Source organism: Noviherbaspirillum album, assembly GCF_035916955.1.
GTDB lineage: Bacteria > Pseudomonadota > Gammaproteobacteria > Burkholderiales > Burkholderiaceae_D > Noviherbaspirillum > Noviherbaspirillum album.
Map to the genome: position 1 here is coordinate 1 of NZ_JAWIIV010000017.1, position 112,813 is coordinate 112,813.

The following is a 112,813-nucleotide window of genomic DNA, read 5'->3' on the forward strand; positions in this document are numbered from 1 at the left end:
ATTCGCCATCATGTTCGGTGAGCGCTTCACCAACGCCATTAACTAAACCGACCTCGCACACAGAAATACTGACACGTCCATCGTAACAAGAGAAGACACTAAACGCTCAAAACCTGCACCTGATTGCTATCTCAAGGCATTGGAAAAAATGGAATTAGATTCGGCGCCTTGCATAGTGATCGAAGACTCCCCTCGCGGTCTCGCAGCAGCCATTGCAGCCGGATTACAATGCATTATCATTCGCAGCGATCTTCTTAGTGCGTGATCAGTATCTTTTTAGCAGGAGAGCGAGGAATGCGAGGACAATGAACTGTTCGCTGGTATGCAGTTTTCGCTCACAGTTTTTCCAGAGACGACGGCATTTTTCAAGCCACGCAAATGACCTTTCGACCACCCAGCGCTGCGGGATGACAGCAAAGGTATGCAGCTCGTTGCGCTTGGCCACTTGTACCTTGGCACCTAGCGTCTGGTATGTCAGGTCTTCAAATCGCTCGCCGGTATAGGCACCATCGACGAGTACCTGCTTGACCTGAGCCAGCCTATCGTCATGCGCCAAAAACATAAGTAATGCGCCATTGCGATCATTGACCTCGGCGGTTGTGACTAAAATGGCGTGCGGCAGGCCTTGCGTATCTACGGCGATATGCCGCTTGATGCCGGAGACCTTCTTGCCAGCGTCATATCCCTTGTGGCGGGCCGTATCGGTATTCTTGACGCTTTGCGCGTCCACGATGCAAAAGCTCGTCAAGGGCAGCCGCCCATTTCTCTTGCGCTCTTGCTCCACCACATTTTTTTAACGCCTGGTCGAGCAGGCTCATATGACCATCATCAGGAATGCGCGCCCAGCCATCGAAATAGTAACGCACCGTGCTCACTGGCGGAAAGTCTGACGGCAGAGCACGCCAAGTTGCTGCATTCTTGAGCAAGTAAAGGATCGCGCAAAAGATGTCGTACAGGTCGACCTTTCTTGGATTGGTGCGCTTGCGACTGCTTTCCAACAAAGGCCGAACTTGGTCAAACTGTTCACGACTGATGTCGCTTGGATAATACTTCCTGCCCATTCCAGATCAATGTCATCACAAACCCGGTTTGGACAGAAAAATATCGATCAAATGGTATGAACGCCGCCTTCTTGAGTAGGCGCAAGGAAATGTGGGGACTCCTGCGCCGACGGCATCAATGTGCCAAAGTGGAAGAGCTGACCAACCACTGAAATGGCGAGGAGTCCGAAATGCATATTACGACCATTGGTATCGATTTGGCAAAGAATGTATTCACTATCCATGGCGTTGACGAACGCGGGAAACCTGTATTGCGCAAGACGCTACGCCGAGAACAGATGGTGCCTTTCTTTACTCGTCTGCAGCCGTGTGTGGTCGCCATGGAAGCCTGTGGATCTGCGCACTACTGGGCACGCAAGCTGGAGTCGCTTGGGCATACTGTCAGGTTAATGGCACCCCAGTTCGTCAAGCCTTATGTCAAGGGCAACAAGCATGATGCAGCCGATGCAGAAACCATTTGCGAGGCGGCAAGCCGGCCCAGTATGCGGTTCGTCCCGGTAAAGGCGCCAGAGGCGCAAGCCACCCTGGCCTTGCACCGAGTGCGAGACGGCTTCATCAAAGCAAGAACCGCACAGGCCAATCAACTGCGAGGCTTGCTAGCTGAGTTCGGTCTTGTCATTCCGCTTGGCATGGTCAAGCTGATCGCACACGTCAAAGGCATCATCGCCGATGAAGCCAATGAGCTGCCGGCCCTCATGCGAGAACTCGCACAGCGCTTACTGTCACACCTATTGGAATTGGATCGCCAGGTTCAAGAGATCGATCGCCAAGTTCAGCAGCTATGCAGGCAATCGAGCATATGTGGTCGGCTGGAACAGATTCCGGGCATCGGCCCTGTCACCGCGACGGCATTGGAAGCCACTGTGGCTGACAATATTAAGACCTTTAAAAGTGGTCGTCAGTTTGCGGCATTCCTTGGCCTGGTACCAAAGCAGCATTCAAGTGGCGGCAAGGAACGGCTCCAAGGGATAAGTAAGCGTGGCGATAGCTATTTGCGACGTCTGCTGGTCCATGGAGCGCGCGCGGTATTGCATCATACGATGAACAGATCGAAACGAAGTGACAGTTGGCTGGCGCGTTTGGCAGCACGGCGCAACACGAACATCGCCTGTGTGGCACAGGCCAATAAGACCGCCCGCATCGTGTGGGCCATGTTGGTACACGAGCGAGACTTCCGGGACGGGTTCTCTGCCAACAGAGAACCCGTCCCGGCTTGAAGAAAGCATTTTAGGAGCACGGCACGTCAACAGGTTGCGCAGGTAAGAGACAAGTGATGGCAAACAGGTAGGACCGGGACGGCACCAACCCGATTAGAACAGTGAGCATCAAGCTCGGCGATCAAATGGGGACGTCGTCAGCGAATTCCATAATGGCCAGTGGCTAAGCCACAACGACAGGCCGAATGTAAGTTCGCAATCTCATTCCTGTCTACATCATGCGTTTCCATACTTGGCAAATGGCGGCGTTCATGTAACGTTCTAAGCAAGACGTTTTAAGCTAGCATGAATCGTTTCACAGGAGAGTAGGCAACTAGCAGAGTGATGGGACAACAGGTCAAACCTGGACGAGGATACTCCGATAGGGCTACAGAGCTTCAAGCTCGATGTTCAGCTAGGAACCTTGCCCGCGAATGCCATCAGGGCCAGCAGGAATTATCGCCTGCAGAAGTAGGCCGAATATAAGCTTGCAACCCCGTTAGCACCTCACTGGCTAAAAAACTTGCTTTCCAGGAGACGTCCATATAAGCGTAGCCTTAATCTGCTGTTCGGTTACATGGGGATGCTGTCGTTCGGGCATGCTGCCTTCCTTGGCGTCGGGGCTTATACGACGGGTATTCTCATTGCACACTTCCAGCTTCCCTGGTGGATCGCAATTCCCTCCTCCATCGTGGGAGCGGCCGTTGTCGCGCTCGCCATGGGCCTACTCGCCATACGTACTCGCGGCATTTACTTCGCAATGGTGACGCTCGCACTGTCCCAATGTGTTTATTTCCTCGTTTATCAATTCCCTCTATCCGGTGGAGAAAATGGTTTGCGTGGCGTCAATCTCGCTAACCTCCAGATCGGCCCCTGGTCCTTTGACCTCCTCAATCCGGCGATCAAGTACTATTTCCTCGCTGCCTTTGTCGTACTCGCACTATGGATCGTTTCAAAAGTGCTCGCATCACCGCTTGGAGGCGTCATTGAGGCTGTCAGGGAAAATGAAGCAAGGACACGAGCCTGCGGCTTTAACGTTGAAGCGACGAAGCTGGTGACATTTGTACTGTCGGGGGCAATATCAGGTCTTGCCGGCGCGTTAAATGCGATTCACCTGTCCAGCGTACCGATAGAGACGCTTCATTACGAAACGTCCGGACTGGTAGTCATGATCTGTCTGCTGGGCGGCATGGGTACATTTTTCGGACCCTTTGTCGGCGCTGCGCTGTTTTTCCTGATCCAGGATGTCTTTTCGATCTGGACCGAGCATTGGCAGTTGTATGTCGGCGCAATCTTCATCGTCTTTGTCCTTTTCTTCCCCAAAGGAGTCTGGGGAACCATTCTGGAGAAATGCCATGTCCGCTGATATCCTGATTCAGACCGAAGCAGTGACCCGCCGATTCGGGGGATTTACAGCGCTTAAGAATGTCTCGGTGGGTTTTGAACGCGGGAAACTGACTTCCATCATCGGACCTAACGGCGCGGGAAAAAGCACCTACTTCAATGTCCTGTCGGGTGCGTTTCCCCCGTCGGAGGGACGGGTGGTCTTCGACGGTCAAGACCTCGCGGGGAAAAAACAGCATGACTTTGCCCATATCGGCATTGCGAAGTCGTTCCAGATCACGAACATCTTCCCCAATTTTAGTGTTCTGGAGAATGTGCGAATAGCGCTCCAGGCCAAGGTAGCCCGCCTTAATTTCTGGAAAAACCGTGACAGCCTCAAGCTTTCCGATGAAGCTTATGTCTTGCTCGATAAGGTTGGGCTCGGAGCACTGGCCAACCGTCCATCACGTGAACTCGCGCATGGACAACAACGTGCCCTCGAAATTGCAATTGCCCTTGCTGCGGATCCGAAGCTGCTGCTCATGGATGAACCTACCGCAGGTATGAGTCCAGAGGAAACTCGCTCAATGATGGATCTGATCCTTGCGCTTGCGGGCGAAAGGACTGTCATCCTGGTCGAACACAAAATGAAAATGGTAATGGGTATCAGCGACCGTATCGTGGTCCTTCACCACGGCGAGCTGCTCGCCGTTGGCAAACTCGATGATATCCGGGCCAACGATGAGGTAAAACGAGTGTATCTCGGGCAGCACTGACATTGACGGAGGACGACATGTTATCGATCCAAAACCTGAACGCGTGGTATGGGACAAGCCATGTCCTGCAAGGCATTGAGCTCGAGGTAAAACGCGGTGAATTGGTTTCTCTGCTAGGCCGAAACGGGGCTGGCAAAACGACGACCATCAAGAGCATCATGGGACTGCTGCCGAAAGCAAAAGGCCAGATCACATTCAATGGCACCGATCTCCTGAGCCAGCCGGCGCATCAGCGTTTTCACTTGGGCCTGGCTTACGTCCCGGAAGAAAGGCGCATCGTTCCCGGGCTAACAGTGCTGGAAAACATCCGACTGGGCATTATCGCCTCCAAGCGTCGCAATCAGGAAAGACAAGTTATTGAGGAAATTGCGGACACTTTCCCTAGACTAAAGGAACGCCTCAATCAGAGTGCCGTTACCATGTCGGGTGGCGAGCAGCAAATGCTGGCGATCGCACGCGCGGTCGCGTGCGATCCTGACATGATTCTTCTGGATGAGCCTTCCGAAGGCATCATGCCGGTGCTGGTGGATGAAATGTTCGAACTGTTCCAGAAGCTAAAGCAATCGGGCAAAACCATTCTCCTGGTCGAGCAGAATGTCGAAGCGGCATTGCGTATTGCCGACCGCGCTTACATTATCGATCAAGGCGCGGTTGTCCATGCTGCCAGCGCAGCGAGTCTGCTTGCCGATCCGGAAATTCAAGAAAGATATTGCGCCGTCTGATCTGGCTTGTGAATCCGCTACCGTTGTCACAAGAAAGAGTACCCGGCACACGACCAGCCTGACGCAGCCGCATTCACCGCGACAGCGTCAGAATCGCGCTCTGCTTTCGTAACGACTTCACACGTCAATACGGCTAGGCATGAGCGCGCAGGCTCCTCCAGCACGCACGCAGCTAAAGCATCCGTCATTTGCCAGCCAGTCGTGCAGACAGACTTGATGGCCAACCTTCGCCGAAAATAAAAGCTGAACCGCAAGAAAGAAAAGGGTTACCGGCTCATGCCAGCGACCCTTTCATCCGCGCGGGGAAAGTTAAGCGGCCTTGCCGTATCTCAGATCATAGCGGTCCAGGTTCATCACCTTGGTCCAGGCTTCCACGAAATCCTGCACGAAGTGTGCTTCGCCGTCCCGTGCTGCATACACTTCGGAAAGCGCGCGCAACTGCGCATTGGAACCGAAGATCAGGTCGGCAAGGGTAGCCGTCCAGCGCAGCTCTCCAGTGCTGCGGTCAGTGCCTTCGAACACGCCCGGCGATCCTTCCACTTTTTTCCAGGCAGTACGCATGTCGAGCAGATTGATGAAGAAATCCGGCGTAAGAGTACCCGGACGCTTAGTGAAAACGCCATGCTGCACATTGTTGGAATTGGCGCCAAGTACGCGCATGCCACCGACCAATACCGTCATTTCAGGCGCCGTCAACGTCAGCAAGCTAGCCTTGTCGATCATGCCGTTGGCGACGTGATCTTCGCCCCCTTTGCGGATATAGTTGCGGAAGCCGTCAATGGCCGGCTCCAGTACCTCGAAGGAACTAACGTCCGTCTGCTCCAGGGAGGCGTCCGTGCGACCAGGACTGAAAGGCACGGTGACCTTATGGCCGGCATTCTTTGCGGCCGCTTCCACTGCGGCACAGCCGCCCAGTACGATCAGATCAGCCAGCGATATTTTTTTGCCGCCGGATGCGGAAGCGTTGAAATCGTTCTGGATGCCTTCTAGTTTGGCAAGCACTTTCGCCAGTTCCTCCGGTTCATTGGCTTCCCAGTCTTTCTGCGGTGCCAGGCGGACACGTGCACCATTGGCGCCGCCGCGCAAATCGCTGCCGCGGAACGTGGACGCCGATGCCCATGCAGTCTTGACGAGCTGCGCAATAGTCAGCCCGGAACCCAGCAGTTTTTCCTTCAACGCCGCGATGTCCGCATCGTTGACCAACGGATGATCAACCGGCGGGACCGGGTCCTGCCACAGTAGATCCTCTTTCGGCACCAGGGGACCAAGATAACGCACCTTGGGTCCCATATCACGGTGGGTCAGTTTGAACCAGGCGCGAGCAAACGCATCCGCAAATTCGTCCGGATTGGACATGAAGTGACGCGATATTTTTTCGTAAGCAGGATCAACGCGCAGAGCCATGTCGGCAGTACTCATCATGGGCTGGTGCAGCTTGCCGGGAATGTGCGCATCGGGCACGTTGCGTCCGGCATCGCCCTTTGGTTTCCATTGGTGTGCACCGGCCGGGCTCTTGGTCAGTTCCCATTCATGGCCGAACAGGGTTTCGAAATAGCTCATGTCCCACTTTGTGGGAGTTGGAGTCCAGGCGCCTTCCAGTCCGCTGGTAATGGTGTGCGCGCCGTTGCCGCTCTCGTATGTGCTTTTCCAGCCGAAACCCAGTTCTTCGATGTTGGCGCCTTCCGGTTCCGCGCTGACATGGTGGGCCGGCCCCGCGCCATGACATTTGCCGAAGGTATGGCCGCCGGCAACCAGCGCAACGGTTTCGTAGTCGTCCATGGCCATGCGGCCGAAGGTGTCGCGGATGTCGCGTGCCGATTTGGCGGGATCGGGATTGCCGTTCGGGCCCTCGGGGTTCACGTAGATGAGGCCCATCTGCACCGCTGCCAGAGGCTTGGCCAGTTCGCGTTCACCGCTATAGCGCTCATCGCCAAGCCAACTCGATTCAGGCCCCCAGTCGACAGGGGTCGGCTCCCAGATGTCTTCACGACCGCCTCCAAAGCCAAAGGTTTTGAAACCCATGGATTCCAGCGCTACGTTGCCAGCCAAAATCATCAGGTCGGCCCAAGACAACTGCTTGCCGTATTTCTGCTTGATAGGCCAAAGCAGGCGGCGCGCTTTGTCGAGATTGCCATTGTCCGGCCAGCTGTTCAATGGAGCAAAACGCTGCTCGCCGGATCGGGCACCGCCTCTGCCGTCAAAGATGCGATAAGTGCCGGCCGAGTGCCAGGCCATGCGGATGAAGAAAGGACCGTAGTGGCCATAGTCTGCGGGCCACCATTCCTGGGAATCTGTCATTAATGCCCGCAGATCGGAAATAACGGTGTTCAGGTCCAGCTTCTGGAATTCGGTTTTGTAATCAAAGTCTTCCAGCATGGGGTCGCCCAGCTTCCCGTGCTGGTGCAGCATGGTCAGGTTTAACTGATCGGGCCACCAATGTGCATTGGTACGGGTTTGTTTTTTATGATGCGCGACAGGGCATTGGGCTTGCTCGGACATGGCACTCTCCTCTGTTAGTTTGGGGTTGTAACAGCAGGAGTGTAAAACTCCGATCATCAGTTGAAAAAAAAATTGAAATTATTGTTCCGATAGCCAATTTCTATTTTTGCTTGCTTTCCTTTATGAACCGGGTAGGTCTGCTTCGTAAATCCTGCTTTACCGTCAGTGCCTTCTGGCTGGCTCCCCTACCCTTCGAGCGTTGGGTCATGCGAAGCGGCAATAGATGTGCCCCTTACTACGCGTTGTTGAGTCCATTCTGTGGATTTCTTGTGTGAGGCCGTTTTCCCTGTGATCACATGCAGTAAGCCCATGGTCGCGTCCGTGCCAAATCGCGTAACGGTCATGTTCGGCAGATAGCACTTTGCGTGTACATGACCGCGTTAAAGCCCATACAACTTGCACAAATCTTCCAGACCCGTTCTACCTACTGTGCCAGAATAACTGGCGCAGCCCGGTATCAACTATTTACTGATTCATTATCATGAAAGCTGGCAACTGGATATGTGTTAAGCAGGATGCGGAGACCGGCATAGAAACCATACGGGCGCATTTCCTCGGACATGCGTACGAGCCGCACTGGCATGACAGCTACCTGGTCGGCTTCACCGAACAGGGAATCCAGCAGTTCCATTGCAGAAACGTCCTGCATACCAGTCGCGCTGGCCTAGCCTTCATGCTGGAGCCTGGCGAAATCCATGATGGCCACGCACCGGCTCCCGAAGGCTTTACGTATTCCATGCTTTATCTGGAGCCGAAATGGGTTGAGCGTGAAATGAACGTGTTGTTTGGACAATCGATCGGCACACCAGGCTTTGTCGCCAACCTGGCTGACGACTCCGGCTTAACCAAGGCCATTGCAAACGCATTCCGGATTCTTCAGGAAGCCGAGCTGCAAATCGTGCGGCAGACCGCGCTCGACGCCGTGCTGATTCGCTTGGGCGCACACCTGAGTCGCCAAGTGGGAACCGATGCAGATATCCGCTTGCCGACTGCGGCAGAGCGCACCCGCGACTACCTGCATGCGCACTACGACCAGGATATCAGCCTCGATGACCTCGCTGAGGTGGCGGGCATCGACCGTTTCAAGCTGAGCCGCGGCTTCAAGCATGTCTACGGCCTTGCGCCCCACGCTTACCTGATTCAGTTGCGCCTGTCGCGCGCACGGCGTTTGCTCGCCCAGGGTGAAACGCCCGCAGGCGTCGCTGCCATGCTGGGCTTTGCCGACCAAAGTCATCTCGGTCGCTGGTTCCGCCGGGCATACGGACTGACCCCGGCTGCTTACCGCAGCCATTGCACAAAGCTTCCAGACGCCTGACGACCAACCTGCAAGAATTGAAGCCTTCGACAATGACACATGACAGGAGGCCCGATGGAATCAAACCGTGTTTCGCAGTCACCCGCGACGACCCGCTGCGTCATTATCCTCAACGCAGGCTTATCAGCGGGTAAAGCGGCAAATGCCGCCGCAGTGCTTGCAGTAACGGTCGGCCAGCGTCATCCCGACCTGGTAGGAACATCACTCTCCGACGCCGCCGGCTGCGAGTTTCCCGGCCTGGTATCGGTCGGCATAAGCGTATTGTCGGCGTCTGCGGCATCGTTATGCAGGATGGCCGCGCAGGCCGCGCCGAACCTGGTCGATTGCGTCGTCTTTCCACGTGACGGCCAAAGCACCACCGACTATCTGCAACTGCGCAATATCGTAGCTCTAGGCCATTTTGAAACCATGGAAATGTCCGGCATCGCGCTGATCGGCGACAAGAAGCTCTTGCGTGGCATGACGAAGGAACTCAGCTTATGGGGCTAATGGTGCTTTTTAATATCGGCGCGAGTTCGACACATTTGCCTTCAACAAAAACCCGGCTCACCCAACTTGGCAGTCCGGACGACGCTTTGATCCTGACGTTTGGTACAACCAGTCGTTATGATCCTTGTTATACCAATCCCATGTCATGGAATGACTTGGGATTGGTATTAGACAAGCGCAGGCGGTTGGATATTATTTTCCGACATAGACCACCAGTTCGTCGGGTGTGCCCATGGGGAAAGCTTCCTTCAAATAGTCGAGGAAGGCGGCAACACGAGCGCTCAGTCACCGCCGCGAAGGATAGAGTATCCACAACGCGATATCCGGCCCATCAACATCACCCCAATGTACAAGCGTACCTGCAGCCAGGTCGTGGCTGACGAGCGATATTGGAAGGCGACCTACCCCGATACCCGCGCGGACCGCATCGCGGACCATCATGAGCGACGACAGATGGAGCACGGGGTCGATCACGATGCGCGAACTTCCGGCGGATGCGGTCACATTCCAGGCCGAGCCACGTTCTGTCGGCCCACGTACCACAGCGGGGACAGGGACATTTTCCGCCAGGCGAATCAGGTTCGGGCTTGCCACGGCCACCAGCCTGTCACGTAAAAATATCCTTCCGATAAGGCGCTCATCCGGATCGGGGTTGACCCGGATCACAAGGTCGTAGCCTTCCTCGACCATGTCAACGGTGCGGTCTTCCATCGTGACCTCAAGTCGGACCTCCGGGTATCTCAGAGAGAATGCCGCGGCCAGCTTTCCCATCGCGGTTTGGGAAAAGAGCAGTGGCGCACTGATGCGCAACCTGCCGCGCGGCTTGTCTCCACCCGAGGCAATGGCCGCTACCGTTTCATCGAGTTCGGTAAGCAATGCCCCCGTGCGTTCGTAAAGCGCGCGGCCTTCCTGGGTGAGTTTCAACGCGCGCGACCCGCGTTCGAACAGGCGCAATCCAAGACTGCTCTCCAGTTCCGCGACCCGGCGCGACAGGGTCGCCTTGGGACGTCCGGTGGCGCGGGCGGCGCTTCCGAATCCTCCGTACCGGGCAACAACATTGAAATCAGCGAGGGCAAGCATGTCCATGTGTTCCGCCAATGAGACTTAATGTCCCATTATAAGGTCTATCGTATCGCCATTGAGATCCATATCATGGAAGCTCCTACCCAAACACGAACAGGAGAAATTCATGACCATTCTCGTTACCGGCGCAACTGGCACAGTCGGGCGTCAAGTTGTCGAACAACTCGTCAAGCGAGGCGCCGAAGTACGTGTACTTGTCCGAGATCCTTCGAAAGCCAGCTTCCCGTTGAGCGTTACCGTCGTACGGGGTGATTTTCTCGATGTCGATTCACTGCGTAACGCCGCCGCAGGAGTATCCACCCTGTTCCTGCTTAACGCCGTGGTGCCGGATGAGTTCACCCAGGCCCTGATTGCGCTCAATGTGGCACGCGAGGCCGGCATCGAACGAATAGTCTACCTTTCGGTAATGCACAGCGACGTCTACGTCAACGTGCCGCACTTCGCCGGTAAGTATGGCGTCGAGCGGATGATCGAACAAATGGGCTTCAAAGCCACCATCCTGCGCCCTGCCTACTTCATGAGCAACGATCTGACGATCAAGGACGTCATCACCGGCTACGGCGTCTACCCGATGCCTATCGGCGGCAAGGGTCTTGCCATGATTGATACCCGGGATATCGCCGAAATCGCGGCCATCGAGCTGATCCGCCGGGATAAGGCGTCCGGCCCTCTGCCACTCGACCGGATCAACCTCGTCGGCCCCGAGAATTTGACCGGTGCGGATGTCGCAGCGATCTGGTCCGATGTACTCGGTCGCCCGATCACCTACCCGGGGGACGATACCGCCGGCTTCGAACAGAATCTCCGTCAGTTCATGCCACATTGGATGGCGTACGACATGCGCCTGATGAGTGAACGCTTCATCACGGACGGGATGCTTCCCGAGGGCGGCGATGTGGAACGTCTGACTGCGCTTCTGGGCCGTCCGCTGCACTCCTACTGCAACTTCGCAACCGAGATTGTTTCTGTAGCCTGAAAGCCCGGCAATTCAACTCTGATCACAAGGAAATACAACATGATCTATTCATCCGCCACGGTCCCGGTGAACCCGGAAGGCGAAATTCCGCTAACGCGTGCCCAGGCATGGGCCGGCCTGGTGCTGAAGGCACGCGATGCGCGTTTGTTCCTGCCTCCCGGCCTCTGCACCCGCTGCGACCTCGTTGAAGAAAGCAAAACGCATCTCGTTCGCGAGGCGACGATCGGCGACCGGGACCTGCGCGAAATCATCACCTTCGAGCCTGACAGCAAGGTGACCTTCTTCCAGGCCACCGGTCCGCGCGAAGGCGCCATCGTTAACGAACTCTTCGAGGATGACGCCGGCGGGCTGCAGCTTCGTTTCTATTGCTACCTCGGACTGCGCGGCAAAGCGCCGAACGGTCTGGAGGAGCAGGCCGAGCAGGCGCAATTCGACAGCGAAAACGGATACAGAGCAGCGCTGCTGTCCACGCTGAAACGGACCCGCGAACTGCTCGTGGAGGGCAAGCTTTGATCCGTTGATGATTGAACGACGAGCGACTCTTCTCATGGGTGTATCGCCTTTGGCGGCACCCATGCATGCTTCCTCCAGCGATTTACGATCTATCGCACCAGGATGCGTAGAAAGCGCGATCGCCATGCATAAAGTCAGGACTTTCCTGGTGCAACGTCAAACTTTGCCAGTTTGTTTAGTCAGGCAAGCAGCGCACTCACCAGATCCATTTTCGCCGCTGGCTTGCGATAATCCGTACACAATGTCTCCTTGACATGGTCAAGATGACGCAACATTAGATCGACCGCCCTGTCCGCATCGCCCGCTTTCGCTGCCTCGATGAACAGCTTATGCTCATCAGATGAGCAGGTAGCAGCATGATTCGACTGTGACTGCATTGCTGCGAGCGAGGTGCGGGCCAAAAGTTTTCTCAGTATGTCGAGCAGCACCTGGTTGCCGGCAATTTCCGCCAGCAAGATATGGAAATCGCCAAGCAGCCTTGTACGCAGCTTTGTATCGTTGGAAGCAAGCGCCTGGCGTTCGGCCGCCATATGCTCTTCCAGCCGACGATAAGCGGCTTCATCCGCTTTTTCCACGAATTCCCTGGCCAGCGCCTCTTCCAGAATGCGTCTGACCGCAAAGATTTCAAGCGCTTCGCGTTCACTTAGCCTGGACACGCAGGCGCCCTTCTCGGGAACGATCCGAATCAGCTCATCCTTCGCCAGCATCAGCAGCGCTGCGCGTATCTTGGTGCGGCTGACGGAGTAAAGCCGTGCGAGCGCCTCCTCCTTGAGTTTTGCACCGGGAGGTAGCCGCCGTTCCGCAATTGCGGCGGCAATATCGCCGGCAATTTCTTGAGATGACCTCGCAACGGGGGAACGGTCAATGTTCGACATGGAGTTGCAGTATTTTCATGCAGACCTTGTCCACCGTACAGACCGGCGTCCGGCGGAAAATCATTAGGACACCGCGCCGATGAAGTTGGCGAATTCCGGCGTCGATGGCGCGTCAAACAGCGAGCGAGGATTGCCTTGCTCATGAATTCTGCCCTGATGCATGAAGACCAGTTGATCACCGACTTCCCGGGCAAATCGCATTTCGTGCGTGACCATGATCAGGGTCATTCCATCTTCAGCGAGTTTTCGCACTACGGCCAATACTTCGTTGACCAGTTCCGGGTCAAGTGCAGATGTGATTTCGTCGCACAGCAGCACCTTTGGCGACATTGCCAGCGATCTTGCGATTGCAACACGCTGTTGCTGCCCGCCCGACAACTGGTCCGGATAATAGTCGAACCTGTCCGCCAGGCCGACCTTCGCCATCATGTCGCGTGCAATTGCTTCGGCTTCCCGTTTGTCGGTCTTCTTGACCACCGTGGGAGACAGCATCACGTTCTTCCCGGCCGTCAGGTGCGGGTAAAGATTGAACTGCTGGAAGACCATGCCGACTTTCAAGCGCAGCTGACGCAAATCGGTGCGACCGGCGCTGAGTCGCTCACCGTCGACCTCGAGGGTGCCCGAGTCGAAGCTTTCCAGTCCGTTGATGGTGCGGAGCAAGGTACTTTTTCCAGAGCCGCTGCGCCCGACGATTGCCGTCACTTCTCCCTCCTTTACCGAGAGATCAATGCCTTTGAGAACGTGCATGTCGCCAAATCGCTTGTGCAAGCCGTTAATATCAACGAGTGACATTCATTTTCCTTTCCAGACGACGCGCATAGAGCGAAAGCGGGAAGCACAGGCAGAAGTACATCAGTGCCACCAGCCCAAATACGGTAAACGGTGCGAATGTTGCGTTGGTGATCATCGAACCAGCCTTGGTCAATTCGACGAATCCAATGATCGATGTCACTGCCGTTCCCTTGACCACCTGCACCGAGAAGCCGACGGTGGGCGCGATCGCGATCCGGAGTGCCTGCGGGAGAATCACATACCGCATCTGCTCGAAGTAGTTCATAGCCAGGCTGGAAGATGCCTCCCACTGGCCGCGTGAAATCGCCTCCACGCATCCACGCCAGATCTCGGCCAGATAGGCGCTGCTGAACAAAGTTAACGCCAGGCCGGCCGCAATCCATGGCGACACATCGATGCCGAGCAAGGCGATGCCAAAGAACAGGAGGAACAACTGCATCAATAACGGTGTGCCTTGAAAAACTTCAATATAGGCATGAGAAATCACCCGCAGCGTTCGCTTTTTCGACGTGCGCATCAGCAGCAGTACGAGTCCAGCCAGCCCGCCGCAAATGAATGCCACAATCGACAGCACTACCGTCCAGCGTGCCGCCAGCAGCAAGTTGCGGAGTATGTCCCACGTACTGAAATCACTCATGGCGTCCTCCTTGCCAGGACATGGCGGCCAAACGAAGCCAGCAACTGGCGCAGCGATATCGCCATCAGTAGGTAAAGCGCCGTGGAAATCAAGTAAACTTCAAACGCGCGGAAATTGCGGGACTGAATAAAGTTGGCGCCAAACGTCAGTTCTTCCGCTGAAATCTGCGAGCATACCGCCGAGCCCAGCATTACGATAACGATCTGGCTCGACAATGCCGGCCACACCTTGACCAGCGCTTGCCGCAGCACCACGTGATGGAAAATCTGGAAGCGTGACATCGCCAGCGCCAGCGCGGCTTCGATTTGCCCTTTTGGAACCGCGTCGATCCCGGCACGGATGATCTCGGTGCTGTAAGCGCCGAGATTGATTACCATGGCCAGCGTGGCAGCCTGCCATTCTGTAAGCTGAATACCCAGGCTAGGCAAGCCGAAGAACACGAAAAACAATTGCACGATGAATGGCGTATTGCGGATCAGTTCCACGTAGCCAGCGTATAACTGTGAAAGCGCGGGTATGTTCCAGGCACGCGCAACCGCGCCGAGGATACCGACGGCCAAGCCGAACAGCATGCCGACGACAGTCAGGCGGATTGTGCCTATCACTCCGCTGACAAGATATTCCCGGTATTCCCAGATGCTGCTGAAATCGAATGTGTAATCCATGGCATGGCCTTGCTAAGCACGCCGGTGGCGGCATGTGCCGCCACCGGCGTGCTGCTCATTAATCACAATATTCGCTTACAGGTCCGCCGGCAGAGGCGCTTTCAGCCATTTGTCCGCGATGCGATTGAGGCTGCCGTCCTTCTTGGCATTGGCAATAATCATGTTGACGCGCTCGAGCATCCTAGTTTCGTTCTTGTTGAGCCCGATATGACATGGCGAATTCTTGATCAGGAATTTGACTTCCGGCTTCTTGTTCGGCTGTTTTTCGGAAATGCTGGCCGCTACGATATTTCCTGTCGCAACAAGAGGGACCTGGCCGGCGAGAAATGCTGAAATCGTCGTGTTATTGTCCTCGAAGCGCTTGATTGTCACGCCGTTGGGAGCGATCTTGGTCAGTTCCAGGTCTTCAATGGCGCCGCGCGTGACACCGACCGTCTTGCCGACCAAGTCTTCTGCCTTGGTGACTTTCTGGCTGGCGAGGCCGAACACGCCGTTAAAGAATGGTGCGTATGCGTCACTGAAGTCGATCACTTTTTCACGTTCGGCATTCTTGCCGAGACTGGAAATAACCAGGTCGACCTTTTTCGTGCTTAGGTAAGGAATGCGGTTCGCACTGGTGACGGGCACGATTTCGACGACGACTCCAAGCTGGCCTGCAATCAGCTTGGCCACATCAATGTCATAGCCAACCGGCTTCAGGTCGACGCCGACCGAGCCAAACGGTGGAAAGTCCTGCGGCACGGCGACGCGAAGCGTCTTGTTCTTGATAACCTCGTCTAGCACGTCAGCATGCGCGAAGGTACAAGCGAGTGTGGCAACACCGGCAACAAGGGCGGACAGGACATTACGGCGATTCATCGACAACTCCTTTAATGGCGCTTTTAATGGCATTTGAAAAACTGTTATCCCATTCGTCGGGATGTTGCATGGCATCATGCAGTTTCCGTGCCTGCGTACAAGCCTTGTCTACGAATTTTGTGTACCAATAACGCACATCTTTGGTGCTCTGCCGGTAGAGAATGCACCGCAATGAAGCTTCATGCTACTTGGATGGGATTTGAGTTAAGAAAGGGGAGGCCAGTGCGAGACTGTCTGGAACTCAATGACTCCAGTTAGCCAGGATAAACGGCCATCACAGAAATGACGAATGCCAGTCGATATCTCCATGCGGATGCTGACGCGTGGTGACTGATTATTTGGAAGCCGGGGATGTAAAGGCCGGCAAGGCGGTGTCTATCGAGTTGCATGCCACCTTGCGGCACAATATTGCGGAGCGATGGGCGTTGTTTCAGGCGCTGTCTTGGCGGGACCGATTTCTCGTCTTCGATTCGCCGATGAGGCAAGGTCGCTTGTCGTGTTCACATCAATGCCTACAGGCGGCCCTGTTGTTCATTCAGCGCTGCCCGTCGCCCACCTTGATTTCGTCGACTCTCAGTCCTCCAAGCCGTTCGTGAACGCGGCCTCCGGTCGCCATCACGAATGCGTAGAGTAGTTCATTTGGACGCGGGCCGTCGATCGTACCCACCTCCACCGTGCTGAAATGGCTGCGGACGTAAGCCGCCTCGAGATGATGCAGCGGAATCTGGAGCCTGGTCCCCGCAGTCGCAACCACTTTGGAAGAAGGCACAATGGATTTAGCCTGCGGAAGATGTTTGCGCATCGGGTATCCGCCACTGATGTGCCAGATTGCGCCATGTTCCAACTCGCCATTAAGGCCGACGATTGCGCCCTTGCCGTATGCCTGAATCTTGTCGGCGCCTCCCAGGGCTTCGATCAGTTCGGGAACAACCGACATAGCCAGTTCAGTAGTAGCTTCAACGAACGGGCTGAGGTCTTCGACGTAACGACCGGCGTACGGGTTATCCAGAACGATCGCCAGGCTTCCCATCTTGAGAGGAACGCTGGCTACAGGACCACCCTCATGATAGACGGTTTCGATATTAAGCAACTTCTTGCGTACCTTGATAAGAGACATGGTGAATTCCTCACAGAAAAAAGCCGATACCAACAATCTATGCTTCCGCGTCTGGCAGGCTTCTCCGCCAGACGGGCTCGTTCATTACACCAGCAATCCGGATGCCGGCGACAACATCATCGGGCTACAGACAAACTCATGGTTCTCCCACGCCAAGGATGGACAACGACATCCTGAGCCGTTCCAGCGTTGACTAATGCTGCGCAACCCCGCTGGCCCGCAACCTGGACACCGTTGACTCCACGCCTTCCCATGCCGGTTTTTCCGAGGCATATCGTTGGCGCATGTAGTTAGCAATGCGGGCAATCTGCTCGTCGCTCAAGTTGTCCCTGAAGGCTGGCATGTATCCGCCTTGGCGATTTGCAGGTTCCCTTACACCACTCAGAATGGTCTGTATTAAGTTGTTCGGGGTCCTGCTATGCAAATTGCTGTTTAAAGCAAGCGGACTGTTCACCCCAGGCAAATCAGGGCCGCTTCCATCATGGTGGCAACTACCGCATGCAGCCGAGAACAGACGGCTGTCAGTACTCACGATGCGTTCGCTCTGGGCCTTGGCTGCAGCCGTCAGTCCGGAGACTCTTGCGGCAGCCTCACCCGCTTCGGCAGGTTGGTTGAATGATGCAAGGTAATGAGCCATGGCCCGCACATCCTCTTCCGGTAACAGGGATAGTTCCCGTACTACCGGTGCCATCGGTCCGGCAGCAACGCCATGCTGCTCGGTATGCCCGTAACGCAAGTAGCGAAATAACTCCTGTTCGGTCCATGGTACCGGAGCGTGGGTAATGGATGTCAGCGGCGGTGCCTCCCAGCCATCGATCATCGCGCCGGTGAGGAAGTGCCTTCCTGCCTTTTCGGCCCCTAAGGTATTTCGTGGCGTATGGCAAGCGGTGCAATGGCCAAGGCCATTGACAAGATAAGCTCCACGGTTCCATTGCATGGAGCGGTTACGGTCATCCGCAACCGGACCAGGATCCAGGTACAGCGCATTCCACATCCCCATCAATGGGCGGATGTTGTAAGGAAAGGCAAGCTTCGTCGCTGGAACTTCGGCGCGTACCGGATCCTGCGACATCAGATACGCATAGATTGCCATCAGGTCTTCATCCGTTGTCCTGGTGAAGGAGGTATAAGGAAAGGCGGGATACAGGTGCCGACCGTCACGTGAAATACCCTCCCGCATGGCGCGCTGGAATGCGGTGAAAGACCATTTGCCGATACCGGTCTCGGGATCGGGCGTCAGGTTAGTCGTATAGATTTTGCCAAAAGGCGTGTCAAGCGCCCTTCCCCCTGCATTGCGCCTGCCGTTCGGCGCGGTATGGCAAACAACGCAATCACCTGCCGCTGCCAGCAGGCGACCACGTTCAATGACGGTCGGAGAATAAATCGAGGTCGTGGCTGTGTTGATTTCCGGGATCGCGGGTTTCCAACCGAAAGCGGCCGCGCCGATGCCTGCGATACCCGCCAGCAGCGCGCCCGGCACCTTCCACCATGAACGTCTCGTGCGGGGTGGCGTTGCCGGTGCGGGAGCAACTGGATTCAGGGCAGCTTTCACCACCTCCGGAGTAAAAGGCGGCTGCCTGAAGCGTATGCCCGTCGCATCAAAGATCGCATTTGCGATCGCGGCGGTTCCCGGTACGGAAGATGATTCGCCGGCGCCCTGTGGCGGCTGGTCGGGGCGCGGCATCATCATGACATCGATGATGGGCACCTCCCGAAAATTGAGAATCGGGTAACTTCCCCATTCCTTGTTCACAACGGTATTGTGAACCGGCTCCACCTGCACCTTTTCCTTAAGGGCGCGGCTGGTGGTTTGAAGGACGTTGCCATGGATCTGCTGCTTGACGCCGGCAGGATTGATCATGAGCCCGGCATCATGGCCGACCACTACCCGCCGTACATGCACTTCCCCGGTGTTGCGATTAACCTCCACATCGGCGACCCAGGCGGCCCAGGCGGCGCCAAAGCCGGGAAAGCGGCTATGGATGTAACGTGCGTAGGCGAACCCCTGCCCCTTGAGAAATTCACCATCCGGCGACTGCTGCTGCGGTTTCGTATGCGGAAGCCAGCCCGCGCGTTCCGTAGTGGCACGGACAAGTTCCAAAGCCCGTTCGTCTTTCAGATACCGAAGCCGAAACTCTACGGGATCGACCCCGGCCTCGGCGGCCAGTTCATCGATGTAGCACTCATGGGCAAAAGAGTTGGGCAATGCCGATACGCCGCGCAGCCATGACGCACGAAGAATCGGCGCCATGTCGTTGATTGTTACGCGCAGATTTTCATAGGCGTACGGGGGCACCGATGTGCGATCTCCCATTTCATAAGCAATCGGTTGTGCGCTTACCTTGCCGGTCAACAGTAAAGCCAGCGTGACAGCGCCATTCGATGGATACGATGTCTGAAAGTCGTACGCCGCAACACTACTGTCGGCATTCAGGCCGCCGCGCACTTCCATCAGTTGTGCCGCACCTTTCGGTTCCCATTGGTGCTCCTGCTCACGTGTCAGCTGCACTCGCACAGGTGCCCCTACCGCGCGCGATAGAAGGGCGGCGTCCGCGGCCACGTCGTCGGCGCAGTTACGTCCATAACAGCCTGAGGCTTCCATGCGGATGACATCGATGGCAAGGTCCGGCAACTCCACGAGCTTGGCAAGATCAGCGCGCAGCACATGCGGATTCTGGCTACCGGTCCACACCGTCATGCGATCTTCGTGCCAATGGGCGACCGCACATGAAGGTCCAATGGAGGCATGCAGCTGATATGGCCAGACATAGGTGCGGTCCATGCGCACCGCGGCGTTTGCCAACCCGGCCTCCACGTCGCCCTGCTCCGCGACCACTCTCCTGCTCGACGGGTTATTCCGCAAAGCGATCTCAAGATCGCCAAGATCGGGCAAGGCGGGCCATTCCTTCCACTTCAGTGCGAGTTCCCGCATCGCCTGTTCGGCATGCTCTTCACGCATGGCGACAACGCCGACAAAGTCGCGTATCACCACGATCGCCACGATTCCCGGAATGTGCGCGATCGATTGCCTGTCCACGGATTCCAGGGAATTTCCGATAAATTCGCCGTGATCTGCGCCAGCGTAAGGCGGTCGTACGACTCGCCCGTGCAGCATTCCCGGAACACGAACGTCATGGACGAAGATCGACTCTCCCGTTGCCTTGGCGGGAATGTCAACGCGCGGCACATCCTTCCCCACGACCTTATAGTCTTCCGGTCGCTTCGGCGACACGCTAGTATCGAGCAATAATTCGACGTGGCGGTTTTTGACAAGATCGCCGTAGCTGACCGAACGATCCGGTTGGCTGCCACCGCTGACCGACACCGTACCGTCATTCACCGTCAGTTCGCCGCTCGGCACACCAAGGTGCTCCGCCGCATGCGTCATCAGCCAGGCACGTGCTTGTGCCGCGGCGGTACGCAAGGGAACGGCATGGATCTGTATGGAGGAGCTTGCAATGGTTGCGCCCTGATTTGGCGCACGTGTCGTATCGCCAAGTACCACGTTGATCCGTTCCATACCGACATCGAGCTCTTCGGCGACGATTTGGGCCAGAGCGGTACGAATGCCCGTGCCAAGATCGACATGTCCATTCAATGCGGTAATGCTGCCGTCATCCCAGATGGCGATCAGGATCTCGACACCCTCTGCGGGGTTGCCGGGCACGGCGGCAGGCTGCCCCTTGACCGCGGGTGGCGGCGGTGGCGGCTCGCGCGTAATCAACAGTACTCCGGACGCGTCATGAAAATCGCGCCGGTTGTATGGCCTATCGGCGCGACGCGTCATGTCGACTCCTCATTGCGAGCGGCAAGCAGTTCCACTGCGCGATGCACCGCTTCCAGTATTTCTATGTGGGTGCCGCAGCGACACAGGTTGTGAGCCAGGGCATCGATGATCTCGCTATCGGTAGGATGCGGATTTTTCTGCAGCAAACCGACAGTTGCCATGATCATCCCGTTAAGGCAATAGCCGCATTGCGCCGCCTGACGCTCAATGAATGCCTGCTGGACGAAGTGAGGATGGGTCCTGGTTCCCAGCCCTTCGAGGGTAGTGATTGCCCGGCCTGCAGCACCGCCTGCCGGAATCACGCAGGACCGCGCGCACTTGTCATCCATCAGCACGGTACATGCGCCGCATTGCCCCAGCCCACAACCGTACTTCGGGCCGTTAAGCCCGAGATCGTTGCGCAAGACATACAAGAGCGGTGCCTCATGCGGCACATCGAGACAATGCCGCTCGCCGTTGACCAGCAGCGAGAAGGGAGGCGATGATGCTTTCATTCCTCGGGACTCAAACGCTGAGATAGGCTTTTCTTACGGCGGCATTCGCTGCCAGCTCCTCCATCGAACCCTGAAAGCGGATCTGGCCCTTTTCGAGTACATATGCCCGGTCCGATACAAGCTCCGCGAAATGCATGTTCTGCTCCGACAAAAGAATGCTGACGCCCTGAGCCTTCAGCTCGATGATCATCTGTGCCATCTGTTCAACGATCACCGGCGCGACGCCTTCCGATGGCTCGTCCAGCAAAACGAGATATGGATTGCCCATCAGCGTGCGGGCAACCGTAAGCATCTGCTGCTCGCCGCCACTCATGCGCCCGCCGGGACGATCGGGCATTTCTCCCAGGTTCGGGAAGAGCTTGAAAAGACGCTCGGGCGTCCACTCCGGCGCCGGCGATCCTTCCGGCCAGCGACGCTTGGCCTGCTGCCCTACGTACAGGTTTTCCATCACGGTAAGGTCGGTGAAAATCCGGCGGTCTTCCGGTACGAATCCCAAGCCTTGTGCGGCGATCTCGTGAGTCCGCAAGGACGATATGTCGTGCCCCATGAACGACAAACTCCCGCGCCGCTTATTCAGCAGTCCCATGATGGCTTTAAGCGTGGTCGATTTTCCGGCACCATTGCGTCCCATCAGGGCGACGACTTCGCCGCGGCGGACGTTCAGATCAACGTTGAAAAGGATCTGCGCCGCGCCGTACCATGCATCGAGAGCCTGGACGTCCAGCAGTTTGTCGTCTTGCGCTGTTACGCCTGGCATGCCATCCGTTGCGACTTGCGTTTCGGTTTGCGTTGTGGCCAGCATCACGCGACCTCCTTCGAAATAGACGGTTTCTCGAACGTCTTGCCGGTTCCGAAGTAGACTTCCTGCACTTTCGGATGATCACGAATTTCGCTCGGTGCCCCGCCGGCGATGAGCCGCCCGCGCGCCAGCACAATCATGCGGTCCGCATAGGTGAATACGACATCCATGCTGTGCTCCGTAAAAAGCACCGCCATATTGCGCTCGACAACCAGCTTTTTGGTGAGCGCCATCAGTTCATTGCGTTCCTTGGGGGCCATTCCGGCGGTGGGTTCATCCATCAGCAACAGCTTCGGCCGGTTTGCCATGGCGATCGCGAGCTCGACCCGCTTGACGTCTCCATAAGCAAGCACGCTGCAGGGGCGGTCAGCCTGCGCAGCCATGCCAACCTGTTCAAGCAATTCAATCGCCTCTTCGCGCTTGTACGCGGCAGCCTTGCGCCACATGGAAAACAGTTTGCGATCAGCTGAAAGCAAGGCCATCTGGACGTTCTCGACCACTGTCAATGAAGCGAAGGTCTCTGCAATCTGGAAAGTTCGTCCCACGCCAAGCCGCCAGATGTCGCGCGGCTTGAGCCCCACCAGTTCATGCTCGGCAAGCCGGATGGAGCCTACGTCGGCCTTGAGCTGGCCATTCACCATGTTGAAGGTGGTGGATTTTCCCGCGCCGTTCGGCCCGATCAGGGCAAGCAGCTCCCCGGCATGCAGATCGAAACTGATGCCGTCCACGGCCTTGACGCCGCCAAAGGATTTTCCAAGGTTGGTTACCGTTAGCAAACTCATCAGCGTGCCTCCTTTGCTTGACGGGCATGTTCAAATACCTGCCGGATGAAACCTGCGATCCCCTGGGGGAAAAGCAGAACAAGGAGCAGGATAATGCCGCCCAGCATCGCCCTCCAGTAGTCGGTACTGCGTGCTACCGTATCATGCAGCCAATTGAACGTCACGGCACCTACAATCGGGCCGATCAAGGTTTGTATGCCGCCAAGCATCACCATGACAATGCCGTCGACCGATCTTGCGACATGCAGGCTTTCCGGCGAAATGCTTCCTTTGGAGAAGGCAAACAGCGCTCCGGCGATAGCCGCTGTATAACCGGCAAGGATGAAGCCTGCCCACTGCAGCCGTTTCACGTCCATTCCGATGGCGTCAGCCCTGAGCACGGAATCGCGGCCCGCACGCAATGCATATCCGAATGGAGAAAACAGGATGCGGCGCAGCATGAACACGCCGGCGGCGACGATGGCGAGCGCCAGATAGTAATAGGCCGTCTTGTCCGAAAATCGATCCGATGGCCATACACCGGTCAGACCGTTGCTGCCACCGGTGACGGCGTCCCACTGGTAACAGATTGCCCACGTGATCTGTGCGAACGCCAGGGTCAGCATCGCAAGGTACACGCCTGACAAGCGGACGCAGAACCAGCCATAGAGCAACGCGCCGGCCGCTCCGACGAGCGGCGCAAGCGCGAGTGCTGCTTCCATTGGCAGTCCCGCATTGCGAGCCAGGAGCGCGGCGCCATAGGCTCCCAATCCGAAATAAGCCGCATGTCCAAACGAATGCATGCCCGCCGGCCCCATGATGAAATGGAGACTGGCGGCGAACAATGCCGCGATCATCAGGTCAATCGCAAGCACCGTCGTATAGGAAGAATCGCCGATGAACAGCGGCAAGACTACGAGCAAGGCGACGAGGGCAGCACCTGCGATCTTGTAAAGCCCCGAGGCGGGGCGCAGCGGCGCCTCAACCGCTGCGGAGTTACGCGTGGGCGCCTGTGGCCTGCCCAGCAATCCGCATGGACGCACGACGAGCACGACCGCCATGACGAGAAATTCCACCACCAGAGTCAGTTTGGAGAAAGATATGCTGATCCCGAAGACTTCGACCAAGCCAAGCCAGATACAGATTGCCTTCAGCTCAGCGATCAGCAGCGCCGCCACGAACGCACCGGTAATGGATCCCATGCCTCCAACGACAACCACCACGAATGCGGCCCCGATGGTGACCATGTCCATTTCCAGATTCGCCGGTTCCCGCGGTAACTGCAAGGCGCCGCCAAGCCCCGCAAGCAAGGCGCCGAGCGCGAACACGCTGGTGAACAGCCATGCCTCATTGACGCCGAGAGCGCCCACCATTTCGCGATCCTGCGTTGCGGCACGCACCAGTGTGCCCCAGCGCGTCCGTGTAAGCAGCAGCCAGAGCAATCCAAGCACGACCGGACCCACCACGATCAGGAGCAGATCGTATGCGGGGAAGCGGCGGCCCAGGATTTCGACAGACCCGGTGAATCCGGGTGCTCTCGGCCCAAGCAGTTCGTCCGGACCCCAGATCCACAATACTGCATCCTTGATAACAAGAACCAAAGCAAAAGTTGCCAGGAGCTGGAACAATTCCGGCGCCTGATAGATTCGACGCAGTAAAACGATTTCGACCACCGCGCCAAATATTCCGACAGCAATCGCCGCTAACAGCAAGGCAGGCCAGAAACCGATGCTGCCCCCCAGCTTTTCGACAAGCGTATAGGCGATATAGATTCCGATCATGAAAAAGGAACCGTGCGCGAAATTGACAATGCGCGTCACCCCGAAAATAAGGGAAAGCCCGGCCGCCACCAAGAATAGCGATGAAGCACCTGCCAGACCGTTAAGCAGCTGAACCGCGAAACCTGAAAAGTCCATGAGACGTTCTTTCTTTCAGCCATTAGATTGAAGGCTGGCCCTGCAATTTCAGCGCGCAGGGCCAGCGACAGGAGCCAGGCGACCCGAATGGACAGCTGCCTTCTTCATCCGTCCACGCAGTCGCCCGATCCTGCGTCTACTCGGCGGGACGCAGCTTGGAAACTTCGGCAGCCGATGGCAGGAACTTCGCGCCGTCCATATAACGGTAGTTCACCATTACGCCTTTTCCGCCTTCATTTTTCGTACGGCCCACGTAACCGCCCATGGTGGACTGGTGATCTTCGGCACGGTACTCGATCGGCCCCATCGGAGTGGTCAGCTTCAGGCCTTTGAAGGCGGCGATCATTTTTTCCGTTTCGGTCGACTTGGCTTTCTTCATTCCCTCTGCCAGGGATATGATCGCGCTGTAGCCAACGACGGATCCCAGGCGCGGATAGTCCTTAAACTTTGCCTCGTATGCCGAACGAAAAGCATTATGTTCGGGTGTATTGATGCCATACCACGGGTAGCCTGTGACCACCCAGCCGTTGGGCGCTTCATCCTTCAACGGATCCAGATACTCCGGCTCGCCAGTCAAAAGGCTGACCACCTCGCGCGACTGGAACAGCCCGCGCGTATTCCCCTCGCGCACGAATTTCGACAGATCGGCGCCGAACAATACGTTAAAGACGGCGTCAGGCTTGGCATCGGCCAGTGCCTGTACCACGCTGCCCGCATCAACCTTTCCCAGCGGCGGCGCCTGCTCGGCCACGAACTCCACGTCCGGCTGCTGTTTCTTGAGCAGTTCCTTGAACGTAGCCACCGCGGACTGACCATACTCATAGTTCGGATAGACCAGCGCCCACCGTTTCTTCTTCATTGCCGCAGCTTCGGGAACGAGCATGGCAACCTGCATGTAAGTCGATGGCCGCAACCTGAAGGTATAGCGATTGCCGTTCTGCCAGACGATCTTGTCCGTCAGCGGCTCGGCTGCCAGAAAGAACACTTTCCGCTGCTTTGCAAAATCGGTGAGCGCAAGGCCGACGTGCGAAAGGAAAGTGCCGGTCAGTACGTCCACGCGTTCGCGCGATACCAGCTCTTCCGCCGCGCGTACAGCGTCCCCGGGGTTGCCGTTGTCATCGCGAATGATCAGCTCCAGCTTCTTGCCGTTGACGCCGCCTGCGGCATTGACTTGTTCTACCGCGAGCTCCAAACCCTTGCGGTAAGGCTCCAGGAAAGCGGGCTGTGCCTTGTAGCTGTTGACCTCCCCGATCTTGATGACGTTTTGTGCCTGCGCCGTAAGAGCACTGCCGGCTGCCCAAAGGACAGCGCTTGTTATAACCCACTTGTTTATTGTGTTCATGCATCTCTCCTGTTGACGGGATTGGTATAGCAATGCCTTCACCGGAGGCAGCTCGTTGATTAACGCAAGCCGTCCTCGCCTTTGATTTCGTGAGACTGAAGCCCTCCCACGCGGGGTAATGGCCGACCGCTGTCAGTAACGACGACAGCGACGACAATCTCGTTTGCACGCGGAGCATCGGCGACGCGCGCCTCCATGGCGTCGAAGTGGCTCCGGACGAATGCAGCGTCTTTGTGGCCGATCGGAACGTCGACCGCCGTTCCGACCCCGCCCATCTTTTTACTGGAAGGGACGAGGGCCGCGCCACGGCTTACCGCCTGCCGCAGTGGCGCCCCAAGTTTCGGATGCAGGATGGCGGCTGCATGCTCGAGCTCGCCGCCCTCTCCGACAATGGCCGCCTTGCCATAACTCTGCGCTTGCTCAGGCTCGATGCCGAGCGCTGCCACACACCGCTCTCCCAGCATGCCGCCTAATTCCTCGCCAATGGCAATCAGATCGTCGAGCGATTCTGCGTAGTGTCCCGAGTAAGGGTTCTCAATGACCGCCATGGCCAAGGCTTTTCGCACCGCAGGATTGACCTGCCTGCCCATTTCCATCCGGGTTTCTTCGACTTGAACAATCACTTTTCGAATTTTTGCAGCCATTTCAGCTCCTTCCATATGGACGGGTCAACTTGGTCCGGGATGAGTGCAGGTCATCTCGTTGAGTAATGCCTGAAGCTTTCTCCCGATTCTTTGCACACGCATCGCGCGGACGAGACAAAACCGTTTTAGCTTGGCGGTGTATTTTTATTCGGCGTCATCTGAAGTGGTCTCCAAAGCACATCATCAGTTCATTGCCCAAGTCGATTGAGAAGTGCTACGTGGTGCTTCAATGCAGGTCTGGCGAATTGCAGATGCGGATGCGATTCCGCATCCTAGATGCATCACCTTCCTTTGGCAGGTCAGAATCGCATCCCTGATCAATCCATCCCTTTGCAAATGGTGTGCCCGCTCCAGGCCCGTTTGCAGTGCATGCTCGACAACGTCCGATTCTAGCTCAGGAACATCCACTGTCACCAGCATGTCTCCGAGATCCGAGTTGTCCTTGAGCGCACATGCCGGCAGGCGCCGGATGCGTATGTCATTCACATTCACCGCATTGGCAATGATGGTTGCGGCTGCATCAGCTTGTGCCGCCGTATCGGCCAGCACGGTGACGCTATCGGCAATGCCGAAGGAAAAGCTGCGGCCGCGCCATCCGCTGGTAGCGACGCCGCGCACCGGGGAATCAGCATCAATGGACAGTTCACCGTCCGGGCGCAGGTTGCCGCGGCGTGCCGCATCGGTGGCCGTGTAGATTTCGGTGCAAATGCCGACTCGATATGATGCGCCCGCACTTAAATAGAGCGCGATGTCGCCACCGTTATTGACGGCGGCGCGCATGATGCCGGGCCCTTGATAGAAACCGATGATTTCCTGAGCGACCGAGCCGGCTACCGCGGCCATCGGCGTGATATAGCCATGACGGAAGGGATAGCAGGCTGCCCACATCCTGCGTGCAATCCCCCCTTCAACTGGACACGCGCCGGCCACACCCAGTGGTCGCTGAATTATCGCGAGTTCGTCCACGAGTTCGGTCAAGACCGTCTTGAACCGCTGCCACGCAAGCTCGTGCGCCGACCGCACCGCGTCAGCAGATCCTTCAACCTGAATCACGAGATCGATTGGTCCATGCGAAAAGTGCACTCGACCGTCCGGAAGGTAAGCACGCTGCGGTGCCATCGCGCTCATCCCGCCTAGCCCAGCATTGGCCCGACAGCGGCCGGCCAGCTGTTGCCTGATATCGGCTCGATCCACTTGCGGCTTACAGGCGCGCCTTCATTATGCCAGGCACCGTAATCGAGCACCGCCGAAAGCGGCCGCACATATTCCATATGCCCGCCTAAAGCCTGGTACTCATCCAGCCGCATGGTGAACTCGATCGGAGCAACAATAGCCGGTGTTGGAACAGTGCCGAAGCTGTTATCCGGCATCCGCATTACGTCGGTCATCACGGTGATGCCGCCGCCAGGCCAGATATAGGCGGGTGCGCCGCCGCATGTCACGTTCACAAGCGACTTCTTGATTGATTGCGTTAGCAGGATCGGATTTTCAGTGACGCCTGCGCGCAGGCTCCCGCCCGCGCCGCCAAGAAACAGCACCGTGGTCAGCGACGGTTCGCAGTTCTCGCCGATACGCTCGACAACGCTTCTTACTTCGGGTGGCATAGTCTGCTCGACCATGCGCAGGCTCTCGTCAAGAACAAACCATACCGAATGCTCACCAGTGGTTGATGTCATCAACAGCCGCAGTCCCGGCCATGCAACATCGGGGTCCCATCCTTCAATGATACTGGTTGGGTCGACGATATCGGTGCCTCCCCAGCCCGTCCCCGGATTGGCAACCTGAAAATAGCGGCCCGGCGTCGACTTGCGGCCACGGATCTTGATACCCGCCGGCCGCATGTCGAGGCACCGCCCCGCCTGATGTTCCGTCAGCACCCCGGTGATGTGATCGTCCACCACGATCACCTCGTCAACCTTTCCATACAACTGCTTGGCAAAAATACCGATGGTGGCAGAGCCGCAGCCTACCCGCATCCGCTGCTCTTCGACACCATTGACGATGGGTGCGCGGCCGGCCTGAATCACCATTTGCGCACCGCCGTCAATGGTCACTTCCGCAGCCTGCTTGTTGCCGAGCAGTTGCATGATTTCGGCCGTGACGCGCCCTTCCTTCTTGCTGCCGCCGGTGAGATGATGCACACCGCCAAGCGACAGCATCTGCGAGCCGTATTCGGCGGTTGTCACGTGCCCGATCACTTCACCCTTGTAGCGGACATTGGCTTGCTCCGGCCCTAAATAACGGTCGGTATCGATCTTGACCTTGAAGCTGCAGTAGCTGAAGATTCCTTCGGTGACCACCGTGACCATATCGACGCCTTCGGCTTCGGAGGATACGATGAATGGCGCCGGTTTATAGTCCGGATAGGTGGTCGACGACCCGACACCCGTCACGAAGGTGGCGTTCGCGTGAAGCAGATCGCCGCTCCATTCTGGCGAAGCGATCGAGTGCTCGTCTTCATTCGCGGACAAATTTTGTCGCCCTGCGAAAGGCACGACCGCGGCATCCGCATCGATCGTTTTCCTCAGGAGCACCACGGGATCGACGCGCACCAGCGTGCCATCAACATTGGCGTAGCGGTCGCATGCGCCGGAACGTCCAGCCGTGATCTGGCAAAGAACAGGACAGGCATTGCACTCTATCTTATTGTCGGCCATGCGCTCGCTGCGCGGCTTGGCACGTTCAAGCACTTGCGGCTCAAACTCTGGCAGGCCATCTGTTTTCGTGTGCTCGGTCATGACGTCAGCATCCCGGTGTGTTGATCGTACATCGCATCAGATGAAATGTAGTGTACACTACATTTTCGTTTAGTGTACACTACATTTAAGTGTTGTGAGCTCTACATTTTCTGCTGTTCATCGGTGCGCACCCGTTTAGTGCCAAGCCCCATTTGAGGGCATCCATTGCCAGGAGAACGCGATGACCCACGTAGTAACCGATGGCTGTATCCAATGCAAATTTACTGATTGCGTCGAAGTGTGTCCGGTGGATTGCTTCAAGGAAGGCCCTAATTTTCTCGTGATAGATCCCGATGAGTGCATCGACTGCGCGGTGTGCGTCGCGGAATGCCCGGTCAATGCAATTTTCGCGGAAGAGGATGTGCCGTCGGAACTCAAGGTCTTTACTGGGCTTAATGCGGAGCTTGCGATCAACTGGCCGACCATCTCGAGCAGCAAGGATGCCTTGCCGAACGCCGAAGAATGGAAGGGAAAGTCCGGCAAGCTGTCCGTTCTGGAGCGATAGACTGCATTGCTGCTAAGCGTGACCAAGTATTGAACGGACCCGGGATATGAAAGTGCAAGCCTAAGCCGGTATCGCATGTCATGGCCGGCCAAGACTTCAGTTCATCTGTGAATTCATTTAGATAGCGGAGAAACCATGAGTGCTCTTCAGGAAGAGGAAGTATTAAGTGTTCATCATTGGACGGACAGCCTGTTCACTTTTACCACCACACGCGATTCCTCGCTGCGTTTCAGTAACGGTCACTTTACGATGATCGGCTTGCGCGTGGATGGCAAACCACTGCTTCGGGCATACAGCATTGTCAGCGCCAACTATGAAGATCATCTTGAATTTCTAAGTATTAAGGTGCCGGACGGCCCATTGACATCGAGATTGCAGCACATCAAGGTGGGCGACAAGATCGTCGTCGGCCGCAAGCCGACCGGAACGCTGGTCACTGACTATCTGTTACCGGGCAAGCGCCTGTATCTGCTTTCTACCGGCACGGGACTCGCACCTTTCATGAGCATCATCCGCGACCCGGATGCCTATGAAAAATTTGACCAGATCATACTGGTTCATGGAGTCAGGACCGTCGATGAACTCGCCTATCATGATCTGCTTGTGGAACATCTGCCGAATCATGAATTCCTGGGTGATCTGGTGTCGAGCAAGCTGCGCTACTATCCAACCGTGACCCGCGAACAGTACAAAACCATGGGACGCGTTACGGATCTCATTTCAAGCGGCAAGTTATTTAATGACTTGAATGTGCCGGAAATCAATGCCGCCGAGGATCGCGTCATGATCTGCGGGAGCCCGGCCATGCTGCGCGACCTCAAGAAAATGCTCGAGGACCGTGGCTTCGCGGAAGGGAATACCTCAACGCCAGGCCACTTTGTAATCGAGCGTGCATTCGCCGAACAGTAAATCTCCAGTTACCATTGGCGCGCCGAAGCAAGACAACACTTCCACGAAAATATGGCAACAACCACGTCTCAACGCGCAGCGTCCGGATCCGCAGCTGCAAAAAGGCCCCGTGTACGCGAAGTCGCTGCACAGGGTACGCAGGAGAGCATCCTGCGTGCGGCCACGAAGATATTCGCGAAGCACGGTTTCGCCGGCGGCCGCATCGATCAGATTTCCAAGGCAGCGAAATCTCATGATCGCATGATCTATTACTACTTCGGCAGCAAGGAGCAGCTGTTCATTGCCGTCATAGAAGAGACCTATCGACGCTTCAACGAAGCGGAGTCGAAGGTGGTGCTCAACATGGAGAATCCCGTCGACGATTTGACGACACTGGTCCGCTTCATGTGGAACTACTATCAGCAGAATCCGGAATTCATCACCTTGCTCAATAGCGAGAATCTCCACAGGGGGAAGCATATTTCCAAGTCCATGCGGGCGCGAGAATATTCATCCCCTGCCATCTCGCTGATGCAGACGGTTCTTGAACAAGGCGTCGCCAGGAAAATCTTCCGGCCCGATCTTCGGGCGCGAGACATCTATCTGATGAGCGCCGCACTCGCATACTTCTACCTTTCGAACCGCTACACGCTGTCGTCCTTCCTTGGTGAAGATCTGGCAGCAAAAGAGTCACTCGATCATTGGGAGAGCTTCATCACCTCGGCAGTTATTCGCCAGGTCTTGTTGAAACCGGAGGGCGCACCGCCGACCTCACCGCGAGCATAGGCTTGCGAGACATCCAACCCTTGAAAGGCAGGCAAGTCTATGAATGCAAGATACAGTTGTTGCACATATCGGTTCGGGTGAGCAATCGCTAGTTCGCCTTGCACGGCAGCGTATTCCGGTCAAGGCAGGGTTCATACAAGGAGAAATGCAATGGCAGATGCAGCAAGCGTCCAGAAGTCAGGCAAGGTCGTCATCAAGAATATTGGTCTCCTGCTATCGGGAGACATCGATCAGCCTATCCTTCAGGCCAATACCATCATCGTGGAAGATGGCCTGATCACGGCAGTAGGCGCATACGGCGACTGCGATACGGCCCATGCGGACACTGTCATCGATGCGCGCAATACCTGTGTCGCCCCGGGGCTGATCGACAGCCACGTGCATCCTGTATTCGGGGACTGGACACCGCGCCAGAATCAATTGGGATGGATCGACTCGACGATGCATGGCGGCGTGACCACCATGATCTCCGCCGGTGAGGTGCATCTTCCCGGCCGCCCCAAGGATATTGTCGGCCTGAAGGCGCTTGCCATCACGGCCCAGCGCGCATTTGACAATTTTCGTCCGGGCGGAGTCAAGGTCATCGCTGGCGCACCAGTTATTGAGAAAGGCATGACGGAAGAAGATTTCAAGGAGCTTGCCCAAGCCGGCGTCAAGCTTCTCGGCGAAGTCGGCCTCGGCTCTGTCAAGGCTGGTGAGGAAGCGCAGATGATGGTGGCATGGGCGCGCAAATATGGCATCCAGAGCACGATTCACACGGGTGGCCCTTCTATTCCCGGTTCAGGACTGATTGACAAGGATGTCGTCCTTGAGGCGGATGCGGATGTTATCGGCCATATTAACGGCGGCCACACCTCGTTGCCGGAGGCACATGTCTGCGAATTGTGCGAGCGTTCAAGCCGTGCCATTGAGATCGTTCATAACGGCAATGAACGGGTTGCGATCGCGGCTGCGCAAACCGCCATTCAACTGAAGTGTCCTCACCGGGTAATCCTCGGCACGGACGGTCCGGCCGGATCCGGCGTCCAGCCACTCGGCATGCTGCGCATGGTGTCCTTGCTATCCAGCCTGGCCCGGATACCGCCGGAGCTTGTCTTCTGTTTCGCCACGGGCAACACCGCGCGCATCCGCGACCTCAATTGCGGCCTGATCGAGGTCGGGCGCGCGGCGGACTTCGTCTTCATGGACAAGGCACAGCATTCAGCCGGACGCGACCTGCTCGACAGTGTCCAGCTTGGAGACATTCCAGGGGTGGGCATGGTAATGATTGACGGCATTGTCCGTTGCGGGCGTAGCCGGAATACTCCTCCTGCAACGGAAATCCCGGTGGTCCTGTCTTCGGCTCATTGATTTTCCGGTCACGTCATTGGCGCATCCGATGTAAGGATGCCTTTGTGTTGTGAAAGTACATGGCACGAATCGCGGCGTCGGCACTGGATAAGGGGCGAAGTCGTCGGCGGCGCACTCGCCATCATTGGATGTGGCGAGGCCCTATCGGACATCCAGGGACATTGATGATCAAGCCTTTCCTGTTGCGCATTGACGGATTGAGCCCCTATGCAAAGGGAATGTGGCTAGGCTTGTTTGCGATGATGCTATTCGGCCTGACGCTGCCGATGACGCGCATGGCGACTGGGTCACTTCTGAGTCCGCAGCTGTCTCCCTGGTTTGTAACCTTCGGACGCGCGGTAGTTGCAGCGGGTCTTTCTCTGATGCTACTCGTTCTTATGCGTGCGCCGCTGCCTGAACGGATGCATTGGAAGCCGCTCGTGGTTGCGTCGTTAGGCAACGTCATCGGCTATCCGTTATTGCTCGCTATTGCATTGCGCAGTGTATCGGCAAGCCATGCTGCGGTTATTACGGCACTTCTGCCGCTGGTCACTGCGGTGGTCGCCGCGCTTACCTTTCGCCAGCGCGCGACGTTTGCCTTCTGGTTCTGCGCGGCTTTGGGCACCGCGCTTGTGGTGGTGTACTCGATCGCCCGGTCAATGTGGACCGAATCGGCATTTCGTCTGGAATGGGCGGATTTCCTTCTGGTTGCCGCCGTGCTTGCGGCATCGATCGGCTATGTACAAGGCGCGCTGCTCACGCCGAAACTAGGCGCCGAACGTGTCATCTGCTGGGTTACGGTGGTCGCCTTGCCGGTATCCCTTCCGCTTGCCATCGTGAGCTGGCCCAGCGTGGCCATCAGTGCCTCGGCCTGGGCCGGCTTTGCCTACGTCGGCACGTTTTCAATGTGGCTTGCCCTCTTTGCCTGGTACAGGGCTCTCGCCGTTGGCGGCGCTATCAGGGTAAGTCAGGTGCAGTTGCTCCAGCCTTTTTTTGCGATGCTGTTCGCAGTGCCCTTGCTTGGAGAAACCCTGGACATGTTGACGCTCGGATTCTGTGTCGCCGTGGTGACCACCGTATATATCGGGAAGCGAATGTCAAATCCTGCCTGACTGCCCTGACTTAGAGGAAGGCAAGATGGATAAGGCGCTGTTAAGCGGGTGCGGATGCGGTTAGTATCCCGGCGCGGGCCCTGCGCCTGGCACCAGAACTTTTTTCCTCTTTTGCCTATTCCTACACGCGGACACCGTCGTCACGAGGGTTGAGGCGTGACGCAATGAATCGTATAAAATCAGTTCATGGCAGACACACTTCTCAATGCAGTACGTCGATATTCGGAAGCTCATGCTGACAATACAGGGGTCGGCCGGACACCTATTCCAGGCCTGACGACCATCTGCGCGACACGTCGGACAGAATTGAATTATGCGATTCAAAAACCACTGGCCTGTTTGGTGTTGCAGGGCGCCAAGCATGTGGCAATAGGGAAACAGTCCTACGATTTTTGTGCCGGTGATTCATTGATAATCACTGCAGACGTGCCGACTGCCAGCCAGATTACGAAGGCGGATGCTGGCGCTCCATATTTTTCACTCGTCCTGGACCTGGACGCTGCATTGATCGCCGATCTTACAGCCGAAATGACCTCATTGGATGATACCGCCTACCCGCCTGTAGCACAGGAACAAACCGATGCTGAAGTGGCGGACTCGGCGTTGCGATTGATGCGCCTGCTTGAGCGACCGGCTTCAATACCACTTCTGCAGGCGCCGCTGCTGCGCGAGATCCATTTTTGGCTACTCACCGGTCGGCACGGGGCGGCCATTCGACGCCTTGGTTCCCCGAACAGTCATGTCCGACGGGTGGCACGTGCCATTGCACTTCTTCGTGCGGAATATAACCGCCGCCTGTCCATAGAGCAACTGGCGGAAGTGGCGGGCATGAGCCCATCTTCATTTCACCAGAAATTTCGCGCAGTTACGTCTTTAACGCCGCTTCAGTTTCAGAAGCAACTGCGCTTGATTGAAGCTCGGAGGTTAATGCTGGCAGAGGGGATGAATGCCAGCAATGCAGCGTTCGAGGTGGGCTATGAAAGTGTGCATCAGTTCACTCGCGAATATGGACGAATGTTTGGCTTGCCGCCGGTTCGGGACATGCGCGCCGCAAGCGGCCGGATGAATGCAATGGCGTAGCTGGGCGCCTCTTATCCTTCGCATGTCTGCGTTGCTCAATTCCGCTGTTTTGCACGAATTGCGTGAGGTTTTCTACCAAGGCAATCTGCATCGATGGGCCGGCCCACGCTGGCCCGTCGATGCGTCATCCCTGTCAGATAACCTGCCCGCCGGAGACTTCGATACGCTGGGCGTTGATCCAGCGATTGTCTTCGCTGAGAAGATTTGCGATCATTGGACCAATATCGTCTGGCACTCCAACCCGTCCCAAGGCGGTCATCTGTGCGAAGCCTTTGTTCAGGTCCGGCATGTCACGAACGGCACCACCCAGAAAGTCAGTCTCAATGGCGCCCGGCGCAACCGTGTTGACCGCGATGCCTCGGCTTCCAAGCTCCTTGGCAAGGTAAACACTCAATACCTCGATCGCTCCCTTCGCCGCGGAGTAGGCGCCAAAGCCCGGATACGAAACGCGGGTAAGTCCGCTTGACAGGTTAACGATTCGGCCACCGTTGGCGAGCAAGGGCAACAGGGCCTGGGTAAGGAAGAATACGCCTTTGACGTGCACATTGAACAGTTTGTCGAATTGCGCTTCCGTGGTGTCTTCGAACAAGGCCATTTCACCATGTCCGGCATTGTTGACAAGATGATCGAAGGTGTCGCGCTGCCAGGTGGTCTGCAAGGCGGAACGCACTTTAGCGGCAAATGCCGGAAACCCCGCGCTGTCACTCGCGTCAAGCCGGAGGGCAAGCGCTTTGCGCCCCATCGCCTCTATTTCTGCTATGACCGCCTGGGCATCATGTTCGCGGTTTTGGTATGTGATGATGACGTCGCTACCACGACGCGCGATGTTGAGAGCGGTATTGCGGCCCAAGCCACGGCTTGCACCAGTAATGATTGCGATTTTCCTCATGTCTAGCTCCTTGGTCGGTTGGGAGCAGTCAGTATCGGAGCGGGGCTTCTTTCCCGGTTGCCGGAAGCCGGCCAATTTTTTGCCTAATCCTACACGGCAAATAGCGTCGGCAGCTCGAGTGAAGATTTTCCCGCAAAGAACTTACCTGTAGGCGAGAGCGAGAGCAAGCGGCCTGATCCTTAAGATCACCCAGGATTTGCACGGTGGATTCAATGCCGGCTTCATGCCTGCGTTTTGAAGTAGTGCCTGCATTCCGCTTAACGCCGGGAATCTCGGCATATGGCTTTGAACAGCCGCAGTCATATCACTTCAGGAAGTTCGACTGCGGCTTGCACTGGATGCGGGCAAGGCACCCGTGCGGAATAAGAAGGCGTTGAAGATCAGTTCGGTTTCAGATTCAAGCGCTTGACCACCGGCGCCCATCGTTCGACATCGATCTTGAGTGTTTTCGCAGCGTCTACGCTGTTGCTGCCAATCGCTAGCAAGTCCAGGGCGGCAAGCTTCGACTGCGTAGCCGGATCCTGGAAGATCTCGGCCGCTGCACGCTCAAGTTCCTTGACAATCGGCGCCGGCGTGCCCTTTGGCACAAACAGGTATTGGTTGAAGGTTGCGTCGATCTCGGGCTTGCCACTGACCTTTGCCAGGGTTGGCACCTCGGGCGCAAGCGGGGACGGTTTGGCGCTTGAGACCGCGAGCGCCGTCAGTCGACCCGACTTCACATGCGGCAGCACTACCGGAGTAGTCAGAAAGCCGCAGTCGACATGGCCGGCCAGCACGTCGGCCGCTGCCGGGCTTGGTCCCTTGTATGGGATGTGGTTCATTTCGATACCGGTGGCAGTGAGGAACATTTCCGCTGCAAGGTGCCCGGGCACCCCTGCGCCACCCGACGCATAAGTCACGCTTTGTTTTTTGGCCAGTTTGGCCAGGTCGTCAATGCTGGAGACCTTTGCGTGGCTGCCGCATACGAGCATCTGGCTGAAGCTTGCCAACAGCGAGACCGGCACGAGGTCGGCCATGGCGTTGCTGGAATAAACATGCGGGTTAACGGTAGCGATGGTGTCCGGACTGACCAGAAGCATGTGACCGTCCGGCTTTGACTTTCCGATCTGTACCGCCGCGAGGTTGTTACCGGCTCCAGGTCGGTTCTCCACGATCGTGGTCTGCTTGAAGCGCGTGGCCAAGCGGTCGCTTAACACGCGCGCAACGACGTCCGACGGCGCACCGGGAGCAGAACCAACGTAGATTTTGATCTGCTCGGATGGATAACCAGGCGCATTTTGAGCATGGGCTGCGCCGTGGGCGCAAACAGCGACGCCGATGGCTGTAATGAATTTTTTCAGATGGGTCATGATGTCTCCTTTTTTAATGATCGATGTTGTTTGTGACTGCAGTCTTCGACGCGCCAGTCAACGGGACGGCATGTCCTTTTCGGTATAGACCAGCCCGATATACGCATTTGGATCGCATGGGCGGATTTCCGCGCTCCAGCGTTCGTACTGCTCGCGCATGGATTGCAGCAGATGCGGCTCCCGAGTTGCCAGGTTGGCGCGTTCGCGTTCATCAGAGGCCAGATTGAACAGATATTCCTTGTCTTCAATAGCCAGATACTTCCAGTCGCCTTCCCGCATTGCGCGCTGGCGGCGGTAGTTCATGCGCCAGTACATGGGTCGCGGCATGGAAAGCTGCGGCTCCTTGAAGATTGGCAGCAATGACATGCCTTCCATTGGATAGCGCTCGTCTGCCTTTACGCCGGCGGCTTCGAGCATGGTTGCTGTCCAGTCCATCGTGATGACGGTCTGGTTCGAAACCGTGCCGGGTGCGATCCCCTTGGGCCAGTGCGCAATGCACGGTACTCGTATGCCTCCTTCTGTCAAATCCATCTTGCCGCCTACTAAAGGCCAGTTGTCGGAGAAGCGCTCACCGCCGTTGTCGCTGGTGAAGACAACGATGGTGTCATCATCGAGTCCGCACTCGTCCAGCGTCTTCATGACAAGACCGATACCTTCATCCATCTCCCGGATCATCTGCCGATAGACATGGATGGATCCGCCGTGCTTGTGAGTGATGTCCCTGTCGGTTTCCGGATTGGCCTTGCCTTGGCTTCGCGTTTCCCATGGCCAATGCGGGGCGGTGTAGTGCAGGCTGAGCAGGAACGGAGATCTGTCGTCGGCGCGCCGCCGGATATAGTCGGCAGCCCGCTCGCTCAGCAGGTCGGTCAAGTACTTGCCGTCATGATTGACCGGCTCGCCGTTCTCGACCAGGTCATGCTTGCCGCCACGGTCGACATGGCTGAAATAGCTCACTCCGCCCGACAACGGTCCGATGTGCTCCTCATAGCCGCTTTTCAGGGGCCCGAAGTGAGGCGGATAGCCGAGATGCCACTTTCCCACCAACGCCGTGCGATAGCCGGCATCCCGCAGCAGCGAGGCTAGCGTCGGGTGCTGCGGCGGCAAGCCGATTTCGGTGCTGCCGCGGAGGCGGTCGGTCATCGGTTCCTCGTCGGCGCCACGCAGGTGGTACTGATAGCGTCCGGTGATGAGGGCAAATCGGGTGGGCGAGCACACCGGCGAGTTGGAGTAAGCCTGCGTAAATCGAACGCCTTTCGCCGCCATGGCGTCGAGGTGGGGCGAAACGTTCTCGCGGCCGCCGTAACAGCCGAGGTCTGCATAGCCGAGATCGTCGGCGAGGATAAAGACGAAGTTGGTCATTGCTTGCCACCGCGCGGTGAACCACTAGTTGAAGGGAGGAATGAAGGAAAGAAGTTCACGTAACCTCAAGTTAATTCTTGCAAGTTTCGATTATGACCATCATAGAAGATCGGGCTTGGTATAAGCTGATCGTTTTTACCTAGTAAATTGAGCTCAGGGAAATCAAGTGGGGCAATTATTCGATTCGAAGCTGCGCCTGCGCCACCTTCAGTGTTTGGTGGCGGTAGCGAGTCACCGTAGTGTGCAGAAGGCTGCGGATGCACTCTCGCAAACGCCTTCCGCAGTCTCGAAGAGCGTGTCGGAGTTGGAGGAAATGGTCGGGACACGTCTGTTTTCCCGCCGTCGCGCAGGCCTTCAACTGACGGCGGAGGGCGAAACCCTGCTTGCATCCGCAACACGTGCCTTCGGCGCATTGCATGAGGGTTTTCTGGCGCTTGATCAAGGAAGCAGTCTGGCCAAGCAGGTTAACATCGGCGTGCTGCCGACTGCCGCCGCCTTTCTGTTACCGTCCGCGATCTTAAGCATGCAGGCGGAGTTTCCGCATTTGGTCGTCAATGTTCATTCAGGCTTGAACAGCGAATTGCTCCAGCGTCTGCGCGCACGTGAACTAGATCTGGTCTTGGGACGATTGCCCGACCCTGCCGAAATGTATAGGGTGTCGTTTGAAACCCTGTATACGGAACCCATGATCCTGGCTGTGCGGCCCAACCACCCCTTGCTGTCGACGGCACCCGACCCTTCACAGGTTGCCCGCTATCCACTGGTCCTCCCGCTTACCGGGACCACCATACGGCAGGCAGCGGAAGCATTCTTCATCTCGTCCGGGGTCGCGGTGCCCCGCCCGCAGATCAACACGCTGACCGAGGCAGTGGGTTACGAACTAGTCCGGCGCAGTGACGCGGTCTGGTTCGTGCCACTGGGCGTCGTCAAGTCCGACCTGGATGAAGGCGACATCATGCAGGTGCAGATTGATACCAGCGTAACCCGTTCCGCGGTCGGTCTTTCCTTTCTTACCGACGCGCCCTCCCATCGTTTGATCGAGCTATTCGCGGACCGACTTCGCGAGCTGGCTGCGAGCATGCGCGACAATTAAAGCGCGTAGAAACGATCGGACTTCGTCAACATTCTCAATCGCGGTATCGGGTTTTTATTCAATACCACTTCCGAACGCTATTCCGATGTGGCGCGACGACTCACCACTCGCCCCCGTCCCCATTCAATGCCGCGCCACGCCGATACAGCAACCGGGATACTGAGCGCCGCGGATGACAGCCAGTCCCAAAATCCGTCAGCGACCAGAGCAGCCAATAAGCCGACCAGGGTTGCCAGTCCGATAGCCAGAGGCCAGCCCCACGTGCGAATGAAGTCAGGTTTCATCTTGCCTCTCTTCTTGCAATGCCCGTATGCCGAGCCTGCATGGATGCATCTTCCGTGTCGATGCCGATGTCGGCGCTCGATGTCCAGCCGCCGCGGCGCAGCCAGAGGTACAGGCCGCTACCGAGCACCAGGATGGTTGCAATGTCCAGCAATGCCCATAGGATCTGCATCGGCATGCCGCCGTAATCGCCGAAATGCAGCGGCTGCGACACCAGCAGTGCCGTGACATACCAGGGAAGATCGCGGCTGTCCGTCACCTTCGTGGTTTGCGCATCGACGAGGACCGGCCTGAACAGCCGTGACGTCAGGGAGGAGTCGCCGCGCAGGAAAACGCCGTAATGATGCGGACTCGTAAACGTCGTTCCCGGAAATGCAATGAACCCGATCTTCATGTCCGGCTCCAATGCCATTGCCGCGTCGACCGACTGCTGCAGCGAACCGAATCGGGATGGCGGCGCCTGCCCCTTGTACGGTTCGATCATTTCGCTCACCTGGTCTAAGCGCCACAGGTCGATGAGCGGGTCGGCCAGCGTATTGATCACTCCGGTGAGCGTCACGACGCTGGCCCACACCAGCGTCACGATGCCCAGAAGATTGTGCAAGTCCAGCCATTTGATGCGCGATGAATTTTCGCGCCGCACCGTGCCGAAATCCAGCTTGCGCATGAAGGGTGCGTAGAGAACAACGCCCGACACGATGGCCACGAACAGCAGCAATCCCATGAAACCAAGGAATAGCGTGCCGGGAAGGCCGGCGAAAAGATCGACATGCAGCTTGAACATCAAATGAATGAAACCTTCATCCAGCTTCGGTTCGGCCAAGACTTCGCCGGTGCGCGCATCGACTGCCACCTGCTTGAGATCCCTGTCTGACGTCGGGGTATCGGACAGGGTCACGTACCAGACGCGGTCATCATCCGCTTCCTGGGAGACAAACATGCCCTCCTTCCCGGGAAACTGCGCCTTTGCCACATCGAGCACATGGTCGAGGCTGACGCGCGGCGCGTCGGCCGGCAGCGATGGCGCTTCGACTTCGGTACCCAGCAGATGACCGATCTCGTGATGGAAGATCAGCGGCAGCCCCGTCAGGCAAAGCAGCAGCATGAAAACGGTACAGACAAGGCTGCTCCATTTATGGATCCAGGCCCAGCGGCGTATGGCAGTAGCGGTCATAGGAATGTCTTGAAAGCAAAAGTTCGTGGCAGCCGAATGACATAGTCGGACGGCAATCGATGTCTTGCAATTCAATATTGGCTTGTAACATCGATCAGTATAGTTTAATCTAAATAATAATGATTCGTATTATTAGAGATTGAACCCCATTTCCATGCAAACGCCCCAGTTCAAGAAGTCCTCCCTCAGCATCGCCATCACACTCGCCTTTTGCGGCGCCGCCGGCGTTGCCCGGGCTCAAACCGCAGAAGAAGCAAGCAAAGGCGAAACGGTATTGCCGACCGTACAAGTCAAGGCGTCAGCGGACGCGTCGTCCGCCGGCTTACCCGCCGAATATCGTGGTGGCCAGGTCGCCCGCGGCGGACGTCTCGGGTTGCTTGGCAATATCGACATCATGGATTCGCCATTCAGCAGCACTAGCTATACACAGGCCTTGATACAGGACCAGCAGGCGCGCAGCGTGGGCGATGTGCTGCAGAATGATCCGGGCGTTCGCGTCGCGCGGGGATTCGGCAATTACCAGGAGCTGTACGTCATCCGCGGCTTTCCCGTCAACTCCGACGATCTCGCCTATAACGGCCTGTATGGTTTGCTGCCTCGGCAATTCGTCAGCACCGAGCTGCTGGAACGGGTCGAGGTATTCCGCGGCGCCAATGCCTTCCTCAACGGTGCCGCTCCGGGCGGCGGCGGCATCGGCGGCATGATAAATCTCGTGCCCAAGCGTGCACCGAACGAACCCTTGACGCAGGCCACCGCAGGCATCGACAGCGGCGGCCAGAAATACATCGCCGCCGATACCGCTCGCCGCTTCGGACCGGATGGAAGCACGGGTATCCGCATCAATGCCGCGCATCGTGGCGGCGATACGGCGATCGACGATGAACGGCGCGAACTCAATCTGTTTTCCGTGGGCGTGGATCACCGCAGCCGCGACTTCCGTCTTTCCGCCGACGCCGGCTACCAGAATCACAAGCTTGACCGGGCGCGACCGAGCGTCGATGTTGCTGACGGCGTGGCCGTGCCTTCGGTGCCGAGGGCATCGGCCAACTATGCGCAGCCATGGTCGTATTCGGACGAGCGCGATGTCTTCGGCACCGTGCGCGGGGAATACGATCTGACGCAGGACGTCATCGCATGGGCGGCGGCAGGCACCCGGCGCGGCAGGGAAAACAATAGCCTCGCCAACCCCGAAGTGTTCAACGCAGCGGGCGACACGCACGCCTACCGCTTCGACAATGCCCGCAAGGACACGGTGTATACCGGCGAACTCGGCATCCGCGCCAAACTGCGCACAGGCTCCATCGGGCATACCCTGAGCGCGAGCGCATCGACGTTCCACGCCGAGGAACGCAACGCCTATGCGCTGAGCACTTTCAACGGCATCACCTCGAACCTGTATAACCCCGTTGCATCCGCCCCGCCCCCGGCGACCGCTGTCCTCGGCGGCACGCTTTCCGATCCTCTCGTAACCCGAAAGACCCGCCTCTCCAGCGTGGCACTGGCCGATACTCTGGCGCTGGCCGAGGGCCGCCTGCTGGTGACGCTGGGCGCACGCCACCAGACCATTCGCGAAGACAGCTATGACTATACGACTGGCGCAGGCACGGCAAGCTACGACGAGAGCGCCGTCACGCCGGTGGCAGGCGTGGTTTTCAAGGCAAGCAGCAAGCTTTCGTTCTACGCGAATTACATCGAGGCGCTGAGCAAGGGTCCTGTCGCCGGTGCGACTGCCCGCAATGCAGGCCAGGTGTTCGATCCATATCGTTCCCGGCAAAAAGAGATTGGTGTGAAATACGACGCCGGCAATTACGGATTGAGCGCTGCGCTGTTCACCACCAGCCAGCCGATGGGTTTGCTGGATCCGACCACGAACCTGTTCGGCATCGATGGCGAACAAAAGAACCGAGGCCTGGAGCTTTCCGTCTACGGTGCGCCGGCGCGAGGTTTGCGGCTGTTGGGCGGCGTAACGCTGCTCGACGCCAAGCAGGAACGCACCGGTCTGGGCACGACCGACGGCAATGACGTGATCGGCGTTCCCGATGTTCAGGCCAATCTCGGCGCGGAATGGGATGTGCCTGGCGTCAGGGGGCTGGCGTTGAATGGTCGCGTCGTTTATACGGCTTCGCAATATGCCGATGCGGCCAATACGCAGGAAGTGCCTGCATGGACACGCCTCGACGCCGGAGTGCGCTATGTCACGATGTTCGGCAAACAGGCCGTTACGCTGCGCGGCCAGATCGAGAACCTGGCGAACCGGCGCTATTGGGCTTCTGCAGGCGGATACCCCGGCGCAGGATATCTGGTCCAGGGTGCCCCGCGTACACTGGTCGTGTCGGCATCGCTGGACTTCTAAACCGCAGGTCACCCGTATCATTTCGCCTTCGTGCGGGTTGCCTCCTGCAACTCGCCGACGGCTGATTCGGCCAGCGTTCTATTGATCATCCATGAATTTCTAAACGCATCCGCGATGCGTGCTTCAATGCGTGCTTCATTTTAGGTCACGCAGCTCTATCGAATATTCATATCGCTTTCAAACGGAATATCTTGGCCTTAATGGACGGCGGCGCGGCGAGCGTCGATGCCGCAACGGTGCCGTCCGAATCCCCATGCACAATCCAGACGGCGGGCCGACATGAGTCGCCGGACCGCGCCTTGAATACGTCTTCAGGCATGGCCGGTGGTGCCGTCGACGCCTAAAAATCCCCGCGCAGCGTCACCATTACATTCCTGGGGTCTCCATAGTAATTGGCGATGCCCGTGGCCGCTATTTTCTTGTAGTAGACCTTGTCGAAAAGGTTGTTCACGTTGACCTGCAGTGAATAGTTTCTGTTGATTCGGTAGCCCAGCATTGCGTTGTAGACCGAATAGCCGCCTTGACGCGAGGTGATATTGCCTGCCGTGACGTAGGAATCGCTTTGAATCTGCATGCCGCCGCCAACGGTCAGCCCCGGGACGAGGCGATTCAGGCTGACCGTGCTGAACAGGCGGAACTGGTGCTTCGGATCGATGCTGCGCAGCGGCTGGCCGGTGTTGGCTGCCGTATCTCTGATGTGCTTGGTGCGGGTGTTGGTGTAGCCGCCGAACACCTGCCATCCGCGCGCCACCTCGCCGGCCAGTTCGAACTCCCATCCTTCGCTGCGCTGCTCGCCGCCTGCCACGCGGCAGTAACCGGTAAGGTTCGACGGAGGGCAAGGATTGATTGATGTCGTATCTTCAACGGATCTGCCCGTGTTGTTGATGCGGAACAGCCCCATCGAGGCATTGAGCCTGCCGTTGAGGAATTCGCCTTTCAGCCCTATCTCGTAATCCTCGCCGGTCACGGGATTCAACACGCTGCCGCTGGCATTCAAGACTGTCTGAGGAGTGAAAATCTCGGTATAACTCGCATAGCCGCTGATCTCTTTGGTAAAGTCGACCACCAGTCCTGCATACGGTGTGATTTCACCGTTGTTCTTGCTGCGGGTGACGACCGAGGCATTGGCCGGCGGTACGCGCGAATCGTACTCATACCAGCTCACTCGCGAACCGATGATGGCGGTGAGTGGATCAGTGATCGAAAACCGTGCCGTGGCGAAGATGCCTTGCTGGTCTATATAGACAGGTTTGCTCGGTGCAACACCCGACAGGTCAATAAACCTTTCCGCATAGGTCGAGTGCGGATCGAATGTGCGGATATCAACGGTCTGCGGGTACAGGCTGCCCCTGCCCCAGCTGTCGCGCGACTTGTTACGCACGGTTTCGGCCCCGACCACCAGTTCGTGTTTTCGGCCCAGAAAACCGAAGGGCCCATTGGCGGTTATCCCGGCTGAAATCTGGTCGCTCTGTGCACCGATGTATTGCGCCGACGCGACGCTGAACAGATAGGGATTGGTCGTGGAATTGCGCGTGAAATAAGTCTGTTTGAAGTCATTCAGCTTGAGCCTGGTATAGGCAGCGTTGGCCTTGATGGACCAGTCGTTGTCGAAACGGTGCAGCAGTTCGAGATATGCCTGCTGGTTTTCACGGTTCCATGTGTTCCAGTCCGATCCGAGATACGTGCTGCGCGGCAGGTTCAGCGAGCTGCCGTCAAAATTGCGCGGCAGGTTGCCCCATGCGCCGGTCGCCTTCAGGTCGGTGTGCTGCAGGCTTGCGGCAAGTGTGGTATTCGGGCCGAGGTCGGCTTCGACGACGCCGTAGAACACCTCCCGGTCCTCCTGCTTCACATCCTGGAAAAAGTCCTTCTTGTCCTTGACCGCGACAAAACGGGTCCGCACGGTACCTGCCTCGTTCACGGGCGTGGACACGTCCGCTTCCAGCCGGCGACGGTCCCAGGAGCCCGCACTCAGCTGAGCCGATCCCTGAAATGCCTTTGCCGGACGTTTGCGGACCAGGTTCACGGTTGCAGACGGGTTGCCCGAGCCGCGAATCATTCCGGACGCACCGCGCAGGATTTCAACCCGGTCCAGGACTGCTGTGTCCGGCTGAACGAACGCCGAGCCAGTCTGGTTGATGGTCAGCCCATCAATCTGCAATGCGTCGATTTGGAAGCCGCGCGAATGATAGGTGACGCGCTCGCTATCGGTATAGTCGACGGCAACGCCGGTCGTGTATTGCAGCACGTCATGCAGATCCATCGATGCGCGCTCGTTCATTACCTGCCGCGTTATCACGGTAACCGGCTGCGGAATATCGCGGATCGACTCTACGCCCTTGAATACGGTTGCGCCGCGCGTCGTGAATGAGCCGGAATTTTCGGTTGTGGCCGTGTCCGCATCCGCATTCGCGTTGACCGTGACGGTCGGCAGCATGGCGTCCTCCCCTGCTGCTGCTTTTGCTTCATTTGCTTCTTTTGCCGCCGTGCCCTGTGCCGTCTGGGCGTGACCCAAGGTTGAAGACAGAGGTGAAATCAGCATGGCGGTAGCGCAGAGTATTTCCACGCTTCGGCTACCGCGCCCTTTCTTCATTGACGGGATAGCCCGGGATCTCACCTTCTTGCGATGCATTACTTGCTCCTGTTTTTGTTTGTAAATGAGAATGCTTCGCATTATAATTCTCAATTATTAATTAGAACAATCTTTATTAATCGAAACGCGTCCCGCTTTTGTGTCTTGCATCGGCGGGAATACTTTAAGGTGCTCCATGAATAAATTGCTGCAGTTCGCCCTCGCCTCTTTTGTCTTTGTTGCGCCTATCGTCCAAGCTCACCAGGTATGGATCGAGCACGAGGGCAAGACGGCCACCCTGCAATTCGGCGAGTTCGCCGACAATCTGCGCGAGACCTCTCCCGGCCTGCTGGACAAATTTGTCGCCCCGACCGCGACGCTGCTCACTAAGGACGGCGAGCGGGCACTGAAACTCGACAAGACTCCGCAAGGCTTCGTCCTCTCGGGCACAGCGGCAACGGGAGAGTCGATCGTAGTGGAAGAAGCAAACTATCCGATCTTTGAAACCAACCGCGACGGCAAGGTGACCCGCACCGTCTGGACGCCCGCCGCACGGTACGTCACGGATTTCGCGGAACGGCAGCCTAAGCTGACGTTCGATATCGTCCCGGCCGGGCAGCCCGGACAGTTCAAGGTCTTCTACAAGGGCCAGCCCGCGCCCAAGGTAAAAGTGTCCGCCGTCATCCCGTCGGGCTGGACGAAGGAAGCGACCTCCAGCGAACAGGGACTCGTCGGCTTCGAGTTGCCCTGGAGCGGCGCTTATGTCATCGAAGCCCACTTCACCGACAAAGCTTCAGGTGAACGCGATGGAAAGCCGTTCGATACGGCCAGCTTCGTCACGTCATTGTCGTTTGTCCAGCCCAAAGGCATCGCAGCTGTCCCGGCCGGTCCTGCCGCCGCACCGGGCAAGTGATTTCCTTCGACAGACGCCGTGGGCATTCACGATGAGGATCTCGGCATGAAGCAACCGGGTGTTGCAACGCGTTACCGCTGCGGCGTGGCGATGCGGGCCGTCGCGGCCATCGGTGGCGGCTATCTGCTCGCCGCGCTCGCTTCGGCCGTGCTCGCCGCGGTTTTGCCAATGCCGCGTGCCGATGCTGCCAGCGTGGCCACCATGATGTCGTTCGCGATATACGCATGCGCGGTGCTGTGGGTATTCGCAGCGCGCAGTGCATTGCACGCATGGACTGGTGTGCTGGCAAGCGCTGCCCTGCTAGGCATGCTGTTATGGTTTTCCCGGAGCGTGCAATGAGAGACGGATTTCGCCAGTCGATCGCCTGGCTGCATACCTGGTCGGGGCTGCTCGTGTGCTGGGTCCTGCTGCTCATTTTCATGGCGGGCACCTCCTCCTACTACCGTGATGAAATTACGTTCTGGATGAAACCGGAGTTGCATGCCTCAGCAGCGGCGCCCGCCCCGGGTGTTGCCGCCGCGTCCCATGCCGTAAGGATCCTCCAGGAGCGTGCGCCTGGAGCGACCCGCTGGATCATCGACCTGCCGGACGGGCGCAGTCCCATCCTCAATCTCAACTGGACGATGCCCCCCGTGAAAGGGCAGACGCCGGCGGAGCGGCGCGCGGCATTCCGCAGGCAATCCATTGCGCTCGACCCTGCGACCGGCGCGGAAATACAAAGGCCGCGCGAAACGCGCGGGGGCGAATTCCTGTATCGGCTGCATTTCGACCTGTATTACATGCCGGCCATCTGGGGCCGCTGGATTGTAGGTTTCTGTGCGATGTTCATGCTGGTGGCGATCATCAGCGGCGTCATCACGCACAAACGGATCTTCAAGGATTTCTTTACCTTCCGCCCCCGGAAAGGCCAGCGCTCCTGGCTGGATGCGCATAATGCAACCGCGGTTCTAGCGTTGCCCTTCCACCTGATGATTACCTATACCGGATTGGTAACGCTGATGTTCATGTACATGCCGCTGCCGGGAAAACTCTTGTACAACGGCGACGACAAGGCGCTTCTCGCGGAAGTGTTTCCCAATAACGAACGCGGCAAACCGGCCAGGGTGGCCGCGCCCATGGCCGACATCGCGCCGATGGTAGAACAGGCCGTCCGGAAGTGGAGCGTGGATCCGGCGCGCATCTTCATCAATCATCCGGGCGACGCCAACGCCACTGTCCACTTCATCCGTCCTTCCGGCACACAGCTGTCGAACACGGAACCGTCGATGGTATTCAATGCGGCCACCGGGGCGTTGATTTCCGCAGACGAGGAAGTCAGCCGCGCATCCGCAGCGCGCCGCGGCTTCTATGGTTTGCATCTCGCGCATTTCGCCGATCCGTTGCTTCGGGCTCTGTTTTTCCTCTGCGGTCTGGCCGGCTGCGCCATGGTTGCCACCGGTGCCTTGCTCTGGGCGGTAAAGGAACGCCAGAAATCCGCAAAAGCAGTGGCCAACGGCGGGCGCCCAGGCTTCGGCGTGCGGCTGGTCGATAGTCTCAACATTGGGGCGATTGCTGGGCTGCCGATCGCTCTCGGCGCCTATTTTTGGGGCAATCGGCTTTTGCCGCTCACGCTGGAAGCGCGCACGGATGCAGAAGCAAGCTGCTTCTTTGCTGCCTGGGGCATCTCGGCGCTGCTCGCGCAAGTCAGTCCGACGCGCCGCATGTGGCAGATCCAGCTTGCCGCTGGAGGATTGCTGTTGGGTGGCATTCCCTTGATTAACGCACTGACCACGGATTTCCACCTCGGCGTGACATTGTTCGGCGCGCCGGGATTGCGCCCGGTGGCCGCATTCGATCTTGTAGCGATGGGATTGGGATTGATGCTCGCCTATGCCGCCCGTGTCGTGGGGCAGAAGAAGAATATGCTTTCGACGAAGCGGCGCGCACCCGCTCCGAGGGATGCCGAGACCCGTGCCGCGGAGTTAAGCGCATGAACCTTGTTATCGCAGCCGGCGCGGCGCTGGCATACGGAGGACTCGCCGCGATCAGTCTCACGATGGATCGCCATCATGCGGACATTCACGGCCGGGGAAAGGCGCAGGACCACCGTACGCGCCTGTCTTTTCTCTTGGCGGGATGGTCAGGAATCGCGCTGTCCTTCGTTGCCTGCATTGCCGCACACGGTTCTTATATCGGGCCCGTGTTATGGTGCGGCATGCTGACAGCGGCGGCCATCCTGCTGACCCTGCTGCTGCAATACGCGCCTCGCAAGGCGATGAAGCTGGCTTGGGTCAGCTATCCGCTTGCGCTCATCGGCGGCGCGCTATGGCTGTTGCCGGCATGAGCCACGCGCCCCTGAGGCGGGCCGGCGGCGAGCGGCGCTTGGAAAACTCCGCTTGCCTCGGCTCGATCAGGCTTGTGCCGCCGAACCGGCCTTGGCCATTCGGGCCACCATCGCCACGATGGTTTCAGACAATTCACTTTTTGCCTGCGTTTCCGAAATCTCTCCCGTTGCTGCAGCATGCGACAGCGCCTCGGCCGCGCCTAGCATGGCCCACAGTCCGGCTGGAGCGATAGTGCCGGCTCCGGCAAATGGTGTTAATGCCGCTCGGCATTTCTCCATGAACATCACCTGGCAGCCGCGCTTGATTTTTTCCAGTTCGGGCGAACCGGCCAATGCTGCAGTGACATCCGGTATTTCCCTACCCTGGACAAGAACGCAGTCGACATATGACGCTGCAATTGCGTCAGCCTTGCCAGTCAACGTGGGTTCGCTTGCTTGCAACGTTGCATCCATGATGACTGTCTGGCGTGCATCGAATTCCTGGAACAGGGCCGCCAGTAACGCCGAACGCGTAGCGAAATGGTCGTAAACCACGGGCTTTGCAATATCCGAACGCTCGGCCAGACGCCCGAGCGTTAGTGCATCGGTTCCCTCTTCCCGAACGATCCGCCATGCGGCGTCCACAAGCTGGCGATACCTTTCTTCCCTCGACAAACGGCGGCGAGGCTGTGGAACGGATGCCGCCTTGCTCTCCGTTTTGATCTCCGTATGACTCTCTTTTGCGCTTGACATATCAAGATACCAATCGTAACCTACTAAACGTATATACTATCAGTATATAACCCGTTGGAAGAGTATAGGCTACCTCTTTCGTTTGCAATCGGCAAATAGGAGAACTTGAAATGCATGCGCTCGTTGTTGTCGCTCATCCCAAACCAGAGTCATTCACGCATCACATCGCCGCAAGCCTCACGAGAGGTATCAAGGCAGCCAATCCGGCCGATACCTTCGAAATCGCGGACCTTTTCGCGGAGTCTTTCGACCCCCGATTCAATGCCGCAGATCATGCCGTCCACGACAGGATTGGTCCGGTTCCTGAAGACATCGCTGCAGAACAAGCGCGCATCGATCGTGCCGATGCGCTCGTGCTGGTCTATCCCATCTATTGGTGGTCAATGCCTGGACTGCTCAAGGGTTGGATCGATCGCGTTTTCGCCAATGGCTGGGCTTACGATTACAACCCGGATACTGGCCTGGTAAAAAAGCTTCGGCATCTCGATGTTCACCTCGTAGGCATTGGCGGAGGCGACGAGGGAACGTATGAACGGCACGGGTACTTCAACGCAATGAAAACCCAGATCGATCATGGAATCTTCGACTACTGCGGCGCGCGGGTCGTCACATCGCGGTTCCTCCTCGCTACGCAGCTTCAGGATCCCGCGGCTCACCTGGACGCCGCATTTGCCATCGGGCGCGGGCTCTTCAATCAGTCCTCCGACGGAAAAGCCGGCAAAGGTTCATCCGATTTGGCAATGGTTGCTGCGATGTCCGACCATTGATCCATCGGTATGCATTGAACCGCATTGCGCATTGGTCCGATACGGTGCGCAGCCGTGCGGCATGGCGGCTGCGCCCTTGACGGTCGCTCGGCCCCGCCCTGATCAGCTGAATCCCTGGACCGGATGCGGTACGTAAGGCTCTTCGAGCCGGCGAATTTCCTCGGCATCCAGCTTCAGCGACAGCGCCGCAACCGCGTCGTCAAGGTGCTCCATCTTGGTTGCGCCGATGATGGGCGCCGTGACCGGAGATTTCTGCAGCACCCAGGCCAGCGCAACCTGCGCGCGCGGCACGTTGCGCGCCGCGGCAATTTCCGCGACGCGCTCGACCACCTTGCGGTCATGCTCGACCGTCTTCTCGTAAAGCTTGCGGCCGAATTCGTCTGACTCCATGCGGGCGCTCCGCTCATCCCAGTCGCGGGTGAGCCGGCCCCGCGCCATCGGGCTCCAGGGAATGACCGCGATGCCTTCATCGGCGCACAGCGGCAGCATCTCCCGCTCCTCTTCACGGTACAGCAGGTTCAGGTGGTTCTGCATGCTGACAAAGCGCGTCCATCCATGCTTCTCCGCCAAGTGCAATGCCTTCGCGAACTGCCACGAATACATCGATGAGGCGCCGACATAACGAGCCTTGCCAGCCTTGACGACATCATGCAGCGCCTCCAGGGTTTCCTCGATCGGCGTGCCGTAATCCCAGCGGTGGATCTGGTACAGGTCTACATAGTCGGTGCCAAGCCGGCGCAGGCTTGCATCGATTTCCGCCATGATCGCCTTGCGCGACAAGCCCTGTCCGTTAGGTCCCTTGCGCATACGGCCATGGACCTTGGTGGCAATCACGACATCTTCGCGGGAGGCAAAATCCCTGAGCGCGCGGCCGAGGATTTCTTCGCTGGTACCGTCCGAGTAAACATTCGCGGTGTCGAAGAAATTAATGCCGAGGTCAAGGGCCTTCTTGATGAGCGGCCTGCTCGGCTCCTCCGGCAGCGTCCACGGATGGGTACCGCGCTGCGGCTCTCCATAGCTCATGCATCCAAGGCACAGGCGGGATACTTCAAGGCCGGTACGGCCAAATTTCACAGTGTTCATGCCGGGTATCTCCTCTATCGATTTCCTGTTTGCCATGATGCCTCATTCACAATGTCGCCGCTTGCGCATGCCGCCGAATCGAGTCGTGCGGAGAGACTGGACTTCCCCCTCAGCGCAAGCCTGATCATTCTTGAGTACCGGCAAGAATGAATCACTTGCGGCTAAAACTTAGCTTGCGGCTTTCCAACCTACCCAGTAGTATGTTTTTGACAGAAGCTACCAGCTACTCTAGGGAAGGCGGGTGAAGACGAATGGAAAACCACGGGAAGGACTGGAAAAATGTTCAACGGCCGACCGCAATGCCGGTGTGCATCATCGGTGCCGGTTCCTCCGGCGTCGCCGCCGCCAAGGCGCTGAAGGAAAAGGGCCTGCCCTTCGACTGCTACGAAATCGGTTCCAATATTGGCGGTATGTGGCGCTACCAGAACGACAACGGCCTGTCGTCGGCATATCGAAGCCTGCACATCGATACCAGCCGCAAGAACCTCGGCTACTCCGACTTCCCGATTCCTGATCACTACCCCGACTTCCTTTCCCATTTCGAAGTGCTTGAATACCTGGAGCGCTACGCCGAGCACGCCGGGGTGCGACAGCATATTCGATTCAAGACCAGGGTAGAGCGGGTGGCGCCGGAGGATGGCGCCTGGCGCGTTACGCTCGATGACGGTTCCAGCAAGCCGTATCGTGCCGTCATCGTCGCCAACGGTCACCTCTGGGATCCGCGCACCGTAGAATTCGACGGCAACTTCAGGGGCGAACAGTTGCATTCGCATCATTACAAGACGCCGGAGCCGTTTCGGGACAAGCATGTGCTCGTCATTGGCATCGGCAATTCCGCGGTCGACATTGCGGTCGACGTGTGCAAGGGGGCACGCAGCACACTGGTTTCCACGCGCCGCAGCGCCTGGATCATGCCCAAGTACTTCATGGGCTACCCGATCGACCAGGTTTCAGGTTTCATTGCGCGCAAATTTCGCCTGTCTACGCGGCTGACCCGGTCCATTGTCCAGCGGCTCGCTTATCTTGTCACCGGCGACCAAGCCCGCTTCGGCATTCCAAGACCACGCCACGAGATCTGGCGGGAACATGCAACGCTGAGCCAGGAGTTCATTCCCTACTGCGGGCACGGCTGGATACGGGTCAAGCCGAATGTCAGCAAGCTGCAGGGCGACCGCGTGCTGTTCGAGGACGGAAGCTGCGAACCGGTAGACGTCATTATTCAAGCCACCGGCTACAAGACCAGTTTTCCCTTCCTCGACCGCTCGCTGTTCGAGGTCAACGACGGCAAGGTGGAACTGTATCGCCGCATGCTTCCCCCTGCCCTTCCCGGTCTGTGCCTGCTCGGCCTGGTGCAGCCGGTCGGCCCGACCATACCCCTGGTGGAGGTGCAGGCACGCTGGCTGGCGTCCGTACTTGCGTGTGAAACGAAGCTGCCGCCGGCGCCGGTGATGGCGAAGGAAATCGAGTCGCATGGCGAGGCGGTGGCGCGCCAGTTTGTCGGCTCGGCCCGGTACACGCTGGAAGTCGATGCCCGGTCTTATTCGCGGAAGCTGAACAAGGACATGCAGACCGGGACAGCCGGAATCTGAGCCCCGCCACCATTAACCCGACCGTTTCATGACAGAGTTCCGCAACATGCCGACCGAACTTACACCCATTCAGGAGATTCTCCTCGTCGCCGCGGAATGCTTCATGGAGCGGGGATTCCATGCAACCAGCATCGATGATGTGGCGCGCCGCATGAATGCAACCAAGGGCAGGATCTATCATTACTATGCTTCGAAGACCGACCTGTTTTTCGGAATACATCGCGAAGGCATGGCCAGGCTGTTCGCCGCCGTCCAGCCGGCGCGGGAGACGGCGCGGCAGGCGGCGGGGGACGGAGCGGCAGTGCTCGGCGCCATGCTTCGCGCCCATGCGCTTGCGCTTTTCGAGCATCACGCATTCGAGAGCGTGGTCGTTCAAGGAGTGCAACTGCACCGCTTCGGCGCACTGACTCCGGGCCAGCGCAAGGAACTCGATGAATTGATTGAGAGCCGGGATCGCTTCGAGCAATTGTTCAAGGACCAGACCGATATCGCAAAGGCCGACGGCTCGGTTGGCGACGTGAATACATCGATCGCCGTCAAGACCATGCTGGGCGGCCTGCAGTGGTCCCTCATCTGGTACCGCCCGGAGAAGAACAGCAGCCTGGAGAACAGGGAATACCTGGCGGATCAGATGGTCGCCACGCTGCTTGAAGGCCTGCGCGCGCGGCCATGATCCCGAAGCCGCCTGACAAGGGAATGGCAGCGCCGCCCGATACACCATTTATTCATCTGAAAGCACGATCATGAGAATTCTCGTACTTGGCGCCGCAGGTTTCATCGGATCCCGCCTGGTGCAGGCGCTTTCGGGTTTCATGCCGGATGCGAGCATCGTCGCCAGCGACTTGCGGATGCCGATTGCGCCGGATGGCGTTCGCGGCATGCCCAATGTTGAATTCATCGGCGGCGACATGCTTGCACCGGGCCTGATTCCCTCGCTTTTCAAGCAACCTTTCGACGCCGTGTTTCATCTGGCCGCAGCACTGACCATTGACGCGGAAACTGCGTTCGAACGAGGCATGGATATCAATGTCCATGCCTTCATACGCTTGCTGGAAGCATGCCGCCTGCAAAATGGCACGGCACGGTTCATCTTCGCCAGTTCGGTATCGACCTTCGGCGGCGACCTGCCTGCGATCGTCGACGACCATGTGCATCAGAATCCGCAAACCTCGTATGGCACGCACAAGCTGATCGGCGAGCAGCTCATCAATGACTACTCCCGTCGCGGCTTCCTCGATGGCCGCTCGCTGCGGCTTCCCATTGTGCTCACGCATCCCGGCCCTCCCAGTGCAAGCGTGTCCGACCGCATTGCGTCGCTGATCCGGGATCCTTTCGACGGCAAGCGCGTATGCTGTCCGATCTGTCCCGACACGCCGCTGGCAGTCATATCGGTCGACAAAGTCATTGCGGCCATGCTGAGGCTGCTTGATGTCGAGGCCCATGCCCTTCAGCATACTCGCGCGATGAATATGCCGGCACTGACGGTAACGCCGCGTCAGATTGCCGACGCAGTTGCACGTCGGCTGCCGCCGCATTCTCCGGATTGGGTTGAATGGAAAGAGGATGCGGCGATACAGAGAGTCGTGGAAAGCTGGCCGAGCCGGTTCACCTCGGGGCGAGCCATTGCGCTCGGGCTCGAATCCGATGCTTCCATTGACGATATCATCAGCGCCTATTTGGCTTGAATCCAGGACATGTCGTCAGCCTCACGTTCCACCCCGGCTGGATTATTTGATGACGCGGCTCGGTTTCTCACTGGGGCCGATTCTGGTTGCCCTTTACCAATGGAGTCGGCGCGACGCAGTCGGGCCCTGCGAATTGAAGCGCCGCCGGGCGTCGCCCAAATGCCTGAGGACAATCACGCTCCGAATGAGCATTCCTGAGAACTCATTCAACTGAACTTGAACCACCCCTTTGAAGTCACACTTCTGCTTTGCCAATCTAGCAATGCCCAACGTCAATTCTTGAATGGCCGACTAAAAAGGAAAATCTCATGAAACTCGGAATCATCAAGCTATTCGCCATCGGCGCCCTTGGAACTGCCGTCCTGGCCGGTTGCGCTTCATCTTCCCCCACGCCGTCGTCATCCGTCGCATCATCCGCCTCCAGCCAGAGCGGCGTCAAAACCGGAAAAGTGACGGCCGTGGAAACCGTTGCCGTGGTCGACCAGGCACTCGTCGGAACCAGTTCCGGCAACAGTGCAGTCGTGACGACAGCGAGCGGGGGACCACAGGCCCTGACCGTTCAATTCAACGACGGTTCGGAAGGCAGATACGTCATCGAACGTCCGAATGTTACGCATACGGTTGGCGAGACAGTGCATGTGATCACCGACGGCGATCGCATCGGGATCATGCGGCCACAGTCAAAATAAAGTTCTCGTGACGCACGCCTCGATTGATTTGGTTCACGAGGCGTGACCTCCTGTGAACGTTCGACCCTTTCCATCAGGACAGCAAGCTCCGCCGGTGTTGTCCTGCGACGCTCTATAACCGGCATTACCGAATTTATCCGTCATTCATTGCCGCCAAGTGGGCATACGCCCCAGGTGGACATTCTTGAGCGACCAGAGCAATTGAAAGGCACAAGAAAGTTGCCACCTGGATCTGAAAATCCATTGCAACTGTTCAAGGTCAAACCATCCACTAGCGTTGCGTCAAGAAAGGGAATACTGAGGCCCAGGACCGGTCCATCAGTTTAACGGGCCATGTGCTCACGATTTGAGCAAACACAATGAAGCAGCACCTCTCCGCAGTACTCGTAGTCGAAGATGACCAAGACGCCAATCGCCTGGTGTGCGACATGATCATCGCCCTTGGCTATGATGTGTACAGTGCCACCACTGCAGAAGACGCCCTTGGCCTGCTTCGCCAAAAAAGCTTTTCCTGCCTGGTGGCTGATATACACCTGCCGGGCATGTCCGGCATTGAACTAGCCCAGATCGCGACCGAGATGCACCCGTGGATACATGTTGTATTTGCCTCGGGCAACGCTTATCTCGTCGCCGACAAGACCGATTTCCGCTTTGCGCTTCTCCCAAAACCGTACAAGCTGTCGCAGCTGAGAATGGCGATGGAGGATTTCCATGTTGATGCCGAAACGCATCCATCCGAATCAACGCCGATCCGGCGTACGCATTGACTTGCTGTTCCGATAAAAGGCGCGGGTCGCAGAACACTCTCCTTGCCAGTGCTCCGCTCGTATGTTCGTGCGTGGAGCAGCACAGACACCAATCACCTCCGGCCCCAGGTAAGTTGCGGTCACATTTGCTTACCTGCTTGATGCAATCGCTGCGAGGCTGCTGTTGTTCAAACTTAAGGATGTCATGTAGTTCAAATCATTGCATTAGATGAGGTGAACGATATGGATGGAGAAAATGTTATCGCCAATATCCTGCTGCTGACTTTTGCAGCCTCGGTGGCGTACTGGGCGTTTTTCTGAGACCGCGCGTCATGAGGTGATAATGCGGTTGAATCCGCTTTTCCCATGACCGATCGTTCGATTGCCTCTTGCCGCTTACCACGACCTGTCCGCGACCGCCAATACCGCCTTTACCGCCACCTTATGTCGTGGAAAGCGCAACCGATCTGCCGACATAGGTGTTGATGCCGGCAGCCTCTGCGAGGAAGCGCGCGACCTGCCCGCGGCTGATCTTCATCCGCCGCACTTTCCCGGCAGGCGAGAGAAACAGCTGTCCGTGAGCGTATCCATTCGTGAGATGGACCGGCTGCGCGATCACCCAGTCCAGCCCGCTTGTCCGAATAAGGCTTTCCTGTTTCTCGGTGTCGGCGATCTGGGGTTTCAGCAGCAACGCAAACATCAATTTCGTTGCAAGCGGCAGCTTGTTCCTCGACTCCCCCACGCCATAACTGGAGAGAACCACCAGCTTGCGTACCTGGTGCTTCCGCATCGCCGCGATGACGTTTCGGGTTCCAGCTGAACGCACGTCGAGAGGTGTATGCGAGCTCCCGAACAACCTGACCTGCACCGGATTTTCACTGATCCCGAGGGTCACGATCACTGCGTCCTGGCCCTGCACGGCCGACTCCACTTCCGTCGGGTTCATCGCGTTTCCATTGATAATCTTGAGTTCGGGGAAACGCGCCTGCAGCCGCTCGGCATGCCTCGCAAAGGCCGTGACTTCATGTCCCTGCGATAACAGTTGTTCGACCACGGCGACTCCCGAACCACCCGTTGCGCCAACGACCAGCACCTTCCTTGCCTTGGTATCCATGAGGTTTCTCCTTTATCGGATTGATGGTGCCAAGTGTGGGACTTTGCATTAGGATGATCAATGATCAAGAGTCGCGAACTCTTGATCATTCGTCCAGCTATTTCGAGAATTGACACCTCGAGCGACGGCAAGGAGCCGGTAATGAATCCTGAAGACGCCTGGAACAACATTGATCCGCTCGGCGAGGCGCTGCATTTCCTGCGCATGAGCGGCACGTTCTACTGCAGGTCGGAATTAAGCGCACCCTGGGGGTTGAATATGCCGCCAATGAAGGATTGCCTGATGTTTCACTTCGTGACCTCCGGCAGTTTCTGGCTGGAGGCGGGAACCAGGCGCTGCCGCCTGCAGCCAGGCAGCCTGGCGCTCGTGCCTCATGGCGCGGGCCACGTCTTGCTGAGCGAGATCGGCGCGGTACCGGCACGCCTCTTCGACTTGCATCGCGAAAACCTTAGCGACCGCTATGAGATCCTGCGGCATGGCGGTGGCGGCACCGCGATGACGCTCATCTGCGGCGCGGTCCGCTTCGATCATCCGGCAGCGCATCGGCTCCTGATGCTCCTGCCGGACCTGATTGTGGTCAGCGCATCGAATTCGCCCGACGAGGATGGAATCCGGAGTGTGCTGCGGCTCATGGCAGCCGAAGCCGCGGCAATGCGGCCAGGGGGAGAAACCATCGTGACCCGGCTGGCGGACATTCTCGTGATCCAGGCGATCCGTTCCTGGATCGAACGGGACCCCGATGCCCGGACCGGATGGCTGGGCGCACTCCAGGACAGGCAGATCGGGCGGGCGCTGACTCTGGTTCATCGCGATCCTGCGCGGGCCTGGACCCTGGCATCGCTGGCGGAGGAAGCCTCGATGTCGCGCTCGGCGTTCGCGGCCCGCTTCAAGGCGCTCGTCGGCGTGCCGGCGATGCACTACGTCGCCCAATGGAGGATGAACCTTGCGGCGTCCCAGTTGAGGGAACGCAGCGAAGGCCTCGCAAGTTTGGCCGGCCGCCTCGGTTATCAGTCGGAGGCCGCGTTCAGCCGGGCGTTCAAGCGTTTCATGGGCGTTCCGCCCGGTGCGATTCAACAAGCTGCGGCCCGGACCGGCGGCAATGATGTGCAATCCCTGGCCGAACAAGGCGGGCGGCGCGACTAGCGGCTGCACATAGCGGCTGCATCGAGCGCAAAGCGCACCGCTCACCGCTGGTCGCGCACGGCAATCGCCTCAGCCCTGCTGCGGCTCCAGCGTTTTTCTGAACTGCGACACGCCATCGAGATTGATCAGGTCGACCGAGAACGTCCTGGTCTGCGGATCGATATTCACTTCGCCGAAGAACTGGAAGCCCGCGAACGGCGATGCGGCCTGTACCGTCGGCCCTTGCTGATAGACGACGCTGGGGCCGAATGTCATGTCGAGTTTGTTCGGACCGAAGGAACCGGCATTCATCGGCCCCGCGACGAATTCCCAGAAACCGGTGAAATCGCTGAATTTTGCATTGGCCGGGTCGTAGTAATGCGCGGCGCAGTAATGCACATCCGCGGTAAGCCACACCACGTTCCTGACCGTACGGATGCTCTTGAGGAGCCGTGCGATTTCCAGTTCGCGCCCCGAGGCCGCGCCGTCGTCCCCGTTGCCGATCGCCTCCCAGCGGTCGTTGCCCTGGGCATCCTTGCCGTCCGGCACATGCAAGCCGATAGGCATGTCGGCGGCGATGACTTTCCAGGTCGCGCCCGAGGCGAGCAGTTCCGACACGAGCCAGTCCAGTTGTTGGTTGCCGAGGAAGGCGGTTGCATCGCTCTCCGTCAGCTGGCGGTTGGCGGTATTCGGCCCGCGATAGCTGCGCATGTCGATCACGAACACGTCCAGCAGCGGCCCGTAGGAAATCTTGCGATAAAGGCGCGATGCCTCCTTCTGCTTGTAAAAGCGCATCGGCGCATACTCGAGAAACGCCCGCTGTCCCCTCGCTGTCAGCAAACCGACATCCTTGACCTGATAGCGCGCATCCGTGCTCAGGTCCTTGGCGGAACTATAGTTGTTGGTGACTTCATGATCGTCCCACTGCCAGATTTGCGGCACTTCTGCGCTGAAATTGCGGCAGTGGACGTCCATCAGGTTGTAGGCATGGCGGCCGCGAAATTCCTTCAGCGTTTCAGCAACCTTGCTCACCTCTTCGGTGACGATGTTTTTCCAGACGCGTCCGTTCTCGGCAGTGACTTCAGGGAGGATCGGGCCATCGGCATAGACGGTATCGCCGCTGTGGATGAAGAAATCCGGATTGCGCCTGCGCATGGCGTCATAGATTTTCATGCCACCGAATTCCGGGTTGATGCCCCAGCCCTGACCGGCATTGTCGCCGCTCCAGTGAAAACGCAGCGGCCGCCCGCCGTGCAGCAGCGGCGCGGTGCGAAATTGCCCGAGCTGCGTTTCGCTCGCAATCTTGTGATGATGGGGATCCACATAGCTGACGCGCAGGAATACCGTCTGCCCGGCCGGCAAGCCGGACAGGTCGACGCGGCTGGTGAAGTCAGACTCTTCGGTTGCAAACGGGCCCATCAAACGGCGTGCGTTGCGGAAACTGTCGCTTGTATCGTATTCGACAACCATGCGCGCGAGGCGGTCGCTGCGTCCCCAGACGATGGCCCGGCCATCGCTTACGTCACCGATCTGTATGCCGGAAGGCATGCCTGGCCGTTCCTTCGCGCTTGGGACTACCATCGGCGCGCCGGTTGAAGCGGCATGGGCGATCAGGGGAAGCGTGGATGTCAGTGCGGAGGTGCCGGCCAGTGCCGCGGTGCCGGTCAGGAAACGTCGACGTGATGAAGATGCATTCATGGCTGCTCCGGTGATGGACGAGCGCTCATCTTAGGAAGGCAATATGACCTCGGTATGAATCCGCCAAGCCCCCGCCATTGCACCCTGGCACGCTGCCATACCGGCATTTCCTGCAGGCGACGCCAGGCAGCGCGCATGTGTGTACACTACCGCGAATTTGTTTTGTCTCGAATTGACCGCGAACCATGACCATCAAGATCAGTGAAGAACTGCGAGCCTATATCGATCCGCTGACCGAAGACGAATATGCCGCACTGGAGAGCAGCTTGCTGGCGGAGGGATGTCGCGATGCGCTAGTGCTGTGGGGCGATCTGCTGGTCGACGGACACAACCGCCATGGCATCTGCCAGAAGCATGGCATTCCCTTCACGACCGCGCAGAACACCAACTTCAGGAGCATGGAAGACGTGCACCTCTGGATGATCGACAATCACCTCGGGCGCCGCAGCGTGTCGGATTTCCAGCGCGGGGTCCTTGCCCTGCGCAGGAAGGAAATTCTGTCCGCGCGGCAGGCGCAAAAGCAGGCGGAGGAAACTTCGGAAGCCGTTCAGTCCACGGCGAACGCGGCGGAGCCTGTCGAAGCCGCGCCGCCATTGACACGCGAAGCGATCGCGCGGGCGGCACGGGTAAGCAGCACGACGCTTGGTCAGATCGAGAAAATACAGAAGACCGCCGCGCCCGAACTGGTCAGCGCGGTGAAGACCGGCGTAATCTCGATCAATGCGGCGGCGACGGTTGCATCCCTGCCGGTTGAGGAACAGGTCGCCGCGGTCTCGGGAGGAAAGAAGGAATTGCGCAAGGCCGCGAGGCAGATTCGGGAAGCCAGGACTGCCCCGCCGAAATCGGCGCCGCCTGCGCCGCTGCCGGACAACGCCACGCCCGAGCAGCTGACCATACACCGCCTGCAGCTGGAGGTCGCCGAACTGACGGCCGAGCGCGACCAGCTCAAGACAAAGATCCAGCACTTGACCATTGCGCTTGCCGAGGCCCGCGCCAAGAACTAGAACGGCTTGTCGAAAGCCTAACCGCCAGCCCGCAACAGCATTTCCCGCAAATCCCGTTTGAGCAGCTTGCCATTGGGATTGCGCGGCAAGGGTTCCGACTGGATGGTGAATCCTTCCGGCACCTTGTAATCCGCAAGCCGCTGCGCGCAAAATGCAGACAGCTCCCGTTCAGTGACGGGCGAGGCAGCGGATACGAACACATGGACGCGCTCACCCAGCACCGGACAGGGCTTGCCGACCACCGCTGCCTCGATCACTGCCGGATGCGCCACCAGAACATTCTCGACTTCGACGCTGTAAATCTTGTAGCCGCCGCGATTGAGCATGTCCTTGCGGCGGTCGAATACGGAAAGGTAGCCGTCTTCATCCAGGCTGCCGATGTCGCCGCTGTGCCAGTAGCCGCCGGTGAAACTTGCCGCGGTCGCGGCGGGATTTTCCCAGTAGCCTTTCACCACCATCGGCCCGCGCAGCCAGACCTCGCCCGCTTCCCCGCAAGGCAGTTCGCGCCCGGCCTCATCGACGATCAGGACATCGCCGCACGGCACGGCCCGTCCGACGCTTTCCCCACGCATTCCCGCATCGCCGGGCAGGGTCATGGTAGCCGGCGACGCGGTCTCGGTTGCGCCATAGGCATTGATCAGGGTCAGCCGCGGAAACCGCTCCGCCATGGAGTGTATCGATGCAAGCGGCATCGGCGCGCCGCCGTAGCCGCCGATTCTCCATGCGGCAAGGTCGTACTTGCCGATGTCGTTCTGCATCAGGCACAGGTTGTACATTGCCGGCACCATGATGGTGGCGGTCATGCGCTCGGATTCGGCCAGCCGCAGAAAATCGGTTGCCCTGAATTCCGGCATTACAATCAGTGCGCCGCCGCAGCGCACCGTTGCCAGCATCAGTGCCACCAGGCCGGTGACATGGCTGAGCGGCACCACCACTGCAAGCCGGTCCCGTTCATCGAGACCCAGCACCAACTCGTAATGCATGACCGAATGGACAATGTTCAGGTGCGTGAGCATGGCGCCCTTCGGCTTGCCGGTCGTGCCTGAGGTGTAAAGGATAGCGGCCACGTCCTCTTCCTCCATTGCCGCCGGCTCGCGCAATGGTTCGGCTTGAAGCAAGATGGAGAAGTCTTCCGAGCCCGTGCAGGGATCTGCGGTGAAGCGGTGCCGCACCGTCGGCGCATGCGTGACGGGAGGCAGCAATTCTGCCAGTGCGCCATCGTGAATGACCGCGCACGCGCCGCAGTTATTAAACAGATAGGTCAGGCCCGGCGTCTTTTCCCGGGTGCTGACCGGTACGATCACCGCGCCAATTGCAATGACGCCGAGCGCAGCAATCACGAATTCACTCCTGTTGCCGAGCAACAGCACCACGCGATCCCCTTTGCCGATTCTTCTTGCCGCCAGGCTTGCGCCGACGCGCAGCGCGGCGTCATGCAACTCTCGCCACGACAGGCGCACTGCGCCGCAGACCAGCGCTTCTGCCTCGCCTCGGCGCGCGACGGTTTTCGTCAGCATTGCATGAATGCTGTTGGGCCGCTTGCTGAAACAGCGGACGACCCGGTCGCCGAAATGGGATTCAAGTCGCATGGCAAATGCATTGTCATCGTTCTGGCTCATCGAAATCTCCACTGGCTTCATCAAGCGCCTTGTCGGCTTCCTGCCCCGCGAATGCACGAAAGAGTGCAGTGAATTTATCGTATTGCACGCAATTGCCTTCGATCTTGTGCCAACTCATCAGCTACGGCATTGGCGAAGCCAGCTACGGCATTGGCGAAGCTGGCAGACAAAGTCGGTTTTGATGTTCAGTCCGCATGCATTCCGCGAAATCTCGGTTGACTTTCTTTTCTGTATGTTCTTTAATTTCAGTAAATACAGAAATAAAGGAAAACAATGAAGACCAGTGCCACCGAGCAGAAATTCATTCTTCACTGGGGAGAGATGGGTACACGCTGGGGCGTCAACCGCACCGTGGCCCAGATTCATGCCCTTCTGTACCTTTCCGAAAAACCCCTGACTGCCGATGACATCGTCGAGACATTGGGCGTGGCACGTTCCAACGTCAGCAACAGCCTGAAAGAACTGCAAAGCTGGAAACTCGTCAAGGCCACTCATGTCCTTGGCGACCGGCGGGATCATTTCGTCGCCCTTCAGGATGTCTGGGAAATCTTCCGGGTCATTATCGAAGAGCGCAAGCGTCGGGAGATCGATCCGACATTGACCGTGCTGAGGGAATGTGCGATCGAAGGCACCCAGGATCCGCAGATCGATGCTGCCGTTCTCAAGCGTATGCAGACCGTGCTGGATTTTCTCGAAATGCTGAGCACGACTTATCACGACTACCAGAATCTGTCGCCCCAAACGCTGCAGCGCTTCCTGAAAATGGGCGGCCAGGTTGCCCGACTGCTCGGTCCGAATGACAAGGAACCATCATGACGAAGCTACCTGCATTGACCCTGTATTTTGACGGCCGCTGCCCGTTCTGCGCATCGGAAATGCGCCGGCTGATGCATTGGAACCAGGCGGACCACCTGGCATTCGTCGATATCTCGCAACCAAATTTTGATCCTTCTCCTCTCGGCGTGGATCTGGCAGCCCTGAACCGGGAATTGCACAGCACCACGGGCGACGGCAGGCTGCTGGTGGGCATCGACAGCATGCTTGCCGCCTATACGCTGGTTGGCCGAGGATGGCTGGTATGGCCGCTGCGGGTACGCGTCCTACGTCCGCTTCTAGCTGCCTGCTACCGCAGGTTCGCACGGCACCGGTACTGGATTTCTTCTCGACTCGGGTATCGGCTGCCGCCTGAGTGCCGTGACGGAGTGTGCAGCGTCAGCAGTCCGTTCCTTAAGTAACGCGGCACCCGGCTCGAATATTCAGCAAGCCTACAGGGAGGCAACATGACACGTTACCGGACACGCCGTTACCTGATCCGCTGGCTATACGCGGTTGCGATTTTCCATTGTATTGTCGGCGCCCTGCTGCCTTGGGTCGCGGATGCCGCGCTGTTCGAAGGCTATCATCGCAGCATCGAGACGGCATTCTGGCAGGCGGCGGCGCCCGGCGAAGCAAGAAACCTGCAAACCTGGTGGATATCCCTGTTCGGACCGACCATCCAGGCAATGTCGCTATGGATGATGGCGCTAATCGGGCTGGCAGCCCGCCGCAGCGATGCGCGCATCTGGTTGTGGCTGATCGCCGGCCTTGCGATCTGGGCTCCTCAGGACATGCTGGTATCCCTGCGGGCCGGCTGCTGGATTCATGTCTGGATCGACAGCATCGCGCTGATCGCCATGCTACCGCCGCTTTTTTGGCTGCACCGGCATGACGCCGCACATCGGTCTTTCCGCGCCGAACGGCATTGACCCGTTGTCTCATTGACTCGTAAACCATTAGGGGCACCACATGAACGCAAGCCGCTGCGCACAAGGACCTCATCCTTCGGAAGGGGAATTATTCAAGAAGACGCTCGGTCCGGAATGGAAGCTGCTGCATCCAGACATCAGACGACGCTTCGACCGGAACCCGCTCCCCGGCAGACCGCTGCATTACACCGGCACGACGGGTGCTTTCCTCGCGCAAGTCGCCGCCGGAGTAGGAGTGGCATTGTCCGGCCTGCGGGATGCCGCTGCCGCGTTCCGCCTCAAGCGGATTGAAAAGGACATGCACAGCGTATCGCCGATATCCTTTTGCGACACCGCACAGTCGGTATTGGTGACCGGCGCAACCGGATTCATCGGGCAGCACCTGGTGCGCGCCCTGCTCAAGGACGGCCATCAGCTTACGGTTCTCACGCGGCGTCCGAAGCAGGCAGCGTGGATGTTTGACGGCAAGGTACGCTGCATTGAATCCATGGCCGATCTGCCTGCCTCCTGCCGGGTCGACGTCATCATCAATCTGGCCGGTGCCAGGATCCTCGGCTCGCGATGGACTGACAAGCGCAAGAAGGAATTGCGTCGAAGCCGAATCGGCGTGACGCAGAGTGTCGTCGACTGGGTCGCGGAGGCAACGCACAAGCCGGCACTGCTGCTGTCGGGGTCTGCCATCGGCTACTACGGCATACAGGACATCGGCGACCAGACGGTGCTGGATGAAACCGCGGCTTCGCAACCCATGTTCATGTCCGACTTGTGCCGGGAATGGGAAGATGCCGCGAAGGCTGCCGCCGCGCATGGAGTACGGGTCGAATGCATGCGCTTCGGGCTGGTCCTCGGACGGCAGGGAGCGCTGCCGATGATGCTGATGCCGATTCTCTTGGGTATCGGCGGCCGGCTTGGCAGCGGCCGGCAATGGCTGTCCTGGATACACGTGGAGGACGTCCTGGGCGGAATCGCCCATCTATGGAAACATCCAGGAATGGATGCGGCCCCTGGCGGGCAGACGTCGGAACACATTGGCGTTTCCAATTTCACCGCGCCGGAATGCGTCAGCCAAAAGACATTCAGCGAAACGGCGGCGCGCATCTGGAGGCGTCCGTGCTTCCTGCCGACGCCGGGCGGGCCGGTGCGCCTGATGCTGGGCGAACAGGCAGACTTGCTGCTGGAGGGTCAGCGTGTCTTCCCGGGCCGGCTGCGGCGTGAAGGATTCGAGTTCCGTTATCCTGAACTGGCCCAGGCGCTGCAGAGCCTGAAGTGAAAAGGCAGGCCGGCGCGTATGCACACATTGGGACAGATGGCACCAGCGGTGGACAGCCGGCATTATCAGCCGGCATTTTCGCCCTGGCGGTCATGCCAGCCGAAGAGTTGCGTGTGCTTGCCATCGTCTTCCAGACGGAGTTCTTCGCGCACCATCCCTGCCTTTAGCAGAACCTTATGCGAAGCCAGGTTCTCCGGCGCGGTGGTTGCAATGACATGGCGCAAACCGAGTACCGCGGATGCATGCTCAAGCATGGCAGCGGCTGCCTCGGTGGCGAGACCCAGGCCCCAGTAGCGGCGCGCTAGCGCGTACTTAATTTCCGCTTCCTCCTGGCCGCCAGGATGCACCAGGCCACAGAAGCCTATGACGCTTCGCGAGCCGCGCTCCACGAGCGCAAACATTCCGTAGCCGCGGACGCGATAGTTGTTGTTGGTAACCTCGAGCCATTTCACGCATTGTTCCCTGGTAATCGGCTGGCCGTCTCCGACCCAGCGCATGGCCTCCGCGTCGCCGTAGATCGCCAGCATGGGTTCCAGGTCCTCAGGTTCGATGCGCCGACAGATCAGGCGCTCGGTTTCGAAAACGATCTTGGACATGGCATGGGTTGGAAGTGGCGAAATCGAGAGAACACGGTTCGTAATCCGGGTTGGCATCAGGCGCATCGCGCTGGCCGATCTTGGCATAGTCTCCGCTTCCTTGAAAAGCTTGGGCGAAACTCCGGCAGCGCACTCAAGTCGAGAATGAAGGAAATGCCTGAAGAAGCACTTGATTTCATGGCGCAATCGCATCCGATGGGGCGTCTCGCGACGCGAGAAGAGGTTGCCAACATGGCTATTTTTCTGCTGTCGGACAAGGCATCGTTTTGTACCGGAGGTTTTTATCCGGTGGACGGCGGTTATACGGCGAGATGGTGAACTGGGCGATTGAATACCTGAGCGCCTCGTTGTTTGAGCGGCTGGCTCCTGACGGCAAGCAGCGAGAGAAGATCGAACGAGCCCACTGCCTTGTGCATCGGAGCCGAATGGAGCAGAGTTCATGGCCGCAGACCGTCGGTTTCGGCATGCGCGCCCTGCCCGCCTTGCAGACCGTCGCATTTACTCCGACATTTCACTGCAATCCAACTGAACGGTGTTGGGCCGTGACCGCCATCCATTTCCCGGCATGTCGCGCTGTTTGCGCCCCTCCTGAAATCCGGGAAATTTTCATTCTAAATCAATGACTTACCCGCCCACTGCCCGGCATCGCGTCGTTGGCACAGCCCCTGCTATACCCTTTTCAAGCGCAATACAACGCTTGAAACGCTGGACCCAACCGACCCTTACCATTCAGGAGAATCGCCATGAAAGCACTGTCCATCAAAGACCTGTCCCTTACTTCCGAACTCGACGCCCGCGCCATGACTTCCGTTCGTGGCGGTACTGGCTACGCCAAGATGCCTTCCCTCTTCGTCGGCCCGCTGGCCAGCTTCTCCAGGCATGAACTCAACTTCGGCGCCGGCCAATTGCTCGGTCAGGAGCAGAACACCCTGGTCAATAACGGCAACAACGTCGCCTTCGCCTCCGGCATCAAGTCCAATGTGAACCCGACCCAGACCGGCAAGAACACCATCAACTTCATGTCGTAAGCAGGTTCCGTGATCGGCCGCCGCTGGAGGCCTCGCCTCCGCCGGCGGCCTTGCAGCTTTACCCATTCTAAACGCCCATTGATGGAATCTCTTACCGCATGAATTCCTGAATGCAAGTCGCCTGGATGCGTCTATATGTTCTGTACGCATATCATTGATTAAAGCAGAATCACCCTCACCTGCTAAACTCTCGTTAGCGGCACGATCCGGAACAATTTGCGTCACCAGGCAGCCGGATCATGCAGGCTCGGGCATGCAATCCATACACTTAAGGAAATCAATGGCAAAAGACGACGTTATTCAGATGCAAGGAAAGGTTCTTGAAAACCTTCCAAGTGCAACATTCAGGGTAGAACTGGAAAATGGGCATATGGTGCTGGGCCATATATCGGGAAAGATGCGCAAGAACTACATCAAGATCTTGCCTGGCGACAAAGTGACCGTGGAAATGACCCCATACGACCTCACCAAGGCGCGAATCGTTTTCCGCACCAAATAACCGGGAAGTGACCCTCCAAACCATGTTCAAGAAAACCAAGGGTGGCTCCAGCTTCAAGAATACCCGGGTGTCATCCGGCGACGCCGAGAAAAAACAGCTTCTCGAAGAACTGGGATACACCTTTGACAGCGTGACCAAAAAATCGGGCTGGAGCTGGAGCACCTCCACCGGAGGTTCCGGCCAGAATCAGCCCACCGAAGCAGATGCAATCGCCGATGCCTGGCTGGATGCCGGCGAACGCACCCAGGCGGCAATGAACATACCTGCCGCCACTTGGGAACGGATGAGCAGCAAGGAGCAGGCTGAACTGGTCAGCGAGGCGTTAAGCGGCTGAAATTCGTCTATCGGAAGCATTGCAATGCCTGCGATGCTCTCCCGGAGAGCGCCGTGACGAAGTGCGGCAACAGCATGGAAAGCAAGAAGACCAAACAGGCCATACGGCCATCTGGTCTTTCGTTGCCTGAGCCGACTCACCGCCAAACGCAAACTTGACAAACTTAGACCCACGCCAAGGTCTGGCCGGCGAGCCGCCATTACCATCTGGAGTCTCGCTCCATCAAGATGAGGACTCGCATGGCTCAATCCGACTACACGCAAGCGCAGCGGCAGATCATTGCTGCTCTGGATGTTGCTCCGCAATTCGATGTTCAAAAAGAAATTAAGGATCGAGTTGCCTTCCTTCACGAGAAAATGCAGGCCAGCGGCATGCGCACGCTGGTGCTGGGAATCAGCGGCGGGGTCGATTCGCTGACTGCCGGGCTTCTTGCGCAGCACGCGGTACGCCAGGCACGTGAGCAGGGCCAGGACGCGGCTTTCATTGCCATGCGCCTGCCATACGGTGTGCAGCGCGACGAGGACGATGCACAGCATTCGCTGGATGTGATCAAACCGGACCAGGTGCTGACCGTCGATATCAAGCCTGCCAGCGATGCCATGCTGAGCGCCATCAAGGCCTCTGGCCAAACATTCCAAAGCGCCGCCCAGGAGGATTTTGTTCTTGGCAACATCAAGGCTCGGCAACGCATGATCGCCCAATACGCAGTGGCGGGCGCCATGCGCGGGCTGGTCATCGGCACTGACCAGGCCGCCGAGGCGCTGATGGGATTCTTCACCAAGCATGGCGATGGGGCGGCAGACCTGACTCCCCTCACCGGACTCAACAAGCGCCGGGTACGCGCACTTGCCGCAGCGTTGGGAGCGCCTGACTCGCTGGTGTTCAAGGTACCCACGGCCGACCTCGAGAATCTGGCACCGCTCAAACCCGATGAGGATGCATTCGGGGTGAGCTATGAAACCATCGACGATTTCCTCGAGGGCAAGGCGATCGCCGCCGGCGATGCCGAGATCATCCTGCGCCAGTACGGCGTGACAGCCCACAAGCGAGCCCTTCCCGCGACTCCCTATGCTCCGAATCCCTGAGGGACTGTCTTAGGGGCGATTTATTGCGGGGTCGAACGCGCTGCCGCAACCAGCGCTCGAGCGGAGCTCAGCAGGGTCTCTGTTGCTTCTTCGGGTGCAAGCAACTCCTAACTGACGAATGCACCGCTCACCAGCACGGCCAGTTGGGCGGCAAGAGCGCCGGGCCTTGCCACGTCCAGGCGACGGGCAAGGCCGGCAAGCCGTTCAGGCGGCGCATGCATATGGGAGCGCCCCCGAGCCGGATGGTTGTGCTCCGCAAATTCCGCCGCCACATTGATCTGCGGACAGCCACGGTAATTCGAGCGCGACAGCCGTTCTACAAAAATGAGACCAGCCTCCATGGAGTGAAAGCGGGCCATGCTTGCCCTGCGGCGGTTCGATCAACCAGATGACCTGGGCTACGAGGCAATACCCGGGAATTTATTTCTTCACCAGGACGCACTTGCTGTCGGCAAGTGGAGTAAATGCCTGGTCGCCGGGAATTGTCGCGACGGTCTTCAGGTAGTCCCAGGGCTTCGCCGATTCACCCGGGGCTTTCACCTGCATCAGGTACATGTCATGAACATAGCGTCCGTCCTGCCGTATCGTTCCCTTGGCATAGAAATCATCCAGCTTCATCTTCTTCAGTTCGGACATGACCTTGTCGGCATCGTCCGTGCCCGCGGCCTGGACGGCCTTCAGATAGTTGGCGGTCGCGGAATAGTCCGCGGCCTGGTGGGAGCTCGGCATCTTCTTCATCTTCTGGAAGAAGCGATTGGCAAATTTGCGCGATGCCTCGTCCTTGTCCCAGTACCAGCTGTCAGTCATCAGTAATCCCTGTGCCACGGGCAGTCCCAGGCCATGGATGTCATTGATGGTCATCAGCAGGCCGGCGATCTTCATGTTCTTCGTCAGCCCGAAATCGGCTGCGGCCTTGATCGAATTGATCGTGTCGGTTCCCGCGTTGGCCAGGCCGAGCACCTGGGCTTTCGATGCCTGGGCCTGGAGCAGGAACGCCGACATGTCGTTCGCGTTCGGCGGATGCTTGGCCGAGCCCACCACGGTTCCACCGCTGGACTTGATGACGGCGCTGGTGTCATTCAACAGCGAGTGGCCAAACGCATAATCGGCGACAAGGAAGTACCAGCTCTTTCCACCCTGCGCAACAACCGCCGAACCGGTGCCCTTGGCCAGCGCGACGGTGTCGTATTCATAGTGGACGGTATACGGCGTGCATTCCTCGTTGGTGAGCCGCGCGGTCGCCGCACCGATGTTGAAATAGACACGCTTCTTGTCGGCGATCACCTTGTTCATCGCCAGGCCCGCCGCCGAATTGACGCCGCCAACAAGCATCTTCAACTCCTGCTGGTCTATCCACTCGCGCGCCTTGGCCGCCGCCGTATCGGCCTTGTTCTGGTGGTCTGCCGACAGCACTTCGATTTTCCTGCCGAGCACCGTGCCGCCCGCATCTTCCACCGCCATTCTGACGGCTTCCAGGCCGCCTGCGCCATCGGTATCCGCATAGGCGCCGGACATGTCCGTGATGAACCCGATACGGAACGGTTCACCCTGGGCCTGTGCCGCCGCATGGCCGAATGCGCCGATCAGGGCAGCCGCCGCGATGGCCTGCATGCCAAGCTTCTTGCACGATGTGTTTTTCATTGTCTGTCTCCATGAATGGATGGTTATAGACCCGCTACGCGGGTTCGGTGCGACATTTTTCTTGTTCCGATTCTGGTTCGACGCGGCTCACGTCTACCCGGGGTTGTTCCCCGAAGGTCTTCCGTCATTGCTTGCGCAACTCGTTCAGCAAGGCCAGCGCGCGATCCGTACGGACATCGTTCTCCGCCGCCATGCGCTTGGCGACGATATCGATTTCCTCGCCGACGGCGCCGGCAACCAGCGCGATATTGCGTGCATGCAGTGCCATGTGACCACGCTGAATGCCTTCGGTCGCCAATGCGCGCAGTGCGCCGAGATTCTGCGCCAGGCCGACCGCGACGACGATCTCCGCCAGCTCCTGGGCCGACTTCACATCCATCAGCTTGAGCGCGAGACGGGCCAGCGGATGCGTCTTGGTCGCGCCTCCGACCAGGCCGACCGGCATGGGCATTTCGACGGTACCGACCAGGGCGCCGCTCTTGTCCTTCTCCCAGTGCGTGAGCGAGGTGTAACGGCCGCCGCGGCAGGCATACGCGTGAGCGCCGGCCTCCACCGCGCGCCAATCATTGCCGGTTGCGACAATCACGGGATCGATGCCGTTCATGATGCCCTTGTTGTGGGTCGCCGCGCGGTAGGGATCGATAGCGGCAAAAACATAGGCATCGAGTACACCTTCGATGATTTCCTCGCCGCTGCGCTCCTTGGTCCTCAGCACTTCCGGTGTAATGCGCGCACGGGCACGCGCCAGGCGCAGGTCCGCCAGGTTGGACAGGATGCGCAGGCGGACCGAACCGCCAGTCAGCTTCTCGACCAGCGGCGAAACCGCTTCCGCCATCGTATTCACCGTATTGGCGCCCATGGCGTCGCGCACATCGACAATCAGGTGCATCACGATCATGGGCCCACGCGCGGTGTCGGGAAACACATGCACCTCGATATCGCGGCAGCCGCCGCCGAGTTCGCGCAGCACCTTGTCGCGACTGTTGGCCACTTCGAGAATGTCGTCACGCCGCTTGAGCAGGGCTTGGCGGGCGCCGTAAGGATCGCTAATCCCGAGAACCTGCACCTGCGCGCGCATCAGCGGTCCGGTACTCGAGGCCTCGAAGCCGCCGCACTCACGGACGAGCTTGGCCATGAAGGAGGCGGCGGCCACCACTGACGGTTCTTCCACCACCATGGGAATCAGGTAATCCCGGCCGTTCACCTCGAAGTTGCCGGCGACGCCGAACGGCAGTTCGAAAGTGCCGATGACGTTTTCGATCATGCCGTTGGCCCGGTCGACACTCAGCGCGCCCGGCTTCGCAATGAGTGCAATCTCCTCTTGCGTCAGATTGGCTGCCCTCGCGATATGCTCGACGCGCTGCTCCGGCGTCAAGCCGCGAAAATTGGGAAGGCGAGAATCGATTGCCATGCGTGTCTCCAGTTATAAGTCATGCTGTTTGATTGATGGAATGGCTACAATGTAGGCTGACTGTACCAATTACTAAAGGTACAGTTTGGCGGGACAGTGATGGTACGGCTGCACGCCGTGTGTTCAGATCCGATGGAGTTATCTATGCCCGACAACATGATTTCCGCAGCCCTCTCTTCCAAGCCGCTGCCGATTCCGATGCTGCTGGCCAATGAAATCGAGCGGCAGATCCGGGAAGGCGCTTACCGCGTGGGCGACAAGCTGCCTTCCCTGCGGGAACTCGCCGCGCTCCACCAATATGCGAAAAACACCGTGGTTGCCGCGTTCGAGATCCTGGTCTCGCGCGGGCTGGTGGAGCCGCGCCGGGGATCCGGCTACTACGTGCTTGCCAAGCCGCAGCCCCGGCGGGCCGAAGAAACCGACTCGCTGGGCCGCGCAATGGACATCGTTTGGCTGATGCGGGAGCAGCTCAAGCATGAACCCGGCACGCTGGCGGTCGGCGACGGCTTTCCGCCCATCGAATGGCTGACGGACGTACGCCTGGACAAATACCACCAAAAAGTTGTCAGAACCGGACTGGGATCGCTGTTTCGCTATGGCAGCCGGTTCGGCTACCCGCCGCTGCGCGAACAGCTGGTACGCAAGCTGAGCGACTTCGGCATTGGAGTGGAGCCGCGCCAGATTGTCCTGACCCACGGGGCAAACGAGGCAATGGACATGGTAATCCGGTACTTTCTGCCGCCGGGCGCCACCGTGCTGGTGGACGATCCCGGATACTATCCCCTGTTCGGCAAACTGAAGCTGGCCGGTGCGCGCGTCTTCGGCATACCAAGGTTGACGGACGGTCCTGACCTGGAAGTGCTGGAGAACCTGCTGGTGCGCGAAAAGCCGCGGCTGTTTTTTACGCAATCGCTGGCGCACAATCCTACCGGCTCGGATCTCTCGCGTGCTAAAGCCTTCCGCATGCTGCAGCTCGCGCAGAAGCACGATGCGCTGATCGTTGAAAACGATCCGCTCGCCGATTTCAAGCCCGTGAGCGCTACCCGCCTGTCCTCGCTCGACCAGCTGGAAAGAACCATCTACATCGGGAGTTTTTCCAAGTCGTTCTCCGCATCGCTGCGGGTCGGTTTCATCGCCTGCGGTGCGGATCTGGCCGGCGACCTGGCCGACTTGAAAACGCTCATTCATGTGAACAGTTCCGAGTACTGCGAAAGGACCATCGACGTAATCCTGCGGGAAGGTCATTACCAGCGACACCTGAGCCGCTTGCGGAGCCGGCTCGGCGAAGCCACTGGCAAAGCATCGATGCTGCTCGAATCTTTCGGTGCCGAAGTGTTTGCGAAACCGCACCAGTCTCTCTATCTGTGGGCTGCGTTTCCATCGATAGACGATTCACTGCGGCTTGCCGAGGAACTGCTGCAACAGAAGATCGTGATGGCACCGGGCAGGATTTTTGCCGTGGATTCGGCAAAAATTTCCCGCTGGTCACGCTTTAATGTCGGTGCGGTGCTGGATCCCCGGCTGGGAGACGCTCTCCTGACGGTCGCGAACATCGCAAGAAGACCTTGAAGGCGGGACCGGAACCATCAACCGATCGATGACTGGTCGACAGCCCAGCCGCATTTTTTCTTTCCATCGTCCCTGATCCTGCCCGGCACTTCCGTCGACCGCTTAGCCATCCGGCATCCAGATCGTTAACAGTTGCGCGGCATTCCATTAAATCAAGCCAGGTCCGGTTGAAATGCGAGATACTGCGGTTAGCGAATTGATCGGATTGACAGCAATCAGTCCGGCCGGATGAAGGATGCAAAGGACAATAACGATGGCAACGGGCATAGCGGGGAAAAAGCGGTATTTCGGATGGAACATTGTGGCGGCGGCAACATTGCTGACCCTATTGACCGTAGGCATGCGCCTGGGGATCGGCCCCTTCTTCCTGCCGATGGCCCAGGACCTCGGCTTCAGCCGCAGCCTCCTTGCAAGCATCGTCGCGGTCGGCATGCTTTTCTATGGCTTGGCCATGCCTCTTGCCGGATACCTGGTCAGCCGCTGGGGAACGCGCTCCGTGCTTCTCCTCGGCACCGTGATCGTCGTCGCGTCCACCTTCTGGACGGTGGCGGCCAGAACGCCATTGTCATTCCTGCTGTCTTTCGGCGTGCTGCTGTCGGTCGGGCTCGCATTCACCAGCCCGGTGGCGCTTACGCCGGTCATCAGCCGCTGGTTCACGCGCCAGCGCGGAACCGCCCTGTTCTTCCTTTCGACCGGATCCATGGCCGGCATGGCATTCATGACGCCGGTCCTGACCTACACCATCGAAGCCTACGGCTGGCAGGCGACGCTGCTCGGCTTTGCGGCGGCCTTTGTGCTGGTGACGGTGCCTTCCGCCCTGTTCATCATGCGCGACAGCGCGCCTCCGGACACGGACCTCCTGCCGGGGCAGATTGCGGCGAAGGATGCATCGAAAGCCGAACCGGCCGACACTCTGGCCTTCGGGGAAGCGGTGCGAACTGCGCCGTTCTGGAAAATCTTCCTGGGACTGTTCGCCTGCGGCTTCAGCATGAACCTGCTCGGCACGCATGGCGTGCCGATGCTGATGGATCATGGCTTCGATGCGATGACGAGTTCGTCCGGCATCGGCGTGATCGGCCTGGTAGCGATCGTCGGCACGATGGTGCTCGGGCGCCTGTCCGACCGGCTGCCGCGGCGCAATATCCTGTTCGCCATCTACTTCATCCGCGGATTGGGATTTTTCGCGCTGCTGGTGGTAGGCACCCATTGGGAACTTTATGCGGCGGCGGCCATTGGCGGACTGGTATGGGCCGGAAGCATCGCCACCTCATCCGCCATCCTCGCGGATGTCTATGGTGTCCGGCTCGTCGGTGTGATGTATGGATGGGCCTACCTGGGCCACCAGATCGGTGCGATGCTCAGCTCCTGGCTTGGCGGCTGGGGTTACGAGGTGTATGGCACCCACTGGATCGCCTTCGGCGCTTCCGGGATATTGCTGCTGATGGCCGCCTTCCTGTCGCTTCGTTTGCCGGATCGCGGCTTCGTGCTGCGGCAGCCTCGCATGGCTCAGGCTTAGCATCAGCGGCGCGGGGGTCCCTCTCGCTCCGCATTTCATCGATTGGTCTTCATCGAAAGACCTTCATCGATTACGAAGACGGTTCAAGCTGTCGCGTCATATCCAACACTCGGCTCCGATCCGACTGTGCAGTGCCGGTTCGGCGCCGCCATTTTCGTTGCGGCATATTTCACCATGACCGCATAATCTCGCCCGCCGATCACGAAAACCCTTGATAAATCAAGGCGTTGAAGCCATTCCCATCCGCCTTGCCGACGCTGGCACAGCCCCTGCTATATCTCCTTCAAGCGCAACAAGCGCTTGCCACCCTTCCCAACCAGCCTCACCTCAGGAGAATCACCATGAAAGCACTGTCCATCAAAGACCTGTCCGTTTCCAAAGACCTCGGCGCCAAAGACATGACCTCCGTCCGCGGCGGTACTGGCTACGCCAAGATGCCTTCCCTCTTCGTCGGCCCGCTGGCCAGCTTCTCCAAGCATGAACTCAACTTCGGCGCCGAGCAATTGCTCGGCCAGGAGCAAAGCACCCTGGTCAATAACGGCAACAACGTCGCCTTCGCCTCCGGCATCAAGTCCAATGTGAACCCGACCCAGACCGGCAAGAACACCATCAACTTCATGTCGTAAGCAGGTCCCGCGATCAGGCGCCAGTGGAGGCCTCGTCTCCACTGGCTGACTTGGAGACATGTCGTCATGCAGCTACCCGAACAATGCCAATGAACACCGGAACGATGACGGGGTAACAAGCATGCGATGCAGTCACATGCCTTGGTCCGACAATCCTGCGCTAGCAACATCAAGGAAAAACTGGAATGCAGGCGTCCTGCTCTCCGGGCTCCATACCAGGTGCGCCGCCGACACCGCGCGAGCGTCCGATATCGGCACAAACCGGGCGCCGGCAATGGCGGACCGTGTCAGCGATTGCGGCACGATCGACACGCCCAGGCCGTTGGCCACCAGCGCAGTGATGGTGAGCCACTGGCGCGCCGCATAACGGGTTTGCGGCTCGAAGCCCGCCTGCCTGCAGACCGCGATCACGTTGTCGTAGTTGGCCGGCGAGATCTCGCGCGCAAACATGATGAAGGGACTGCCGACCAGCTCCTTCAATGCAATCTTCTTTCGATGCGCAAGCGGATGCGAATCGGGAAGGCAGCACACAAAAACGTCCTCGAGCAGCGCCAGTCCCTCCAATCCCTCCGGAACATGCGGCGTATTGATGAAACCGGCATTGAGCTGACCGTGCCGCAGACCCTCTATCTGTTCCATCGAGGATTGTTCTCGCAGTGTCACTTCGATCCCGGGATGCCGTTCGATGAAGGAGGAAACTATGCGAGGCACGTGCCGGTACACCATTGAGCCGGTAAATCCGATGTCGAGCCGACCCAGGTTGCCCGACGCGACCGAACGCGCGGTGTCGTTGGCGCGTTCGATCCGGTCGAGAATGGCCCGGGCTTCGACATGATATGCGGCACCCGCCTCGGTCAGGGCGACCCGCTTGTTGTCGCGCTCGAACAGTTGGATGCCCAGTTCCCTTTCAAGCGACTGGATTGCAAAGCTCAACGGCGGCTGGGTGATCGCCAGGCGCAAGGCTGCCCGGCCGAAGTGCAATTCTTCGGCCAGGGCGACGAAATAGCGCAAGTGCCTGAGCTCCATGGATCTCCAGGTAGTAAAGCTTCTTACGGATCAGGACCGGTTGCGCGCCGTCCAAGGCTCTTCGAAGACGGTTCTCAACTCAGTACGACTTTGCAAGACCAAGCACCTTCTCCGCGATGAAGCAAAGGATGAGTTGCGGGCTGACGGGCGCGAGTCTCGGAATCCATGATTCTCGCAGATAACGCTCCACATGGTACTCCTTCGCATACCCCATGCCGCCGTGCGTGAAAATCGCATTTTCGCAGGCATGGAAGCAGGCTTCCGCGGCAAGATATTTGGCGGCGTTGGCCTCGGCAGCGCATGACCTGCCGGCGTCGTAAAACGATGCAGCCTTGAATACCATCAGATTTGCCGCTTCCAGTTCCATCCAGGACTTGGCAAGCGGATGCTGGATGCCCTGGTTCTGGCCTATCGGCCGGTCAAAGACGATGCGCTCCTTGGCATACTCCGCCGCGCGGCGCAGCGCAGCCCTGCCCAGGCCGACGGCTTCGGATGCAATCAGGATGCGCTCGGGGTTCAGGCCATGGAGGATGTAGCTGAATCCCTTGCCTTCCTCGCCGATGCGGTCTTCCACCGGGATACGAAGACCATCGATGAATACCTGGTTGGAATCGACCGCCTTGCGGCCCATCTTTTCAATTTCGCGCACTTCCACGTGCCTGCGGTCGAGGTCGGTGTAGAACAGCGACAAGCCGTCAGTGCCCTTCGCCTCCTCGATCGGCGTGGTGCGCGCCAGCAGCAGCATCTTGTCGGCCACCTGCGCCGTCGAAATCCAGACCTTCTGGCCCGTGACGACGTAATGGTCGCCGTCGCGGACCGCCTTCGTCCTGAGCTTGAGCGTGTTCAGGCCGGTATTGGGCTCGGTCACCGCGAAGCAAGCCTTGTGGCGGCCTTGGATCAGCGGCGGCAGCCAGCGCTGCTTCTGTTCATCGGTGCCGAACACGACCACCGGATGCAGACCGAAGATGTTCATGTGTACCGCCGAGGCACCGGACAGGCCCGCGCCGGTGCCGGCGATGGTCTGCATCATCAGCGCGGCCTCGGTAATTCCCAAGCCGGCACCGCCATAGGCTTCCGGCATGGCGATGCCCAGCCATCCGGCCTCGCCCAGCGTGCGATGGAAATCTTCCGGAAAGACGCCATCCCTGTCCCGGGCCGCCCAATACTCATCGTTGAAAGGCAGGCACAATTTTTCAATGGCATCCCTGATCTGCTCCTGGTTTTCATTCAGCATGAAATCCATCGTCTAGGCCTTTTCCCCGCTGCCGCCGGTCCGTGCATTGGCTTCGGCATAGGGCGGGCTGTAGATCACGAGCACCTTTGCCGGCTGCTCGCTGGTGACGGTAAAGACATGCATCGCATCGGCCGGAAAGAAACAGGCATCGCCCGGTTGCATTTCAAAGGCTTCGCCGCCGACTTCGGCGCGCGCGCTTCCCTCCAGCAGATAGCAGACCTGTTCGATTCCAGGATGGGCATGCGGCAAGGCCCCGCCATTGCGCTCGATGACGCCGAGCACCACTTCAACATGTTTGGCGCCCACGTTTTCGGCACCGATCAGGCGGCGGTTCAGGGTGCCGGTATGATTGGCCGGGGAATAGCCGGGCGCTTCGCCGGCTCGCACCAGGTATCGGTGGGTCATTCGCTTCTCTCCTTGACAGTGGAACCGCATGCGGTCACGCCGGCATGCATCAAATGCTCGATTTCTTGAGCGGTATAACCGGCCTCGGCCAGGATGTCGGCGGAATGCTGGCCGAGTTGCGGCGCCGGCGCGACATCGGAATCCGGCACGGTGTGCGACCATGCCACCGGATTGCCGGCGGTGTTCAGCTTTCCTTCGGTGGGATGCTCGACGCTGCGGATGAAACCGGTCTGGCGAAGATGAACGTCTTCCAGAAGGTCGGCCGGAGAATTCATGGGCATGTTGGGAATATCCGCGCCGTCCAGCAGCGAACGCCATTCGGCAGTCGTCTTCTCCAGCATCAATGCGGCGACTTCGGCATACACCGCATCGATATGTGCGGCGCGCATGCCGTGCGTGGCAAAGCGCTGATCCTGCGTGAAACGTTCCGGGGTTCCTAGCGCGGCAAAGAAATTGCGCCAGTGCTTGTCGTTGTATATCAGGACGCACAGGTATCCGTCGCGCGTGCGGTAGGGTCTCCGGTGCGAGGTCAGCAAGCGCGCATAGCCTGCTTCGCCGCGTGCCGGTTCGAAGGACAGGCCCGCGAAATGGTCGCCGAGCACAAGCTGCGCCATCGCTTCGAACATCGGAACGACGACGGCCTGCCCTGCTCCTGTCCTTTCCCGTGCGTACAGTGCCGTCGTGATTGCATACACGGCATGCAGGCCAGTCACCCGATCGCCCATGGTCACCGGTGCATAACAAGGTGTTTCGGACCCGTATTGCTGCATCAGCCAGGGAATTCCGGTAGCTCCCTGGATAAGATCGTCGTAGGCTGCCTTTTCGGCGTACGGGCCTTCCTGGCCAAAGCCGCAGCAACTGACATGGATGATGCCGGCATTGCGCTGCTTCACCGATTCATAATCCAGGCCGAGCCGGGCCACGGCCTGCGGCCTGACATTCGTGATCAGCACATCGGCTTTCTCGGCCAGGCGCAGCACCGCCTCGCGGCCCTGGGGCTGCTTCAGGTCGAGCACGATGCTGCGCTTGCCCTGATTCGCATGCAGGAAGATATGCCCCATGCCGGCATGGCGCATCGGGCCGACATGCCGCATGTTGTCGCCTTCCGGACTTTCGATCTTGATCACGTCGGCGCCAAGGGAAGCCAGTATCTGCGTGGCATACGGCCCCATGATGACCGAGGTCATGTCAAGTATCGTGACGCCCGCAAGCGGACCTGATTGCTTTTTCATGAGTGCGATACCTCAGATGCCTATTCGGGCTGAATTCCAGCCTGCTTGATGAGCGCGCTCCAGTGGTCGCGCTGGGCAACGACATATTTCGCGAATTCCTGAGGGGTTGCCGATGGCCCGACCTGGAAACCTTGCGTGGAAAGCTTGTCCTGCACTTCCTTGTCCGCGAGCACGGCGAGGATTTCGGAATTCAGCCGTTCGACGATGGGCTTGGGCAAGCCTGCGGGGCCCAGTATGCCGTTCCAGGAAGTCAGGTCGAATCCCGGTACCGTCTGCGCAACCGGCGGCACATTGGGCAAAAGTTTGGACGGGGCTGCGGTGGTTACCGCCAGGGTCTTCACCTTGTCCGTCTTGAGCATCGACATGCCAGAGCCGAAATCGACGACATAGAAATCGATCTGCCCGCCGATCAGATCGGTCATCGCCTGCGGACTCGATTTGTAGGGCACCTGCAGCAGCTTGATGTCGGCAAGGCGCTTGATCGTTTCGGTGGCGACCAATGATGTGCTGTTGGGCGTACCGTACGACAGCTTGCCTGGATTGGCCTTTGCATAGTCAATGAATTCCTTGAGCGTCCGCACCGGCAATTTCGGATTGACCACGATTGCGAAAGGCAATTCGCCGACAAGAGTGATCGGCGTGAAATCCTTGACCGGGTCGTAGCGCAAGCTCTTGAACAGGCTGGGATTGGCCGAGTGCGATGTGTTGGTGGTCATCATCAGCGTATAGCCGTCCGGCTTGGCGCCGGCGACGTGCACTGCCGCGATCTGCGCGCTGGCTCCCGGCTTGTTTTCAACGACGATAGTCTGGCGCAGGCGTTCGCCGAGTTTCTGCGCGACCACGCGCGCCACGCCATCGGTGCCGCTGCCCGCGGCGAAAGGCACCACCAGGGTAATCGGCCCGGACGGATAATTCTGTGCCGATGCCGAACCTGCGGCAATCAGCAATCCAATTGCGCCTGCAACTAACATCTTCAGTTTCATTGGTGTCTCCTCGCTTGTCGTGCCCGCTCGATGCGGCGGTGAGGAGATCATTGATCGACGATCGATACAAGTCAAATCGCAAATTTGACTTGTACGATCCAAAAAATGTATCGAACAGCATCTGCGTGATACCGCCCTAACATGACAGCCAGGTCATTCCGGAAAACTTAGTTAGGACTCTTTACTTATTTGCGGACCATGATATTATCCCGGCATGGACATCAAACCTGAAACGCCGTGGGACGGTACACCGGATATTTCGGCGCGCATCATTGTTGCGATCAGCCGGGTCTCCAGTGTGCTGCGGGCGGGCATGTGGGAGTTCGCCACTGCGGAAAACCTGAATCCTACGCAGGCTGAAATCCTGATGTTGCTGAAGGATCGTGTCCATGGCGTCCGGCTTTCGTGGCTTGCGGCCCAGCTGTCGGTGTCATCGGCCAGCGCAAGCGATTCCGTAGCCGCCCTGGTCAATAAGGGCTTGATAAGAAAAGCGCGTGCGGAAGATGACGGCCGCGCAAGTGCGCTTTGGCTGACCGACCAGGGAAAGACGCTGGTGGAAAGAATGACGACCGCACTTGGTTTCGCGGACGATGCGGCGGCCGCGCTGGATCTTGATGTGCAGGGCCAACTCCTGGTTGGGCTGTTCAAGTTGATCGCGGAGCTGCAGAAGACTGAACGATTTCCTGCATTGCGTGCTTGCCTGTCGTGCCGCTATTTCGAGGCGAACGTATTTCCCGACAGTCCGGCCCCGCACCACTGCGCTCTCGTAAAGGCACCCTTACCCATATCGTTTTTAAGAATAGATTGTGCGGAGCATGAACCTGCGGACGCTGTGACGGCGCGGCGTAATTGGGAAATATTCGCTTAATTTTTTTTGCCCAATATATTTAGGACTCCTACTATGTATTACATAGTGGATGCATACGGCTTCCCTTTGCCCATTCGCCAAGGAAGCACGATGTTTCGTACTTGAGATACACATGCGACATCAACATCAACCGTTTAACGGAGAGGTTTCATGAATTGTATTGCGGTCTACCACGTTCCCTTCGAAGACCTGGGTACCTTTGCAGCGCCGGTTATCGATCATGGGTATGAAGTCACCTACCGGCACGCGGGTTCTGCCCCATTGTCCGAGGCGGAATGGCGGGACACTGATTTGATAATTGTTCTCGGCGGTCCCATTGGAGCAAATGACACAGCCGCCTATCCATGGCTCGATGCCGAAATCCGGGGCCTGCAGTCGCGCCTGAAGCTTAAACGCCCAACACTGGGCATCTGCCTCGGTGCGCAGCTCATGGCAGTTGCACTGGGCGGCAAGGTGATGCGCAGGACCGTTGCCGGGGACGCCTCGGCAGTCGAAATCGGTTGGTCAGCGTTAAAGATTAGCGCAGGCGCAGGACTCCTGGAACGGCTGCGCGGTGTACCGGTGCTGCACTGGCACGGCGACAACATCGTGCTCCCGAAAGGCTTGGCGCCGGCCGCAGCCACCGAAGGCACGCCTTGTCAGGCCTTTCACCTTGAGACGCACGCCCTGGGCATCCAGTTCCATGCGGAATTCGAAGCGGGCGCACTCGAGCAGTGGCTGACTGGCCATGCCGTTGAATTGCGACACGCCGGCGTAGATCTGGGGAAGTTGCGTGAAGAGACGCTTCGCCACGGCAGAGCTCTCGATCTGGCAGGCAAGGCATTAATGCGCGACTGGTTGTCGGGTTTTGCCGCAACCACTCAATCGAAAGAGCATCCCAATAAAAGAAATCTTAAGAATATGGAAAATAACGTAACCGGCAAAAGGCCTGTACAGGAACTGCGTGATCCCGTCTTGTATCACGACGGTTGCAATATATGCCTCGATATCGCGCGCGCACTTTCGAGCACCATGCCTTCTCTCAAGGTCGTGGATCTCAAATTGCATCCCGAGATGAAGTCCGATGCAGCTGCGAGAGGCATCGTTGCCTTGCCATGCCTGGTCATCGAAGAAAAGGTACTGCCCATCGCACCGCATTCCGAACTGGCCGATATCGGAACGACCGGCCACTGACACGGGGCGTCATTAATGAGTACCGTCGCTTCGATTGAAATGCTTTTTGTAGGGCGCGTCAAACCGCTGGAGAGAAAGGGCCATGTTGCGGTCCCGAGCGGAATTGTGAAGCAACCCCATCCCGGACCGCTACGAGTGTCCTTCAACGGCGTGGAAGGCGATGAGCAGGGAGACCTGCTTGTCCATGGTGGAGTGGAAAAGGCGATTCATCACTATCCAGCTGACCATTACGAGTTCTGGCGGTCCGTATACCCGAGCAGCGTCGTGCCTCTGGAGCCAGGCGCCTTCGGAGAAAACATATCCACATCGGGCATGACCGAGCACAACGTATGCATTGGAGATATCTACCGGGCCGGCTCCACGCTGCTGCAGATTTCGCAGGGGCGGCAGCCTTGCTGGAAGCTTAACCGTCTTCTTAATGAGCGGGAAGCCGCGCTAATGATGCAGACATCCGGTGCGACTGGCTGGTACTACCGCGTCCTTGAAGAAGGATGGCTGGCAAGGCACGATCGGCTTGAATTGGTCGACAGGCCTTGTCCGGCGTGGACCATGGAGCGGCTGATAAACGCGCTTTTCCCCTTGGATCCGGGAGCACCCGGCTTGCCGGAGGAGTGGCACGAAGCATCAACAATCAAACAGCTGACAGCCAAGTGGCAAACGACATTTGCCCGGCGCGTGCAACTCAATGCTATGGAGGATTGGACGCGCCGGCTTTATGAAGCTTGACCTTATTTATCACGGCTTATACGGCCATGCAATCGGTGTGCATAACGCACTGCCTTAACTTTGATAGGGAGAAGAAATGAGATTATTATCGTCAGCCGTCGCCGCAACCCTGGCCTTGGCAACAGTCGCTGCCTACGCCGGCCCCAGCCATACCGGCGGGATTCAGACAAGTCATGCAAAAGGCGTCAAGGCACCGTTTGACATTCTTCATACGAAGATCACAAAGGAAGACACGACGGCCGTTTTCCATATCGCCGTCTCAGGCAAGGCTGGCAAATCCCGTCCGGCCAAGACAGGCAAGCTTGCAGGCAGCAGCGTTTTTTCCTACGTATGGCCAACCACGATGGATCCATCCGCAATAGGGTTCGAAAAAGGCACGGGCATACTTGCCTTCGCCGTGACTTCGCATCCGGATTTCGACGACACTCCGCTGTACGATGAAAATGGTGACGGCAATCTGAAAAACGACGGTGATCTCTGGCACTCGCATTGGGTTGTGCTCAAGCCAGACGAAGCCTGCGGCAAGGATGCACTCAAAGTGGTGGATATTCCGGAAGGTTCCAAACCCAAATTGCCCAAGACCTGGCCCGGCCTGCCTCTGCTGATCGATAGCCCCGGATACACCCCGGTTTTCAAGGGAAAAACCCTCGAGGTTCGGGTTCCATTCGATGATATCGGCGTCGTTTCCGAAGCGGGTTTTGACGGCGTAACAGCAGCGCTTCGTGTAAATGCGAGCGTGCACAGTCCACTGCTGTGCGTCGTGGATGTATTCAAGGTCGCCTCGGGTGCGCTGACCCTGCCGGGGAAAGTCGGCAAGTAATATCAATCCTAAGTCATTCCATGACAGACGAGATGGATGACATGGGTAGGACAGCCGGCATCTTGCCCTGTAGGCAAACCGCCTGGCTGTCCTCTACCGGCCGTTGCCATTATCTTTCTTCGAAGACTTTCAACAGCCGTCTCACACCGGCGAACTCGCTATAAGCGTCGCTGGACACGCGCGCTGCTTTCATCCTGGAGCGGAACCAAGCCCGCCGCATCGAGTCAGCAGATTTAGCTTCGCTGTATCGCGATCACTTCCGCGACAGTAACATTCGTCTGCCGAAGGAAGTATTGCGTCACCACCGGGAGACCCAAAGTGCGCATACATCACCTCAATTGCATTTCTTCCTGTCCGCTTGGCGGAAAGCTGATGGATGGCCGGACGCCGTCGGTGCTGCAGCGGGGAGAGCTGTGCTGCCATTGCCTTCTGATCGAGACCGGACAGGGATTGGTCCTGGTTGACACCGGTTACGGGTTGCAGGACGTGCTTCATCCGGCAAGCCGCTTGAGCAGTTTCTTCCTCGCCCTGCTCAGCCCCGACTTCCGGGAAGAGATGACTGCCATACGGCAGATCCAGAGACTGGGATTCAAGGCATCCGATGTACGGCATATCGTGCTGACGCATCTGGATTTCGATCATGCCGGAGGCCTCGATGACTTTCCCCAAGCGATGATCCACATGATGCAGCAGGAACGCGATCATGCAATGGCACAGAGGACATGGCTGGATCGGCAGCGCTTCCGGCCACAGCAATGGGCCAGCTGGAACCGGTGGAAAGTCTATCGGCCCGGCAGTACCGACAGATGGTACGGCTTCGAATGCGTACGCGAGCTGTCGGGATTACCGCCGGAAATTCTGCTTGTGCCGCTGCCAGGGCATACCTTCGGCCATGCCGGTATCGCGGTCCGCACCCCGGAGCGATGGCTACTGCAAGCCGGCGACGCCTATTTTTATCACCAGGAAATGAGCGCGACAGATCCTTGGTGCACCCCCGGTCTTCGCTTTTACCAGACGATGATGGAAAAGGATAGAGCCGCCCGCCTGGAAAATCAGGAACGCCTGCGCCGGCTGCGCCATGTCCATGGCGGCGATCTCGAGTTGTTCTGCTCTCATGATCCGATGGAATTCGAACGCGTGAACGGGCAATCGGTGCATGTGCCGCTCGACTCCCGGGCTCCGAGAAGGCATGCGCATGGTGGCGAAGGCATGCATGCGCATTGAATGCGCAGCTGGCCGATTCTTTGTGTCTGCGAGGGCCAGCAAGAATCGAGCACGGGTATGAAGGACCGCGCAATTCTTCGACTGCGGCGGATTCAACTCGCTTCCACGCGCGCATCGGGGTGAACGATACACGCCCTCAGCAGACTTTCCAGAAATCCGACGGCTTCCTTCACGCCGCCGCCCGTACCGGGCGGAATCAGCGTGGCCATGCCTTCATCGGATACGATACGGTCGAGTCCATACGCCAAACTGCGCGAGATTTCGCGCGCCTTCTTGCCGTCGCTGTCGTAAAGCGATTCGTACACTCCTGCTTCTTCCCACAAAGGCACGAATCCGGGACTGATTGTTCCGGAAAACACCTCGACGCGTTCCATTTGGAAATCCTCCTCGATTTCACGCATCAGTCTTATCTTGAAACTCATTTGTCTCGCTTTCTCGCAAATCGAACGGCCGCGGCAACATGAAAACCTGCATGGACACGCACGGAAGCCACCCGTTCCTTCACCCGTCCGCACCCGTCCTCACCCGCCTTCCATGGCTGTCCGGTTGCCCATGCTTCGGCGTGGGAACAAATTCAGGCAGTCATTCTCTGATCTGCATAAGAAGGGCAAATATGTAGTCGCTTACCTGCCCATCCTCCAAGTTGATTCGAAAGGACCCGATCATGCCACAAGGTGACAAGTCTTCTTACACCGACAAGCAAAAACGCCAGGCGGAACATATCGCCGAAGGTTACAAGAAGCGTGGCGTTCCGGCCGAAGAAGCCAAGCGCCGCGCATGGGCTACGGAAAACAAGATGTCCGGCGGCGGAAAGAAGTCCGGTTCGGGGCGAAAGACCTCGCAACATTGATATCGCAGCCGGCACGCTGGGCACCGAACGCGCACTGACGGCTCGTTGCCTCCGCATGTCGAAGAAATTGAAGGAGACAGTGCGTGTGGTGGGAACAGAGTTGGGCAACCTTGCAAACCGAATTTTCCGACCTGGCCGATGCGTCGGACGTGACGCGAATCTGCATCCGGTTATTTGTGGCGGCCGTCCTCGGCGGCCTGCTTGGTTACGAACGCGAATCCGTAGGCGCCGCCGCAGGCCTGCGGACCCACATGATGGTTGCGGTAGGCTCGGCGCTGTTCGTGCTCGTTCCCCTGCAGGCAGGGATGCCGCTCGAAGACATTTCCCGTGTCCTTCAAGGGGTTGCAGCGGGCATCGGCTTTCTTGGCGCAGGCGCCATCATCAAGCAAAAGGAAGTGCAGGCCATCAAGGGACTCACCACTGCCGCGGGAATCTGGCTGACCTCGGCGGTCGGCATCTCGGCGGGAATGGGCCTTGAAGTGACGGCAATTCTCAGCACCTTGTTCGCACTGCTGATTTTTTCCCTGGTCCGCTTCACCAAAGGTCAATAAGCTTATTCAATCTCGCTGCGGAGGTGCTCCTGCATTCATTGGCGGCGGCACGCCTGCACTTGTTGCGCTCGACAGTGACAAAAATCATTGCGCGGCTTGAACACGTGCTCGATACCCGCCTGTTCGATGTCATCGATGAAGGGTTTGCCCTTGCGGTCGCGTGGCCGCATACGCGTCATGTCGCAGCGAAAACGAGAGCCGCCATCGATGCGCTGGCGGCCGAAGTGCCGCAGCACCTGAGTCCGCTCACGGAGTCACGGCAGGCGTCAACGTCGAACACGCGACGGCATAGGCTGGTCGGACCTGCCGGCCTGCAAGCCATCAGCCGCCATTTGCCCCACGCAGCTTGAAGCGGCCTCAAGCTGCGTTCTGTGTCGGAACAAGCGCAGGGTCAGCTTGGGTCGCCTGTCTTCGGCGAACCTGTGCAGTTCGCCGTGTCATTACCCGGCAGGGCGCGTGAATCGATTGCGCTGGCGGAACCGGCGAAAGCTGCGAAAGCAATCATGGCTAGGAAAATACGCTTCATACAACCTCCAGGAAAATCGGGTGGTCATTCAGTATAGGCACGATAGCCATGCATGCAAGCCGCAAGTCCGGGACCGGTACGTGCTGATTTCTTTGCCCATTTCGCAAACGCCAACGATAATGGGATTTCAGCATGCATTTCTTTGCCCTACGTTGTTCCTGTTGCTTGTTGTTCCATAGCCTCATGGAGCCCAATCGCCGGGTTGAGGCATTGGGAGGAGGATTCGGCCATGCCGTACAGCACTGAAGCCATTCGCAATATCGTCCTTGCCGGACACGGCGGGTGCGGGAAGACAACACTGATCGAAGCGCTGTTGCGCACCTCGGGCATGTCTGCAGGCAATAACAGTAATAACGGCAATAACAACGATAGCGGTAATACCGACAAAGGCAGCAATGGAGTCAATGGTTGGAATGGCAGTCCCGAACGGCCCGGTCTGATATCGGGCCATGATCCGCTTGAACGCAAGTATCGGCATACCTTGTACGCGATGCCGGCCTATCTCGATTACCGGGACGCCCGCATCCATCTGCTGGACACGCCGGGCTATCCGGATTTCATCGGCCAGGCAATCAGCGTTTTCCCCGCCGCGGATACGGCGGCAATCGTCGTCGATGCGCAGCGCGGCATCGAAATGATGACGACGCGCATGATGGAGCTGGCGAAGGCACGGGCAATGTGCCGGCTGCTTGTCGTGAACAAGATCGATGCACCCGACGTTGACCTGCCTGCGCGGGTAATGCGACTTCAGGAACTGTTCGGGAGGGAATGCCTACCCATTAATCTGCCCAACGCCGCAGGTCAGGAAGTCGCCGACTGCTTCTTCCAGCGCGATGGAAAGGCGGATTTCTTCACCGTGGCCACCGCGCACAGGGCGCTGATGGACCAGGTGGTCGAAGTGGACGCTGCATTCATGGAGACGTATCTCGACCAGGGCGATATCGATCCCGAAGTGCTGCATGCGCCGTTCGAACAAGCGCTGCGCGAAGGACACCTGATACCAATCTGCTTCGTCTCCGCGCAAAGCGGTGCCGGAGTCGCGCAGCTGCTGGAGGTATTCGCCCGGCTGATGCCGAATCCCGCGGAAGGCAACCCACCGATCTTCTACCGGCAAGACCCCGAAAATCCGCATGCCAGGAAGCCGATCCGCGCAGAGCCGAACCCGGCCCGTCACGTGCTTGCACACGTCTTCAGAATCGTGGTGGATCCCTACGTCGGGAAGATCGCCATGTTCCGTATTCACCAGGGTACTGTGCGCCGCGACGGCACGCTTTACATCGGCGATCATCGCAAGCCCTTTCGCGTCTCGCACCTATACAAGCTGCAGGGACGGGAGCAGATCGAAGTGCCGCAAGGCGTACCGGGTGATATCTGTGCGGTAGCCCGTATCGAGGACATTTATTACGATGCGATCCTGCATGATGCGGCCGAGGATGCACATATCCATCTTGAACCGATCCCCCTGCCCCAGCCCATCTACGGCTTGTCGATAGAACCACGCAAGCGCGGTGACGAACAGCGACTGTGGGACCTCCTGCAAAAGCTATGCGCGGAAGATCCCTGCCTGCGCGTCGACCGCTTGATGAGCACCGGCGAAACGGTGATCTCGGGGCTTGGCGAACTGCACCTGCGCAGCGTGCTCGACCGCATTACCGAAATGCACAAGACCGATGTCATCACGCATCCGCCGAAGATCGCCTATCGGGAAACCATCGCGGCAGAGGGCGAAGGACATTACCGTCATAAGAAGCAAAGCGGCGGCGCCGGCCAGTTTGGCGAAGTGTTTCTCAAGGTAGAGCCGCTGCCAAGGGGCTCGGGTTTCGAGTTCGTCGATGCGGTCAAGGGCGGGGTCATCCCCCGGCAGTTCCTTCCTGCGGTCGAAAAAGGCGTGCTGCAGGCGATGGAAAGCGGAACGGTGGCCGGCTTCCCGATGCAGGATATACGCGTCATCGTCCACGACGGCAAGGCCCATCCAGTCGATTCCAAGGAAATCGCATTCATCGTGGCAGGCCGCAAGGCCTTCCGGGATGCGGTGCAAAAAGCCCGTCCCGTGCTGCTGGAGCCGGTAGTCAGCATCGAGGTGTCGGCGCCGGAAGACAGCATGGGCGATGTCACCGCCGATCTTTCCATGCGCCGGGGCCAGATCAGCGGAATGCGCAAGGGTCACGGCGACAGCGCGCTGGTGAGCGGATTGATTCCTCTATCCGAACTCAATGGCTACCAGTCCCGCCTGCACTCGTCGACTGCCGGCGGCGGCAGCTATACCATCAGCTTCAGTCACTATGATGCAGTGCCGCCGGCCATGCAGCAGCGCATGGCCGGTCAGTACAAGGAAACGGCGGACGAGGCATGATGTTTCGTCCATGCCGCATCGGTGAAGCCATGCGGATTCACTCGATCGTCACGCCGGCCTGCTTCACGATGTCCTTCATGCTGCGGTAATCACCCTGCAGCAGCGCCGAGAATTTTTCCGGCGACATGGCTTGCGGCTCCGCGCCCTGGGCATGAATGGCCTTCTTCATGTCAGGCGTGTCAAGCAAGCGGTTGACTTCCCCGTTAAGGCGCACGACGACATCCTTCGGCGCGCCCGCCGGCAGGAACACCCCATACCAGGTACTGACATCGAAGCCCTTGTAGCCCGATTCCGACACCGTCGGCACGTCCGGCAGCGAGGTGCTGCGCGCGGCGGAAGTCACGGCCAGCGCCCTGAGCTTGCCGGACCGGATCTGGCTTAGCGCCGATGGCACGGAAGACAGCGCCAGATCCAGCGTGCCGCCCATGACGTCCGTCATTGCCGCGCTCGATCCCTTGTAAGGCACATGCACCAGCTTGATGCCTGCCACATTGTTGAGCGCCTCGCCGGCGAGATGAATGGTCGTGCCGTTTCCAGGAGAGCCATAGGGAATCGTTCCTGGCGCGCTGCGCGCCGCATTCACGACGTCGGCCAGCGTCTTGAATCGTGAATTGGCCGAGGTAACGATCACGACTGGCGTGTAGGCCACGTGTGCCACGGGCGTCAGATCGCGTGTCGGATCGTAGGCCAGGTTTTTGTAGAGCCATGGGGCGACGGCCATATTGTCCTTCTGCCCCATCACCATGGTGTATCCATTGGGCCTTGCCTTGGCGGCTTCGGCGATGCCGATGGTGCCGCCGGCGCCGGGCCGATTCTCCGCAACGACGGTCCATTTGTTGGTCTCGGCAAGCTTGTTCGATACCAGGCGCGAGAGGATGTCCGTGCCGCCACCCGGCGGAAACGGTATGACCATCCGGATGGGTGCGGTGGGCCAGGCCTGGGCCTGCTGCGCATGGGCTTGCGCCATGAGGGCGCCGCACGACAGAACCGCGGCGGCAATGGTTTTGCAAAGGGAAGACATGGATGATTTGGAGTTGGTCGGGCAATGCATGTTGCGAATTTGAAAGGCCCGCTTGTGCGCGAGCGTGGTTGGTTGATTCGACATTATAGGGTTCATGTATCGTTCGTTCAGACAGCGCCTGCTGCGGTGATGCGGACGTCAATTCGACTATCCTCGCCGAACGTCACCAGGATCCGGTCTCCCACCTTGACCGGATGTATGCCGGTGGTGGCGCCCGTGGAGACCCATTCGCCGGCATTGAGCGTGCGGCCGCGCGCTTTCAAGGCGTTCACGAGAAACAGAACGGCGGCAAGCGGCCCGCCCGGTACCCTCGTTGCACCGCCGTTGCCGACGCTTGCGCCATTGACGAAGGTTTCCGACACGGCCGAGGCCGGGTCGGAAAGCGACTCCATGGGCAATTGCGGTCCTATCACCATGCCGGCGTTATTGCCGAAATCGGACGCGACGGCGCCCGGACCAAGCGCGCTGAGGCTCGCCAGCGGACTTCCAGCGAGTTCGATTGCCGCGTGCACACTTTCCACATACGGCAGCAGATCCGACGAATCGAGGAAGGCAGCCTCCAGTGGGATCGTTCTGGCGATGCGCAGCGCAAACTCCGCCTCGACCGCCGCATATCCTCCATCGATGATCGGAATGCCTAGTTCCTCGCGTTCGAAATTCCAAACGGATTTGGCAAACACCGGTCCAACGACGCGTTCGGCAGGATAAGTTTCGCGCCACGTCGGCTGAATCATGGCCACTTTCCAGCCGGCCACCTTATCTGGCCAGGCATCTATGCTCATGTCCTGTATGGCATAGGCGCTTCCCAGGTCCGGCGGAACCGTTGCGCCGGGGTAGGCCTGCAATGGCCGGCCTTCAAGGCGAGCCTGCCTGAAGCCTGCCGAAATGTCTTGTGGTGTCATGCTGAACTCCAGTGTTGTTTGTCCGGCCGGGAAGTACGAAATGGCAAGTGGCAAGTGTAACGGCCATCGCCCGTTCCTGCAGGCGATGCCATGCCATCCGTGCCGAATGCGTGCACAATGCGTATATCAACAACGCGCGGTCTATGCCGACTTCGATTGCCATGAAGGGAAACATGAATATCAAGCTGCTTGTCATCGATCCCCAAAATGATTTTTGCGACATACCCGGAGCCGCCCTGCCGGTGCCCGGCGCCGATGCGGACATGGCACGCCTTGCTGCATTCATCGGGAAACACGGGGGCCGGCTATCCGGGATTACGGTGACGCTCGACTCGCATGCCAGCGTCGCCGTCGAACGCACCAGCTTCTGGAAAACGGGCGACGGCAGCGACATGCCCGCCTTTACCGAGGTAAGTGCCGCGGATGTGCGTGAACGCCGGTTTTTGCCGCGTGATGAAGGCTTGACCGACCAGGTATTGCGCATGCTGGACAAGCTCGAAGCAGGCAAGCGTTACAAGCTCATGGTATGGCCAATACATTGCGTGACCGGAACCTGGGGCCACAACATTCACGCCGCCGTGGCGGAAAGCCTCGCCGGGTGGGAATTCCTGCATCAGCGGTCGGTACGCAAGGTGCTCAAGGGCGAATATCTGCTATCGGAACACTACGGGGTTTTCGAGGCCGAAGTGCCGTTCGAGGACGAGGAAAGCACGCAGTTCAATCACAGGCTGGCTGCTTCCCTTCTCAGGGATACCGACCTGCTCCTGGTGGCAGGCGAGGCCTCGAGCCATTGCGTCAGCGCGAGCGTGGAACAGCTGCTGCGTTTCGCCGGAAAACAGCAGGAGCCTCCTCCGCGCATGGTGCTGCTGAGCGACTGCATGAGCCCGGTCTCCGGGTTCGAGGCGGGCGAACGCGCATTCTTCGAGCATGCCGAGGCACACGGCGTGCTGCGCATGCCGGTGGAGGCTGCAGCCGAATTGCTCCGATAGACGGCGCGATTGCGAGACTCCTAGACTCTGAAATTCCGAGACTGCACAGAACGGAATACCGTGCATGGCGTCCAATCGTTCCCAGTTTGCATGCCAATGATCAGATCCTGTCCCGGGGCCCAGCAATGCCATACTTTTCGAAGCGTCTTGTCCTGTTGCTGGCCCTGGCCGGCACCATGCCGGCCGCGAGCGCGGCGAGTGCAATCGCAAGCGCCGGCGAAACGAAGATCACCTTCATCGAGCCGGAAAACTTCACCGATGCAAGGCTTGGCCGGGCTTCCGGCGGCGCGGATGCCATCGTTCTTGCCACGCTCGAACGGCATTTGCAGCAGCTCGCCAGCCGCTGCCTGCCAGCCGGACGATCGCTCGACATCCGCATTCATGATATCGATCTGGCTGGCCGGGTCGAATGGTGGCATGGTTCATCGGGCCAGACGCGGGTCATGAATGACGTCACCTGGCCCCGCATCAAGCTGACGTACGCGGTGCAGGAAGATGGGCAGACAGGTCGCGACACACTCCACGAACTGAGCAATATGGCCTATCTTTCCGAAAGCCCGTTTCTTCGCGCCGAAAGCATGCCACTGCCCTATGAACGTTCGATGCTGGGCCAGTGGTTCGAACAGCAATTCTGCAACAAGTGATGTAGTTGCCGGATACAAATACTGTATATCTATACATACCCCCTGTTCAGTCGGTAAAATCCACTCCGGCTGAATCTGAAACCGCGATGACTGGTTGCACGTCAGGCAAACAGCATATGGGCAACATTGACAACAGATCCGCGTACGGCGATTTCACGCAACGCCGGATCGGCATGACGGGACGCCTGACGGCGTCCCGTCTTTTGGGAAGCGTGATGAAGCGAAGGAAAAATTTCCAGCATCCTGATCAGCTGGAGCTGGGACTGCTGTTTGAAGGCGGTGGAAATAATGCGATGGGGACCTCGGCCGGCGACGATCGACCTGGGACCGGAACAGGATCGGAGACTGACGTAGCGGCAGGGCCGGAGTCCGTCGAGCCGCAGACACAAGACCAGCGTGACAAGCAGGACAAGCAGCGGAGGCCTCGCAGAAAGCGTAACGTGCAAAACGAAGGCGAACCCGAATTCGCGCTCATGCGTGAATTCGCGTGGCAGGCATCTGCGCCGGCATCCCTGCCGGGATTACTGCCGGATCCCGCCGAGGCCGCGTCGGAAACAGAATCAGCGGCCGGGATGGAATTGATCCCTGAATTCGCAGCGCATGGGCCTGATTCGTCCCAACCCGACGAAAACCCGGAACCCGGGATACAGGAGCCCCGGCTCTGGTCCGACGAAACTTGGACGGTGCGCATCATCACACACGAGGCAGGCAGCGGATGGGCAGCCGAAATTCACCGAACTGGCGAGTCCGAACCGGTTCTGGTGTGTCCCTGGGAAGTCGATCGCGAAAAGAATCCCAGACCGCTGGACGGCTCCGCGTTCGACATGCTCGTCAAGACCGCGATCGATATGCGCCGCAGGCAGGAGCGTCAGCTGCAAGCGATGCTTCACAAAAGCGTGACGGTACAAACCCGATCAGCCCTCATCACCGTGACCCTCGATATCGTGCCGGATGAGGACGATTCGCATGCACTGCTCGCTGCCACCGACGACACAGGAACTCAGCTTGCGGAAGTGCGCGTCGCTCCCGGCTTCAAGCTGAGCCAGCGTGTCGCATCGGCTTGGGTAGACAGCGGTTACCGGAAAATCCAACGGGTTTGATCTGGGTTCAATACGGGTTCTTTGCGAAATCCGGTTGAATTATCAAGCGACATACCTAACACTGCACATGGGTAAGTTCAGCTTTCATTGATTCCGGGAGAATGCCATGAACAACGCGAAGCCGCAGCTTTCTGAGAACGACATCCTGCTGTTGAATGCCGCGTCAGACCTTGCGAGAGCACAATTGAAACGTGCTGTCGCCATTGTCGGCGAAGTGACGGGACGTGAAAACAATGAGGTCGATACGTCCCTGGTGGGCGCCATGGTGCAGGTACTCGCGGCAAATTATGCGGTCCTGGCCGTCGGCCGCTCACCTTCGGATTAGCCGCACTGATTTCGTTACAGCCATCCTGCTTTCCTGAAGCGGCGATGCAGTGCGAGACATCCGACCACGATGATGCTCAACACGGCAGGATACCCCCATTTCCATTCCAGTTCAGGCATGAACTTGAAGTTCATGCCATACAGGCTGAACAGCATGGTCGGCACCGCGAGGATGGCGCCCCATCCTGCCAGCCGCTTTACGACTTCATTCTGGCGGATCGTGACCTGCGCAAGGGCGACCTGCATCGCGGCATTGATCATTTCCTGCATCCGGTCGCTGGTCTGAGTGATGCGTGCGACATGATCGAGCACGTCGCGAAAATACACGCGAATATCCTTGGGAATGATCTCGCCATGAAAGCGCAGCAGCCGCGTACACATATCCACAAGGGGTGATGCCGCTGCCTGGAGCACCAGGAGCCTGTTCTTGAGACGATAGAAATCCGGAAGGCTGTCCTTCTGGGAGCCGGGAGTGAAGAGTTCCTCTTCATCGCGCCGGAACTGGTGCTGCAGGAAATCGAGTGCCGGCTGATACTGGTCGACGACAAAATCAACAATCGAGTAAAGCACGAACCCGGGGCCCTTCGCGAGCCGCTCGGGCATCTTCTCGCAATGTTCGCGCACCGCCGTGTATCCGGCCGACGATCCATGTCGTACCGTCAGGACGAAACGGGGACCGATAAAGATGTGTGTTTCGCCGATCTCGATCGCATCTGCCACGAGATGAACGGTATGCAGCACCATGAAAAGGGTTTCGCCGTACTCTTCCAGTTTCGGCCGTTGATGTGCATTCCTGGCGTCCTCGATCGCGAGTTCATGCAAATTGAACTCTTCCTTCATTTTCAAGAGAAGCGCATCGTCCGGTTCGAGCAGGCCGACCCAGACGAACGTATCGTCTTCAAGCAGGACATCGCTGATCTCCTCGATGTGGATATCGCCCAGCTTGAGGCCGTTCCGGTATGCGGTGCAATTGACGACCGGGTTTTGCTGATTCATTTTTATTCTGGCATGTTTGCAAATGGAGGCTCAGGCGACCTCGACTTTCAATGGGGCATTGTATTCCATCCCGAGTTGTTGCCGAGCATCGCGCCACAGCAACCTAACCTGAAGTTGAGAAGTATCATCCCCTCTTCGGGCCGGATTCTTCAGCGAAGTTACTACATGACAGAATCCAGATCATGCGACTGTTGACCGAACTCAATCCGCGAGCAATGGAAGATTTAGGAAATGGAACGGCAGGAGTAGAAGATCGCGGTAAGAAACGTTTCAGCCTCGAGTTTTACGCGACGGAGCTGGCCACAGCAGTGGCTATCTTCATTCCTGACCTTCGTAGTAACAGAATCGGCCAGGAGGCGACCGTGCGCTTCAACGCAGGCCAAGCCATGTGAAGCACACAGAAAAGAACGCTACTACGAAGACATCAAGCGGTCTTGCTGCTCGACTGCTCGGTGTTGCTGCTCGATACGGTGCTTGCCTGTTTCGGCTGGTCAGTGCGGGTCTTGCCCGGAGCAACACGCTTCGTGTTCTTGAATTCGCTGTATTTGGTACCGGCTTTGTCTGCGGGATATTTGTTTTTCAAATTTTTGGCCATGAAGTTTCCTTTAAAAAATGGTTGGTTGCGGCGTGGACTTGTTTTACGTTAAAGCCCTTAGTGTTCAACAAGGCCGCGAAGGTTTCATGGTTGGCATCGCTGGGACCGGCTTTTTTCAAAACGTCGCGTTCGCTTCGATTGATCGAATGCAACAACCGGCTTCCAGCGCTGGCCAGAGTGCGATTATTTGTCCCGGGCCGGAGTCACGTCGATGTTTGGGACTTCGACCGTACGCTCTTCCGTCTTAACGGTTGGCACATCAACTGTCTTTTCCTCCTTGCGCACGTCGACTTCCGGTGTCTTCACGTCGTATTCCGGCAGCTTGAGATTTCCCTGCTTTGTCTTGTCGATCTCGTAATTCGGCAAAGTGACATCGCCTTGTTCGGTCTTGCGAACATCACATGCGCTCAGCGCCAATGCAAACGAAGACATCATCGCGATTGTGAGGGTTTTCTTCAGCATAGCGTGCTCCTTTGATGTTGTTGAGGTTGTGCTCTCTGCATAAGTCCGACTTTATGTTCGGCACAAAGTTGTTGTCTTTTTGTTATTTACGGTAAGCATCGTGACCAATTGTTAACGTCCTCTCGTTAATTAATTTTATTGAAACGTTTATTTACACATTCCATGTTTAATGATGAACGATCTATCAGCCTCCTTGCCTACCTGGTACTTCAAACACGATTAAACACATTCAGGAGGATGCCTATGAAGAAGACTCTGTTCGCCATTCTTGCACTGTCCACCGCAGCAGCTTTTGCCCAGGGTACCCCGGCCGAGGTCAAGGCTCAGGGCAAGGTAGACCAGGAAACGATCAAGGCTCACGAGCGCGTCAACAAGGCTCTTAACAAGGAAGCCCAGACTAATATCGAAGCCGACGCCGAGGCCGACAAGAAAAAATTGAAGGCGCACCAGAAAACACAGAAGGAGGTCCACGAGGCAGCCTCCGATGTGGCGAAGGCGCAGAACAAGGCCGAAATCAAAGCCGCCAAGGAAGCACGCTAATACTGCGCACCGCGCTGTATAAACTCCGAGGCCCCCACTGCAGGCGCCTCGGCCCCTCCAACCCCGGTTCAACGGGCACGCCGCCCGCGCGCACTCCATGCATGCGCGCAGACCTGGCACCGCCGCAGTAAAACGCGCGTATGCTCAAGCCGCCTTTCCTACTTCCCCATGCAAAATGAAAATAAAAAGCTCGTTGCATTGGTCGTCGAGGACAACCAGGACTTTGCCCAACTCGTCTGCGACATTCTTCACATTCAGGGCTGCACCTCTCATGTCGCGTACCGTGCGGAGGCAGCCCTGGCCGCCGCGGAAAAAATCAGGCCCGACATTATCTTCTGCGATCTCGGACTGCCCGGAGAAATGAACGGACTGGACTTTGCCCGCCATATGCGGGCCGACGCCGCGCTGCGTTATATCTCGCTGGTTGCCATCACCGGGTACACCAGCGAGCAGGATAGAACGGCTGCAATCGAAGCCGGATTCAACATGGTTTTTCCCAAGCCATTCAAGTTTGCCGATCTGATGAATGCCATTTCCCGGTATGCGCGGTGACAGCAGCGCATAGGTGATATCCGCATTCCAGGCTTCATGCATCGACGACGGGCCTGCCAGTCGGCCTTGCGCGCAACCATGCACAACGCATCATGACAAATATGTTGTAGCAGTTTTGCCACGGGATGGAACTGATTGACCACTGTCAAATATTAAATAATTGGCAATAGTAAAGTGGTTAAAATTTTCTCAGGGAGCAGCTCTTGAAATCGATTCGCCAACGGCGTGTGCCGGGCCTCGTCTTGTTAATGATCAGCGGACTGAGTGGATGCGGAGGAGCGGGGCCTGACTCCGCTCGGCAAACCTCCTCGTCCACGATGGCGCCGGAAACATTTGTGGAAAGCTGGACCAAGTGTGCGGACGAGTACGGCACCTGCAGTGTGCCTGGTACCACCCAGGTACGCTACGGCTTGAACGGCACTTATGCAAGCCTGCAGGCCAGCGGTTCCATCGCGTGCACCAATGAAGTATTCGGCGACCCGTTGCCCGGCGCCGACAAGATCTGCGAATACCAGACTCTCACGCCGTCGCCAGCCCCGGCTCCATCGCCCACGCCTACACCTACGCCTACGCCGTCTCCAGCACCTTCGCCGGCTCCCGAGCCGGCCCCCGCACCGACCGTATGGACCAAATGCGCGGATGAATACGGCACCTGCCAGTTCACGGGAACCACGGAAGTGCGCTATGGCTTGAACGGCACTTATGCAGTGCGTACCGCTACCGAAAGCATCAGTTGCAGCAATGAAGTGTTCGGAGACCCCCTGCCGGGTGCGGACAAGATCTGCGAATATGCCTCAACATCACCCACGCCGACACCTTCGCCATCGCCATCGCCATCGCCGACGCCTGCACCTGCACCTGCACCTGCACCTTCCCCCGGATTACCCGCTCCTGTGCCGTCGTCCGTACCAATGACCATGTCGTGCATAGGCGGACCGGCCGTCCAGTGCAGCGGCTCGAGCGTGATAAGGATGGACAACGGCGTCGCGCTGTCAGGTTCAGGAGTCCAGGCCTATGGCAAGTCAACCAGCGATCTGGTCAAGCCATATACCAATCCTTCTGGCGCATACGGGCTGGCACCCGCCTCAGGCGGCACGGCCGAGATCCGCGTCAGCAAGGCCGGAGACGGCAGGATCTCCGCGCCTGCCGTCCTGCTGAGCAATCTTGGAATTTCCTGGGACGGCAAGGTGGAGCGGCCGATCATCATCGAAACCTTCAATCCCACTGCCGGACGCGTTTCACGCGATGCCGGCGGTGCGCTGGTATTCGGATCGCTACCCCCCAGCTCCGATCTCGGCTACTACGATTTCGGCACCAAGGGCCCGGCCGGCACCCAGCTCAACTATGCGAACAACCGCTACTTCCCTCGCAGCGGCAATCCTTCGCGCTGCGCGCCGGACATGAATCCGTGCCCGACTACCGAGACCAGCGGCGTTCAGTTCAAGGCGGGCGGCTGGCGCGCAGGCGGAATCGAGCCCGACATCACCACCGCGAGCCGCCTGCACGGTGACGGCGATGTGCATTCAGGTGACGGACCGCCCGACGCGAACGGCAATCCGACGATCCTGCCGGGCGGAAGCGGCCCCGGCGTGCCGTTCCCCGGTTCCAAGGGCTATCGGTACTTATCCAACTGGGGCTATCAATACGGAAACCTCGCCGCATGGGTGACGCAGGATACGGTCGACATCGTCGAGTGGACCGGCGGCCCCGGACCTGACGAGCACAACCAGAGCCGCAGCGGCATGGTCGCTTATGGAGACGTGACCGATCCTGCGTCCGTACCCGCGACGGGATCGGCGACCTATTACGGATTCGCCTATGGCTGGTATGCGCCGAATGCGTCTTCGGAGGCAGCGTTCTACTATGGACTCGCAACGGTGAGCGTCAATTTCAGCACGCGTCAGACAACCATATCCATCCAGAACACGCAGACCTACGATGCGGCGGCCACTCCGGTGCCTGCGACCATCAGCGCGGTCACTTACATGGGCGCAAGCGGCAGCAATGTCGCAAATTATCTGACCGGGTCGACAAACAACGGAACGATGAGTGGCGGAGTCAGCGGACGTTATTTCGGACCAGTGGCTCCGGGCGGCATGAGCGGCGCAAGCCCGGCTGAAATGGGCGGCGCATACACACTTTCAAACAGCGGCGGCGCTACCGTTGTCGGAGGCTTTCTCGCGCGGCGGCAATAAGACTCGCGCAGGGGAAGGGTATTTCCCCGGGCGCTTCCCCAGGCTGCCGGACGCTAACGGCCAGCAGCCTGGGCCTGCAGTCATGGCAGTAATGCCAGTTCCGGCAGTTGCGACAGTTGCGACAGTTATTCGTCGGGCTTGACCAGTCGGCGCATTGGCTTGCGCCTGATAACCGGCACAGGGGAAGACGACGCAGCCCCGGCGCCTCCTTCACCGCGCTGAACAATGGCTTCGGTCGGTCGGGTCTTGGGCCGGATGCTGTCCTTCGGCGCCGGCATCATGGTCGCCACCGTATGCTTGTAGACAAGCTGCAGGTTTTGTCCCTGCCTGAGGAGAATGGAATGCTGATCGAATGATTCGAGCACGCCAAACTGTTTCATTCCATTCATCAGGTAGATCACGATCGACATGCGCCGTTTGCGCAAGTCATTCAGATAAGGGCCCTGCAAGCCGTCTTTTTTACCGCTGTCCATAATGTCTAATAAGTTGGGTCGGAATGGTGCTTTCGTGCAGCCGTGGAAGCAAATGCCGTGCGCCGGGTATCCATGCATATCGGATGAGGCATCTCTGCCGGCGTCTTTGGCGCTAACGCCAGATTCTGCGCTTCGATCGGTTCGCTACGCATGTTATAAACCCATTCATCCGGAAGTGGCAGGACTTTACATCCTTTTTTGCCAAAAGGCTCAACAATGCCATATCCCACTGTACAGGACCAGCCCTGTTTAAACCCCATGCTCCGGAAAAAGGCTCCAATGTAATCAATTGGCGCGCCTGGCGTCTGCTTTTATTTTTGGATAACAAGCATTCAGTCAGAAAATAACATCCCTGTTGCCTGCAGGGTAAATGACGAAACATGTAAAACGCGTTTTGCCGACCACGAAACCACGCTGTTACAGCCGGGACCAAGAAAGAACCTTTCCCCGCCTTCGGGCTCTCAATCGGGTTGAAACAAGGGAGAATTCAATTGTCATTGTCAGAACTGCTGCTCGACGGCGTGACATCGGAAAACAAGCCGTATCAGGCTTCCTTGTCGCAGATGCTCGCGGCAATCCGGCGGCATCTGAAAATGGATGTGGCCTTCATCTCCGAATTTTCCGGGGGAAAACGGGTATTCCGCCAGGTTGACCCGCAGACGCCGGACAATCCGGTGCAGCCCGGCGCGGGTGATCCGCTGGAAGAATCTTTCTGCCAGCGTGTTGTCGACGGCCGGCTGCCGGAGCTTATTCCCGATGCGTGGCTCAACCCGGTCGCCGCGGCATTGCCACCGACCCATGCGCTCCCGGTGGGCGCGCACCTGAGCGTCCCGATCCAGATGCAGGACGGCAGCATCTACGGGACGTTCTGCTGCTTCAACCACGGGGCGGACAATACGCTCGACCAGCGGGATCTCAGCATGATGCGCGTATTCGCCGATGTCGCCGGCGAATTGATCGAGCGCGAACGCAGGCAGACGCGGCGTCGCGAAGAAATCACATCGCGGCTGCAGGCGGCCTTGCACGACGATGGACTCTCCGTCGTGTATCAGCCCATCTATGACCTCGTGCAGCACAAGGTGGTCGGCTTCGAAGCCTTGTCTCGATTTATCGCCGTGCCTGAACGCTCGCCCGATGTCTGGTTCAGCGAAGCCAATGAAATCGGCCTCGGCGGAGAACTCGAGGCGCGCGCGGTGCGCATGGGGCTGCAGGGCCTGACAGACCTGCCGGCCGACATTTATGTTTCTGTCAACATGTCGCCCGAGCACATACTCGAAGGGACCATCGACCAGCTTTTCCAGGGAAAGTCGCTGCATCGGGTTATGCTGGAAATCACCGAGCACGCCGTGGTCGAGCACTATGACGAACTGGTCAGGAAAATACGTCCGTACCGAGAACGCGGCCTGAAGGTGGCGGTGGATGACGCCGGAGCCGGTTATTCCAGCTTCCGCCATATCCTTCATTTGATGCCGGACCGGATCAAGCTTGATATGAGCCTGACACGCAATATCGACACCGACATGTCGCGTCGCGCTTTAGCCGCCGCTTTCTCCCGCTTTTCTGAGGAAACCGGCTCGGCTATCGTCGCAGAAGGCGTCGAGACCGCCGCGGAGATGCATGCCTTGCAGTCGCTTGGGGTAACCCGGATTCAGGGTTTCTATATTGGACGTCCGCTGGCGCTCCCTGCCGCAGTCCAGTTATGCTCGGGCTCAGCGGATAACGGCATGGGCAAGCTTCATTGATCCGTACGCGGCTCGATTGGCTGTTCCAAGTGCATGCCAGGCGCAATCAGCTTCTGATGGAAGGCCTTCGCCACGTCGCTGGAAAAGGCGTCAAGGAAATCCCGCTTCTTCTGTACCTGCTTGCGGTACTTGCGATCGATGGACAATAGCGGCTTCTGCGGCAAGGGAAACGGGAGAAAGAACATGCCGCTGTCCAATACCGAGGCGCCCATTCCGGCCCAGAACTCGTCGTATCTGAACTGGAATTTCTTTTCAGCGCATGGTTGCGCATCCTGCGAAATGCCGACGATACCGACGGTTCCCAGCGCTGCCGCAATCGCGGCAGCGGCTTGAGTCAGCAAAGTGCTCGGATGCGACTTATGGAAGGTTTTCGTGATCGCTTTAATCTGTTCGTGACTGCCCGCACGCCCCTGTAGGCAGCCGATCAATGTCACCTGCGCATCGTTGGCAATTCCAAAGACCTTGCCTGGTGCGATGGTAAATGCCAGCTTGTAGATCGGGGTTCCATCCAGGCAAAGGAACAAGGCAAGATCCCCTTCCTGGTCATGCTGTTCATGAGGGCCATCGAAGGAGTGTGGAAAGGACAGATTTACGCTGATGCTGCCTTCGTCCATCCGCGCCTCCCACAAGGGAATCGCTTCGTCGAATATCGCTGCGAAGAATGTCTCAGGCACGCGCGTTGAAAGAAAGCGGTAGTGGTTCGCCATCACCTCCATGCGTGTCTTGACCGGGAAATGCAGTGACAAGTAATTGCGAAGGTACTTATATTCAATTGAGGGATAGCGTTCTTTCAAAAGCCTCGGGCCTGGATGATTGAAAATCCGGGCAATCTGTATCTGGCCCCTGATGCGTGGCAGGAGCGGCAGGACCCGGTATCGCAGCGCGAAGCCGATTGAACCGAGCAGGCCACGTTCACCCCGATGTGCCAGAAGCCTCGTGGCTGCCCTCGTCATTGACGAGGCGAATTGTGCCAATGCCGTCTTGTTGCCGGCCGATCCCACCGGTTGAATCTGCTGTCTTGCGTCCATAGCTGATGGTGATGATTGGTTGATTGCGAAGACGACACCCGGATCGTCTGACCGACTCGATTCCACGCCAGACCTGCAGCTAGATTAACCATGCCTCTCCGTGATGAAAATGACATTCGTCACAAATTCCGTCAAAGGGCATCGCAATCGGCATGATCTCGCATTCTTACTTATTTAGAACAACAGCTTTAAGAATAGAAGAAGAACAGAAGAACGAAACACTGTAATTAAATGTTTCCGCAAGGAACGATTGATATGCCTGCTTTCTCTTATACTCTCTACGGAAACCGGGCAGACGGAGGCGACTCTGCTGTCTTTACAAATTGATCATGTCGTCTTCTCACTCTAATCGCTTAAGCTGCATGTCGCTTGCTACTACCTGTGTCGCCCTGTTGTTATCCGCATGCGGCGGAGGTGATGATTCAACTTCAGCCGCTCTTGCTGGCGATGCCGCGACGAGCCAGACCAGCTTGCAGGCGGCGCGCAAGAAGGTGACCTCGCCTGCACCCGCTCCAGCACCCACACCTGCCCCCGCTCCCTCCCCAACGCCTGCACCAGCACCCACGCCCGCTCCTTCAGGACGAATTGTCGGCCCGGAGTTTTTCGGCATGCACGTCGCGGCCCAGCGTCACGAAGGCTGGCCGACCGTGAAGTTCGGCACGCAGCGCCTCTGGGATTCCTGGCCGGGTGTCGCATGGATCGATATTCACAAAGGCATCGGTTCATACAACTGGTCGGAACTCGACGCTCAGGTGGCCGATTCGCTGGCGCATGGCGTGGAACTGGTCTATACCTTCGGCTATGTCCCGGCATGGGCTTCAACCAATCCGAGTGGAGCCTGCGACGGCGCGACTCCCGGTTCCTGCTATGCGCCCAATCCGCAGGCTTGGCAGGACTTCGTCAAGGCCATCACCACGCGTTACCAGGGCAAGATCAAATACTGGGAGCTGTGGAACGAACCGAACGCCGGCAATTTCTGGAAAGGCTCTAATGCGCAGCTGGTGGCGATGGCCAAAGATGCCTATTCCATCATCCGCGCCAACGGTGGGACGGTACTCTCACCCGCGCCGCAGGGCACCAGCTCGGCTGCCTGGCTGGATGCCTACTTCGGCGCTGGCGGCGCTGCCTATGCGGACGTAGTGAGCTTCCATGGTTATCTCTATGGTCCGCCGGAAACACTGAATCTACTGGTAGCCAACCTGCGCACCGTGAAAGACAAGCATGGTATCGGCGCCAAACCGACCTGGGACACGGAGCACAGTTGGGGCAATACCAGCTGGCCAATGGGCGCCGACGAGGACCAGCAGGCCGCGTGGCTAGCGCGCTACCAGGTGCTGAGCTTCTTCCACGGAATCGAGCGTTCATTCTGGTATGGATGGGAGCACTTCTCTTGGGGAACGCTGTTTGACCGCAATACCGACATCATCAAAAAGCCCGGCATTGCATATCGCGAAGTCTACAACTGGATGATCGGCGCGGGCTTCAGCCCTTGCCAGGTTACCGGCAGCCTCTATCAGTGCAAGCTGACGCGCGCCAACGGCTACGAAGCGCAGATCGTATGGAGTGCAAGCGGACAAACCAGCTACACGGTCCCGGCCGGGTACGTACGCTTGAAAACGATTGACGGTACGGCTTCGACTGTTCAGCCTGGACAGGTTATCGCTGCCGGCATGAAGCCCGTGCTGATAGAAAAGTAGTATTAATTCGACGGCGCTATTGCAGCATTGGGCGCGGCGACGGCCCTGGCGGGCATGCCATGGCGGCAATCAGGCGTCGAGAAACGCCGCCAGTCTCGCCGCGGTGGCCTTGCTTTCAAAACAATCAAGAAAGCGTTGACGCGCGGCGGCCGCTGCCGCTGCCATTCCTGATGCACTCTCGAGACGCTGAATGATCGTTGCAGCCGCCGCGTCAGCATCATCCAGCGGAACCATGCTGCCTTCCACGCCATCGACGAACATTTCAGGGATGCCGCCAACGGCCGGAGCAAAGACCGGCACGCCATGAGCCAGCGCTTCGATCAGGACCAGTGGCAACGACTCAAGCCGGGCGACATGAATATAGGCGCGATGTTTGGAAATCAGGCCGGCCGCATCAGGTATGAATCCGGCGAATCGGACGAGGTCTGCGATGCCAAGCGTGGCGGCGGAAGCGCGCAGCATGGCATGATCCGGCCCGTCACCGACCAGCGTGACGCGTAGCGAGACGCCGCGCCGGCGCGCTGCCGCGACGATGTGCAGCAGATAAGCCTGGTTCTTTCGCGGTTCCAGCGTGCCGATATTGATCAGGTCCGCATCGATAGAATTGCTTTCACGGTGCGGACGGCCAGCAGGTGCTGTGTCTGGCTCTTGCGGATCGGCGATGAAGTTGGGTACGACGGCATGCCGGGCCTGCGCAATCTCCGGGTAACGCGCACAGAGCTGGCGGCGCATGTAATCCGAGACGAACACAAGGCCATCGACCTGATGCAGGATCTGATGTTCGCGTGCGCGGATGGCGCGAAAGAGCCGGCCGTCCGGAGCGATCAAGCCCTTCCCTGCCCATTCGTCGGCCTGCGACTCGTTGAAATGCACCACCATCACCACCCGCTGCTGCGGCCCGCGCCGCGCGGCAAGCGCGGCCTGTGCGGAAGGCGGGCATTGAGCATAAACGACGCAGGGCTCCCCTCCTTGCAGATGCATGCGCAGCATGCGCTCCAGGAATACCTTGTGCCAGTGTTCATGCCACCATACGCCGGCGGCAGATGATACCGGTTCGACAAGTTTGCGGAGGCCGAATACCGGGACTACCTGCCACCATGGCGGATCGAAAGGCGTCACCAGCGTCGCGGTGCGCCCCGCCTTCTGCATTGCAGCGAGCACGGCGCGTACATGTGTTTGCAATCCGGTCTGCCCCTCCCTCCGCATCAGGGATGCGACCCGAATGATCGCGGAGGATGCCGCTGGGCGATCCAGCGGGATGTCCATTGCCTTCACCGATGGCATGCGCGCGTTCATGGCACGAGATTCCGGCTAAGTTCAGTGGCGGACGCTTCGGCAAGCGCGTCGTCATAAATGCGCATGAGTTGCAGGTAGTTTTCCTCAGGCGTATATCGCGACTGGTATTCCTCGCGTGCGTTGCGTCCCATCTGCAGCATTTCCTCGGGATGGGTGTTAGCCCAGGTGATCTTGCTTGCAAGGTCTTCCACCGACCCTGGCTCGGCAAGCAATCCGGTCTTGCCGTCATCGATCAATTCCTCCATGGCGCCGTGGCGCGAAGCTATCACCGGCAAGCCGCAGGCGAAAGCTTCGAGAATGACCATGCCGAAGGTTTCGTACCAGATGCTGGGCATGATGAGATAGGCGGCGCTGCACATGGCGGCGATCACGTCCTGGTTATCAAGCTCGCCTAGATACTCTACGCGGGCATGGTCAACCAGCAAAGGCAGCTCGGGGCCGTCGCCGATCACCTTGACCGATAACCACGGCAGCGCGTCGATGGCATGACGAAGAACACGGATGCCCTTCTCGGGCGCCAGCCTTCCGACGAACAGCGCACCCGATCTCGGTTGCTCGGGCGGCGCGGGCACGTCAACGAAATGCGGCTTGATCATGATGCGCTCGGCCGGCAAACCGCCCTGAATGAATTTCTGTTCACAGAACCGGTTTAACGCGATATATCGGGTAACCTTGTTGCGATAAGTGCCCAGTGTCCGATGCACCGCGAGCATGCTGGTCAACACCGTTGATTGCAGCACCGAGCCGCGATAGCACCCGCGCAGAGCTCCTCGCCACGGGGTGCCTCCCAGGCAATCTTCGCAGACCGCATTCGAACGCAGGAACATTGCCTGTGGACAGATCAGACGGAAGTTATGCAGTGTCTGCACTACCGGCAGCGCATTGCGTGCCGCAGCCCAGAACAGCGAAGGCGACACCAGCGGAAAGGTATTGTGAACGTGCAGGATGTCTGGATCAAAGTCCCGCACAAAGCGTTCCAGGTCCCGCACCGTCTGCGAAGACCAGAATGTCTGCTGCAATAGCTTCGGCGGCCCGATATCGTCGATACTGTCGTTGCGCCGGATGTAGGATTCGACTTCATGGCCATGCCGGCGCAACAGCGCGGCTTCCGCTTCGGCGACGACATCCTCACCCCCTCGACGTCGATACTTGTTATGCACGATCAAAATTTTCATCTCAATGGCGCTGTTTTCACGGACTGCGGTTGGTCGGAACAAGACGCCGTTGCCTTGCTGAGTGTGGAAGTCATGGTGTTGGGGTCTTGCGTGGCATGTGCATCCAGCCAAGGGAGCAGTTCTATCGGCACCTTGGCGGTATAGCCACCGGCGGCGGCCTTCTGAATGATGCGGATAAAGCGTGCCGCGGCCTGCAGCAATGGCCTTGCTGCTGTGGCCCTGGCGATTCGACTGGCCCGCTGCTGTACCAGCAGGCCTTCCCGCCGTCCGCGTTGGCGCAGGCGTGACGTGTTGGTCTTCTGCGCTTCGTAATAGCGCATGCAGGACAGATAGTGCGGCATGTGGGCAATCTTCGTACGAGCGGAAAACCGCTCCCATAAATCATTGTCCATAGCCAGATGAAAATAGGGCCGTACGCCGCCGACCGCTTCATACAATCGCCGTCGCCAGAACATTGAAGGCTGTGACACGTAGTTGTAATCATGCAGGAATACGAAACGGTTGAATCCCATTTCCCGCTTCGGACGGAGTGGAGCGCCGTTGATGTCTATCCAAATCGAGTCGCCGAATACCGCATCGACTTCCGGGTGGTCGCGGAAGAATTCGCCGACACGCTTGAGAGCGCCAGGCAGCAGAATGTCGTCCGAGCACAGCCAGCCTGCGATATCCCCCGTGGCACGCGCAAACCCCTTCATGAGCGCATGCGACTGACCGTGGTCGCGTTCCGATACCCAATAGGCAAGCGCGTCACTGTGGCTGGCGATGATGTCTCGGCTGCCATCGGTCGATCCGCCGTCAATGATGATGTATTCCAGACCGCTGTAGTTCTGCGCACGCACCGAACGTATCGTCTGGTCCAGGAAGCGGGCCTGCTGGTAGGAACATGTGACCATTGAAATGGTCGGCAGGGAGGGTTTCATGATGTCGGAGTCTGCTGTTCGGTGGATGCGGCGCCGGCAGGCCGGGTGATTTTCAGGGCGGCGCCTGTCAGCAGGCCAAGGTTGGCCCATAGCAGGAACGCCTTGCCTGGCTGCAGGAAGATCGGGTTGAACGCGTAGGTAATCACGCCGACGATGCTCATCGCGGCCAGGGTGTGCGCATACGGCGCCAGCGGATGATCGCGCCAGGCGGGAGACAGTACGCGCACTGCCGCATGGAGGGCAATCCGCGCCAGCGCCCACGCCCAGAGCACGATGGCAAGCGCTCCGCCGTTGGCCAGCATGTCGAGAATATCGCTGTGGGTAGGCAGGATATTGTCCGATACACCGGTATCGAAGCCGGTGAATTCCTCTGATCCCGGAGCGGCGAACCAAGTCCCTATCCAGGGGGATTCGAGAAAACGCAGCCAGGCGCGCTCGTAGGTTAGCAGGCGGAATTCCGGACTTCCGCTCGGCAGGTAGGCGGCACGGTTCAGGTAAAGATAGCCGATGAGCGCGCCAAGAGCGATGACGGCGATGAGCGTCCAGTTGATGACAGCGGCGCGTTTGACGATATGCATATCCGCCCAGCGGCGCCAGACGACGACGATATAGAGGTAGCCGATGACGGAAAGAGCGGCAAGGTAACCGGTGTTCTTCTTGAAAAGGAAGGCCAGCAGAATGAAAAATGCAACCTTGCCGGCCCTCGCCGTCATGGAGCCGGAGCCCAGCGCGGCAAGCACGGCCAGAGCCGGAAACAGGTATTCGAGTTCATGGTAGACCTGCTTGACGCCGTAATTGACCGCGAGTCCGCAGAACACGATCACGCCTGCGACGGTAACGCAGTTGAAGTACCGGCGCATCAGTTGCACCGGATTGCGGCTATAGAGCACCATCGCTGCCGACAGCGGAGCGATGCAGATGTATACGCCGGCGACGAGAAAACTGTTCTGAATGCCGAAATGGAACCGCGCCACCAGTCCTCCACCGATGATGAAAGCCGCCAGCGCAAGAAGCGGCGCCATGATGCTCAGCATTTCCCGCATCGGCAAGCGTTCCTTTATTGAAAAGCCGGCTCTTCCTGCGTGCGCGGCTGCTTGCATGTGGTAGCCGGCCACCGACAGAACCAACGCCGACAAGGCAAGGAGCAGCGCAAGATGCTTGGTATGGATCATCCGTTCCAGCAGCATGTCGAGCGGGTCGACCGCAATCAGCAGAGCCAGCGCCAACGCTGCAAGGAACGCGTAATCGGTCAGTACCAGCGGCGAGGTCCTGGCGCCGGCAGGATAAATTGCGGTGAGCCGCACAGTGCTCATGGCCGCCCCCTCGGGCCCGGGCCACGCCGAAGCATGGAACTTCTATGCATGTGTGGCCTCCAGATCAGGCAGCTGCTGAAACCTTGCCGCCACCAGCGCGCCTTGCAGCAGCATCGATGTGGTTGCGGTCAGTACAGTCGCGAAGGCAGCCCCCTTCAAGCCCTGGTGCCAGACCAGCCAGATGCCGATAGTCAGCGTAACTGCGGTGGCGCCGAGGTTGGCGAGAAACGATGCGCGGGAATCCTGCATCGCGAGCGAGTAGGCGCCGAGCACGGTACCAAGCAGCATGGATACTGTTCCCAGCGGCAGGATACGCAGGATGTCGGCGGCGCCGTCATAGGTGCCTTGGTACATGAGGCTCAGCAGCGGACGCGCGGCCAGCAGCATGACGCACACGAAGACGAGGCCGCCGCCTGCCGTATAAGCCAGAGTACGAAGCAAATGGCGCTTGAATGCCTCTCTCCCCTGCTGGCGCAAGAGCGTAGCCGCCCGGACCGGAAGATAGTTGTCGACGCTTTGTACGACGACGGTCGTGGCGCTTAGCAGATTGCGGCATGCCATGAACGAGGCAACTGCCACCGGACCCAGCCCGGCCAGCAGGAAAGGATAGATCTGGCTTGCGCCCCAGACGGCGAGCACCGTGGGGATCAGCCAGCGTGACAGTTGCCAGTGCTGCCGCACCACCGCCTTCATGGGAGCGGCTGTGCCAGTGTCGCTGCCGCGCAGCGCGCGCGCGCCGAGGAGGAAGGCCAGCAGGGTCGGTGCAGCCATCAGGATGAACACGTCCGCGCCGCTGAAACCGTGGAAGGCTTCCGCCGCAAGCAACAGCAGCATCCTGCCGCCATAGGCAAGTGCATCATTCATCAGCGCCTTGTCCAGGCGGTTCAGCGTGTACCAATAGCGGCGCAGCGTTTCCTGGAGAAAGGAGCAGCCGATGAACAGCGCGCAGCTGAGCATGACAGCATTGTCGGGAAAGAAATGCGTCGATAACTGCCATACGACCAGTCCCGCCAGAGGGATGGCAAGCGCATGCGCGCGCAGCAGCGTGACAAGCCGCGCTGTCACGGCACCGGGCTTTTCGCCCGAGCCAAGCACGTTCATCGGCTGCGTGATTGCCGCGCGATGCATGTTTCCCAGGAAAACAGTACATAGCAAGGCCAGGCTGAATAGGCCGAACTCCGCCGCAGGCAAATGACGACCGATGTAAAGCACGCTTAGAAAATTGCAGCCCGACACCAGCGCCTGATCGAGCAAGGCGAGGTTACGCGGTTCCTGCAGGGCAAGCCTCATGAATTCCTTTCAGACATCGTGTGTCATGCGGGATCAGCCGACATGGCGTCAGAAATCGAGAAGCACGGATCCGACGCCGGCGATGCCGTTTGCCGTCAGTTGAGTGCTCAGCGCGCTGGCATCGGCGACGCGCGTAGTGTTCTTCCGTGCGACCAGCAGCACGCCTCCGATGCGAGCGGCGATTGCATGCGCGTCGGCCGAGGTTGCGAACGGCGGCGAGTCAACGAGAATGACGTCGAATGCTTCGGACAGACGCTTTTGCACGTGCGAGAAAGCATCCTGCCGGGCGACCTCGACATGGCTTGTCGGCAGCGCACCGGCTGGCACTACGGCAAGCAGCGACAGGTTCTCGGGGTTCTGTACGGCTTCCATGCCGATCCGCCCCGACAGCATGTCAGTCAATCCGAGCGCATTGTTCAAGCCGAACAATTGATGCTGCCGAGGCCTGCGCAGATGAGCGTCGATCAACAGCGTGCGCATGCCCAGCTGGGAAAACGAGATCGCCAGATTGGCGACGAAAACGCTGTTGCCGTCGCCGGGATTGACTGCTGCAACCGATAACCATTGATGGCCGCGAGCGAACCAGCGGGTAATGATCTGGGTGCGAATCGACCGAAGGACTTCCGCCTCCGCGCAGTCGGGCGCATAGGCTGCCACCAGCAATTCCGATTGAACGCCTGTTGCTGTTTCGTTGAAGGGATGACCGAATTGCTGCGCCAGTACCCGCTGGATGTCGGCCTCCGAGACCAGGTTCAGGCTGCGTGCCGCCTCGCCGTAACGGATTCCCCGTTCTTTCTGCATGGTGGCGATGCGCTCGGCCTGCACCGGGTCGATTCGCCCCTGCTCGACCAGAATACGGCCCATGCGTGAAGCGGGAACTTGTTCCTGCGAACGTGAAGCAATGGTATAGATCGGGGAATTCATCAGCGGCCTCGGTCAGCTCAATCAATGGTGGGCAAGCAATTGCGGGATCGGTGCGCCAGGCAGTCGGGCGCCCGTTTTCCTGTTGGGCTTCCAGTCGATGCTGCCGAGGACCGG

The 112,813-nt window shown here is 58.5% G+C and carries 113 protein-coding genes and 2 pseudogenes (1 of these 115 cut by a window edge); 62 read left to right on the forward strand and 53 right to left on the reverse strand.

Features of this window, described 5'->3' with window-relative positions; all coding sequences use genetic code 11:
- The first annotated feature begins 79 nt into the window (after window positions 1-79).
- A complete protein-coding gene (locus RY831_RS33260; RefSeq protein ID WP_367576099.1) occupies window positions 80-265 on the forward strand; it encodes an HAD-IA family hydrolase in 186 nt (61 codons plus the stop codon).
- Here RY831_RS33260 and RY831_RS18805 read toward each other — a convergent pair.
- Window positions 266-1,061, reverse strand: a protein-coding gene (locus tag RY831_RS18805) for an IS5 family transposase (RefSeq protein ID WP_437126291.1) whose coding sequence is annotated in 2 segments (ribosomal slippage) — window positions 266-761 and window positions 760-1,061 — 798 coding nt in all. Because the reading frame shifts where the segments join, the coding sequence is not laid out codon by codon here. It abuts the gene before it with no gap.
- A 170-nt stretch (window positions 1,062-1,231) separates the two neighbouring features.
- Between RY831_RS18805 and RY831_RS18810 the strand changes: the two genes are divergently transcribed.
- The 4 genes from RY831_RS18810 to RY831_RS18825 all read left to right on the forward strand — a co-directional run bounded on the left by RY831_RS18810 (window position 1,232) and on the right by RY831_RS18825 (window position 5,078).
- Window positions 1,232-2,278 carry an IS110 family RNA-guided transposase gene (locus RY831_RS18810; protein WP_326507921.1) on the forward strand — a complete coding sequence of 349 codons (1,047 nt, stop codon included), beginning with the start codon at window positions 1,232-1,234 and terminating at the stop codon, window positions 2,276-2,278.
- Between the two features lie 502 nt (window positions 2,279-2,780).
- A complete protein-coding gene (locus tag RY831_RS18815) occupies window positions 2,781-3,623 on the forward strand; it encodes a branched-chain amino acid ABC transporter permease (protein ID WP_326507922.1) in 843 nt (280 codons plus the stop codon).
- On the forward strand, window positions 3,613-4,356 hold the full coding sequence (locus tag RY831_RS18820; RefSeq protein WP_326507923.1) for an ABC transporter ATP-binding protein: 744 nt from the start codon (window positions 3,613-3,615) through the stop codon (window positions 4,354-4,356). Before RY831_RS18815 ends, RY831_RS18820 begins: the two co-directional genes overlap by 11 nt.
- Before the next feature lie 17 nt (window positions 4,357-4,373).
- Window positions 4,374-5,078 carry an ABC transporter ATP-binding protein gene (locus RY831_RS18825; RefSeq protein WP_326507924.1) on the forward strand — a complete coding sequence of 235 codons (705 nt, stop codon included), beginning with the start codon at window positions 4,374-4,376 and terminating at the stop codon, window positions 5,076-5,078.
- Between the two features lie 309 nt (window positions 5,079-5,387).
- Here the strand turns inward: RY831_RS18825 and katG are convergent, their stop codons facing one another.
- Window positions 5,388-7,577, reverse strand: coding sequence for a catalase/peroxidase HPI (katG, locus tag RY831_RS18830; RefSeq protein WP_326507925.1), 2,190 nt, complete (start codon window positions 7,575-7,577; stop codon window positions 5,388-5,390).
- A 481-nt stretch (window positions 7,578-8,058) separates the two neighbouring features.
- On the opposite strand from katG, the gene RY831_RS18835 reads away from it, so the two are divergent.
- Window positions 8,059-8,892 (forward strand): AraC family transcriptional regulator, encoded by an 834-nt coding sequence (locus RY831_RS18835; protein ID WP_326507926.1) that lies wholly within the window; start codon window positions 8,059-8,061, stop codon window positions 8,890-8,892.
- Window positions 8,893-8,946: 54 nt separating this feature from the next.
- Window positions 8,947-9,381: a DUF2000 family protein gene (locus tag RY831_RS18840; RefSeq protein ID WP_326507927.1), complete on the forward strand. Its 435-nt coding sequence runs from the start codon at window positions 8,947-8,949 to the stop codon at window positions 9,379-9,381.
- A gap of 192 nt (window positions 9,382-9,573) precedes the next feature.
- On the opposite strand, the pseudogene RY831_RS18845 reads toward RY831_RS18840, so the two are convergent.
- A pseudogene (locus RY831_RS18845) lies at window positions 9,574-10,467 on the reverse strand (LysR family transcriptional regulator).
- Window positions 10,468-10,570: 103 nt separating this feature from the next.
- Here RY831_RS18845 and RY831_RS18850 point away from each other — a divergent pair.
- Both RY831_RS18850 and RY831_RS18855 read left to right on the forward strand, forming a co-directional pair.
- Entirely contained in the window at window positions 10,571-11,440 is an 870-nt protein-coding gene (locus RY831_RS18850) for an SDR family oxidoreductase (RefSeq protein ID WP_326507928.1), read from the forward strand.
- A gap of 39 nt (window positions 11,441-11,479) precedes the next feature.
- Entirely contained in the window at window positions 11,480-11,953 is a 474-nt protein-coding gene (locus RY831_RS18855; RefSeq protein ID WP_326507929.1) for an SRPBCC family protein, read from the forward strand.
- 179 nt (window positions 11,954-12,132) lie between these two features.
- Here RY831_RS18855 and RY831_RS18860 read toward each other — a convergent pair whose 3' ends face one another.
- The 15 genes from RY831_RS18860 to RY831_RS18930 form a co-directional block, all read right to left on the reverse strand.
- Window positions 12,133-12,828 (reverse strand): GntR family transcriptional regulator, encoded by a 696-nt coding sequence (locus RY831_RS18860; RefSeq protein WP_326507930.1) that lies wholly within the window; start codon window positions 12,826-12,828, stop codon window positions 12,133-12,135.
- A 63-nt stretch (window positions 12,829-12,891) separates the two neighbouring features.
- Window positions 12,892-13,620: an amino acid ABC transporter ATP-binding protein gene (locus RY831_RS18865; protein ID WP_326507931.1), complete on the reverse strand. Its 729-nt coding sequence runs from the start codon at window positions 13,618-13,620 to the stop codon at window positions 12,892-12,894.
- Window positions 13,607-14,257: an amino acid ABC transporter permease gene (locus RY831_RS18870; RefSeq protein ID WP_326507932.1), complete on the reverse strand. Its 651-nt coding sequence runs from the start codon at window positions 14,255-14,257 to the stop codon at window positions 13,607-13,609. The genes RY831_RS18865 and RY831_RS18870 overlap by 14 nt, the downstream gene beginning before the upstream one ends.
- Window positions 14,254-14,922, reverse strand: a complete 669-nt coding sequence (locus RY831_RS18875) for an amino acid ABC transporter permease (protein ID WP_326507933.1) — start codon at window positions 14,920-14,922, stop codon at window positions 14,254-14,256. Before RY831_RS18875 ends, RY831_RS18870 begins: the two co-directional genes overlap by 4 nt.
- Window positions 14,923-14,997: 75 nt before the next feature.
- Window positions 14,998-15,780: a transporter substrate-binding domain-containing protein gene (locus tag RY831_RS18880; RefSeq protein ID WP_326507934.1), complete on the reverse strand. Its 783-nt coding sequence runs from the start codon at window positions 15,778-15,780 to the stop codon at window positions 14,998-15,000.
- 535 nt (window positions 15,781-16,315) lie between these two features.
- Window positions 16,316-16,897: an amino acid synthesis family protein gene (locus RY831_RS18885; RefSeq protein WP_326507935.1), complete on the reverse strand. Its 582-nt coding sequence runs from the start codon at window positions 16,895-16,897 to the stop codon at window positions 16,316-16,318.
- A 193-nt stretch (window positions 16,898-17,090) separates the two neighbouring features.
- Window positions 17,091-20,684 carry a molybdopterin cofactor-binding domain-containing protein gene (locus tag RY831_RS18890; protein WP_326507936.1) on the reverse strand — a complete coding sequence of 1,198 codons (3,594 nt, stop codon included), beginning with the start codon at window positions 20,682-20,684 and terminating at the stop codon, window positions 17,091-17,093.
- Window positions 20,681-21,178: a (2Fe-2S)-binding protein gene (locus RY831_RS18895; RefSeq protein WP_326507937.1), complete on the reverse strand. Its 498-nt coding sequence runs from the start codon at window positions 21,176-21,178 to the stop codon at window positions 20,681-20,683. The genes RY831_RS18890 and RY831_RS18895 overlap by 4 nt, the downstream gene beginning before the upstream one ends.
- Window positions 21,179-21,188: 10 nt before the next feature.
- On the reverse strand, window positions 21,189-21,935 hold the full coding sequence (locus RY831_RS18900) for an ABC transporter ATP-binding protein (protein WP_326508035.1): 747 nt from the start codon (window positions 21,933-21,935) through the stop codon (window positions 21,189-21,191).
- A 44-nt stretch (window positions 21,936-21,979) separates the two neighbouring features.
- Window positions 21,980-22,759: an ABC transporter ATP-binding protein gene (locus RY831_RS18905; protein ID WP_326507938.1), complete on the reverse strand. Its 780-nt coding sequence runs from the start codon at window positions 22,757-22,759 to the stop codon at window positions 21,980-21,982.
- Window positions 22,759-24,654 (reverse strand): ABC transporter permease, encoded by a 1,896-nt coding sequence (locus RY831_RS18910; RefSeq protein ID WP_326507939.1) that lies wholly within the window; start codon window positions 24,652-24,654, stop codon window positions 22,759-22,761. The genes RY831_RS18905 and RY831_RS18910 overlap by 1 nt, the downstream gene beginning before the upstream one ends.
- Window positions 24,655-24,790: 136 nt before the next feature.
- Entirely contained in the window at window positions 24,791-25,996 is a 1,206-nt protein-coding gene (locus RY831_RS18915) for an ABC transporter substrate-binding protein (RefSeq protein WP_326507940.1), read from the reverse strand.
- Window positions 25,997-26,055: 59 nt separating this feature from the next.
- Entirely contained in the window at window positions 26,056-26,640 is a 585-nt protein-coding gene (locus RY831_RS18920; RefSeq protein WP_326507941.1) for an amino acid synthesis family protein, read from the reverse strand.
- Between the two features lie 183 nt (window positions 26,641-26,823).
- Entirely contained in the window at window positions 26,824-27,759 is a 936-nt protein-coding gene (locus RY831_RS18925) for a UPF0280 family protein (protein WP_326507942.1), read from the reverse strand.
- A gap of 14 nt (window positions 27,760-27,773) precedes the next feature.
- The gene (locus RY831_RS18930) at window positions 27,774-29,378 is read right to left on the reverse strand and encodes a 6-hydroxynicotinate reductase (RefSeq protein ID WP_326507943.1); all 1,605 of its coding nucleotides are present in this window, start codon (window positions 29,376-29,378) and stop codon (window positions 27,774-27,776) included.
- A 181-nt stretch (window positions 29,379-29,559) separates the two neighbouring features.
- Here RY831_RS18930 and fdxA point away from each other — a divergent pair, with 181 nt between their 5' ends.
- From fdxA to RY831_RS18960, 6 genes are all read left to right on the forward strand, one after another.
- A complete protein-coding gene (gene fdxA, locus RY831_RS18935) occupies window positions 29,560-29,883 on the forward strand; it encodes a ferredoxin FdxA (protein WP_326507944.1) in 324 nt (107 codons plus the stop codon).
- A gap of 135 nt (window positions 29,884-30,018) precedes the next feature.
- Window positions 30,019-30,792 (forward strand): ferredoxin--NADP reductase, encoded by a 774-nt coding sequence (locus tag RY831_RS18940; protein WP_326507945.1) that lies wholly within the window; start codon window positions 30,019-30,021, stop codon window positions 30,790-30,792.
- A gap of 51 nt (window positions 30,793-30,843) precedes the next feature.
- Window positions 30,844-31,557: a TetR/AcrR family transcriptional regulator gene (locus RY831_RS18945; protein WP_326507946.1), complete on the forward strand. Its 714-nt coding sequence runs from the start codon at window positions 30,844-30,846 to the stop codon at window positions 31,555-31,557.
- A gap of 150 nt (window positions 31,558-31,707) precedes the next feature.
- Window positions 31,708-32,907 (forward strand): amidohydrolase family protein, encoded by a 1,200-nt coding sequence (locus tag RY831_RS18950; protein WP_326507947.1) that lies wholly within the window; start codon window positions 31,708-31,710, stop codon window positions 32,905-32,907.
- Window positions 32,908-33,071: 164 nt separating this feature from the next.
- Window positions 33,072-33,998, forward strand: coding sequence for a DMT family transporter (locus RY831_RS18955; protein WP_326507948.1), 927 nt, complete (start codon window positions 33,072-33,074; stop codon window positions 33,996-33,998).
- Between the two features lie 186 nt (window positions 33,999-34,184).
- Window positions 34,185-35,078, forward strand: coding sequence for an AraC family transcriptional regulator (locus RY831_RS18960; RefSeq protein WP_326507949.1), 894 nt, complete (start codon window positions 34,185-34,187; stop codon window positions 35,076-35,078).
- 133 nt (window positions 35,079-35,211) lie between these two features.
- Here the strand turns inward: RY831_RS18960 and RY831_RS18965 are convergent, their stop codons facing one another.
- From RY831_RS18965 to RY831_RS18975, 3 genes are all read right to left on the reverse strand, one after another.
- Window positions 35,212-35,967, reverse strand: coding sequence for an SDR family NAD(P)-dependent oxidoreductase (locus RY831_RS18965; protein WP_326507950.1), 756 nt, complete (start codon window positions 35,965-35,967; stop codon window positions 35,212-35,214).
- Between the two features lie 380 nt (window positions 35,968-36,347).
- A complete protein-coding gene (locus RY831_RS18970; protein WP_326507951.1) occupies window positions 36,348-37,316 on the reverse strand; it encodes a Bug family tripartite tricarboxylate transporter substrate binding protein in 969 nt (322 codons plus the stop codon).
- A 57-nt stretch (window positions 37,317-37,373) separates the two neighbouring features.
- A complete protein-coding gene (locus RY831_RS18975; RefSeq protein ID WP_326507952.1) occupies window positions 37,374-38,675 on the reverse strand; it encodes a sulfatase family protein in 1,302 nt (433 codons plus the stop codon).
- Between the two features lie 166 nt (window positions 38,676-38,841).
- Here RY831_RS18975 and RY831_RS18980 point away from each other — a divergent pair, with 166 nt between their 5' ends.
- Window positions 38,842-39,768 carry a LysR substrate-binding domain-containing protein gene (locus RY831_RS18980; protein ID WP_326507953.1) on the forward strand — a complete coding sequence of 309 codons (927 nt, stop codon included), beginning with the start codon at window positions 38,842-38,844 and terminating at the stop codon, window positions 39,766-39,768.
- Between the two features lie 280 nt (window positions 39,769-40,048).
- On the opposite strand, the gene RY831_RS18985 is transcribed toward RY831_RS18980, so the two are convergent.
- Complete coding sequence (locus RY831_RS18985) at window positions 40,049-41,224, reverse strand: PepSY-associated TM helix domain-containing protein (RefSeq protein WP_326507954.1); 1,176 nt, start codon at window positions 41,222-41,224, stop codon at window positions 40,049-40,051.
- 154 nt (window positions 41,225-41,378) lie between these two features.
- Here RY831_RS18985 and RY831_RS18990 point away from each other — a divergent pair, with 154 nt between their 5' ends.
- Window positions 41,379-43,577, forward strand: coding sequence for a TonB-dependent receptor (locus RY831_RS18990; protein WP_326507955.1), 2,199 nt, complete (start codon window positions 41,379-41,381; stop codon window positions 43,575-43,577).
- 340 nt (window positions 43,578-43,917) lie between these two features.
- Here the strand turns inward: RY831_RS18990 and RY831_RS18995 are convergent, their stop codons facing one another.
- On the reverse strand, window positions 43,918-46,011 hold the full coding sequence (locus RY831_RS18995; RefSeq protein ID WP_326507956.1) for a TonB-dependent siderophore receptor: 2,094 nt from the start codon (window positions 46,009-46,011) through the stop codon (window positions 43,918-43,920).
- 331 nt (window positions 46,012-46,342) lie between these two features.
- Between RY831_RS18995 and RY831_RS19000 the strand changes: the two genes are divergently transcribed.
- Genes RY831_RS19000 through RY831_RS19015 form a run of 4 tightly spaced genes read left to right on the forward strand, consistent with a single transcriptional unit; the run spans window position 46,343 to window position 49,382 of the window.
- Window positions 46,343-47,059: a cobalt ABC transporter substrate-binding protein gene (locus RY831_RS19000; protein WP_326507957.1), complete on the forward strand. Its 717-nt coding sequence runs from the start codon at window positions 46,343-46,345 to the stop codon at window positions 47,057-47,059.
- A 45-nt stretch (window positions 47,060-47,104) separates the two neighbouring features.
- Window positions 47,105-47,398, forward strand: a complete 294-nt coding sequence (locus RY831_RS19005) for a DUF3649 domain-containing protein (RefSeq protein ID WP_326507958.1) — start codon at window positions 47,105-47,107, stop codon at window positions 47,396-47,398.
- Complete coding sequence (locus RY831_RS19010) at window positions 47,395-49,032, forward strand: PepSY-associated TM helix domain-containing protein (protein ID WP_326507959.1); 1,638 nt, start codon at window positions 47,395-47,397, stop codon at window positions 49,030-49,032. The genes RY831_RS19005 and RY831_RS19010 overlap by 4 nt, the downstream gene beginning before the upstream one ends.
- The gene (locus tag RY831_RS19015) at window positions 49,029-49,382 is read left to right on the forward strand and encodes a DUF3325 domain-containing protein (protein WP_326507960.1); all 354 of its coding nucleotides are present in this window, start codon (window positions 49,029-49,031) and stop codon (window positions 49,380-49,382) included. Before RY831_RS19010 ends, RY831_RS19015 begins: the two co-directional genes overlap by 4 nt.
- 66 nt (window positions 49,383-49,448) lie before the next feature.
- Here the strand turns inward: RY831_RS19015 and RY831_RS19020 are convergent, their stop codons facing one another.
- A complete protein-coding gene (locus RY831_RS19020; protein ID WP_326507961.1) occupies window positions 49,449-50,006 on the reverse strand; it encodes a TetR/AcrR family transcriptional regulator in 558 nt (185 codons plus the stop codon).
- Between the two features lie 218 nt (window positions 50,007-50,224).
- Here RY831_RS19020 and RY831_RS19025 point away from each other — a divergent pair, with 218 nt between their 5' ends.
- Window positions 50,225-50,881 carry an NAD(P)H-dependent oxidoreductase gene (locus RY831_RS19025; protein WP_326507962.1) on the forward strand — a complete coding sequence of 219 codons (657 nt, stop codon included), beginning with the start codon at window positions 50,225-50,227 and terminating at the stop codon, window positions 50,879-50,881.
- A gap of 102 nt (window positions 50,882-50,983) precedes the next feature.
- Here the strand turns inward: RY831_RS19025 and RY831_RS19030 are convergent, their stop codons facing one another.
- Window positions 50,984-51,964 carry an aldo/keto reductase gene (locus tag RY831_RS19030; RefSeq protein WP_326507963.1) on the reverse strand — a complete coding sequence of 327 codons (981 nt, stop codon included), beginning with the start codon at window positions 51,962-51,964 and terminating at the stop codon, window positions 50,984-50,986.
- 251 nt (window positions 51,965-52,215) lie between these two features.
- Here RY831_RS19030 and RY831_RS19035 point away from each other — a divergent pair, with 251 nt between their 5' ends.
- The 5 genes from RY831_RS19035 (at window position 52,216) to RY831_RS19055 (ending at window position 56,694) form a co-directional block, all read left to right on the forward strand.
- Window positions 52,216-53,553 carry a flavin-containing monooxygenase gene (locus RY831_RS19035; protein WP_326507964.1) on the forward strand — a complete coding sequence of 446 codons (1,338 nt, stop codon included), beginning with the start codon at window positions 52,216-52,218 and terminating at the stop codon, window positions 53,551-53,553.
- Window positions 53,554-53,599: 46 nt separating this feature from the next.
- Complete coding sequence (locus RY831_RS19040) at window positions 53,600-54,226, forward strand: TetR/AcrR family transcriptional regulator (RefSeq protein ID WP_326507965.1); 627 nt, start codon at window positions 53,600-53,602, stop codon at window positions 54,224-54,226.
- A 70-nt stretch (window positions 54,227-54,296) separates the two neighbouring features.
- Complete coding sequence (locus RY831_RS19045) at window positions 54,297-55,238, forward strand: NAD-dependent epimerase/dehydratase family protein (RefSeq protein ID WP_326507966.1); 942 nt, start codon at window positions 54,297-54,299, stop codon at window positions 55,236-55,238.
- Between the two features lie 308 nt (window positions 55,239-55,546).
- The gene (locus tag RY831_RS19050) at window positions 55,547-55,927 is read left to right on the forward strand and encodes a hypothetical protein (protein ID WP_326507967.1); all 381 of its coding nucleotides are present in this window, start codon (window positions 55,547-55,549) and stop codon (window positions 55,925-55,927) included.
- Between the two features lie 359 nt (window positions 55,928-56,286).
- Entirely contained in the window at window positions 56,287-56,694 is a 408-nt protein-coding gene (locus tag RY831_RS19055; RefSeq protein WP_326507968.1) for a response regulator, read from the forward strand.
- Window positions 56,695-57,115: 421 nt separating this feature from the next.
- On the opposite strand, the gene RY831_RS19060 is transcribed toward RY831_RS19055, so the two are convergent.
- Window positions 57,116-57,787: an NAD(P)-dependent oxidoreductase gene (locus tag RY831_RS19060; RefSeq protein ID WP_326507969.1), complete on the reverse strand. Its 672-nt coding sequence runs from the start codon at window positions 57,785-57,787 to the stop codon at window positions 57,116-57,118.
- A 141-nt stretch (window positions 57,788-57,928) separates the two neighbouring features.
- Between RY831_RS19060 and RY831_RS19065 the strand changes: the two genes are divergently transcribed.
- Window positions 57,929-58,930, forward strand: coding sequence for an AraC family transcriptional regulator (locus RY831_RS19065; protein ID WP_326507970.1), 1,002 nt, complete (start codon window positions 57,929-57,931; stop codon window positions 58,928-58,930).
- A gap of 69 nt (window positions 58,931-58,999) precedes the next feature.
- On the opposite strand, the gene RY831_RS19070 is transcribed toward RY831_RS19065, so the two are convergent.
- A complete protein-coding gene (locus RY831_RS19070) occupies window positions 59,000-60,607 on the reverse strand; it encodes an alkaline phosphatase D family protein (RefSeq protein WP_326507971.1) in 1,608 nt (535 codons plus the stop codon).
- Between the two features lie 185 nt (window positions 60,608-60,792).
- Here RY831_RS19070 and RY831_RS19075 point away from each other — a divergent pair, with 185 nt between their 5' ends.
- The gene (locus tag RY831_RS19075; protein ID WP_326507972.1) at window positions 60,793-61,611 is read left to right on the forward strand and encodes a ParB N-terminal domain-containing protein; all 819 of its coding nucleotides are present in this window, start codon (window positions 60,793-60,795) and stop codon (window positions 61,609-61,611) included.
- Window positions 61,612-61,628: 17 nt separating this feature from the next.
- On the opposite strand, the gene RY831_RS19080 is transcribed toward RY831_RS19075, so the two are convergent.
- Both RY831_RS19080 and RY831_RS19085 read right to left on the reverse strand, forming a co-directional pair.
- Window positions 61,629-63,230 (reverse strand): class I adenylate-forming enzyme family protein, encoded by a 1,602-nt coding sequence (locus RY831_RS19080; protein WP_326507973.1) that lies wholly within the window; start codon window positions 63,228-63,230, stop codon window positions 61,629-61,631.
- Window positions 63,214-63,348, reverse strand: a complete 135-nt coding sequence (locus RY831_RS19085) for a hypothetical protein (protein ID WP_326507974.1) — start codon at window positions 63,346-63,348, stop codon at window positions 63,214-63,216. The genes RY831_RS19080 and RY831_RS19085 overlap by 17 nt, the downstream gene beginning before the upstream one ends.
- Before the next feature lie 155 nt (window positions 63,349-63,503).
- Between RY831_RS19085 and RY831_RS19090 the strand changes: the two genes are divergently transcribed.
- The 4 genes from RY831_RS19090 to RY831_RS19105 are packed head-to-tail and all read left to right on the forward strand — an operon-like array spanning window position 63,504 to window position 66,245.
- Window positions 63,504-64,046: a GbsR/MarR family transcriptional regulator gene (locus tag RY831_RS19090; RefSeq protein ID WP_326507975.1), complete on the forward strand. Its 543-nt coding sequence runs from the start codon at window positions 63,504-63,506 to the stop codon at window positions 64,044-64,046.
- The gene (locus RY831_RS19095; RefSeq protein ID WP_326507976.1) at window positions 64,043-64,465 is read left to right on the forward strand and encodes a thiol-disulfide oxidoreductase DCC family protein; all 423 of its coding nucleotides are present in this window, start codon (window positions 64,043-64,045) and stop codon (window positions 64,463-64,465) included. Before RY831_RS19090 ends, RY831_RS19095 begins: the two co-directional genes overlap by 4 nt.
- A gap of 45 nt (window positions 64,466-64,510) precedes the next feature.
- Window positions 64,511-64,975: a cell division protein gene (locus RY831_RS19100; protein ID WP_326507977.1), complete on the forward strand. Its 465-nt coding sequence runs from the start codon at window positions 64,511-64,513 to the stop codon at window positions 64,973-64,975.
- Window positions 64,976-65,015: 40 nt separating this feature from the next.
- The gene (locus RY831_RS19105) at window positions 65,016-66,245 is read left to right on the forward strand and encodes a TIGR01777 family oxidoreductase (RefSeq protein ID WP_326507978.1); all 1,230 of its coding nucleotides are present in this window, start codon (window positions 65,016-65,018) and stop codon (window positions 66,243-66,245) included.
- 65 nt (window positions 66,246-66,310) lie between these two features.
- On the opposite strand, the gene RY831_RS19110 is transcribed toward RY831_RS19105, so the two are convergent.
- Window positions 66,311-66,841 (reverse strand): GNAT family N-acetyltransferase, encoded by a 531-nt coding sequence (locus RY831_RS19110; RefSeq protein WP_326507979.1) that lies wholly within the window; start codon window positions 66,839-66,841, stop codon window positions 66,311-66,313.
- A gap of 3 nt (window positions 66,842-66,844) precedes the next feature.
- On the opposite strand from RY831_RS19110, the gene RY831_RS19115 reads away from it, so the two are divergent.
- The 6 genes from RY831_RS19115 to nadE all read left to right on the forward strand — a co-directional run bounded on the left by RY831_RS19115 (window position 66,845) and on the right by nadE (window position 69,787).
- Window positions 66,845-67,159: an SDR family oxidoreductase gene (locus RY831_RS19115; protein WP_326507980.1), complete on the forward strand. Its 315-nt coding sequence runs from the start codon at window positions 66,845-66,847 to the stop codon at window positions 67,157-67,159.
- A complete protein-coding gene (locus RY831_RS19120) occupies window positions 67,153-67,464 on the forward strand; it encodes a hypothetical protein (protein WP_326507981.1) in 312 nt (103 codons plus the stop codon). Before RY831_RS19115 ends, RY831_RS19120 begins: the two co-directional genes overlap by 7 nt.
- Before the next feature lie 120 nt (window positions 67,465-67,584).
- Window positions 67,585-67,869 carry a hypothetical protein gene (locus RY831_RS19125; RefSeq protein WP_326507982.1) on the forward strand — a complete coding sequence of 95 codons (285 nt, stop codon included), beginning with the start codon at window positions 67,585-67,587 and terminating at the stop codon, window positions 67,867-67,869.
- Window positions 67,870-68,149: 280 nt separating this feature from the next.
- On the forward strand, window positions 68,150-68,368 hold the full coding sequence (gene infA, locus RY831_RS19130; RefSeq protein ID WP_326507983.1) for a translation initiation factor IF-1: 219 nt from the start codon (window positions 68,150-68,152) through the stop codon (window positions 68,366-68,368).
- 7 nt (window positions 68,369-68,375) lie between these two features.
- Window positions 68,376-68,702, forward strand: coding sequence for a hypothetical protein (locus RY831_RS19135; protein WP_326507984.1), 327 nt, complete (start codon window positions 68,376-68,378; stop codon window positions 68,700-68,702).
- Window positions 68,703-68,941: 239 nt separating this feature from the next.
- Entirely contained in the window at window positions 68,942-69,787 is an 846-nt protein-coding gene (gene nadE, locus RY831_RS19140) for an NAD(+) synthase (RefSeq protein ID WP_326507985.1), read from the forward strand.
- 107 nt (window positions 69,788-69,894) lie between these two features.
- Here nadE and RY831_RS19145 read toward each other — a convergent pair whose 3' ends face one another.
- The 3 genes from RY831_RS19145 to RY831_RS19155 form a co-directional block, all read right to left on the reverse strand.
- Window positions 69,895-70,146: a hypothetical protein gene (locus RY831_RS19145; RefSeq protein ID WP_326507986.1), complete on the reverse strand. Its 252-nt coding sequence runs from the start codon at window positions 70,144-70,146 to the stop codon at window positions 69,895-69,897.
- A 61-nt stretch (window positions 70,147-70,207) separates the two neighbouring features.
- Window positions 70,208-71,428, reverse strand: a complete 1,221-nt coding sequence (locus RY831_RS19150) for an ABC transporter substrate-binding protein (protein ID WP_437126292.1) — start codon at window positions 71,426-71,428, stop codon at window positions 70,208-70,210.
- A 124-nt stretch (window positions 71,429-71,552) separates the two neighbouring features.
- Entirely contained in the window at window positions 71,553-72,839 is a 1,287-nt protein-coding gene (locus RY831_RS19155; RefSeq protein WP_326507987.1) for a hydroxymethylglutaryl-CoA reductase, degradative, read from the reverse strand.
- Between the two features lie 144 nt (window positions 72,840-72,983).
- Between RY831_RS19155 and RY831_RS19160 the strand changes: the two genes are divergently transcribed.
- The 3 genes from RY831_RS19160 to RY831_RS19170 all read left to right on the forward strand — a co-directional run bounded on the left by RY831_RS19160 (window position 72,984) and on the right by RY831_RS19170 (window position 76,550).
- Entirely contained in the window at window positions 72,984-74,408 is a 1,425-nt protein-coding gene (locus tag RY831_RS19160) for an aminotransferase-like domain-containing protein (RefSeq protein WP_437126293.1), read from the forward strand.
- 253 nt (window positions 74,409-74,661) lie between these two features.
- Window positions 74,662-75,924 carry an MFS transporter gene (locus RY831_RS19165; protein WP_326507988.1) on the forward strand — a complete coding sequence of 421 codons (1,263 nt, stop codon included), beginning with the start codon at window positions 74,662-74,664 and terminating at the stop codon, window positions 75,922-75,924.
- A 341-nt stretch (window positions 75,925-76,265) separates the two neighbouring features.
- Window positions 76,266-76,550: a hypothetical protein gene (locus tag RY831_RS19170; RefSeq protein WP_326507989.1), complete on the forward strand. Its 285-nt coding sequence runs from the start codon at window positions 76,266-76,268 to the stop codon at window positions 76,548-76,550.
- Between the two features lie 132 nt (window positions 76,551-76,682).
- Here RY831_RS19170 and RY831_RS19175 read toward each other — a convergent pair whose 3' ends face one another.
- The 5 genes from RY831_RS19175 to RY831_RS19195 all read right to left on the reverse strand — a co-directional run bounded on the left by RY831_RS19175 (window position 76,683) and on the right by RY831_RS19195 (window position 81,430).
- Entirely contained in the window at window positions 76,683-77,576 is an 894-nt protein-coding gene (locus RY831_RS19175; protein WP_326507990.1) for a LysR substrate-binding domain-containing protein, read from the reverse strand.
- Between the two features lie 79 nt (window positions 77,577-77,655).
- A complete protein-coding gene (locus RY831_RS19180) occupies window positions 77,656-78,819 on the reverse strand; it encodes an acyl-CoA dehydrogenase family protein (protein ID WP_326507991.1) in 1,164 nt (387 codons plus the stop codon).
- Window positions 78,820-78,822: 3 nt separating this feature from the next.
- Window positions 78,823-79,215, reverse strand: a complete 393-nt coding sequence (locus RY831_RS19185) for a cupin domain-containing protein (RefSeq protein ID WP_326507992.1) — start codon at window positions 79,213-79,215, stop codon at window positions 78,823-78,825.
- The gene (locus RY831_RS19190) at window positions 79,212-80,447 is read right to left on the reverse strand and encodes a CaiB/BaiF CoA transferase family protein (protein ID WP_326507993.1); all 1,236 of its coding nucleotides are present in this window, start codon (window positions 80,445-80,447) and stop codon (window positions 79,212-79,214) included. The genes RY831_RS19185 and RY831_RS19190 overlap by 4 nt, the downstream gene beginning before the upstream one ends.
- Before the next feature lie 20 nt (window positions 80,448-80,467).
- Window positions 80,468-81,430 carry a Bug family tripartite tricarboxylate transporter substrate binding protein gene (locus tag RY831_RS19195; RefSeq protein ID WP_326507994.1) on the reverse strand — a complete coding sequence of 321 codons (963 nt, stop codon included), beginning with the start codon at window positions 81,428-81,430 and terminating at the stop codon, window positions 80,468-80,470.
- Window positions 81,431-81,644: 214 nt separating this feature from the next.
- Between RY831_RS19195 and RY831_RS19200 the strand changes: the two genes are divergently transcribed.
- From RY831_RS19200 to RY831_RS19220, 5 genes are all read left to right on the forward strand, one after another.
- Window positions 81,645-82,298 (forward strand): MarR family transcriptional regulator, encoded by a 654-nt coding sequence (locus RY831_RS19200; protein ID WP_326507995.1) that lies wholly within the window; start codon window positions 81,645-81,647, stop codon window positions 82,296-82,298.
- A gap of 150 nt (window positions 82,299-82,448) precedes the next feature.
- The gene (locus RY831_RS19205; protein ID WP_326507996.1) at window positions 82,449-83,471 is read left to right on the forward strand and encodes a glutamine amidotransferase-related protein; all 1,023 of its coding nucleotides are present in this window, start codon (window positions 82,449-82,451) and stop codon (window positions 83,469-83,471) included.
- 15 nt (window positions 83,472-83,486) lie between these two features.
- The gene (locus RY831_RS19210; protein ID WP_326507997.1) at window positions 83,487-84,197 is read left to right on the forward strand and encodes an MOSC domain-containing protein; all 711 of its coding nucleotides are present in this window, start codon (window positions 83,487-83,489) and stop codon (window positions 84,195-84,197) included.
- Window positions 84,198-84,273: 76 nt separating this feature from the next.
- Window positions 84,274-85,017 (forward strand): hypothetical protein, encoded by a 744-nt coding sequence (locus RY831_RS19215; protein ID WP_326507998.1) that lies wholly within the window; start codon window positions 84,274-84,276, stop codon window positions 85,015-85,017.
- A gap of 318 nt (window positions 85,018-85,335) precedes the next feature.
- The gene (locus RY831_RS19220; RefSeq protein WP_326507999.1) at window positions 85,336-86,241 is read left to right on the forward strand and encodes an MBL fold metallo-hydrolase; all 906 of its coding nucleotides are present in this window, start codon (window positions 85,336-85,338) and stop codon (window positions 86,239-86,241) included.
- 92 nt (window positions 86,242-86,333) lie between these two features.
- Here the strand turns inward: RY831_RS19220 and RY831_RS19225 are convergent, their stop codons facing one another.
- Window positions 86,334-86,663 (reverse strand): hypothetical protein, encoded by a 330-nt coding sequence (locus RY831_RS19225; RefSeq protein WP_326508000.1) that lies wholly within the window; start codon window positions 86,661-86,663, stop codon window positions 86,334-86,336.
- Between the two features lie 242 nt (window positions 86,664-86,905).
- Here RY831_RS19225 and RY831_RS19230 point away from each other — a divergent pair, with 242 nt between their 5' ends.
- From RY831_RS19230 to fusA, 5 genes and pseudogenes are all read left to right on the forward strand, one after another.
- A complete protein-coding gene (locus RY831_RS19230; RefSeq protein WP_326508001.1) occupies window positions 86,906-87,091 on the forward strand; it encodes a hypothetical protein in 186 nt (61 codons plus the stop codon).
- 110 nt (window positions 87,092-87,201) lie between these two features.
- Complete coding sequence (locus RY831_RS19235; protein WP_326508002.1) at window positions 87,202-87,642, forward strand: MgtC/SapB family protein; 441 nt, start codon at window positions 87,202-87,204, stop codon at window positions 87,640-87,642.
- A gap of 23 nt (window positions 87,643-87,665) precedes the next feature.
- Window positions 87,666-87,713, forward strand: a pseudogene (locus tag RY831_RS19240) (hypothetical protein); the annotation flags it as partial.
- A gap of 3 nt (window positions 87,714-87,716) precedes the next feature.
- The gene (locus tag RY831_RS19245; RefSeq protein ID WP_326508041.1) at window positions 87,717-87,992 is read left to right on the forward strand and encodes a hypothetical protein; all 276 of its coding nucleotides are present in this window, start codon (window positions 87,717-87,719) and stop codon (window positions 87,990-87,992) included.
- 405 nt (window positions 87,993-88,397) lie between these two features.
- Window positions 88,398-90,521: an elongation factor G gene (gene fusA / locus RY831_RS19250; protein WP_326508003.1), complete on the forward strand. Its 2,124-nt coding sequence runs from the start codon at window positions 88,398-88,400 to the stop codon at window positions 90,519-90,521.
- Between the two features lie 37 nt (window positions 90,522-90,558).
- Here fusA and RY831_RS19255 read toward each other — a convergent pair whose 3' ends face one another.
- Complete coding sequence (locus RY831_RS19255) at window positions 90,559-91,542, reverse strand: Bug family tripartite tricarboxylate transporter substrate binding protein (RefSeq protein WP_437126295.1); 984 nt, start codon at window positions 91,540-91,542, stop codon at window positions 90,559-90,561.
- A 107-nt stretch (window positions 91,543-91,649) separates the two neighbouring features.
- Complete coding sequence (locus tag RY831_RS19260; protein ID WP_326508004.1) at window positions 91,650-92,444, reverse strand: 2-keto-4-pentenoate hydratase; 795 nt, start codon at window positions 92,442-92,444, stop codon at window positions 91,650-91,652.
- A gap of 173 nt (window positions 92,445-92,617) precedes the next feature.
- On the opposite strand from RY831_RS19260, the gene RY831_RS19265 reads away from it, so the two are divergent.
- The 4 genes from RY831_RS19265 (at window position 92,618) to RY831_RS19280 (ending at window position 95,502) form a co-directional block, all read left to right on the forward strand.
- Window positions 92,618-93,433: a cysteine hydrolase family protein gene (locus RY831_RS19265; RefSeq protein WP_326508005.1), complete on the forward strand. Its 816-nt coding sequence runs from the start codon at window positions 92,618-92,620 to the stop codon at window positions 93,431-93,433.
- A 125-nt stretch (window positions 93,434-93,558) separates the two neighbouring features.
- A complete protein-coding gene (locus RY831_RS19270) occupies window positions 93,559-94,077 on the forward strand; it encodes a DUF3016 domain-containing protein (RefSeq protein ID WP_326508006.1) in 519 nt (172 codons plus the stop codon).
- A 116-nt stretch (window positions 94,078-94,193) separates the two neighbouring features.
- Window positions 94,194-95,177 carry a hypothetical protein gene (locus RY831_RS19275; RefSeq protein ID WP_326508007.1) on the forward strand — a complete coding sequence of 328 codons (984 nt, stop codon included), beginning with the start codon at window positions 94,194-94,196 and terminating at the stop codon, window positions 95,175-95,177.
- A 106-nt stretch (window positions 95,178-95,283) separates the two neighbouring features.
- Window positions 95,284-95,502 carry a hypothetical protein gene (locus tag RY831_RS19280; RefSeq protein WP_326508008.1) on the forward strand — a complete coding sequence of 73 codons (219 nt, stop codon included), beginning with the start codon at window positions 95,284-95,286 and terminating at the stop codon, window positions 95,500-95,502.
- A gap of 14 nt (window positions 95,503-95,516) precedes the next feature.
- On the opposite strand, the gene corA is transcribed toward RY831_RS19280, so the two are convergent.
- Window positions 95,517-96,497, reverse strand: coding sequence for a magnesium/cobalt transporter CorA (corA, locus tag RY831_RS19285; RefSeq protein WP_326508009.1), 981 nt, complete (start codon window positions 96,495-96,497; stop codon window positions 95,517-95,519).
- A gap of 182 nt (window positions 96,498-96,679) precedes the next feature.
- Here corA and RY831_RS19290 point away from each other — a divergent pair, with 182 nt between their 5' ends.
- Window positions 96,680-96,889: a hypothetical protein gene (locus RY831_RS19290; RefSeq protein ID WP_326508010.1), complete on the forward strand. Its 210-nt coding sequence runs from the start codon at window positions 96,680-96,682 to the stop codon at window positions 96,887-96,889.
- Window positions 96,890-96,921: 32 nt separating this feature from the next.
- On the opposite strand, the gene RY831_RS19295 is transcribed toward RY831_RS19290, so the two are convergent.
- Both RY831_RS19295 and RY831_RS19300 read right to left on the reverse strand, forming a co-directional pair.
- Window positions 96,922-97,092: a hypothetical protein gene (locus RY831_RS19295; RefSeq protein WP_326508011.1), complete on the reverse strand. Its 171-nt coding sequence runs from the start codon at window positions 97,090-97,092 to the stop codon at window positions 96,922-96,924.
- Window positions 97,093-97,275: 183 nt separating this feature from the next.
- Window positions 97,276-97,554, reverse strand: coding sequence for a hypothetical protein (locus RY831_RS19300; RefSeq protein ID WP_326508012.1), 279 nt, complete (start codon window positions 97,552-97,554; stop codon window positions 97,276-97,278).
- A 243-nt stretch (window positions 97,555-97,797) separates the two neighbouring features.
- Here RY831_RS19300 and RY831_RS19305 point away from each other — a divergent pair, with 243 nt between their 5' ends.
- From RY831_RS19305 to RY831_RS19315, 3 genes are all read left to right on the forward strand, one after another.
- Window positions 97,798-98,094, forward strand: coding sequence for a hypothetical protein (locus RY831_RS19305; protein WP_326508013.1), 297 nt, complete (start codon window positions 97,798-97,800; stop codon window positions 98,092-98,094).
- Between the two features lie 168 nt (window positions 98,095-98,262).
- Complete coding sequence (locus tag RY831_RS33265; RefSeq protein WP_367576098.1) at window positions 98,263-98,646, forward strand: response regulator; 384 nt, start codon at window positions 98,263-98,265, stop codon at window positions 98,644-98,646.
- A 335-nt stretch (window positions 98,647-98,981) separates the two neighbouring features.
- The gene (locus RY831_RS19315; protein WP_326508015.1) at window positions 98,982-100,841 is read left to right on the forward strand and encodes a HupA family protein; all 1,860 of its coding nucleotides are present in this window, start codon (window positions 98,982-98,984) and stop codon (window positions 100,839-100,841) included.
- A gap of 125 nt (window positions 100,842-100,966) precedes the next feature.
- Here RY831_RS19315 and hfq read toward each other — a convergent pair whose 3' ends face one another.
- Window positions 100,967-101,392 carry an RNA chaperone Hfq gene (gene hfq, locus RY831_RS33425; protein WP_437126294.1) on the reverse strand — a complete coding sequence of 142 codons (426 nt, stop codon included), beginning with the start codon at window positions 101,390-101,392 and terminating at the stop codon, window positions 100,967-100,969.
- A 413-nt stretch (window positions 101,393-101,805) separates the two neighbouring features.
- On the opposite strand from hfq, the gene RY831_RS19325 reads away from it, so the two are divergent.
- Complete coding sequence (locus RY831_RS19325; RefSeq protein ID WP_326508016.1) at window positions 101,806-103,056, forward strand: sensor domain-containing phosphodiesterase; 1,251 nt, start codon at window positions 101,806-101,808, stop codon at window positions 103,054-103,056.
- Here RY831_RS19325 and RY831_RS19330 read toward each other — a convergent pair.
- Window positions 103,050-104,150, reverse strand: a complete 1,101-nt coding sequence (locus RY831_RS19330; RefSeq protein WP_326508017.1) for a DUF535 family protein — start codon at window positions 104,148-104,150, stop codon at window positions 103,050-103,052. The two genes, RY831_RS19325 and RY831_RS19330, sit on opposite strands and share 7 nt — an antisense overlap.
- A gap of 542 nt (window positions 104,151-104,692) precedes the next feature.
- On the opposite strand from RY831_RS19330, the gene RY831_RS19335 reads away from it, so the two are divergent.
- The gene (locus RY831_RS19335) at window positions 104,693-105,781 is read left to right on the forward strand and encodes a glycosyl hydrolase (RefSeq protein ID WP_326508018.1); all 1,089 of its coding nucleotides are present in this window, start codon (window positions 104,693-104,695) and stop codon (window positions 105,779-105,781) included.
- 69 nt (window positions 105,782-105,850) lie between these two features.
- Here the strand turns inward: RY831_RS19335 and RY831_RS19340 are convergent, their stop codons facing one another.
- The 7 genes in view from RY831_RS19340 to epsF are tightly spaced (at most 48 nt apart) and all read right to left on the reverse strand, a layout consistent with a single transcriptional unit that may run on beyond the window.
- Window positions 105,851-107,077, reverse strand: coding sequence for a glycosyltransferase family 4 protein (locus RY831_RS19340; RefSeq protein ID WP_326508019.1), 1,227 nt, complete (start codon window positions 107,075-107,077; stop codon window positions 105,851-105,853).
- Window positions 107,074-108,252, reverse strand: coding sequence for a glycosyltransferase family 4 protein (locus RY831_RS19345; protein ID WP_326508020.1), 1,179 nt, complete (start codon window positions 108,250-108,252; stop codon window positions 107,074-107,076). Before RY831_RS19345 ends, RY831_RS19340 begins: the two co-directional genes overlap by 4 nt.
- A complete protein-coding gene (locus RY831_RS19350; RefSeq protein ID WP_326508021.1) occupies window positions 108,249-109,172 on the reverse strand; it encodes a glycosyltransferase family 2 protein in 924 nt (307 codons plus the stop codon). Before RY831_RS19350 ends, RY831_RS19345 begins: the two co-directional genes overlap by 4 nt.
- Window positions 109,169-110,485, reverse strand: coding sequence for an O-antigen ligase family protein (locus RY831_RS19355; RefSeq protein ID WP_326508022.1), 1,317 nt, complete (start codon window positions 110,483-110,485; stop codon window positions 109,169-109,171). The genes RY831_RS19350 and RY831_RS19355 overlap by 4 nt, the downstream gene beginning before the upstream one ends.
- A gap of 42 nt (window positions 110,486-110,527) precedes the next feature.
- Window positions 110,528-111,775, reverse strand: a complete 1,248-nt coding sequence (locus RY831_RS19360; RefSeq protein ID WP_326508023.1) for a lipopolysaccharide biosynthesis protein — start codon at window positions 111,773-111,775, stop codon at window positions 110,528-110,530.
- A gap of 48 nt (window positions 111,776-111,823) precedes the next feature.
- Complete coding sequence (locus RY831_RS19365) at window positions 111,824-112,699, reverse strand: polysaccharide biosynthesis tyrosine autokinase (RefSeq protein WP_326508024.1); 876 nt, start codon at window positions 112,697-112,699, stop codon at window positions 111,824-111,826.
- Between the two features lie 21 nt (window positions 112,700-112,720).
- A protein-coding gene (gene epsF, locus RY831_RS19370) for a chain length determinant protein EpsF (RefSeq protein WP_326508025.1) crosses the window boundary here: on the reverse strand, window positions 112,721-112,813 show its 3' portion. The gene runs 1,314 nt beyond the window's last position; only the last 93 of its 1,407 coding nucleotides appear in the window; its start codon lies beyond the right edge, outside the window; it ends in the stop codon at window positions 112,721-112,723.

Bases quoted from the DNA above. Each gene is read 5' to 3' on its own strand.
- RY831_RS19085 (WP_326507974.1), bottom strand. From the start codon at position 63,348: ATGAGTTGGCACAAGATCGAAGGCAATTGCGTGCAATACGATAAATTC.
- RY831_RS18880 (WP_326507934.1), bottom strand. From the start codon at position 15,780: ATGAATCGCCGTAATGTCCTGTCCGCCCTTGTTGCCGGTGTTGCCACA.
- RY831_RS19280 (WP_326508008.1), top strand. From the start codon at position 95,284: ATGAACAACGCGAAGCCGCAGCTTTCTGAGAACGACATCCTGCTGTTG.
- RY831_RS19190 (WP_326507993.1), bottom strand. From the start codon at position 80,447: ATGAAAAAGCAATCAGGTCCGCTTGCGGGCGTCACGATACTTGACATG.
- RY831_RS19075 (WP_326507972.1), top strand. From the start codon at position 60,793: ATGACCATCAAGATCAGTGAAGAACTGCGAGCCTATATCGATCCGCTG.
- RY831_RS19005 (WP_326507958.1), top strand. From the start codon at position 47,105: ATGAAGCAACCGGGTGTTGCAACGCGTTACCGCTGCGGCGTGGCGATG.
- RY831_RS19365 (WP_326508024.1), bottom strand. From the start codon at position 112,699: ATGAATTCCCCGATCTATACCATTGCTTCACGTTCGCAGGAACAAGTT.
- RY831_RS19090 (WP_326507975.1), top strand. From the start codon at position 63,504: ATGAAGACCAGTGCCACCGAGCAGAAATTCATTCTTCACTGGGGAGAG.
- RY831_RS19350 (WP_326508021.1), bottom strand. From the start codon at position 109,172: ATGAAACCCTCCCTGCCGACCATTTCAATGGTCACATGTTCCTACCAG.
- RY831_RS18960 (WP_326507949.1), top strand. From the start codon at position 34,185: ATGGCAGACACACTTCTCAATGCAGTACGTCGATATTCGGAAGCTCAT.
- RY831_RS33265 (WP_367576098.1), top strand. From the start codon at position 98,263: ATGCAAAATGAAAATAAAAAGCTCGTTGCATTGGTCGTCGAGGACAAC.
- RY831_RS19265 (WP_326508005.1), top strand. From the start codon at position 92,618: ATGAATATCAAGCTGCTTGTCATCGATCCCCAAAATGATTTTTGCGAC.
- RY831_RS18860 (WP_326507930.1), bottom strand. From the start codon at position 12,828: ATGTCGAACATTGACCGTTCCCCCGTTGCGAGGTCATCTCAAGAAATT.
- RY831_RS19340 (WP_326508019.1), bottom strand. From the start codon at position 107,077: ATGAACGCGCGCATGCCATCGGTGAAGGCAATGGACATCCCGCTGGAT.
- RY831_RS19230 (WP_326508001.1), top strand. From the start codon at position 86,906: ATGCCACAAGGTGACAAGTCTTCTTACACCGACAAGCAAAAACGCCAG.
- RY831_RS19160 (WP_437126293.1), top strand. From the start codon at position 72,984: ATGCCCGACAACATGATTTCCGCAGCCCTCTCTTCCAAGCCGCTGCCG.
- RY831_RS19165 (WP_326507988.1), top strand. From the start codon at position 74,662: ATGGCAACGGGCATAGCGGGGAAAAAGCGGTATTTCGGATGGAACATT.
- RY831_RS19255 (WP_437126295.1), bottom strand. From the start codon at position 91,542: ATGTCTTCCCTTTGCAAAACCATTGCCGCCGCGGTTCTGTCGTGCGGC.
- RY831_RS18875 (WP_326507933.1), bottom strand. From the start codon at position 14,922: ATGGATTACACATTCGATTTCAGCAGCATCTGGGAATACCGGGAATAT.
- RY831_RS19275 (WP_326508007.1), top strand. From the start codon at position 94,194: ATGGGCAACATTGACAACAGATCCGCGTACGGCGATTTCACGCAACGC.
- RY831_RS19100 (WP_326507977.1), top strand. From the start codon at position 64,511: ATGACACGTTACCGGACACGCCGTTACCTGATCCGCTGGCTATACGCG.
- RY831_RS19305 (WP_326508013.1), top strand. From the start codon at position 97,798: ATGAAGAAGACTCTGTTCGCCATTCTTGCACTGTCCACCGCAGCAGCT.
- RY831_RS18945 (WP_326507946.1), top strand. From the start codon at position 30,844: ATGGCAACAACCACGTCTCAACGCGCAGCGTCCGGATCCGCAGCTGCA.
- fusA (WP_326508003.1), top strand. From the start codon at position 88,398: ATGCCGTACAGCACTGAAGCCATTCGCAATATCGTCCTTGCCGGACAC.
- RY831_RS19040 (WP_326507965.1), top strand. From the start codon at position 53,600: ATGCCGACCGAACTTACACCCATTCAGGAGATTCTCCTCGTCGCCGCG.
- RY831_RS19000 (WP_326507957.1), top strand. From the start codon at position 46,343: ATGAATAAATTGCTGCAGTTCGCCCTCGCCTCTTTTGTCTTTGTTGCG.
- RY831_RS19270 (WP_326508006.1), top strand. From the start codon at position 93,559: ATGCCATACTTTTCGAAGCGTCTTGTCCTGTTGCTGGCCCTGGCCGGC.
- RY831_RS19035 (WP_326507964.1), top strand. From the start codon at position 52,216: ATGGAAAACCACGGGAAGGACTGGAAAAATGTTCAACGGCCGACCGCA.
- RY831_RS18900 (WP_326508035.1), bottom strand. From the start codon at position 21,935: ATGCCAGGCGTAACAGCGCAAGACGACAAACTGCTGGACGTCCAGGCT.
- RY831_RS18925 (WP_326507942.1), bottom strand. From the start codon at position 27,759: ATGGCACCGCAGCGTGCTTACCTTCCGGACGGTCGAGTGCACTTTTCG.
- RY831_RS19175 (WP_326507990.1), bottom strand. From the start codon at position 77,576: ATGGAGCTCAGGCACTTGCGCTATTTCGTCGCCCTGGCCGAAGAATTG.
- RY831_RS18975 (WP_326507952.1), bottom strand. From the start codon at position 38,675: ATGACCAACTTCGTCTTTATCCTCGCCGACGATCTCGGCTATGCAGAC.
- RY831_RS18855 (WP_326507929.1), top strand. From the start codon at position 11,480: ATGATCTATTCATCCGCCACGGTCCCGGTGAACCCGGAAGGCGAAATT.
- fdxA (WP_326507944.1), top strand. From the start codon at position 29,560: ATGACCCACGTAGTAACCGATGGCTGTATCCAATGCAAATTTACTGAT.
- RY831_RS19060 (WP_326507969.1), bottom strand. From the start codon at position 57,787: ATGGATACCAAGGCAAGGAAGGTGCTGGTCGTTGGCGCAACGGGTGGT.
- RY831_RS18955 (WP_326507948.1), top strand. From the start codon at position 33,072: ATGATCAAGCCTTTCCTGTTGCGCATTGACGGATTGAGCCCCTATGCA.
- nadE (WP_326507985.1), top strand. From the start codon at position 68,942: ATGGCTCAATCCGACTACACGCAAGCGCAGCGGCAGATCATTGCTGCT.
- RY831_RS19360 (WP_326508023.1), bottom strand. From the start codon at position 111,775: ATGAGGCTTGCCCTGCAGGAACCGCGTAACCTCGCCTTGCTCGATCAG.
- RY831_RS18895 (WP_326507937.1), bottom strand. From the start codon at position 21,178: ATGAAAGCATCATCGCCTCCCTTCTCGCTGCTGGTCAACGGCGAGCGG.
- RY831_RS19125 (WP_326507982.1), top strand. From the start codon at position 67,585: ATGAAAGCACTGTCCATCAAAGACCTGTCCCTTACTTCCGAACTCGAC.
- RY831_RS18985 (WP_326507954.1), bottom strand. From the start codon at position 41,224: ATGACCGCTACTGCCATACGCCGCTGGGCCTGGATCCATAAATGGAGC.
- RY831_RS19025 (WP_326507962.1), top strand. From the start codon at position 50,225: ATGCATGCGCTCGTTGTTGTCGCTCATCCCAAACCAGAGTCATTCACG.
- RY831_RS18905 (WP_326507938.1), bottom strand. From the start codon at position 22,759: ATGAGTTTGCTAACGGTAACCAACCTTGGAAAATCCTTTGGCGGCGTC.
- RY831_RS19210 (WP_326507997.1), top strand. From the start codon at position 83,487: ATGAGTACCGTCGCTTCGATTGAAATGCTTTTTGTAGGGCGCGTCAAA.
- RY831_RS19115 (WP_326507980.1), top strand. From the start codon at position 66,845: ATGGGTTGGAAGTGGCGAAATCGAGAGAACACGGTTCGTAATCCGGGT.
- RY831_RS19095 (WP_326507976.1), top strand. From the start codon at position 64,043: ATGACGAAGCTACCTGCATTGACCCTGTATTTTGACGGCCGCTGCCCG.
- RY831_RS18940 (WP_326507945.1), top strand. From the start codon at position 30,019: ATGAGTGCTCTTCAGGAAGAGGAAGTATTAAGTGTTCATCATTGGACG.
- RY831_RS19080 (WP_326507973.1), bottom strand. From the start codon at position 63,230: ATGAGCCAGAACGATGACAATGCATTTGCCATGCGACTTGAATCCCAT.
- RY831_RS19215 (WP_326507998.1), top strand. From the start codon at position 84,274: ATGAGATTATTATCGTCAGCCGTCGCCGCAACCCTGGCCTTGGCAACA.
- RY831_RS19335 (WP_326508018.1), top strand. From the start codon at position 104,693: ATGCACGTCGCGGCCCAGCGTCACGAAGGCTGGCCGACCGTGAAGTTC.
- RY831_RS19195 (WP_326507994.1), bottom strand. From the start codon at position 81,430: ATGAAACTGAAGATGTTAGTTGCAGGCGCAATTGGATTGCTGATTGCC.
- RY831_RS19290 (WP_326508010.1), top strand. From the start codon at position 96,680: ATGCGACTGTTGACCGAACTCAATCCGCGAGCAATGGAAGATTTAGGA.
- RY831_RS19065 (WP_326507970.1), top strand. From the start codon at position 57,929: ATGAATCCTGAAGACGCCTGGAACAACATTGATCCGCTCGGCGAGGCG.
- RY831_RS18810 (WP_326507921.1), top strand. From the start codon at position 1,232: ATGCATATTACGACCATTGGTATCGATTTGGCAAAGAATGTATTCACT.
- RY831_RS19345 (WP_326508020.1), bottom strand. From the start codon at position 108,252: ATGAAAATTTTGATCGTGCATAACAAGTATCGACGTCGAGGGGGTGAG.
- RY831_RS18825 (WP_326507924.1), top strand. From the start codon at position 4,374: ATGTTATCGATCCAAAACCTGAACGCGTGGTATGGGACAAGCCATGTC.
- RY831_RS19120 (WP_326507981.1), top strand. From the start codon at position 67,153: ATGGTGAACTGGGCGATTGAATACCTGAGCGCCTCGTTGTTTGAGCGG.
- RY831_RS18965 (WP_326507950.1), bottom strand. From the start codon at position 35,967: ATGAGGAAAATCGCAATCATTACTGGTGCAAGCCGTGGCTTGGGCCGC.
- RY831_RS18995 (WP_326507956.1), bottom strand. From the start codon at position 46,011: ATGCTGCCGACCGTCACGGTCAACGCGAATGCGGATGCGGACACGGCC.
- RY831_RS18840 (WP_326507927.1), top strand. From the start codon at position 8,947: ATGGAATCAAACCGTGTTTCGCAGTCACCCGCGACGACCCGCTGCGTC.
- RY831_RS18910 (WP_326507939.1), bottom strand. From the start codon at position 24,654: ATGGACTTTTCAGGTTTCGCGGTTCAGCTGCTTAACGGTCTGGCAGGT.
- RY831_RS18930 (WP_326507943.1), bottom strand. From the start codon at position 29,378: ATGACCGAGCACACGAAAACAGATGGCCTGCCAGAGTTTGAGCCGCAA.
- RY831_RS18990 (WP_326507955.1), top strand. From the start codon at position 41,379: ATGCAAACGCCCCAGTTCAAGAAGTCCTCCCTCAGCATCGCCATCACA.
- RY831_RS19015 (WP_326507960.1), top strand. From the start codon at position 49,029: ATGAACCTTGTTATCGCAGCCGGCGCGGCGCTGGCATACGGAGGACTC.
- RY831_RS19150 (WP_437126292.1), bottom strand. From the start codon at position 71,428: ATGAAAAACACATCGTGCAAGAAGCTTGGCATGCAGGCCATCGCGGCG.
- RY831_RS19070 (WP_326507971.1), bottom strand. From the start codon at position 60,607: ATGAATGCATCTTCATCACGTCGACGTTTCCTGACCGGCACCGCGGCA.
- RY831_RS19055 (WP_326507968.1), top strand. From the start codon at position 56,287: ATGAAGCAGCACCTCTCCGCAGTACTCGTAGTCGAAGATGACCAAGAC.
- RY831_RS18920 (WP_326507941.1), bottom strand. From the start codon at position 26,640: ATGGCTGCAAAAATTCGAAAAGTGATTGTTCAAGTCGAAGAAACCCGG.
- hfq (WP_437126294.1), bottom strand. From the start codon at position 101,392: ATGCATGGATACCCGGCGCACGGCATTTGCTTCCACGGCTGCACGAAA.
- katG (WP_326507925.1), bottom strand. From the start codon at position 7,577: ATGTCCGAGCAAGCCCAATGCCCTGTCGCGCATCATAAAAAACAAACC.
- RY831_RS19200 (WP_326507995.1), top strand. From the start codon at position 81,645: ATGGACATCAAACCTGAAACGCCGTGGGACGGTACACCGGATATTTCG.
- RY831_RS19045 (WP_326507966.1), top strand. From the start codon at position 54,297: ATGAGAATTCTCGTACTTGGCGCCGCAGGTTTCATCGGATCCCGCCTG.
- RY831_RS19185 (WP_326507992.1), bottom strand. From the start codon at position 79,215: ATGACCCACCGATACCTGGTGCGAGCCGGCGAAGCGCCCGGCTATTCC.
- RY831_RS18865 (WP_326507931.1), bottom strand. From the start codon at position 13,620: ATGTCACTCGTTGATATTAACGGCTTGCACAAGCGATTTGGCGACATG.
- RY831_RS19355 (WP_326508022.1), bottom strand. From the start codon at position 110,485: ATGAGCACTGTGCGGCTCACCGCAATTTATCCTGCCGGCGCCAGGACC.
- RY831_RS19295 (WP_326508011.1), bottom strand. From the start codon at position 97,092: ATGGCCAAAAATTTGAAAAACAAATATCCCGCAGACAAAGCCGGTACC.
- RY831_RS18950 (WP_326507947.1), top strand. From the start codon at position 31,708: ATGGCAGATGCAGCAAGCGTCCAGAAGTCAGGCAAGGTCGTCATCAAG.
- RY831_RS18970 (WP_326507951.1), bottom strand. From the start codon at position 37,316: ATGACCCATCTGAAAAAATTCATTACAGCCATCGGCGTCGCTGTTTGC.
- RY831_RS18835 (WP_326507926.1), top strand. From the start codon at position 8,059: ATGAAAGCTGGCAACTGGATATGTGTTAAGCAGGATGCGGAGACCGGC.
- RY831_RS19010 (WP_326507959.1), top strand. From the start codon at position 47,395: ATGAGAGACGGATTTCGCCAGTCGATCGCCTGGCTGCATACCTGGTCG.
- RY831_RS18885 (WP_326507935.1), bottom strand. From the start codon at position 16,897: ATGTCTCTTATCAAGGTACGCAAGAAGTTGCTTAATATCGAAACCGTC.
- corA (WP_326508009.1), bottom strand. From the start codon at position 96,497: ATGAATCAGCAAAACCCGGTCGTCAATTGCACCGCATACCGGAACGGC.
- RY831_RS19225 (WP_326508000.1), bottom strand. From the start codon at position 86,663: ATGAGTTTCAAGATAAGACTGATGCGTGAAATCGAGGAGGATTTCCAA.
- RY831_RS19260 (WP_326508004.1), bottom strand. From the start codon at position 92,444: ATGACACCACAAGACATTTCGGCAGGCTTCAGGCAGGCTCGCCTTGAA.
- RY831_RS18850 (WP_326507928.1), top strand. From the start codon at position 10,571: ATGACCATTCTCGTTACCGGCGCAACTGGCACAGTCGGGCGTCAAGTT.
- RY831_RS18890 (WP_326507936.1), bottom strand. From the start codon at position 20,684: ATGACGCGTCGCGCCGATAGGCCATACAACCGGCGCGATTTTCATGAC.
- RY831_RS18915 (WP_326507940.1), bottom strand. From the start codon at position 25,996: ATGAACACAATAAACAAGTGGGTTATAACAAGCGCTGTCCTTTGGGCA.
- RY831_RS19030 (WP_326507963.1), bottom strand. From the start codon at position 51,964: ATGAACACTGTGAAATTTGGCCGTACCGGCCTTGAAGTATCCCGCCTG.
- RY831_RS18870 (WP_326507932.1), bottom strand. From the start codon at position 14,257: ATGAGTGATTTCAGTACGTGGGACATACTCCGCAACTTGCTGCTGGCG.
- RY831_RS19180 (WP_326507991.1), bottom strand. From the start codon at position 78,819: ATGGATTTCATGCTGAATGAAAACCAGGAGCAGATCAGGGATGCCATT.
- RY831_RS19145 (WP_326507986.1), bottom strand. From the start codon at position 70,146: ATGGCCCGCTTTCACTCCATGGAGGCTGGTCTCATTTTTGTAGAACGG.
- RY831_RS19105 (WP_326507978.1), top strand. From the start codon at position 65,016: ATGAACGCAAGCCGCTGCGCACAAGGACCTCATCCTTCGGAAGGGGAA.
- RY831_RS19205 (WP_326507996.1), top strand. From the start codon at position 82,449: ATGAATTGTATTGCGGTCTACCACGTTCCCTTCGAAGACCTGGGTACC.
- infA (WP_326507983.1), top strand. From the start codon at position 68,150: ATGGCAAAAGACGACGTTATTCAGATGCAAGGAAAGGTTCTTGAAAAC.
- RY831_RS19155 (WP_326507987.1), bottom strand. From the start codon at position 72,839: ATGGCAATCGATTCTCGCCTTCCCAATTTTCGCGGCTTGACGCCGGAG.
- RY831_RS19170 (WP_326507989.1), top strand. From the start codon at position 76,266: ATGAAAGCACTGTCCATCAAAGACCTGTCCGTTTCCAAAGACCTCGGC.
- RY831_RS19050 (WP_326507967.1), top strand. From the start codon at position 55,547: ATGAAACTCGGAATCATCAAGCTATTCGCCATCGGCGCCCTTGGAACT.
- RY831_RS19110 (WP_326507979.1), bottom strand. From the start codon at position 66,841: ATGTCCAAGATCGTTTTCGAAACCGAGCGCCTGATCTGTCGGCGCATC.
- RY831_RS19300 (WP_326508012.1), bottom strand. From the start codon at position 97,554: ATGCTGAAGAAAACCCTCACAATCGCGATGATGTCTTCGTTTGCATTG.
- RY831_RS18820 (WP_326507923.1), top strand. From the start codon at position 3,613: ATGTCCGCTGATATCCTGATTCAGACCGAAGCAGTGACCCGCCGATTC.